The 115,343-nt window shown below is 70.0% G+C and carries 94 protein-coding genes, 2 tRNA genes, 4 pseudogenes and 1 riboswitch (1 of these 101 only partly in view); of the genes and pseudogenes, 55 read left to right on the top strand and 45 right to left on the bottom strand.

Features of this window, described 5'->3' with window-relative positions:
* Together GAS53_RS55985 and GAS53_RS58230 are read left to right on the top strand one after the other, a co-directional pair.
* Positions 1-276 (top strand): hypothetical protein (locus GAS53_RS55985; protein ID WP_225858688.1); only part of this gene is annotated, 276 nt, incomplete at its 5' end.
* Positions 273-374: a hypothetical protein gene (locus tag GAS53_RS58230; protein ID WP_404829169.1), complete on the top strand. Its 102-nt coding sequence runs from the start codon at positions 273-275 to the stop codon at positions 372-374. The genes GAS53_RS55985 and GAS53_RS58230, both read left to right, overlap by 4 nt.
* Before the next feature lie 142 nt (positions 375-516).
* On the opposite strand, the gene yjfF is transcribed toward GAS53_RS58230, so the two are convergent.
* From yjfF to GAS53_RS03245, 6 genes are all read right to left on the bottom strand, one after another.
* Positions 517-1,545 carry a galactofuranose ABC transporter, permease protein YjfF gene (gene yjfF, locus GAS53_RS03220; RefSeq protein ID WP_151475860.1) on the bottom strand — a complete coding sequence of 343 codons (1,029 nt, stop codon included), beginning with the start codon at positions 1,543-1,545 and terminating at the stop codon, positions 517-519.
* Positions 1,545-2,657: an ABC transporter permease gene (locus GAS53_RS03225; RefSeq protein WP_151475861.1), complete on the bottom strand. Its 1,113-nt coding sequence runs from the start codon at positions 2,655-2,657 to the stop codon at positions 1,545-1,547. Before GAS53_RS03225 ends, yjfF begins: the two co-directional genes overlap by 1 nt.
* Positions 2,654-4,192, bottom strand: coding sequence for a sugar ABC transporter ATP-binding protein (locus tag GAS53_RS03230; protein ID WP_151475862.1), 1,539 nt, complete (start codon positions 4,190-4,192; stop codon positions 2,654-2,656). Before GAS53_RS03230 ends, GAS53_RS03225 begins: the two co-directional genes overlap by 4 nt.
* A gap of 108 nt (positions 4,193-4,300) precedes the next feature.
* Positions 4,301-5,311, bottom strand: a complete 1,011-nt coding sequence (locus GAS53_RS03235) for an ABC transporter substrate-binding protein (RefSeq protein ID WP_151475863.1) — start codon at positions 5,309-5,311, stop codon at positions 4,301-4,303.
* Between the two features lie 158 nt (positions 5,312-5,469).
* Positions 5,470-6,516 carry a LacI family DNA-binding transcriptional regulator gene (locus tag GAS53_RS03240; RefSeq protein ID WP_151475864.1) on the bottom strand — a complete coding sequence of 349 codons (1,047 nt, stop codon included), beginning with the start codon at positions 6,514-6,516 and terminating at the stop codon, positions 5,470-5,472.
* Positions 6,517-7,204: 688 nt separating this feature from the next.
* A tRNA-Pro gene (locus GAS53_RS03245) sits at positions 7,205-7,278 on the bottom strand.
* Positions 7,279-7,348: 70 nt separating this feature from the next.
* Between GAS53_RS03245 and GAS53_RS03250 the strand changes: the two genes are divergently transcribed.
* Together GAS53_RS03250 and GAS53_RS03255 are read left to right on the top strand one after the other, a co-directional pair.
* A complete protein-coding gene (locus GAS53_RS03250; RefSeq protein ID WP_151475865.1) occupies positions 7,349-7,756 on the top strand; it encodes a nuclear transport factor 2 family protein in 408 nt (135 codons plus the stop codon).
* Between the two features lie 178 nt (positions 7,757-7,934).
* Positions 7,935-8,342 carry an excalibur calcium-binding domain-containing protein gene (locus GAS53_RS03255; protein WP_225858689.1) on the top strand — a complete coding sequence of 136 codons (408 nt, stop codon included), beginning with the start codon at positions 7,935-7,937 and terminating at the stop codon, positions 8,340-8,342.
* A gap of 25 nt (positions 8,343-8,367) precedes the next feature.
* On the opposite strand, the gene GAS53_RS03260 is transcribed toward GAS53_RS03255, so the two are convergent.
* From GAS53_RS03260 to GAS53_RS03280, 5 genes are all read right to left on the bottom strand, one after another.
* Positions 8,368-9,210: a MurR/RpiR family transcriptional regulator gene (locus tag GAS53_RS03260; RefSeq protein WP_151475866.1), complete on the bottom strand. Its 843-nt coding sequence runs from the start codon at positions 9,208-9,210 to the stop codon at positions 8,368-8,370.
* Between the two features lie 82 nt (positions 9,211-9,292).
* Entirely contained in the window at positions 9,293-10,219 is a 927-nt protein-coding gene (locus GAS53_RS03265; protein WP_151476019.1) for an ABC transporter substrate-binding protein, read from the bottom strand.
* A gap of 49 nt (positions 10,220-10,268) precedes the next feature.
* Positions 10,269-10,958 carry an ABC transporter permease gene (locus GAS53_RS03270; RefSeq protein ID WP_151475867.1) on the bottom strand — a complete coding sequence of 230 codons (690 nt, stop codon included), beginning with the start codon at positions 10,956-10,958 and terminating at the stop codon, positions 10,269-10,271.
* A complete protein-coding gene (locus tag GAS53_RS03275; protein ID WP_151475868.1) occupies positions 10,955-11,620 on the bottom strand; it encodes an ABC transporter permease in 666 nt (221 codons plus the stop codon). The genes GAS53_RS03270 and GAS53_RS03275 overlap by 4 nt, the downstream gene beginning before the upstream one ends.
* Complete coding sequence (locus GAS53_RS03280) at positions 11,617-12,798, bottom strand: ABC transporter ATP-binding protein (RefSeq protein WP_151475869.1); 1,182 nt, start codon at positions 12,796-12,798, stop codon at positions 11,617-11,619. The genes GAS53_RS03275 and GAS53_RS03280 overlap by 4 nt, the downstream gene beginning before the upstream one ends.
* A 119-nt stretch (positions 12,799-12,917) precedes the next feature.
* Between GAS53_RS03280 and GAS53_RS03285 the strand changes: the two genes are divergently transcribed.
* From GAS53_RS03285 to GAS53_RS03295, 3 genes are read left to right on the top strand one after another with little or no spacing between them, the layout of a single operon-like run.
* A complete protein-coding gene (locus tag GAS53_RS03285; RefSeq protein WP_151475870.1) occupies positions 12,918-13,928 on the top strand; it encodes an ornithine cyclodeaminase family protein in 1,011 nt (336 codons plus the stop codon).
* Positions 13,925-15,487 (top strand): HAL/PAL/TAL family ammonia-lyase, encoded by a 1,563-nt coding sequence (locus GAS53_RS03290; RefSeq protein ID WP_151475871.1) that lies wholly within the window; start codon positions 13,925-13,927, stop codon positions 15,485-15,487. The genes GAS53_RS03285 and GAS53_RS03290 overlap by 4 nt, the downstream gene beginning before the upstream one ends.
* Positions 15,484-16,389 carry an amidohydrolase family protein gene (locus GAS53_RS03295; RefSeq protein WP_151475872.1) on the top strand — a complete coding sequence of 302 codons (906 nt, stop codon included), beginning with the start codon at positions 15,484-15,486 and terminating at the stop codon, positions 16,387-16,389. Before GAS53_RS03290 ends, GAS53_RS03295 begins: the two co-directional genes overlap by 4 nt.
* A gap of 150 nt (positions 16,390-16,539) precedes the next feature.
* On the opposite strand, the gene GAS53_RS03300 is transcribed toward GAS53_RS03295, so the two are convergent.
* Together GAS53_RS03300 and GAS53_RS03305 are read right to left on the bottom strand one after the other, a co-directional pair.
* A complete protein-coding gene (locus GAS53_RS03300; RefSeq protein ID WP_151475873.1) occupies positions 16,540-17,454 on the bottom strand; it encodes a YceI family protein in 915 nt (304 codons plus the stop codon).
* 301 nt (positions 17,455-17,755) lie between these two features.
* Positions 17,756-18,790: a LacI family DNA-binding transcriptional regulator gene (locus GAS53_RS03305; protein ID WP_151475874.1), complete on the bottom strand. Its 1,035-nt coding sequence runs from the start codon at positions 18,788-18,790 to the stop codon at positions 17,756-17,758.
* 147 nt (positions 18,791-18,937) lie between these two features.
* Here GAS53_RS03305 and GAS53_RS03310 point away from each other — a divergent pair, with 147 nt between their 5' ends.
* From GAS53_RS03310 to GAS53_RS03340, 7 genes are all read left to right on the top strand, one after another.
* On the top strand, positions 18,938-20,164 hold the full coding sequence (locus GAS53_RS03310) for an amino acid ABC transporter substrate-binding protein (RefSeq protein ID WP_151475875.1): 1,227 nt from the start codon (positions 18,938-18,940) through the stop codon (positions 20,162-20,164).
* 7 nt (positions 20,165-20,171) lie between these two features.
* Positions 20,172-21,059 (top strand): branched-chain amino acid ABC transporter permease, encoded by an 888-nt coding sequence (locus GAS53_RS03315; protein WP_151475876.1) that lies wholly within the window; start codon positions 20,172-20,174, stop codon positions 21,057-21,059.
* 46 nt (positions 21,060-21,105) lie between these two features.
* The gene (locus tag GAS53_RS03320) at positions 21,106-22,143 is read left to right on the top strand and encodes a branched-chain amino acid ABC transporter permease (protein WP_151475877.1); all 1,038 of its coding nucleotides are present in this window, start codon (positions 21,106-21,108) and stop codon (positions 22,141-22,143) included.
* On the top strand, positions 22,140-22,919 hold the full coding sequence (locus GAS53_RS03325) for an ABC transporter ATP-binding protein (protein ID WP_151475878.1): 780 nt from the start codon (positions 22,140-22,142) through the stop codon (positions 22,917-22,919). Before GAS53_RS03320 ends, GAS53_RS03325 begins: the two co-directional genes overlap by 4 nt.
* Positions 22,909-23,676, top strand: a complete 768-nt coding sequence (locus GAS53_RS03330) for an ABC transporter ATP-binding protein (RefSeq protein WP_151475879.1) — start codon at positions 22,909-22,911, stop codon at positions 23,674-23,676. Before GAS53_RS03325 ends, GAS53_RS03330 begins: the two co-directional genes overlap by 11 nt.
* A 49-nt stretch (positions 23,677-23,725) precedes the next feature.
* On the top strand, positions 23,726-24,394 hold the full coding sequence (locus GAS53_RS03335) for a hypothetical protein (RefSeq protein WP_151475880.1): 669 nt from the start codon (positions 23,726-23,728) through the stop codon (positions 24,392-24,394).
* A gap of 331 nt (positions 24,395-24,725) precedes the next feature.
* Positions 24,726-26,828, top strand: a complete 2,103-nt coding sequence (locus tag GAS53_RS03340) for a PQQ-dependent sugar dehydrogenase (RefSeq protein ID WP_151475881.1) — start codon at positions 24,726-24,728, stop codon at positions 26,826-26,828.
* An 83-nt stretch (positions 26,829-26,911) separates the two neighbouring features.
* Here the strand turns inward: GAS53_RS03340 and GAS53_RS03345 are convergent, their stop codons facing one another.
* From GAS53_RS03345 to GAS53_RS03365, 5 genes are all read right to left on the bottom strand, one after another.
* Complete coding sequence (locus GAS53_RS03345; protein WP_151475882.1) at positions 26,912-28,384, bottom strand: glycoside hydrolase; 1,473 nt, start codon at positions 28,382-28,384, stop codon at positions 26,912-26,914.
* Between the two features lie 165 nt (positions 28,385-28,549).
* Positions 28,550-29,806 (bottom strand): glucarate dehydratase family protein, encoded by a 1,257-nt coding sequence (locus tag GAS53_RS03350; RefSeq protein WP_151475883.1) that lies wholly within the window; start codon positions 29,804-29,806, stop codon positions 28,550-28,552.
* 120 nt (positions 29,807-29,926) lie between these two features.
* Positions 29,927-31,000, bottom strand: coding sequence for a maleylacetate reductase (locus GAS53_RS03355; RefSeq protein ID WP_151475884.1), 1,074 nt, complete (start codon positions 30,998-31,000; stop codon positions 29,927-29,929).
* Complete coding sequence (locus tag GAS53_RS03360) at positions 30,997-31,872, bottom strand: intradiol ring-cleavage dioxygenase (protein ID WP_151475885.1); 876 nt, start codon at positions 31,870-31,872, stop codon at positions 30,997-30,999. Before GAS53_RS03360 ends, GAS53_RS03355 begins: the two co-directional genes overlap by 4 nt.
* Positions 31,873-32,071: 199 nt before the next feature.
* Positions 32,072-33,826 (bottom strand): FAD-dependent oxidoreductase, encoded by a 1,755-nt coding sequence (locus GAS53_RS03365; RefSeq protein ID WP_151475886.1) that lies wholly within the window; start codon positions 33,824-33,826, stop codon positions 32,072-32,074.
* 164 nt (positions 33,827-33,990) lie between these two features.
* On the opposite strand from GAS53_RS03365, the gene GAS53_RS55990 reads away from it, so the two are divergent.
* From GAS53_RS55990 to GAS53_RS03385, 4 genes are all read left to right on the top strand, one after another.
* Positions 33,991-35,970: a helix-turn-helix domain-containing protein gene (locus GAS53_RS55990; RefSeq protein ID WP_225858691.1), complete on the top strand. Its 1,980-nt coding sequence runs from the start codon at positions 33,991-33,993 to the stop codon at positions 35,968-35,970.
* Between the two features lie 43 nt (positions 35,971-36,013).
* Positions 36,014-36,247: a hypothetical protein gene (locus tag GAS53_RS03375; RefSeq protein ID WP_151475888.1), complete on the top strand. Its 234-nt coding sequence runs from the start codon at positions 36,014-36,016 to the stop codon at positions 36,245-36,247.
* 156 nt (positions 36,248-36,403) lie between these two features.
* A complete protein-coding gene (locus GAS53_RS03380) occupies positions 36,404-37,474 on the top strand; it encodes a LacI family DNA-binding transcriptional regulator (protein ID WP_151475889.1) in 1,071 nt (356 codons plus the stop codon).
* 141 nt (positions 37,475-37,615) lie between these two features.
* Positions 37,616-39,487, top strand: a complete 1,872-nt coding sequence (locus GAS53_RS03385; RefSeq protein ID WP_151475890.1) for a glycoside hydrolase family 127 protein — start codon at positions 37,616-37,618, stop codon at positions 39,485-39,487.
* 22 nt (positions 39,488-39,509) lie between these two features.
* Here GAS53_RS03385 and GAS53_RS03390 read toward each other — a convergent pair whose 3' ends face one another.
* The 6 genes from GAS53_RS03390 to GAS53_RS03415 are packed head-to-tail and all read right to left on the bottom strand — an operon-like array spanning position 39,510 to position 49,202.
* Positions 39,510-40,757: an alginate lyase family protein gene (locus tag GAS53_RS03390; protein ID WP_151475891.1), complete on the bottom strand. Its 1,248-nt coding sequence runs from the start codon at positions 40,755-40,757 to the stop codon at positions 39,510-39,512.
* Positions 40,758-40,786: 29 nt separating this feature from the next.
* Positions 40,787-44,107, bottom strand: coding sequence for an alginate lyase family protein (locus tag GAS53_RS03395; protein WP_151475892.1), 3,321 nt, complete (start codon positions 44,105-44,107; stop codon positions 40,787-40,789).
* Between the two features lie 14 nt (positions 44,108-44,121).
* Positions 44,122-45,915, bottom strand: coding sequence for an Ig domain-containing protein (locus GAS53_RS03400; protein ID WP_151475893.1), 1,794 nt, complete (start codon positions 45,913-45,915; stop codon positions 44,122-44,124).
* Between the two features lie 49 nt (positions 45,916-45,964).
* Positions 45,965-46,864, bottom strand: coding sequence for a carbohydrate ABC transporter permease (locus tag GAS53_RS03405; RefSeq protein ID WP_151475894.1), 900 nt, complete (start codon positions 46,862-46,864; stop codon positions 45,965-45,967).
* Positions 46,861-47,859, bottom strand: a complete 999-nt coding sequence (locus GAS53_RS03410; protein WP_151475895.1) for a carbohydrate ABC transporter permease — start codon at positions 47,857-47,859, stop codon at positions 46,861-46,863. The genes GAS53_RS03405 and GAS53_RS03410 overlap by 4 nt, the downstream gene beginning before the upstream one ends.
* A complete protein-coding gene (locus tag GAS53_RS03415; protein WP_151475896.1) occupies positions 47,856-49,202 on the bottom strand; it encodes an extracellular solute-binding protein in 1,347 nt (448 codons plus the stop codon). Before GAS53_RS03415 ends, GAS53_RS03410 begins: the two co-directional genes overlap by 4 nt.
* Positions 49,203-50,292: 1,090 nt before the next feature.
* Here GAS53_RS03415 and GAS53_RS03420 point away from each other — a divergent pair.
* From GAS53_RS03420 to GAS53_RS03445, 6 genes are all read left to right on the top strand, one after another.
* On the top strand, positions 50,293-51,306 hold the full coding sequence (locus GAS53_RS03420; RefSeq protein WP_192582927.1) for a hydroxyacid dehydrogenase: 1,014 nt from the start codon (positions 50,293-50,295) through the stop codon (positions 51,304-51,306).
* 116 nt (positions 51,307-51,422) lie between these two features.
* Positions 51,423-52,511, top strand: a complete 1,089-nt coding sequence (locus GAS53_RS03425; protein ID WP_151475897.1) for a LacI family DNA-binding transcriptional regulator — start codon at positions 51,423-51,425, stop codon at positions 52,509-52,511.
* A gap of 386 nt (positions 52,512-52,897) precedes the next feature.
* Complete coding sequence (locus GAS53_RS03430; protein ID WP_151475898.1) at positions 52,898-54,247, top strand: ABC transporter substrate-binding protein; 1,350 nt, start codon at positions 52,898-52,900, stop codon at positions 54,245-54,247.
* 10 nt (positions 54,248-54,257) lie between these two features.
* Entirely contained in the window at positions 54,258-55,142 is an 885-nt protein-coding gene (locus GAS53_RS03435) for a carbohydrate ABC transporter permease (protein WP_151475899.1), read from the top strand.
* The gene (locus GAS53_RS03440; RefSeq protein WP_151475900.1) at positions 55,142-56,068 is read left to right on the top strand and encodes a carbohydrate ABC transporter permease; all 927 of its coding nucleotides are present in this window, start codon (positions 55,142-55,144) and stop codon (positions 56,066-56,068) included. The genes GAS53_RS03435 and GAS53_RS03440 overlap by 1 nt, the downstream gene beginning before the upstream one ends.
* Before the next feature lie 209 nt (positions 56,069-56,277).
* Positions 56,278-57,336, top strand: a complete 1,059-nt coding sequence (locus tag GAS53_RS03445; protein ID WP_151475901.1) for a LacI family DNA-binding transcriptional regulator — start codon at positions 56,278-56,280, stop codon at positions 57,334-57,336.
* A gap of 137 nt (positions 57,337-57,473) precedes the next feature.
* Here the strand turns inward: GAS53_RS03445 and GAS53_RS03450 are convergent, their stop codons facing one another.
* The 5 genes from GAS53_RS03450 to GAS53_RS03470 form a co-directional block, all read right to left on the bottom strand.
* Complete coding sequence (locus GAS53_RS03450; RefSeq protein ID WP_151475902.1) at positions 57,474-59,084, bottom strand: glycoside hydrolase family 43 protein; 1,611 nt, start codon at positions 59,082-59,084, stop codon at positions 57,474-57,476.
* A gap of 60 nt (positions 59,085-59,144) precedes the next feature.
* The gene (locus tag GAS53_RS03455; RefSeq protein WP_151475903.1) at positions 59,145-60,020 is read right to left on the bottom strand and encodes a carbohydrate ABC transporter permease; all 876 of its coding nucleotides are present in this window, start codon (positions 60,018-60,020) and stop codon (positions 59,145-59,147) included.
* A 7-nt stretch (positions 60,021-60,027) separates the two neighbouring features.
* Positions 60,028-61,011, bottom strand: coding sequence for a carbohydrate ABC transporter permease (locus tag GAS53_RS03460; protein WP_151475904.1), 984 nt, complete (start codon positions 61,009-61,011; stop codon positions 60,028-60,030).
* A 4-nt stretch (positions 61,012-61,015) separates the two neighbouring features.
* Positions 61,016-62,293 carry an ABC transporter substrate-binding protein gene (locus GAS53_RS03465; protein ID WP_192582928.1) on the bottom strand — a complete coding sequence of 426 codons (1,278 nt, stop codon included), beginning with the start codon at positions 62,291-62,293 and terminating at the stop codon, positions 61,016-61,018.
* Positions 62,294-63,146: 853 nt separating this feature from the next.
* Positions 63,147-64,022: an aminoglycoside phosphotransferase family protein gene (locus GAS53_RS03470; RefSeq protein ID WP_151475906.1), complete on the bottom strand. Its 876-nt coding sequence runs from the start codon at positions 64,020-64,022 to the stop codon at positions 63,147-63,149.
* Positions 64,023-64,301: 279 nt separating this feature from the next.
* Between GAS53_RS03470 and GAS53_RS03475 the strand changes: the two are divergent.
* Positions 64,302-65,345, top strand: a pseudogene (locus tag GAS53_RS03475) (RNA polymerase sigma factor); the annotation flags it as partial.
* Between the two features lie 12 nt (positions 65,346-65,357).
* Here GAS53_RS03475 and GAS53_RS03480 read toward each other — a convergent pair.
* Positions 65,358-67,745, bottom strand: a complete 2,388-nt coding sequence (locus tag GAS53_RS03480) for a SpoIIE family protein phosphatase (RefSeq protein WP_151475908.1) — start codon at positions 67,743-67,745, stop codon at positions 65,358-65,360.
* A gap of 247 nt (positions 67,746-67,992) precedes the next feature.
* Between GAS53_RS03480 and GAS53_RS03485 the strand changes: the two genes are divergently transcribed.
* Positions 67,993-71,358 carry an AfsR/SARP family transcriptional regulator gene (locus GAS53_RS03485; RefSeq protein WP_151475909.1) on the top strand — a complete coding sequence of 1,122 codons (3,366 nt, stop codon included), beginning with the start codon at positions 67,993-67,995 and terminating at the stop codon, positions 71,356-71,358.
* Positions 71,359-71,492: 134 nt separating this feature from the next.
* Positions 71,493-72,392, top strand: a complete 900-nt coding sequence (locus GAS53_RS03490; RefSeq protein ID WP_225858692.1) for a DUF4394 domain-containing protein — start codon at positions 71,493-71,495, stop codon at positions 72,390-72,392.
* A gap of 83 nt (positions 72,393-72,475) precedes the next feature.
* Here GAS53_RS03490 and GAS53_RS03495 read toward each other — a convergent pair whose 3' ends face one another.
* Complete coding sequence (locus tag GAS53_RS03495; protein WP_151475910.1) at positions 72,476-73,804, bottom strand: C40 family peptidase; 1,329 nt, start codon at positions 73,802-73,804, stop codon at positions 72,476-72,478.
* 57 nt (positions 73,805-73,861) lie between these two features.
* Positions 73,862-74,034: riboswitch (cyclic di-AMP (ydaO/yuaA leader) on the bottom strand.
* Positions 74,035-74,138: 104 nt separating this feature from the next.
* Here GAS53_RS03495 and GAS53_RS03500 point away from each other — a divergent pair.
* The 4 genes from GAS53_RS03500 to GAS53_RS03515 all read left to right on the top strand — a co-directional run bounded on the left by GAS53_RS03500 (position 74,139) and on the right by GAS53_RS03515 (position 78,365).
* The gene (locus tag GAS53_RS03500; protein WP_151475911.1) at positions 74,139-74,558 is read left to right on the top strand and encodes a hypothetical protein; all 420 of its coding nucleotides are present in this window, start codon (positions 74,139-74,141) and stop codon (positions 74,556-74,558) included.
* Positions 74,559-74,568: 10 nt separating this feature from the next.
* On the top strand, positions 74,569-76,659 hold the full coding sequence (locus tag GAS53_RS03505; RefSeq protein ID WP_151475912.1) for a PEP/pyruvate-binding domain-containing protein: 2,091 nt from the start codon (positions 74,569-74,571) through the stop codon (positions 76,657-76,659).
* Positions 76,656-77,579, top strand: a complete 924-nt coding sequence (locus tag GAS53_RS03510; protein ID WP_151475913.1) for a hypothetical protein — start codon at positions 76,656-76,658, stop codon at positions 77,577-77,579. Before GAS53_RS03505 ends, GAS53_RS03510 begins: the two co-directional genes overlap by 4 nt.
* 90 nt (positions 77,580-77,669) lie before the next feature.
* A complete protein-coding gene (locus GAS53_RS03515) occupies positions 77,670-78,365 on the top strand; it encodes a protein-tyrosine phosphatase family protein (protein ID WP_151475914.1) in 696 nt (231 codons plus the stop codon).
* Here the strand turns inward: GAS53_RS03515 and GAS53_RS03520 are convergent.
* Complete coding sequence (locus GAS53_RS03520; RefSeq protein WP_225858694.1) at positions 78,349-80,220, bottom strand: ABC transporter ATP-binding protein; 1,872 nt, start codon at positions 80,218-80,220, stop codon at positions 78,349-78,351. The two genes, GAS53_RS03515 and GAS53_RS03520, sit on opposite strands and share 17 nt — an antisense overlap.
* A gap of 443 nt (positions 80,221-80,663) precedes the next feature.
* On the opposite strand from GAS53_RS03520, the gene GAS53_RS03525 reads away from it, so the two are divergent.
* The 3 genes and pseudogenes from GAS53_RS03525 to GAS53_RS55995 form a co-directional block, all read left to right on the top strand.
* The gene (locus tag GAS53_RS03525) at positions 80,664-81,365 is read left to right on the top strand and encodes a CPBP family intramembrane glutamic endopeptidase (RefSeq protein WP_151475915.1); all 702 of its coding nucleotides are present in this window, start codon (positions 80,664-80,666) and stop codon (positions 81,363-81,365) included.
* A gap of 377 nt (positions 81,366-81,742) precedes the next feature.
* A complete protein-coding gene (locus GAS53_RS03530; protein ID WP_404829170.1) occupies positions 81,743-82,681 on the top strand; it encodes a TauD/TfdA dioxygenase family protein in 939 nt (312 codons plus the stop codon).
* A 181-nt stretch (positions 82,682-82,862) separates the two neighbouring features.
* Positions 82,863-83,114: pseudogene (locus tag GAS53_RS55995) on the top strand (AfsR family transcriptional regulator); the annotation flags it as partial.
* Here GAS53_RS55995 and GAS53_RS03540 read toward each other — a convergent pair.
* A pseudogene (locus GAS53_RS03540) lies at positions 83,115-83,675 on the bottom strand (transposase); the annotation flags it as partial.
* A gap of 20 nt (positions 83,676-83,695) precedes the next feature.
* On the opposite strand from GAS53_RS03540, the gene GAS53_RS03545 reads away from it, so the two are divergent.
* Positions 83,696-83,893, top strand: a complete 198-nt coding sequence (locus GAS53_RS03545; RefSeq protein ID WP_404829171.1) for a hypothetical protein — start codon at positions 83,696-83,698, stop codon at positions 83,891-83,893.
* 34 nt (positions 83,894-83,927) lie between these two features.
* On the opposite strand, the gene GAS53_RS03550 is transcribed toward GAS53_RS03545, so the two are convergent.
* Positions 83,928-84,863: an amidohydrolase family protein gene (locus GAS53_RS03550; protein ID WP_151475917.1), complete on the bottom strand. Its 936-nt coding sequence runs from the start codon at positions 84,861-84,863 to the stop codon at positions 83,928-83,930.
* Positions 84,864-84,994: 131 nt separating this feature from the next.
* Here GAS53_RS03550 and GAS53_RS03555 point away from each other — a divergent pair, with 131 nt between their 5' ends.
* The 8 genes from GAS53_RS03555 to dmpG all read left to right on the top strand — a co-directional run bounded on the left by GAS53_RS03555 (position 84,995) and on the right by dmpG (position 93,763).
* Complete coding sequence (locus GAS53_RS03555) at positions 84,995-86,803, top strand: FAD-dependent monooxygenase (protein ID WP_151475918.1); 1,809 nt, start codon at positions 84,995-84,997, stop codon at positions 86,801-86,803.
* 116 nt (positions 86,804-86,919) lie between these two features.
* Positions 86,920-87,810: a VOC family protein gene (locus GAS53_RS03560; RefSeq protein WP_151475919.1), complete on the top strand. Its 891-nt coding sequence runs from the start codon at positions 86,920-86,922 to the stop codon at positions 87,808-87,810.
* A 101-nt stretch (positions 87,811-87,911) separates the two neighbouring features.
* Positions 87,912-88,784, top strand: coding sequence for an alpha/beta fold hydrolase (locus GAS53_RS03565; protein WP_151475920.1), 873 nt, complete (start codon positions 87,912-87,914; stop codon positions 88,782-88,784).
* Positions 88,785-89,077: 293 nt separating this feature from the next.
* Positions 89,078-89,830, top strand: a complete 753-nt coding sequence (locus GAS53_RS03570; protein ID WP_225858695.1) for an IclR family transcriptional regulator — start codon at positions 89,078-89,080, stop codon at positions 89,828-89,830.
* Positions 89,827-90,444 carry a TetR/AcrR family transcriptional regulator gene (locus GAS53_RS03575; RefSeq protein WP_151475922.1) on the top strand — a complete coding sequence of 206 codons (618 nt, stop codon included), beginning with the start codon at positions 89,827-89,829 and terminating at the stop codon, positions 90,442-90,444. Before GAS53_RS03570 ends, GAS53_RS03575 begins: the two co-directional genes overlap by 4 nt.
* A gap of 459 nt (positions 90,445-90,903) precedes the next feature.
* Positions 90,904-91,737, top strand: coding sequence for a 2-keto-4-pentenoate hydratase (locus GAS53_RS03580; protein WP_192582929.1), 834 nt, complete (start codon positions 90,904-90,906; stop codon positions 91,735-91,737).
* Positions 91,734-92,699 (top strand): acetaldehyde dehydrogenase (acetylating), encoded by a 966-nt coding sequence (locus tag GAS53_RS03585; protein WP_151475923.1) that lies wholly within the window; start codon positions 91,734-91,736, stop codon positions 92,697-92,699. The genes GAS53_RS03580 and GAS53_RS03585 overlap by 4 nt, the downstream gene beginning before the upstream one ends.
* On the top strand, positions 92,696-93,763 hold the full coding sequence (gene dmpG, locus GAS53_RS03590; RefSeq protein ID WP_151475924.1) for a 4-hydroxy-2-oxovalerate aldolase: 1,068 nt from the start codon (positions 92,696-92,698) through the stop codon (positions 93,761-93,763). The genes GAS53_RS03585 and dmpG overlap by 4 nt, the downstream gene beginning before the upstream one ends.
* 137 nt (positions 93,764-93,900) lie before the next feature.
* Here dmpG and GAS53_RS03595 read toward each other — a convergent pair.
* A pseudogene (locus tag GAS53_RS03595) lies at positions 93,901-94,323 on the bottom strand (alpha-amylase family glycosyl hydrolase); the annotation flags it as partial.
* A 5-nt stretch (positions 94,324-94,328) separates the two neighbouring features.
* Here GAS53_RS03595 and GAS53_RS03600 point away from each other — a divergent pair.
* Both GAS53_RS03600 and GAS53_RS03605 read left to right on the top strand, forming a co-directional pair.
* On the top strand, positions 94,329-94,628 hold the full coding sequence (locus GAS53_RS03600; protein ID WP_225858696.1) for a type 1 periplasmic-binding domain-containing protein: 300 nt from the start codon (positions 94,329-94,331) through the stop codon (positions 94,626-94,628).
* On the top strand, positions 94,564-94,998 hold the full coding sequence (locus GAS53_RS03605; protein ID WP_151475925.1) for a nuclear transport factor 2 family protein: 435 nt from the start codon (positions 94,564-94,566) through the stop codon (positions 94,996-94,998). The genes GAS53_RS03600 and GAS53_RS03605 overlap by 65 nt, the downstream gene beginning before the upstream one ends.
* A 57-nt stretch (positions 94,999-95,055) precedes the next feature.
* On the opposite strand, the gene GAS53_RS56000 is transcribed toward GAS53_RS03605, so the two are convergent.
* Complete coding sequence (locus tag GAS53_RS56000; protein WP_225858697.1) at positions 95,056-95,559, bottom strand: hypothetical protein; 504 nt, start codon at positions 95,557-95,559, stop codon at positions 95,056-95,058.
* A gap of 117 nt (positions 95,560-95,676) precedes the next feature.
* Positions 95,677-95,750 (bottom strand) — tRNA-Pro (locus tag GAS53_RS03615).
* Positions 95,751-95,851: 101 nt separating this feature from the next.
* Here GAS53_RS03615 and GAS53_RS03620 point away from each other — a divergent pair.
* Both GAS53_RS03620 and cobF read left to right on the top strand, forming a co-directional pair.
* Positions 95,852-96,364 (top strand): DUF309 domain-containing protein, encoded by a 513-nt coding sequence (locus GAS53_RS03620; RefSeq protein WP_151475926.1) that lies wholly within the window; start codon positions 95,852-95,854, stop codon positions 96,362-96,364.
* 91 nt (positions 96,365-96,455) lie between these two features.
* Positions 96,456-97,235 carry a precorrin-6A synthase (deacetylating) gene (gene cobF / locus GAS53_RS03625; RefSeq protein WP_151475927.1) on the top strand — a complete coding sequence of 260 codons (780 nt, stop codon included), beginning with the start codon at positions 96,456-96,458 and terminating at the stop codon, positions 97,233-97,235.
* Positions 97,236-97,473: 238 nt separating this feature from the next.
* On the opposite strand, the gene GAS53_RS03630 is transcribed toward cobF, so the two are convergent.
* Entirely contained in the window at positions 97,474-98,220 is a 747-nt protein-coding gene (locus GAS53_RS03630; RefSeq protein WP_151475928.1) for a cobalt-precorrin-6A reductase, read from the bottom strand.
* 144 nt (positions 98,221-98,364) lie between these two features.
* On the opposite strand from GAS53_RS03630, the gene GAS53_RS03635 reads away from it, so the two are divergent.
* Positions 98,365-99,177, top strand: coding sequence for an HAD-IIA family hydrolase (locus GAS53_RS03635; RefSeq protein ID WP_151475929.1), 813 nt, complete (start codon positions 98,365-98,367; stop codon positions 99,175-99,177).
* On the opposite strand, the gene GAS53_RS03640 is transcribed toward GAS53_RS03635, so the two are convergent.
* The gene (locus GAS53_RS03640; protein ID WP_151475930.1) at positions 99,152-100,987 is read right to left on the bottom strand and encodes a glycoside hydrolase family 15 protein; all 1,836 of its coding nucleotides are present in this window, start codon (positions 100,985-100,987) and stop codon (positions 99,152-99,154) included. The two genes, GAS53_RS03635 and GAS53_RS03640, sit on opposite strands and share 26 nt — an antisense overlap.
* A 177-nt stretch (positions 100,988-101,164) precedes the next feature.
* Positions 101,165-101,938, bottom strand: a complete 774-nt coding sequence (locus GAS53_RS03645) for a sulfite exporter TauE/SafE family protein (RefSeq protein WP_151475931.1) — start codon at positions 101,936-101,938, stop codon at positions 101,165-101,167.
* A gap of 152 nt (positions 101,939-102,090) precedes the next feature.
* On the opposite strand from GAS53_RS03645, the gene GAS53_RS03650 reads away from it, so the two are divergent.
* From GAS53_RS03650 to GAS53_RS03675, 6 genes are all read left to right on the top strand, one after another.
* Complete coding sequence (locus tag GAS53_RS03650) at positions 102,091-102,900, top strand: alpha/beta hydrolase (RefSeq protein WP_151475932.1); 810 nt, start codon at positions 102,091-102,093, stop codon at positions 102,898-102,900.
* Positions 102,901-102,998: 98 nt separating this feature from the next.
* Positions 102,999-103,259, top strand: a complete 261-nt coding sequence (locus tag GAS53_RS03655) for a WhiB family transcriptional regulator (RefSeq protein WP_151475933.1) — start codon at positions 102,999-103,001, stop codon at positions 103,257-103,259.
* Entirely contained in the window at positions 103,256-103,732 is a 477-nt protein-coding gene (locus GAS53_RS03660) for a Dps family protein (protein ID WP_151475934.1), read from the top strand. Before GAS53_RS03655 ends, GAS53_RS03660 begins: the two co-directional genes overlap by 4 nt.
* Positions 103,733-103,804: 72 nt before the next feature.
* A complete protein-coding gene (locus tag GAS53_RS03665) occupies positions 103,805-104,161 on the top strand; it encodes a DUF3140 domain-containing protein (protein WP_151475935.1) in 357 nt (118 codons plus the stop codon).
* Entirely contained in the window at positions 104,158-104,829 is a 672-nt protein-coding gene (locus GAS53_RS03670; protein WP_151475936.1) for an HhH-GDP family DNA glycosylase, read from the top strand. Before GAS53_RS03665 ends, GAS53_RS03670 begins: the two co-directional genes overlap by 4 nt.
* Before the next feature lie 46 nt (positions 104,830-104,875).
* Complete coding sequence (locus GAS53_RS03675; RefSeq protein WP_151475937.1) at positions 104,876-105,691, top strand: SAM-dependent methyltransferase; 816 nt, start codon at positions 104,876-104,878, stop codon at positions 105,689-105,691.
* A gap of 144 nt (positions 105,692-105,835) precedes the next feature.
* On the opposite strand, the gene GAS53_RS03680 is transcribed toward GAS53_RS03675, so the two are convergent.
* The 3 genes from GAS53_RS03680 to GAS53_RS03690 form a co-directional block, all read right to left on the bottom strand.
* Positions 105,836-106,357 carry a GNAT family N-acetyltransferase gene (locus GAS53_RS03680; RefSeq protein ID WP_151475938.1) on the bottom strand — a complete coding sequence of 174 codons (522 nt, stop codon included), beginning with the start codon at positions 106,355-106,357 and terminating at the stop codon, positions 105,836-105,838.
* A 155-nt stretch (positions 106,358-106,512) separates the two neighbouring features.
* Positions 106,513-106,725 (bottom strand): MbtH family protein, encoded by a 213-nt coding sequence (locus GAS53_RS03685; protein WP_151475939.1) that lies wholly within the window; start codon positions 106,723-106,725, stop codon positions 106,513-106,515.
* Positions 106,726-106,827: 102 nt separating this feature from the next.
* Positions 106,828-108,138, bottom strand: a complete 1,311-nt coding sequence (locus tag GAS53_RS03690) for a lysine N(6)-hydroxylase/L-ornithine N(5)-oxygenase family protein (protein WP_151475940.1) — start codon at positions 108,136-108,138, stop codon at positions 106,828-106,830.
* A gap of 218 nt (positions 108,139-108,356) precedes the next feature.
* Here GAS53_RS03690 and GAS53_RS03695 point away from each other — a divergent pair, with 218 nt between their 5' ends.
* Positions 108,357-109,472: an alpha/beta hydrolase-fold protein gene (locus GAS53_RS03695; RefSeq protein WP_151475941.1), complete on the top strand. Its 1,116-nt coding sequence runs from the start codon at positions 108,357-108,359 to the stop codon at positions 109,470-109,472.
* A gap of 232 nt (positions 109,473-109,704) precedes the next feature.
* Here GAS53_RS03695 and GAS53_RS03700 read toward each other — a convergent pair whose 3' ends face one another.
* A complete protein-coding gene (locus GAS53_RS03700) occupies positions 109,705-111,405 on the bottom strand; it encodes an ABC transporter ATP-binding protein (RefSeq protein WP_151475942.1) in 1,701 nt (566 codons plus the stop codon).
* Positions 111,392-115,343, bottom strand: the 3' end of a protein-coding gene (locus tag GAS53_RS03705; RefSeq protein WP_151475943.1) for a non-ribosomal peptide synthetase. It continues 7,139 nt past the right edge of the window; 3,952 of the gene's 11,091 nt are visible here — the last part of the coding sequence; its start codon lies beyond the right edge, outside the window — the gene reads right to left on this strand; its stop codon occupies positions 111,392-111,394. Before GAS53_RS03705 ends, GAS53_RS03700 begins: the two co-directional genes overlap by 14 nt.

A 115,343-nucleotide genomic window follows, 5' to 3' on the forward strand; every position in this document is an offset into this window, starting at 1 on the left:
ACGTCGATCAGCACGCCGTCCGGTGCCGCGGCGACGAAGTGGCGCTGCCCGAACTCCTACCAGTCGGCCTCGAAGGTCGCCTCGAACCCGAAGTGCCGGACCCGGGCCGTGGTCGCCGAGGTGCAACGGGAGCTCGGCGAGCGGGTCGCGGAGGCCGCCGAGCGGTACGGCGACCGTGGGAGCAACTGCGGGCCGGCTGCCGGGCCTTCCTGGCCGCCGGGTCCGACCCCGCGGTACGCCGGAATCCGCTGGCGCGCCTGCTGTCGGGCGGGATGAACGAGGCCGCACTGTGGCTGGCCCCGTCGGGGAACCGGCGGGCGCGGGCGCAGACGGAGCAGGCCCTGGACCGGTTGCTGAACGGGCTGCGGACGTGAGGGCCTGAGGACCTGTGGGTCGTCCCTGCCTCGACTCGCCGGCTCCACGCCACCGTTCGCACGCGCCGACGGCACGGAGCCACCCCCGAGGAGGTGGCTCCGTGCCGTGCCGTCGGCGGGCGGACCGTCGCGGTCCTCCCGCTCAGGTTTTCCGACGGGCCGTCATCGCCCGCTGGATCAGGATGAACGCACACAGCAGCACACCCGTCGCGATCTTCGTCCACCACGAGCTGAGCGTGCCCTCGAACTGGATGAGGCTCTTGATCAGGCCGAGGACGAGGACACCGAACAGGGTGCCGATCACATAGCCGGAGCCGCCCGTGAGGAGCGTGCCGCCGATGACGACCGCGGCGATCGCGTCGAGCTCCATGCCGGTGGCGTGCAGCGGGTCACCGGACTGGATGTACAGGGTGAACAGCAGTCCGGCGAGCGCCGAGCAGAAGCCGCTGATCGTGTAGACGGCGATCTTCGTGCCGCCCTGCGGAAGGCCCATCAGCATGGCCGACTGCTCGTTGCCGCCGACGGCGTACACCCGGCGTCCGAAGCGCGTGTAGTGCAGGACGTAGAACGCCACGGCGAGGACGACCAGCGCGACGATCGCGCCGATCGAGAGGAAACCCGCCCCCAGCGACACCTGCGCCCCGGCCATGCTGCTCACCGAGGAGTCGCCGATGGAGATCGACTCCTTGCTGATGACCAGGCACAGACCCCGGAAGAGGAAGAGGCCGGCCAGGGTCACGATGAAGGGCTGGATCTCGAAGTTGTGGATCACATAGCCCATCAGGAAGCCACCGAAGGCGCCCACGGCCAGCGCCATGGGGATGACGACCAGGATCGGCAGGCCCTGACGCTCCACCAGCCATGCCGTGAACATGGTCGTGAAGCCGATCACTGAGCCCACGGACAGGTCGATGCCGCCGGACAGGATGACGAAGGTGACCCCGACGGCGGCGACCAGCAGATAGCCGTTGTCGATGAACAGGTTCATGAAGACCTGCGCTTCGCCGAACCCGTAGTTCTGGTACCGGCTCAGGCCCACCACGTACATCGCGAGGAAGAGCCCGGCCGTCACAAGGACGGGCAGCCGCCGGTCGCCGAGCAGCTGCGCGGCCTTGGACGGCGTACGGCTCTCCGCGGCCGGGGGGCGCTTGGTGGTCGTGGTCGTGCTCATCACGACACCTCCATCTTGGGAGCGGGCTCGGTCGCCGCGGCGGGCTCCGCCTGGGCCGCAGCGGGCTGACCGGTGCCGCCCTTCGCGCCGGGCTTGGTGCCGAACCTGCCGCCGAAGACCTTGGCGCGGAACTTCGGGGACTGCATCAGACAGACGATGATGACGACGGCGGCCTTGAAGACCAGGTTGGTCTGGGTCGGCACGCCGATGGTGTAGATCGTGGTGGTCAGGGTCTGGATGACGAGAGCGCCGACGACCGTGCCGCCGATGGAGAACCGGCCGCCCAGCAGCGACGTACCGCCGATGACCACGGCGAGGATGGCGTCGAGCTCGATCCACAGACCGGCGTTGTTGCCGTCTGCGGCCGAGGTGTTGGAGCTGATCATGAGGCCCGCGATGCCGGCGCACAGCGCGCAGAACACGTACACCATGATCTTGATGCGCATGGACCTGATGCCGACCAGGCGGCTGGCCTCGGCGTTGCCGCCGACGGACTCGACGAGCAGGCCGAGGGCGGTGCGGCGGGTCAGCGCGACGGTGACGGCCACGACTGCGGCCACCACGAAGATGGAGAAGGGCAGCGTCAGCCAGTAGCCGCCGCCGATCAGCTTGTACGGCTCGCTGTTGACGGTGATGATCTGCCCGTCGGTGATCAGCTGGGCGACACCGCGTCCGGCGACCATGATGATCAGCGTGGCGATGATCGGCTGGATGCCCATCCTGGCGACCAGGAAGCCGTTCCAGAGGCCGCAGACGACCGCGGCCACCAGTCCGATACCCATGGCGAGGAACACCCCGGACAGGGCGCTCTGGTCGGCCTGGTCACTGATGTACGAACAGGTCAGGGCCCCGGTGATGGCGACCACGGCGCCGACCGACAGGTCGATGCCGCCGGTGGCGATGACGAGGGTCATGCCGACCGCGACCAGGATGAGGGGCGATCCGAACAGCACGATCGAGACGAGGCTGCCGTAGAGGTGGCCGTCCGTCATCTTGATCGAGAAGAAGTCGGGCGTGAAGGGGACGTTGACGAGCAGCAGGATGACCAGCACGGCGACCGGCCAGAACAGGTGATGGTGTGTCAGCGCTCGCCATCGGGGTGTGGTGGTCACTGGTGCTCTCCGCTCGCGATGGTCTCCAGGATCCGGGTGGGGGTGATCTCGGGCCCGTTGGCGAGCTGCGCCACCAGCTTGCGGTCGCGCAGCACTCCGATGGTGTGGCTCAGCCGGAGGACCTCCTCCAGCTCGGCCGCGATGTACAGCACGGCCATGCCGTCCTCGGAGAGCGAGACCACGAGCTTCTGGATCTCGGCCTTGGCTCCGATGTCGATGCCGCGCGTCGGCTCGTCCAGGATCAGCAGCTTCGGCTGGGTGATCAGCCAGCGGGCGAGCAGCACCTTCTGCTGGTTGCCGCCGCTGAGCTGGCCGACCCTCGCCTCCGGGTTGGCGGGCCGGATGTCCAGGGCCTTGATGTACTTGGCGACGAGTTCGTCGCGCTGGGCGACCGGGATGGGCCGGGTCCAGCCGCGCGAAGCCTGCAGGGCGAGGATGATGTTCTCCCGCACCGTCAGGTCCGGTACCAGGCCTTCGGTCTTGCGGTTCTCCGAGCAGAAGGCGACACCCTCGGAGATGGCGTCGTTCGGGGCGCTCATCGAGACCTGCTTGCCGCCGATGGTCACCGTGCCGCTGTCCGGCTGGTCGGCGCCGAAGAGCAGCCGGGCGAGTTCGGTGCGGCCCGAACCGAGCAGTCCGGCGAGTCCGATGACCTCGCCCTTCTTGATCTCCAGGTCGAACGGGGCGACGCCGCCGACCCTGCCGACGCCGTCCGCCTGGAGCAGCGACTCGCCGACGTCGGAGCGCAGCTGGTGATCGTGGAGCTCCTCCAACTGGTCCAGTGCCTTGCCGATCATGAGCTGGATCAGCCCGACCTGGTCGAGTTCGCTCACCATGTGCTCACCGACGAGGGTGCCGTTGCGCAGGACGGTCATCCGGTCGCAGATCTCGTAGATCTGGTCGAGGAAGTGCGACACGAACAGGATCGCGACGCCCTGGTCCTTCAACCGCCGCATCAGGGCGAAGAGTTCGAGGACCTCGTCGCGGTCGAGGCTGGAGGTCGGCTCGTCGAGGATGAGCACCTTGGTGCCCGCCCCCTGGCCGTCGGCGTCTCCGGTGCCCACCGACCGTACGATCGCGACCAGTTGCTGCACGGCCAGCGGGTACGAGGACAGGGGCGCGGTGACGTCGATGTCGAGGCCGAGCCGGTCGACCAGCTCGGCCGCCTCACGGCGCAGCCGCTTCCACTGGATGCGGCCGAAGCGGGTTGGTTCACGTCCGATGAAGATGTTCTCCGCCACCGACAGGTTGGGGCAGAGGTTCACCTCCTGGTAGACGGTGCTGATGCCGGCCTGCTGCGTCTGCGACGGGCTGTCGAACCGTACCGACGTACCGCTCAGGGTGATGGTGCCGCCGTCCAGGGAGTGGACCCCGGTCAGCACCTTGATGAGGGTGGACTTCCCGGCACCGTTCTCGCCGAGCAGGGCGTGGATCTCGCCGGGGAAGAGCCGGAAGTCGACACCCGACAGAGCCCGTACCCCCGGAAACTCTTTGACTATGCCCGTCATCTCCAGGACGGGCTGCGGCTCTGCCATGGCAGCGCTCCTCGTGAATTTCGTTCAGGCCCGCGGGGAGCCCCCTTGGCAGCCCTCTGGTCCGAGGGACTGGCCGGGCGGGGGCTCCCTGCCGGTGGGTGCGGTCGGTCAGTACTTGCGGGTGGGGAGCGCGTCCTTGGCCTGGGCCTGCATGAAGTCGCTCTCCTTGGTCTTGATCCAGCGCTCGACCGTCTCGCCGTCCTTGACCTTCTGCACGACCTCCATCAGCTGGGGGCCGAGCAGCGGGTTGCACTCGACGATGGCGTTGATCTTGCCCTCGGACATCGCGACGAAGCCGTCCTTCACGCCGTCGACCGTGACGATCAGGATGTCCTTGCCGGGCTTCTTGCCGGCCGCCTCGATGGCCTGGATGGCGCCGAGGCCCATGTCGTCGTTGTGTGCGTAGAGCACGTTGATGTCCGGGTTGGACTGCAGGAAGGCGGCCATGACCTGCTTGCCGCCGGCGCGGGTGAAGTCACCGGTCTGGCTGGCGACGATCTTCCAGTCGTCCTTGTGGTCCGCGTCCATGACCTCCTTGAAGCCCTTGGCACGCTCGATCGCGGGGGCCGCACCGGTGGTGCCCTCCAGCTGTGCGATCTTCACGGCACCCTTGTGGCCGGCCGTCTCGAGGACCTTCTCCAGGATCTTGGCCGCGCGCCTGCCCTCGTCCGTGAAGTCGGAGCCGACGAGCGTGACGTACAGGGATTCGTCGGAGGTCTCGACGGAGCGGTCGGTGAGGACGACGGGGATCTTCTTGGCCTTGGCCTCCTTGAGCACCGCGTCCCAGCCGGTGACGACCACCGGCGAGAAGGCTATGACGTCCACCTTCTGGGCGATGAAGTTGCGGATGGCCGAGATCTGGTTCTCCTGCTTCTGCTGCGCGTCGGAGAACTGGAGCTTGTAGCCCGCCTCCTTGGCCGACGCCTTCACCGAGTCGGTGTTGGCGCTGCGCCAGCCGCTCTCCGAGCCGACCTGGGAGAAGCCGAGGGTCAGCTTCTTACCGCCGCCGTCGCCGGCGGAGGAGCTCGAGGAACCCTCGTCCTCCTTGGCGCAGGCCGCCAGGCCGCCCGCTGCCGCCACGCCGACCGCCGCAGTGAGGAAGTTCCTTCTGTTGAGCATGTGTCTTCTCCTTTGAAGAGCCGGCCCGGGAAGGACCTGCTGGTACTCGCTTGCTACTTGCCGGGACAGGCTGCACCGCGTCCAGCCTGTCGATCATTGTTCGAAATATCGGTCACAATGATAGGATGAAAACAACCGTTGGTGCGTTGGGTGCCGCGTCAGGTGGGGGCTGCACCCTGGTCGGACGTGTACGGGAAAGTGCTGGCGCGGACGACCAGTTGGGGCTCGATGGCGATCCGGGGTGTCCCGGACGGATCCCGGCCCTCGATCAGATCCAGGAGCAGGGCGATGCTCCGTTTGCCCACCGCCGAGAAGTCCTGCCGGACGGTGGTGAGCGGCGGAGCGAAGAACTCCGACTCCGGGATGTCGTCGAAGCCGACTACGGCCACATCCTGGGGAGTTCGCACACCCGCCTCACGCAGAGCCCGCAACACCCCCAGTGCCATCTGGTCGTTGGCGACGAAGACCGCGGTCAGCCCCCGGCCCACCCAGCCGGCCAGTTCCTGGCCCGCCCGGTAGCCCGACAGTGGACTCCAATCCCCGCGCAGCGTCAACGGCGGTTCGACACCCGCCGCTTCGAGCGTGGCCCGCCAGCCGGCGGCCCGGTCGGCGGCCTCCTGCCAGTCCTCGGGTCCGGCGAGGTGCCAGACCCTGCGGTGGCCGACGGCCAGCAGATGACCGGTGGCCAGGCATGCTCCCAGGTGCTGGTCCACGTTGACACTGGGGATTCCCAGTCCGGGCCCGCTGCCCACGGTCACCACCGGGAACGGGTGGCGGAGTTCGGTGAGGGCCTCGACCGCCGACCGCTGCGGGGCGATGGCGACCACTCCCTCCACCCCACCCTCGCTGAGGTGGTCCAGCGCCTCGGACAGCTTGTCGACGGTCAGTTTGCGCAGACTGACCGTGGAGACGAGGTAGCCCTCGGCGCGTGCTGCCTCCTCGAGCGCGAACAACGTACTGGCCGGACCGTAGAGGGTGGTGTCGGAGGCGACCACACCCAGGGTCCGGGTGCGTCGGGTGGCCAGGGCTCGTGCGGAGGAGTTGCGGCGGTAGCCCATTTCCTCGATCGCGTGCAGCACCTTGGCCCGTGTCTCGTCCCGCACATTGGGGTGATCCCCCAGCACACGGGAAACGGTCTGGTGGGACACGCCCGCCAGTCGCGCGACATCGGCCATGGTGGGCGGCCGAAGCTGCGATTGTGCCATGGCCGCACCTCCTTGGCGGTCGTATACCGGAAGATCTGTGTGACATGCGTGGACGTCTCCGTGCGGCGGGGTCCAGCCCTCCGCGACGGCAACCGGACCGCCGAGCAGCCGGGTAACTCTCCGGGCACCTCACCCCCTCCGGACCGGCCGGGGAACCGGCCCGTACGGCTTGCCCAGAGCTTTGCGGCACCTGCCACGGAGGCGAGCTGAGGCGCTGCGAACGCCATGGTCGTGCCCCCCTGGAAGTCGGCTCGTGATTGCGGACGTCATTGTGAGCGCTAACAATTCATGCCGGTCAAGAGGTCCCGCAACAGGAAGACGTCACGTTTGAGTAACGCGCCGGAAGCATGCGAAGCCGAGGTGAGGGGCCCGTGACACGGGTCCCGGAAAAGGTATTGACGCGGTTGAGGTGCGGCCCTATTTTCAGGACCGAAACTTCGAACCACGCACGAAATATCGGACGTTGCTGATGATGATGGGTTCCCACGGTCCATGAGCAGGGGCTTGCGCGGCAGACCAACACGCGGTGCACGGCGGAGCGTTGACGTACCTCGCGACCACCGACGCGGCGTTCGGCACGCACTGTACGCCCCGCCGGGCAGCCGGCCGCACCTGGCAGGCCTTCACCTGGTCTCGGGACGCGAAAAGGGCCCCCACAGGCTCTCACCTGCGAAGACCCTTCACACTGTCGGGACGACAGGATTTGAACCTGCGACCCCTTGACCCCCAGTCAAGTGCGCTACCAAGCTGCGCCACGTCCCGATGCGTCCCGCCGCGGAGTTCCGCGGGAACACGCAGGTAAACCCTACCGTACGTCGACGAGAGGACGCCCATGCCGCTCGGCCCGGAGGACCGTACGGCCATCGCCGAACTGCTCTCGATGCACGGCCATCTCTTCGACGCCGGGGAACTGGACCGGCTGGACGAGTTGTTCACGGCCGATGTCGTCTATGACATCAGCGACCTCGGACAGGAGCCGCTGGTCGGAATCGCCGCCATCCGGGACGCCTCGCTCGCGCTGGGCCCGGCCAATCCGGTCGGCCATCACATCACGAACATCGTCCTCACCGAGCTGGACGAGGGACGGGTACGCGCCCTGTCCAAGGGGATCGGCATCAACGTGGACGGCACGAGCGGCAGCGTGACGTACGAGGACACGGTCGTGCCCGGCGACGGGGGCTGGCGCATCAGCCGCCGCAGGGTGCTCGCACGAAGGGTGCCGTTGGGCGGCAAGTACTGATCCGCGGGGTGACCGACCTGCGCCGGGAAGGGCTCGCCACCATCAGCCACAGCCACCTCTCCACATTTCCATCACAATTCGGCCACCAGTTGTCCATGTGGTAGGTCGAGCCCCGTCCGCCCCCTTACGGTCGTGCTTCTCGCACAGCCTTGGGGGGATTCGTGTCAGAGCATCCGAAGTGGGCGCGCAAGCGCTACGTACTGCCGGCGATCGGTCTGGCCTCTTCATCGGTATCGGTGCCGGTGCCGGCGGAGGAGACGATGCCGAGCCCGCGGCCGCCAAGCCGAGGCCGACCGTCACCGTCACCGCCACGGCGACCGCGACCGAGACCGCTGAGCCGGAACCCGAGCCCGCCACCACCGTCACGGCGACGACGACCGTGAAGGCAACGGTCACCGCGCAGCCGGCCGCGGGCGGCGGGTCCGACGACGACAGCGGTTCCGATGGGGGTGGAGGTGGCGGGGACGTGTACTACGCCAACTGCAGCGAGGCGCGTGCGGCGGGCGCCGCCCCTGTGCACAGCGGCGAGCCCGGCTACGCCTCTCATCTGGACCGGGACGGAGACGGCGTCGGCTGCGACAGCTGAGCCGTTCAGGGCCGTTCAGGGCCGTTCAGTCGACGAACAGGCCGCGTGCCGCCGCCCGCGCGTCGAACTCCTCCAGGCGGGCCTGGGCGTCGGGCAGGCCGTCGCACATCGCCTCCAGGAGGACCTGTCCGAGGAGCATGGGGGCGCTCACCGTGTCGAAGACCAGTCCGGTGCCCACGGCGGCCGGGAGGAGCAGGTCGCTGTGGGCGGCCACCGGGGCGAACGTGCCGTCGGCGATCGTCACCACGGTCAGCCCCGTGCCGCGGGCGTGGTCGAGCGCGGCGAGGAGTTCGACCGGGTGGCGTGGCAGCGCGAAGCACAGGAGCGCGCTCGCGCCCGCGCGGCGGGCCGCGTCGATGCGGTCGGCGAGCAGCGAGCCTCCCTCGTCGAGCAGGCGCACGTCCGGGTGCACCTTCGCGGCGAAGTAGGCGAAGCCGCCTGCCTGGGCGGCGGAGGCGCGCAGCCCGAGCACCGGCAGCGGCCGGGAGGCGGCGAGCAGCCGGCCCGCGCGTTCCACGGGCCCGGGGTCGGCGAGCAGCGCCGCCAGGTGAAGAAGGTTGTCGATCTCGGCCCGTACCGCCTGCTGGTACTGGTTGGCCGGCAGCTCGGCCACGGCCGGGCCGGCGGGTGCGACATCGCGCAGATGTCTGCGCAGCGCCGGGTATCCGTCGAAGCCGAGGGCGACCGCGAAACGGGTCACGGAGGGCTGGCTCACTCCGGCCAGGTGGGCCAGCTCCACGCTCGACAGAAAGGGTGCGGCCGCCGTCTGCCGGACCAGACAGTGGGCGATACGGCGCTGCGTGGGCGTCAGCCGGCGGCCCTCGAACAGCTTGTGCAGCCGCGCGGAGGCACCGGTCCCGTCGGGCATGGCAACGCCGACGCCGGCTCTGTCCGTATCACTCGCCATCACTCACCATGATCCCCAGTCGCTTCGACGGCGGCCGTCCCGGTCAGCTCGCGAGACCGGACTGCTTCAGCCACTCCTCGGCGACGGCCGAGGCGTCCTCCTTGTCGTTGACGAGCTTCTTCATCATCTCGAGCAGGTCCTCGGTGGTGAGCTTGGCCGAGATGGCGTTGAGCGCCGCCCTGGCCTCGGCGTTGACCGCGGACTTGTAGACGAGAGGCGTGACGTTCTGCGAGGAGAAGAGGTTCTTCGGGTCCTCCAGGACCACCAGCTTGTCCTCGATGATGGCCGGGTCGGTGGTGTAGAGGTTGGCGGCCTGGACCGTGCCCTCCTTCAGCAGCTTCAGGAGGGTGCTCTGGGCGCCCGCGTCGAGCGGCTGGAACTTCCCGAACTCGACACCGTAGATCTTCTTCAGGCCGACCATGCCCTGGGTGCGGGTCTTGAACTCCGAGCCGGCGCCGATCGCCATATCACCGGCCACGGGCTTGAGGTCGGCGAGCGTCTTGAGGTTGTACTTGGCGGCGACCTCGGAGGTGACCGTGACCGAGTCCTTGTCCTCGGCCGCGGAGGAGTCGAGTATCTCCACCGACTTCGGGAGCTTCGCCTTCAGCTCGGCGTTGATGTCCTCCGTGCTGGTGGCGGTGCTCTTCTCGTCGACCGCCACCGACAGCAGGGCGCCGTTGTACTCCGGGAAGACGCTGATGCCGCCCTTGACCACCTGGTCGTAGTAGACCTCGCGGGCTCCGATGTCGAACTTGCGGGTCACCTTCAGGCCCTTGTCCTCCAGGGCCTGTGCGTAGATCTCGGCGAGCAGCTGGTTCTCGGGGAAGTTCGCCGAGCCGACGACGATGGACTTGCCTCCTCCGCTGTCGCCGCTGCTGCCCGTCAGCGGATTGTCGTCGCTGTCGCTGTCGCCGCCGCAGGCGGTCAGCGCGAGTGCGGCGATCAGGCCGAAGGCGGTACCGCGGATCATGCCTTTCATGGGTGTTTCCTTTCTCGGGAGCGTTCAGGAGCTCCGGAACTCATGACCTGGTCGCCGAAGGCTGCAGCCCCGGCGAGACGATGACGCGCCGCAGCGCGGTGAAGACGGCCTGGACGACGAGCGCCAGCACGACGACGACGGCCGAACCGCCGATGACCAGTTCGTAATTGTTGCGGGCGAGTCCGTCGACGATGAAGCGCCCCAGACCGCCGAGACCGGGATACGCGGCGACGGTCGCGGTGGCCACGACCTGGATCGCGGCGACCCGCAGCCCGAGCAGGATCAGCGGCAGCGCCATCGGCACCTCGACCTTCAGCAGGACCTCCCAGCCGGTCATGCCCATCCCGCGCGCGGCGTCCCTGGTGTCGGGATCCACGCCGCGTACTCCCTCGAAGGTGTTGATGAGGATCGGCGGGACCGCCAGCGCGACCAGGGCGACCAGTACGGGCGTGGTGCTGAGCCCGGCGAGCGTGACGACGAGGACGACCAGGCCGAAGGTGGGGATCGCCCGGGCGAGGTTCGCCACGCTGGCGACCGCGAACGCGCCGCGGCCGGTGTGTCCGACCAGCAGCCCGAACGAGAGCCCGATCAGGGTGGCGAACAGCAGCGACAGGCCGCTGTAGGTCAGGTGTTCCAGGAGCCGGTGCGGAATGCCGTCATCCCCGCGCCACTGCTGGGACGACGTCAGCCAGTCGCCCACCAGCTCGATCTGGTTCAGGAGATCGTTCACGCCGTCGCCCCTTTACCGCGTGCCCAGGGTGTGAGCAGCCGCTGGGCCAGCACGAGCAGTGCGTCGGTGACGAGGGCGAGCAGCATGATCAGTACGGTCGCGGTGATGATCGGGGTCGGGAAGTCGAGCTGGAGGCCACGGGTGATGTAGTAGCCGAGGCCGCCCTGTCCGATCAGCTGTCCCACCGCGACGAGGCTGATGGAGGAGACCGCGGCGACCCGTACGCCGGCGACGACGACCGGTACGGCGATGGGCAGTTCGACCTGGACGACGCGGCGCACCGTGCTGAATCCCATCGCGGTGGCCGCCTGCCGTACCGGTTCCGGGACCGAGGCCAGACCGTCCACCACGTTGGGGATGAGGACCGACAGCGTGTAGAGCGTCAGCGGGATCATCACCGTGCGCTCGGTCAGCCCCGTGTAGCGGACGAAGATCATGAACAGGGCCAGCGAGGGGATCGAGTACAGGACGTTGGCCGCGGTCAGGGTCGGCGGGTAGATCCATCGCCAGCGGTGGCAGAGCATGCCCAGGGGCACGGAGATGATCAGTCCGAACAGCACGGGCAGGAGCCCCAGCCGCAGATGGATACCGGTGTAGTCGGCCAGCTCGCCGACATGGTCGCCGATCCACTCCCACCGTATGAGCGGTTCCCCGTCTCTCATCGCTCACCACCGCCCGCGTCGCTCTTGGCTACCCGCACCTCGGCCTCGTCGCTGACCGCCGTGTCACTGACGGCCGCGTCACCGACCGCCGCGTCCTCGGCCATCGCGGCGGACAGTTCGTACGCGTCCGCGACCCCGACGACCGCGCCCTCCGCGTCCACGCCCACCGCGAGCCGGGACGGCGAGAGGAGCGCCGCGTCGAGTGCGGCCCTGGCCGAGTCGCCGACCAGGCTGAACGTATGGCCGAGCGGGGCCAGGTTCGCGTCCGCGAGCGTGCCGCCGTCCGGCAGTTCGGCGACGGCGGCCCAGCCGAGCGGCCGCCGGCCGTCGTCGACGACGAGCACCCAGGGCTCGTCCAGTGCCCGGGCCCGCGCCACGGGAGAGTCCGCCGGCAGCACCGTGCCCTCGCGCAGCGGCAGCTCGGCCGCCTTGACGAAGGACAGCCGGCGAATGCCACGGTCATGGCCGACGAAATCGGCCACGAAGTCGTCGGCGGGATGCGCGAGCAGCCGCTCCGGGGTGTCGAACTGGGCGAGCTTGCCACCGGTGCGGAACACCGCGATGTTGTCGCCGAGTTTGATCGCCTCGTCGATGTCGTGGGTGACGAACACGATCGTCTTGTGGAGCTCCTTCTGCAGCCGGATGAACTCCGCCTGCAGTTCCCCGCGGACGATGGGGTCGACCGCGCTGAACGGCTCGTCCATCAGCAGCACCGGCGGGTCGGCGCCCAGTGCCCTGGCCACCCCGACGCGCTGCTGCTGTCCCCCGGAGAGCTGGTACGGGTAGCGCTTGGCCATGTCGCCCGGCAGCCCCACCAGTTCGAGCAGCTCCGCCGCCCGCGCCCGCGCCTTCTTCTTGCCCCAGCCGAGCAGCAGTGGCACGGTCGCTATGTTGTCCAGGACCGTCCGGTGCGGGAAAAGCCCGGCGTGCTGGATCACATAGCCGATGCCCCGGCGCAGCTCCGGGGCGGCGATCTCCCGGATGTCCTGGCCGCGCAGACTCACCGTGCCGGCCGTCGGCTCCACCATGCGGTTGACCATGCGCAGGGTCGTGGTCTTGCCGCAGCCGGAGGGGCCGACCAGGACCGTGATGCCGCCCTCGGCCAGCTCCAGGGACAGTTCGTCCACGGCTGTCGTGCCGTTGGGATAGTTTTTGCTCACCGCGTCGAATCTGATCAAGGCTGCCCCTTACCCGACTGCATATGGTCATGCAGAGTTGTGCGTGGCTGAATTACAGTCAATCCCCTTTTGTAAACGGGGCGTTACGTTCGTCCGAAGTGAGTGAAAGGACGCCGGGAATGAGCACGTTGGAACCGGTTTGGTTCACCTTTCTCAACGGCTCGGACATCGAACAGCTCGACCTGGACGACACCGAGGTGCTGACCGCGGTCGAGCAGGGACTGCGCGCCCAGGGCCGCGGAGAGACGGTCATCGAACCACGAGTCCACCTCATGCCCGATCCCGCGTTCAACGGTCACTTCAATGTCCTCCGTGGTTACGTCGCGCCGCTCGGCCTGGCCGGAGTCAAGATCGTGGGCGACTACGTCGGAAACTACAAGTCCGGACTGCCCTCCGAGATGGCGCTGCTCAACCTCTTCGATCCGCGTACGGGCATGCCGGTGGCCGTGGTCGACGCCACCGCCATCACCGAGATGCGCACCGGCGCGCTCACCGCGCTCGGGGCACGGCACCTGGCCCGCCCCGACGCCAAGGTGCTCGGTCACATAGGGGCCCGCGCCACGTCGTACTGGAACGTCCGCCTGCTCGACCGGATCTTCGACCTCGACGAGATTCGCGTCCACTCGCGCCGCCCGGAGAGCCGCGAGGCCTTCGCGGAGCGGCTGGAGCGCGACCTCGGCAAGCCCGTGATCGTGACCGAGGACTGGAAGACCTGCGTCGAGGGCGCGGACATCGTCGTGGAGGCGTCCCGGCTGGAGCGGCCTGAGCCCCTGCTGAAGACCGAGTGGATCGCGCCGGGCGCCCTTGTCGTACCGTACGGAACGATGAGCGCGGTCGAACTCACCCTCACCGACATCATGGACAAGATCGTCGTCGATGACTGGGGCCAGTGCCGGTCCGGGCCGTTCGGTGCCCTGCGCGCGCACGTCGAGTCGGGCAGGCTCAGCGAGGCGACCCTGCACGGTGAACTGTGCGAGATCGTCGTCGGCGACAAGCCCGGCCGTGAACGCCCGGACGAGACGACCCTGTTCTGGCACCGCGGACTCTCCCTCTCCGACATCGCCCTCGGCGCGGCCATGCTCAAGAAGGCCGAAGAGCGCGGCCTCGGGCAGAAGCTGCGGTTCTCATGACCGGCACGCTCCCCGCTCCCCCACCCTCTGCAACCGGCACGGTGGTTGTCGATGGGCGCACCCTGTCCTTCGACGACGTCGTCGCCGTCGCCCGGCACGGCGCCCAGGTCGTCCTGGCGGACGAGGTGCTCCCCCGGCTGGTGCGCGATCGCGCGGTCGTCGACGACGTGGTCGACCGCGGGGTGCCGACGTACGGCCTGACGACGGGGCTCGGCAGCCGGTCGTCGTACGCGCTGCCGCGTGCCGAACTCGGGGAGTTCAGCGTGCGTACGGTGCGGGGCCGGGCCAACGCGGTCGGCGATCCACTGCCGACCTCCGTGGTGCGCGCCGCGCTGCTCGCCCGGGTCAACGGCATCGCGGGCGGCGGGAGCGGAGTGCGGCCGGAGATCCCGCGGCTGCTCGTCGGCATGCTCAACTCGCGGGTGCATCCGGTGATCCCGGAGGTGGGGTCGATCGGGGCCTCCGACCTGTGCCAGATGGCCCATGCCGGTCTGGTGGTCATCGGCGAGGGCAGCGCCGAATTCTCCGGTGAGGTCCTCGACGGTGCGGAGGCGCTGCGGCGGGCCGGGCTGACCCCCGCCGAGCTGGGCCCGAAGGACGGGCATGTGCTTTGCAGCGCAAGCCCGTTGGCGGCCGGCCAGGGCGCCCTCGCCCTCCATGAGGCGGCCGCCGTCCGCACGCTGGCCCAGGCGGTCACGGCGCTCACGTTCGAGGGCTTCCGGGCGAACACCAGCCCGCTCGACGCCCGCGTGCTGGGTCTGCGCCCGGCACCCGGGCAGTCCCGGGCGGCGGGCGAACTGCTCGCGCTCCTGGCCGGCGGTGACCTCACGGCCCCCGGACACGCGCGGCGAGTCCAGGACCCCCTGAGCCTGCGCTGTGCGGCCCAGGTGCACGGCGCGCTGCACGCCGCTCTGGACTTCGCCGGCGCCGCGCTGGAACCCGAGCTCAACGGCTGCGGCGACAACCCGGTGGTGCTGGCCGACACCGGCGAGATCCTCTCGTCCGGCAACTTCCACACCCCGGCCCTGGCCCTCGCCTTCGACACCCTCGCGCTGGCCCTGACACAGACGGCGGCGGTCTCCGCCGAGCGCATGCGGCGGCTGCTCGACCCGGCCGTCAGCGGACTGCCCGCGAACCTCTCGCCGTACGGTCCGGAGCGGTCGGGCTTCGCCCCGCTGGCCAAGACGGCGCAGGCGCTCGTCGCCGAGATCCGCGCCCTGTCCGCGCCGGTGTGCACCGACCCGCGACACGGCGCGGACGCCGTCGAGGACGACTCGACCAACGCGGCGCTCGGGGCACGACGGCTGTCGACGATGCTGGTCCGGCTGCGGCAACTGTTCGCCGTGGAGGCCGTGGCCGCCGCGCAGGCGGTGGACCTGGCCGCACCGTCCGTCCTGGGGCGGGGTCCCGGGCTCCTGCACCGCGCGATCCGCGAGCTCGTCCCGGCCCTGGACGACGACCGGCCCTGCGGAGTGGACGTGGACCGGGTGAGCCTCGACGTCCTGGGGTCCGACGAGGTACGAAGCGCACTGTGCGCCATAACAGAGGGAGCTTCGTGACCAACGTCGACGTACACCAGCATCTGTGGAGCCGCTCGTTCGTGGCGGCCCTGCGGGCGCGCGACGAACCGCCGTACCTGGACGGATGGACGCTGCACACCGCCGGTGAGCCACCGTACGAGGTCCCGCCCGCCGAACACGACGTCGCCGGGCGTGCCGAACTGGCCGCCACCGACGGCCTCGGCCGGGCGCTCGTCTCGCTGTCCTCCCCGCTCGGCGTGGAGTGGCTGCCGTCCACCGAGGCGCGGCCGCTGCTCGACGCCTACCACGAGGACTCGGCCGGACTGCCCGAGCCGTTCGGAGCGTGGGCCGCCGCCTGCGTCCGGGACATCGACGCCGACGCGACGGGCAGGGACCTCGACCGGGGGTTCGCCGGTCTGCAGCTCCCGGCGAACGCCCTGGCCGACGCCGACGGTTACGCGCGGTGCGCCCCGCTGCTGGACCTCCTCGAAGCACGTGACCTCCCGCTGTTCGTCCACCCGGGGCCGGCGGCCTGCGCGTCCCCGGGCCCCGGCTGGTGGCCCGCGATGGTGCCGTACGTGCAGCAGATGCACTCCGCCTGGTTCGCCTTCCGGGCGTTCGGCCGGGCCCGCCATCCGCGGCTGCGGGTGTGCTTCGCGCTGCTGGCCGGGCTCGCCCCGCTGCACGGGGAACGCCTCGCCGCCCGTGCCGGGGACGAGGCCCGGAGAGGGGTCGATCCTGACGTGTTCGTCGAGACGTCCTCGTACGGTCCGCGCGCCGTCGACGCGGTCGTCCGCGTCCTCGGCACCGACGTCGTCGTCCAGGGCTCGGACCGGCCCTACGCCGAGCCGCCGCAACAGCCCGGCTTCGGCCTGGGCGGAGCCGCCGCGTACGCCTTCCGCATCGCCAATCCCCAGCGCCTGCTCACCGGAAAGGACTGACCGCACCCGGCTCGAGGCCGCTCGCCCGGGCCCAACGGGCCACCCAAGACCGGCCAACCAGGTACCCGGCCCCCTCACCGAACTCGGCGTGTCCGACCGTCCGTTCCTGCCCGAGGAATGTGCGGACCGGGCCCGCCGCGCGGCGGTCCGCTACTTCGGCGGGGTGGGTGTGTCGTGCGTGCGGTACATCGCCTGGACGTCCAGCTCCAGTTGGACGGTCGGGCCGACCACCGCGATGCCGCGCGCCAGCATCGACCGCCAGTTGAGCGTGTAGTCCTCGCGGTGCAACTCGGCCTTTGCCAGGGCCGCGCAGCGGAGTTCCTGGCCGTAGCCGCCGTTCACCGTGCCGAGGTACGTCGTGTCCAGGGCGACCGTACGGCTGACGCCGTGCATCGTGAGCGTGCCCTGCAGCGTCCACTTGGAGCCGCCGCGGTAGGCGAAGCGCGTGCTCGTGAAGTCGATGTGCGGGTAGCGCTCGACGTCCAGGAAGTCGCCGGAGCGCAGGTGGTTGTCGCGCGTCGTGTTGCCGGTGGTGATGCTCGACGCGTCGATGCGTACGGACACATGGGATTCCGCTATGTCCTGGGCGACCCGGATGCCGCCCTCGAAGCGTTCGAAGCGGCCGTGGACGTTGGCCATGCCGACGTGCTTGGCGATGAAGCGGATCGCGGTGTGGGGCGGGTCGAAGAGCCAGGTGCCGGGCGGCGGGAGTTCGAGCAGGCGGGCCGGTTCCAGCTGGATGCGCTGAGGGGGGAGGGTCGTGCCGGCGAGGACGTCGATGGTCTCGCGGGCCGGGGAGAGGCCCTCGGCCATGATCATCATGCTGTAGCCGCCCGGCGGCAGCGCGGCCATGAAGAAGCCGTACGGGTCGGTGGTGCCGCGGGCCGCGACACGGTGGGAGTCCAGCGCGGTCACCGTGACGTCGGCGCCGCCCATGGGCTGGCCCATGGGGTCCACGACCTCGCAGCCGAGCGCGCCCGCGCCGGGCGGCAGCGGGAGCGTGAGGCCCGCCGCGGCGGCGGAGGCGCCCCTGGAACGCCGACGCCGGAGCAGTCCGAGGGCCATGATGTTCACCTGTCTTCTCTGTTCGAATGCTGTCCACGGCTCGACGCCCTCGCACGCCGCCTCCTGGGAACCGGTCGGCGACCGCCCGGCTGTGGGCGCCGTCCCCGGAAGCTCCGCGGGCCGCGGGCACGGGGCACGTGAGCCGGGACGTGAGCCATTCATGATCTTGGTCCAGCCCGCGACGGCGTGGGTGTCTCATTACGAGACAGTGCCCCGGCTTACGGGTCAGTGCCCCGACGCGTACGACGGCGCAGGTGGGCGGCCCGCGGCGGCTGCCCGAGGAGCGGCGCTGCCCTCGGTCTCACTGCGACGGCGCCGGGCCGGTGGAGTCGCGTACCACCAACGCATGGCCCGTGGACTTCCGACGGGGCCGGGCCGCAGGCGGCCTGAGGGCCATGGAGAGGGCCTGGCGGCCCATCTCGGCGAGGGGCAGCCGCACGGTGGTGAGGCCGGGGGCGAGGTCCGCCGCGAAGGACACGTCGTCGAAGCCGGCGACCGACATCCGGTGCGGGACCGGTACGCGGTGGGCGCGGAGCGCGGAGAGGACACCGATGGCCATGGCGTCGTTGAGGGCGACGATCGCGGTGGTGTCCGGGTGGTCGCGCAGAATCCGCTCGGCGGCGACGCGGCCGCCGTCGCGGGTGAACTCGGCCTGCGCGACGGGAAGTTCGGGCGAGGACAGCCCGGCCCGCTCCAGCGCGGCGACCACCCCCGCGAGCCGGTCGGCGACGGTGGACAGGAGCAGGTCCCCGGCCGCCACCGCGATCCGGCGGTGTCCGAGGGACAGCAGATGACCGGTGATGGTCTCGGCGCCCCCCTTGTTGTCGGGGCGCACCGCGTCGGCGTTGAGGAAGTGCCGGCCGATCACGGCGAGCCGGCCGCCGGTGTCCTGGAAGACGGACAGTTCGGCCTTGGCCTCGGCCTCCATACGGGGGTCGACGTATCCGGAGCCCGCGATGATGATGACGCCCACGCGCTGGGCGACCAGATGCCGGACCTGGCGCAGCTCGTTCCGCGGATTCCGGCCGGAGTGGCAGATCTGGACGATCAGGTTGCGTTCCCCCGCGACCTGGACGACCCCGCCCGCGATCTCCGAGAAGTAGGGGTCGTCGATCTGATGGACGATCAGCCCCACCGTCGACGCCGTGCCGCCCGCCAGGGTGCGCGCATGCGGATTGGCGACATAGCCGAGCTCCCGCGAGATGCGGCGGACCCGCTCGGCCACCTCCTCGCGCACCCCGTCCCGTCCGGCGAGCGCCCGGGAGGCGGTGGTCAGTGATACGCCCGCGCGCTCGGCCACATCGGCGAGCCGTAATCGTGAGCGGGGCCTCGGCATATCCGTCACCGCCTCTGAACGGGGCTTTCCGAACTGGTACTTGCACGACGGTTGTCCAGCTCCTGTGACGCGGATTACATGGTACGCAAGCGCTCGCGAAAGCGCTTTCGAACGGCGGAGAGTGCCTGCGGACAGGGGAGTCCAGCGATGAGCACAACAAAGCGCCTGTCATGGAGAGTTGCCGCCCTCGCGTCCGCCACGGCACTCGCGGCCAGCGGCTGCGGCTCGGGGGGCGGTTCGGAGGACTCGCCCGACGATCCCATCACCATCGGTGTCTCGCTCCCGCTCACCGGGGACTTCTCGGAGCCCGGCAAGGGCGTGGAGCGCGGCTACAAGGCCTGGGCGAAGATCGTCAACGACAAGGGCGGACTGCTCGGCCGCAAGGTCGAGTTGAAGATCCTCGACGACCAGTCGAATGCCGACCGGGTGGTCTCCGACTACGAGCAGCTGATCGGCAGGGACCAGGTCGACCTGGTCTTCGGCCCGTTCTCCACCCGGCTCGTGGTGCCCTCGGCCCGGGTGGCGGAGGAGTACGGCCTGCTCTTCGTCGAGCCCGCGGGCGCGGCGCCGGAAGTCTTCACCCAGGGGTTCAAGAACCTCTTCTACGCGGCACCGGCCGTCGCCAACGACCACTACAACCATCTCGCCGACCACATCCTGGCCCTGCCCGAGGCCGAGCGGCCCAAGACCGTGGCGTACGCGGCGATGGACGACCCGTTCGCCCAGGGAACGGCGTACGGGCTCAAGGACAAGCTGGAGAAGGGCGGTATCAAGACCGTCGTCGACGAGGTCTACCCGCCCAACACCACCGACTTCGGCTCCATCGCCGCGAAGATCGCCTCCTCCAAGGCCGACATGGTGGTGGGCGGCTCGCAGTACCAGGACGGCGTGAACCTGATCGTCGCCCTGCAACAGCTGAACTACCAGCCGAAGATGGCGGCCTTCTCCACCGCTCCCACGGAACCGGAGTTCGCCAAGGCCATCGGCAACAAGACCGAGGGCATCCTCGCGCCCACCGGATACACGCAGCAGGCGGACTATCCGAGCAACAAGGAGTTCGTCGAGAAGTACACCGAGCAGTTCGGCAAGGCCCCGGAGGAGGACGAGGCCAACGCGTACACGACGGGACAGGTCGTCGCCGCGGCCGTCGAGGCCGCCGAGTGCGCCTCCCAGGACGAGGAGTGCCAGAGCAAGCTCATCGACTGGCTGCGCGAGAACGAGGTGGAGACCGTGGTCGGCCCTCTGAAGTGGGACGACAAGGGCCGCCCGCAGAGCGCGCACATGATCCAGCAGTGGGTCGACGGCGAGATCCAGATCGTGCTGCCCGAGGAACAGAAGGAAGCCGATCTGGTCCACCCGAAGCCGAAGTGGTGATGCCTGAGTGCCCTCCGCGAGTCTCGTCTTCCAGAGCATCGTCCTCGGTGTGCTGCTGGGAGGGCTCTACGCCCTCCTGGCGGCGGGCCTGACGCTCTACTTCGGCGTCATGCGCGTCGTGATGATCGCCCACTCCGCCTTTCTGATCCTCGCCGCCTACCTCGCCTGGTACGCCCACCGGGAAACCGGCATCGACCCGCTTCTCACCCTCCTCGTCACCGTGCCGCTGTTCTTCGCCGCGGGCGTGGCCATGCAGCGGCTGCTCCTCACCCGGCTGCGCCCGGCGACGCTGACCATGATGTCGGTGCTGCTGACCTTCTCCATCGCCCTCGTCATCGAAGGGCTCCTCGGGTACGCGTTCTCCGGCACCCAGCGCCGTATCCGGCTCGGCTACAGCTCCGCGAGCCTGGAGTTCTTCGGGGCCCGGATCGCGGTGGTCAAGCTCATCGCGTTCGGCATGGCCGCGGCCGCCCTGCTCGGGCTGTATCTGCTGATGAAGCACAGCAGGTTCGGCCAGGCGCTGCGTGCCACGATCCAGCACCGGGAGGCCGCCGCACTGCTCGGCATCGACACCGACCGGATCGCCGGGTACGGCTTCGGACTCGGCCTCGCCACGGCGGCGGTCGGCGGTACGGCACTCGCGCTCGACACCACCATCTACCCGTCGCTGCACTGGCACTGGATCGGCCCGTTGATGGCGATCATCGTCGTCGGCGGCCTCGGCAGCGTGCCGGGCGCGGCGATCGCCGCCATGGCCCTCGGCATGACACAGAGCCTGCTCCAGCTGGAACTCAGCACGACCTGGGCGCAGACGGTCTTCTACGTCGCGCTCTTCGCCACCTTGGCCGTCCGGCCGCAGGGATTCTTCGGGGGTCGGCTTGCCCAGAGATTCTGAACGCAGAAGCCGAAGCCCGTGGCGCCTGGCCCTTCAGCTCGGAGCCATGGCGGCCGTGGTCGCCGTCGCGCTGTCCTTCCCGTCCATGGCCCCGAGCCCGTACGAGCTGACCGTGGGCATCGCCATCGTCAACTACGCCGTGCTCTCCACCTCCTGGAACTTCGTTGGCGGCTTCACCGGCTACATCTCCCTCGGCCACGGCGCCTTCGCCGGACTCGGCGCCTACACGACAGCCCTCCTGGTCACCAAGGCCGACCTGCCATCCTTCGCCGCGCTCTTCGTCTCCGCGGCCCTGGTGGCCGTGCTCGCCGTCCCCGTCGGCTACGCCGCCCTACGCGTGCGCGGCGCGTCCTTCGTCATCGTCTCGATCGCCCTGGTGCTGATCATGCTGCTGGTCTTCCAGAGCTGGTCCTCGTTCACCGGCGGCTCCCGAGGCCTGGTGGTGCCGAGACCGTTCCCCGGCATGCTGCGCTCCGAGCACCACGAGGTGTTCTACTTCCTGTTCCTGGCGCTGCTCGCGGTGGCGCTGCTGACCTGGTGGATCATCGACCGGTCCCGGTTCGGCATGGGGCTGAAGGCGATCCGCGAGGACGAGGACAAGGCCCAGTCCCTCGGCACCCCCACCTACACGTACAAACTCGTCGTCTTCGTGGTCTCCGCGACCTTCACCGCGCTGGCCGGCGGGCTCTACGGACTGTGGTTCGGCGACCTCGACCCCGTCTTCCAGTTCTCGATCCTGAGCGGTGCCTACATGGTGCTGATGGCGCTCCTCGGCGGCGTGCGCCATCTGTACGGGCCGCTGCTCGGGGCCGTGATCGTCGGGTACGGGCTCGAGTACTCCAAGCTCGAGTACGGGGACACCCCGCTGCACCTGGTCTTCGCGGGGCTGCTGCTCGGCGTCGTCGTGATGTTCATGCCGGACGGCGTCATCCCGGCCGCCACCGGCCTGATCGCCCGCGTGTTCAAGACCGGCGAGACCTCCATCCGCGAGGTCACCGCCGCCGAACTGCGCGAGGAACGCGGGCAGGGCGGGGCGGAGCCCGCACCGGGATCACCGGGACAGAAGCGGGAGGTGAAGCAATGAGCGCGAAGGAGAACGAGCAGGGGCAGGGGCAGGAGGAGGGGAAGGAGCACGGTCTGGCGACCGTCGGGCTCACCAAGGCCTTCGGCGGAGTCACCGCCCTGGACGACGCCACGGTGTCCTTCCGGCACGGCAGGGTCAACGCCCTGATCGGACCGAACGGTTCCGGCAAGACCACCTTCTTCAACTGCGTCACCGGCATGATCCGGCCCGACGCGGGCCGTACGACGTACCGCGGCCGGGACATCACGGCCAAGCCGCCGCACCGGATCGCCCGGGCCGGCATCGGGCGCTCCTTCCAACTCTGCCGTGTCTTCCCCCGGATGACGGTGCTGGACAACCTGCTCGTCGCCGTACGCCCGCCGAATCTGCTGGCCCAACTCGCGGGTGCCCGCAAGCGGGAGGAGACGGAGCGGGCCCGGTACTGGCTTACCCGTATGGGCATCGAGCACCTGGAGCGGGCGGAGGCGCGGAACCTGTCCTGGGGGCAGCAGAAGCTGCTGGAACTCGCGGGCGTCCTGATGAGCGAGCCCGAGCTGATCCTCCTCGACGAGCCGGCGGGCGGGGTCAACCCCGCGCTGATCGACCGGATCTGCGACCTGGTGCGCGAACTCAACGCCGAGGGGCGGACGTTCCTGATCGTCGAGCACAACATGGACCTGGTCATGTCGCTCAGCGACCACATCGTGGTCTTCGACCGCGGCCGGCCCATCGCGGAAGGCCCGCCCTCGGTCATCCAGTCCGACGAACGAGTCCTGGGGGCCTACCTTGGCGTCTGACTCCCCTTCCGGCTTCCTGCTGGAACTCGACGACATCCAGGCCGGGTACGGCCGGGCGGCCCTCGTGCTGCGCGGGCTGACCGTTCAGGTGCCGGCCGGCTCGATCGTCTGCCTCGTCGGTCCCAACGGGGCGGGCAAGTCGACGGTCCTGAAGGTCGCCAGCGGGCTGCTGGCCCCGCGTTCGGGACGGGTCCTGGTCGACGGCAAGGACGTCACCGGCCGCGGCCCGCAGCGGATGCTGGCCGCCGGAGTCGCCCATGTCCTCCAAGGACACAGCGTCTTCCGGGAGATGACGGTCGCCGAGAACGTGCTGCTCGGCGGCTACACGATCAAGGACAAGGCGGCCGTCGCCGAGCGTGCCGACTTCGTACGCGACCTCTTCCCGCTCGTCGCCGAACGCTGGACGAGTCTGGCCGGGCTGCTCTCCGGCGGACAGCAGAAGCAGGTGGAGTTCGCCCGCTCGCTGATGGTCCGGCCCCGGGTGGTGCTGCTCGACGAGCCGTCCATGGGGCTCGACCCGAAGACGACGGGCGTCGTCTTCGAACAGATCGTGCGGATGCGGGAGGCGGGCACGGCCGTCCTGCTGGTCGAGCAGAACGCCAGGCGTGCCCTGGAGACCGCGGACATCGGCTGCGTACTCGATCTCGGACGGGTCCATGTCTCGGGTCCGGCACGTGAGTTGCTGGCCGATCCGCAACTGGGCGAGCTCTACCTCGGCGGCAGGCCGGCGCAGCCACCGGCCGCGCCCAAACGGTGACCATCAAAAGCAGCTGTGGCGTGACACGCCTCGCAAAGGAGCGAGCGACATGGTCAAGCGCAGACGGTACGCGGGGGCGGCGCTCGCCGTCCTCCTGACAGCCCTCACGACTCTGGCGGCGGCCCCGGCCGGGGCGACTCCGGCGGCGGCCCCGGCCGGGGCACGCGGCGACGGTCGGCCGCCGCCCGCCGTGCATCCCGGACTCAAGCGACACCTCGCCGCCCACTACGACTTCGAGCACCCCGTCCCCGGCAACCCGGCACGGGAGCGCGACCGGGGCTTCTCCGGCACCGACATCGACCTCGTCAACGGCGGCGCGCGGATGCGTACGGCGGACGGGGCGCACCGGGGCAGCCGGGCCTCCCTCCAGGTCAAGCAGGTCGGCCAGGAGACGGCGGGCAACGACGACTGGAAGGCGGGCGTGTACTCCGCCTCCGGTGTGCCGACGCTGAACGCCTTCAACGCGGTCCGGCGCCCCTGGGGCCTCTCGGGCCCAGGGGCACACCGCACCTCTGCCACCGACCCACGAAGCATCAAGGTCGACAGCTACTTCCCGCTAAACACCCGGGAGACCAACCGTTCCTGGGCAGTGGACGGGAGTGAGCCCGCACACCGGCACGCCCCGAACGGTCTTGGGCGCACTGGTCGTCCGCTTTCGCAACCGAGCGGCGACACGGATCCTGTCCGTGGTCCGGCCCCGGGAGGGCGGAGTCCCTGACGACCTGGCCAAGTGGGTGCGGCCAGAGGCGACGGGGAGGCCCTGAACCATCTCTCTGGTGGAGCAGGGGCCCCGCACGCTGGCACCGCACCCGGCGTCCCAAATCGCATCGCCCACGTTACCCCGACCCCTGCAACACACCGCAAGCTGGGAAGTCGACCATCACACGATCGAGCTAAACCACCCCAACACGCGTTATACGGCGAGCAGTTGCGAACCTCTGCAACTGCCGCATGGACAGCCTGATGTTCCTCGACCGGGCGGTGGACCCCGCGCTCGTACGGGCGCAGTACCAACTGGTCAAGAACAGAGCAACAGAGGAGTGACAGCCATGACCGGATCCCCCGGCGGTAGACCCCGCCCCTTCCTGCTGACCCCGCTACTCGTCCTCGCCCTACTGCTGTCCGTCCTCGTCGCCTTACCCGCCGCCACCGCCCACGCCGCCGAACCCGTCACCGACCCGATCCCGGAACGGCCGGCCGCCTCCGACATCGGGCTGACCGTCGAGGAGTACGCCCAGTTCCCCAAGACCGAGCCGCCGCCCGGGCCGGTCACCGATCCACGGCTGATGCGGCACGCCCGCATCAACCACCTGAGCGAACTGCCCGACCGCTCGGGCCGGATGGCCGTCCCGGACCTCAACGGCAAGCTCTATCTCGTCGAGGACGGCACCCCGCGCGTCTATCTCGACATCGCCGGCACCTTCGCCCCCGCGTTCTTCGCCAGCCAGGGCCTCGGCCAGGGCTTCGGGTTCGTCACCTTCGACCCCGGGTTCAAGCGGAACGGCCGCTTCTACACCGTCCACACCGAGCTGGCCTCGGCCACCACCGCCGTACCCGACATGCGGCAGGCGGCCACTACGGCGTACCACGGCGTCGTCACCGAGTGGACGGCCGACGACCCCTCCGCCGACACCTTCCGGGGCACCCGCCGGGAGATCCTCCGCATCGGCTTCGCGGGCCGGGTCCACGGCATCCAGCAGATCGACTTCAACCCCACCGCCCGGCCCCACGACAAGGACTACGGGCTGCTCTACCTCGCCGTCGGCGACGGCGGCCAGGGCGCCAGGAACACCGAGCCGCAGAGCCTTGCCCTGCCGCACGGCAAGATCCTGCGCATCGACCCGCGGGGCCGTGACAGCGCCAACGGCAAGTACGGCATCCCGCCCGGCAACCCCTTCACCGGCACCCCCGGCGCGCTCGGCGAGATCTACGCGTACGGCATGCGGGACCCGCACCGCTTCAGCTGGGACCCCGGTGGCCGCCACGCCATGTATCTCGGCCATATAGGTGAGCACGCCATAGAGGCCGTCTACGAGGTGAGGGCCGGCGACAATCTCGGCTGGAGCGAACGCGAAGGCGCCTTCGTTTTCGACAAGACGGCCACCGACCCCTGCGCCAAGATCCTGCCGCTGCCCGCGGACGACGAGCAGTACGGATACACGTACCCCGTCGCCGCCTACGACCACGACCCGCCCGCCGACTGGAACTGCACCTCCGACGTCGGCCGGGCCATCGTCGGCGGCTTCGTCCACCGTGGCCGCGACCTGCCCGAGCTGCGCGGCAAGTACATCTTCGGCGACCTCGTCGACGGCCGGCTCCTCTTCGCCGACGCCAAGGACATGCGGCGGGGCGACAAGGAACTGGCCAAGCTGTACGAACTCATGCTGTACGACGCGAGCGGCGCCCGAGTGACCATGCAGGACCTGGCCGGGGACAGCCGAGTCGACCTCCGCTTCGGGCGGGACGCCGACGGGGGGCTCTATCTGCTCTCCAAGGCCAACGGCAAGATCTGGAAGGTCACCGGGACCCGGCAGTTCGCCTCCTGCGACACCGGCGGAGTCAAGGTCACCGACGTCATGGCCGGACGGAACTGGTCCCCGGTCACCCCGTCCAAGTGGCGGTTCCCGGGCCGTGAGGCGATCCTCGCCGAGGCCGGAGTCGCCCGTCCCGGTCCCAGGCGACCCTTCGAGTACGCCGTGCTCACCGCGGGACCCGCGGCCTTCGGCCCCGTACGGATCGACGCGGAGGTCCGTATCGACACCCCCGTGGAGATCACCAACCGGGACGTGATCATCGTCTTCGGGTACCAGTCCGACACGAAGTTCTATTACGCGCACCTGTCGACGGACAACACCATCTATCCGCACAACGGGATCTTCGTCGTGAACGACGCCGACCGGCTGCGGATCGAGGACCAGTGGAACGGCACCACGGGCGCTCCGCCGGCCATCACCGACACCGCCTGGCATCAGGTGCGGGTGGTGCACTGCCCCGGAACCGGTGAGATCGCGGTCTATGTCGACGGCTCGAAACGGCCCCTGATGACCGCCGTCGACACCACGCTCTCCTCCGGCCGGGTCGGCTTCGGCTCGTTCGACAACACCGGTCGGCTGCGCGGCCTGAAGGTCACGGGGACGCCGGTGGCCGGATGACGCAGTCGCGGCCGGACCCGCAAATGGGTCCGGCCGCGGCGACGTCCCGGTCGTAACTGGGGTTGTACGCGGTCGTGCGGCGGTCAGACGGTCACGCCGTCGATCTCGAAGGTCTGCACCGACGCGGCGCCGAAGGGCACACTCAGGCTCTTGCCGTTCAGCCGGATGTCCGTGCGCGCGGTGTAGAGGTCGCCGCCGCCGGAGGTCGCGGTGCTCCAGCGCCGTACGAGCCCGCCCGTGCCCCCGGTGACCTGGCCGAAGCGGGACAGGTCGAAGGTGAGCGTCTGGGCGGCACCGGAGTTGACGGCCACGATGACCAGGCGCCGCTGCGCGGCGTCATGAGCCGCGACCGCGTAGCCGACGCCGGTGTCGAGGATGGTCATCCCGGGACGGATGTGACGGCTGAACTGGGCCATCACGTAGTACTTGGTCTGCACGGTGGTCGGCTGCAGGCTGCTCGCGTCGTACGCGATCATCGCCCAGCCGGTGGACGGGTCCATCACCTGCCAGTAGACCCAGGCGGTCGGGTGCAGCCAGCGGAAGTCCAGGCACAGGTTGCTCGCCATGGTGAGGCCGGTGGCGTCCTTGTCGCCGGTCTCCGAGTTCCAGAGCTTCTTGCCCGCTGTCGTCACGACGTCCGTGTAGAGGAGGTCGCGGCGGCCGCCGGAGCCCTGGTAGCCGTGCACGTTGAACTGGCTGACCAGCGCCTTCGTCGACGCCCCGAAGGAGTTCCAGGTCGTGCGGGCCAGGTCGTAGCTCGTCTCGTCGGACGCGGAGATCCTGATGCCGGACAGACCGCGCTTGTCGAGTTCGCTGCGCATGTACGGGAGTACGGCCGCCTGGACGGAGGCGTCCATGTGGCAGCCCTCCTGCGTGCCGGTGGCCGTCCACCAGCTGGATGAGGGCTCGTTGAAGGGGTCGACGGTCGCGAAGTTCACGCCCCAGTTGTTCTTCGCGCGCAGGGCGACGGCGGCCAGGTGGGAGGCGTGCTGGCGGTAGTTCCAGGACTGGAGGTTGTTGCCGCCGCCGGACGCGCCCGACGGGTTGTGGTTGAGGCACATCCACCACATGGGCGAGTTGGCGAACAGCTCGGTGACAGCGCCTCGTTGGGTCGCCTTGCCCAGGGCGGCGCGCTGGTTCGCGTCGGCCGTCCAGTCCCAGGCCGAGGACGCGGGGTCCTCGTTGTTCCAGTCCTGCCAGAAGCCCTCGATCTGCTTGAAGGCCGGGATGTTGGGCGAGGCGACCATGCTCTGGCCCTCCACGCTGTTCCAGCTGCACGCGCCCAGGTTGTAGCGGGCGATGTTCATGCCCAGGCCCGGCAGCGTCCTGCCGCCGTACGCGACGTTCTTGGTGGTGAAGAAGATGTCGGCGAAGTCGTCACGCGCGCCGAACACGTTGGCCCACCACGCGAGCGAGGTGCCCCATCCCTCCCAACGCCCGTAGCTGGTACCGGGGTTGACCGCGACGGTCGCGTCGGCGCGAGCCGTGCCCGTCGCCAACGCGCTGCCCAGCAGCGTGCCGCCCGCCGCCGCCAGCAGCGATCTGCGCTTGATCATGGAGGTCTCCTGTCGCGCTCATGCCACAACCTGATTGAAGAATGAGGCGGGTGCAAACGGTTGTCGAGACGCATGACAGCGCTTTCTGTTTCGATAGTTTTGCGGACGCCCGTGCCACATGGCTTCACGGGCGCCCCTGCCGCCACAACGTTGCGGCCTTCCGTGTCACCACCGAGGGAGCTTGCCCTCGTACTCCGGGTGGACGCGCCGCATGTAACCGGTGTCGTCGCGGGCCTTCATGCCCGAGTCGAGGTAGAGCCGGTGGAGCCGCTCCAGGGCGTCGTGGTCGAGCTCGACACCGAGACCGGGTCCCGTGGGGACCCTGACCGCGCCGTCGCGCAGTTCGAGGGCGCCGGGTACGACCACGTCGTCCGCGGAGTTCCACGGGTAGTGGGTGTCGCAGGAGGTGTCGAGGTTCGGGATCGCGGCGGCCACGTGGGTCATGGCGGCGAGGCTGATACCGAGGTGGGAGTTGGAGTGCATGGACAGGCCGATTCCGAACGCCTCGCAGACGGCGGCGAGTTCACGGGTGCGGCGCAGTCCGCCCCAGTAGTGGTGGTCGGTGAGGAGGACCTGGATCGCGTTCTGCTCGACGGCCGGCCGCAGGTGCTCCCAGGCGATCACGCACATGTTGGTGGCCAGCGGCATGGGTGAGGTCTTCGCGACCTCGGCCATACCGGCGATGGTGGGGGTGGGATCCTCCAGGTACTCCAGTACGCCGTCCAGTTCGCGTGCCACGTACCGCGAAGTCTTCACCGTCCAGGCCGTGTTGGGATCGAGACGCAGGGGCCGGCCGGGAAAGGCCTCGGCCAGTGCCCTCATCGCGGCGATCTCCTCGTCGGGCGGGAACACCCCGCCCTTGAGCTTGAACGAGCGGAAGCCGTACCGCTGTTGCATCAGCCGGGCCTGCTCGACGATGCCCGCCGGGTCGAGGGCCTCGCCCCAGTCGTCGCCGACGGCCGGGTTGCCGTCGAGCGCCGGGTGTCCGGCCCACTTGTAGAAGAGGTACGCGGCGAAGGGCACCCGGTCGCGGACCGTGCCGCCCAGCAGGTCGCTGACGGAGCGCCCGAGGAGCTTGCCCTGCGCGTCGAGGCAGGCGACCTCCACGGCGGAGGTGGTCCAGCCCCGCTCGTGGGAGCTGGGCACGGTGGGCTGCAGGGCGGCGTCGATCGCGGCGGAGACGGCCGTGGTGTCGAAGACGTCCATGCCGACGACCGTCTGCGCGGCGGCCCGCAGGCGTTCGACGCGTACGTCGCCGCCGGTCGACTCACCGAGTCCCACCGTGCCGTCCGCCAGGACGAGTTGCAGGATCACGCGCAGGGCGAGGTGCTCGTGCACCCCGCTGGAGTTGAGGAGTGGCGGGTCGCGGAACGCGATCGGCGTGACGATCAGTTCACGGATCCGGCTGTCGGTCGCGGTCATGAGCGGACTGCCTCCAGGCCGTGGTCGATGGGTTCACCGGCCGGGCGATGGCGGTGACCCGAACACGCTAAGCGCTCCGCCGGAGGCACGGTGCCCCGCGCCCCTTACGGGGCGCTGCGGCTACTCCGGGAAACCGACATGAGGGACTTCCCCCGCGTACGCCGCCCTCAGTACGGCCAGCGCGCCCTCCGCCGTGACCTCGCGCGGGTTGGCGTACGACTGCCCTGCGGTCTGCTCGGCCGCAACCTTCAAGTCGGCCTCGGCCAGGCCGAGTTGGGCAAGTGAGCGGGGTGCGCCGAGGTGTCCGGCCAGGGTCCACAGGGCGTGCGGGGCGTTGTCGGTTTCGAGGGCGCGGCCGAGCGCCGCGATCGCCTCGGGAACGGCGGGCGCGTTGTACGCGAGGGCGTACGGGAGGACCACCGTGTGCGTCTCCGCGTGCGGCAGGCCGAAGGTGCCACCGAGCACGTGGCAGAGCTTGTGGTGCAGGCCCATGGTGGTCGCGCCCAGGCAGGAGCCGCAGAGCCAGGCTCCGTAGAGGGCACGGCCGCGCGCCTCCAGGGCTTCCGGTTCGGCGGCGACCTCCGGGAGTGCCGAGGTCATCGCGCGTACGCCCTCCTCGGCCATCAGCGCGACGAGGGGTGAGGTGTCGGGGGCGTACAGCGCCTCGACGGCGTGCGCGACGGCGTTGATGCCGCTGGTGACGGAGAGGGGTACGGGCATGGAGAGGGTGAGCTCGGGGTCGTACACCACACTGCGCGGGAGAACCGACGGGTCGCGGCCGGTGCGCTTCGCGCCGTGTTCGGTGAGGCCCCACACGGGGGTCATCTCGGAGCCGGAGTACGTGGAGGGCACGGCGATCAGCGGCAGGCCGGTGCGCAGGGCGATCGCCTTGCCGAGGCCGATCGCCGAACCGCCGCCGACCGAGACACAGCCGTCGGCGTCGGCGGCGCGCGCCACTGCGACGGCCCGGTCGGCGACCTCGACCGGGACGTGCATCCGGGCCTCGGCGTGCAGTCCGGCGCTCAACGGGCCGAGCGAGTCCGCGACCGCCCGCGCGGTGTCCGCGCCGCGAGCGCCGGACACCACCAACACCCGCCGCAGGCCGAGCCGTCGGACCTCATCCGCCGTGGCGGTCACGGAGGCGCCGGGCCGGAAGACGACCCGCATGGGCTGGGCTTCGTACGAGAAGTTCATGCGGCGGGCCCCGGGGTGAGTACGAGGTCGAAGCGGGCGTGCCGGAAGGGGTTCGGGATGCCGAACTCCCGTGCCAGGGAGGGGTCGTCGGTCTCGGTGAAGTCCTGGACCAGGCTGCTTTTCACCGCGAAGACCGCGTCCGAGTCGAGGTAGTCGCTGCCCGCCACGAAGATGTGTGTGGTGACGGGGGTGTGGCCCTCGGCGGTGGCGATGAAGTGGATGTGCGCGGGGCGGTAGGGGTGCCGGCCGGTGGCGCGGAGCAGATCGCCGACCGGGCCGTCGGTCGGGATGGGATACGGGCTCGGTACGCAGGTGCGGAACCAGAAGCGGCCTGCCGCGTCCGTCGTGAAGAGGCCGCGGCCGTTGCCCGGCGGCTGGACGTCCGGTCGTTGCACGTCATAGAAGCCGTCCGCGTCGGCCTGCCACACGTCGAGGATCGCGCCGGGCAGCGGTGTGCCGTCCTGGGAGAGCACCCGGCCGCTGACCACGCACGGTTCGCCGGTGCCCACCAGGTCGATGTCCGCGCCGAGTTCACGAACCGGGGATTCGGTCATGTGGAAGGGGCCGAGGACGGTCGACTCGGTGGCGCCCGGGCCGCGGCGCGCGTTCAGGCTCTCGACCAGCATGGACACCCCGAGCACGTCCGAGAGCAGGATGAACTCCTGACGGGTGTCGGTGCACTTCTGCCCCGTCGCCGTCAGGAACCCGATCGCCCGCTCCCACTCCTCCTGCGTGAGCTCCGTCTCGCGCGCGAAGTCGTGAAGGTGCCGGATCAGCGCACTCAGCAGCTCACGCAGCCGCGGCTCGGTACTCGCACCAAGACTGCCGACGGCCTCCTCGGTGACGGTGGTTTCACTGGCATCGATGATCATGACGACTCCTGATCCACTGTGTTCCCGCTGTCCGCTGTTTCCCGCTTCCCACGATCTTCATCCCTGCCAAGCACGGGGCGGCCCCGCAGGGGGGCGCCCCGTAAGGGGCGCGGGGAACTGCGCGACCAGCCCCCACGCACCCGCAGAAAAGCCCCAACCCGCAGAACCTCATGCCCCACCAGCGGAGCTACCGGCGGAGCTACCGTCCGAGGATCCGCCGCAGCGCGTCGCTCAGCAACCGCTCGGCCTGATCGGCATCCGCGGCAGCCGCCCCGTACCGGAAGGCGACATACCCGTCGGGCCGTACGAGCAGGACACCCGAGTCGGATATCCCGCTGAGCCGAGCCCAGTCACCGTACGGGTCCTCGTACTGCCGACCGGGGCCGACGACAGCGGTGGCGATGTCCGGGCCGACGGCCTCCGCGGCCCGCAGCCAGCAGTCGCCGCCGATGCCGGTGAACAGCGTGAAGCGGCCCTGACCTGCGGCGTCGAGGGTGGACAGGGTGCGGGTCCCGGCCGTGATCCAGGCGTGCGGCAGCTTGGCGCCGGGCCGGGAGGAGGGCTGGTGGTACAGCTCGGGGTCCCGTTCGAAGCCGGGGTCGGGCGTGCCGTCGGGCACGATCGCGTCCGACGAGTAGCGCTGATTGAGATCGACGCCGTGCGCGTTGAACTCGTACACCTTGAAGGCGATCGCCTCGCGGAGCCGGGCACGCTGCTTCTCGGCGGCCTCGGTCGCGTCCTTGCGGGCGGCGATGTTGGCCCACAGCTGCTCGGGGCTCTGCGGCGAGAGGCCGTCCAGCGCCTCGAAGATGGGCGCGGTCTCGCCGATGGACTTGTTGGCGCGGGTGACGATCTGCTTGCCGATCGGGGCCCGCTCCTCCGTGTACGTGTCGAGCAGCTTCGGCGAGGCCGTGCCGTCGAGGACGAGCTTGAGCTTCCAGGCCAGGTTGTACGAGTCCTGGATGGAGGTGTTGGAGCCGAGACCGTTGGACGGCGGGTGGCGGTGCGTGGCGTCGCCCGCGCAGAACACGCGGCCGTTGGAGTACCTCTCCGCGTACATCTCGTTGACCGTCCACGCCGACGACGACTTGATCGTCACCGGGATCTCGTCGTCGCCGACGAGCCTGCGGACGATCGACTCCGCGTACTCGGTGGTGAGGTCCGGGGCGCCCGCGGTCACGTCGTAGCCCCAGACGATCATCCACTCGTTCCAGGGGCGGACATTGCGCACCAGGCCCGCGCCGATGCCGCCGACCGTGGCACCGGGGGCGAGCACCCAGTACAGCGTCGACGGACGGTACGCCGTGTACTTGGTCAGGTCCGCGTCGAAGACGATGTTGATGCTGCCGGCCACGCCCATCTGGCCGCCCATCGGCAGGCCCGCGTCCTCGGCGACCTTGGAGCGGCCGCCGTCGGCGCCGATCAGGTACTTGGCGCGAATGGTGTACTCGTCGCCGCGCAGCCGGTCCTCGACGGTGACGGTGACTCCGTCGGCGTCCTGGACGAAGGACTTGTAGACGGTGCTGAAGCGGACGTGGGTGCCGCGGGCGAGGGCGGCGTCGACGAGGACCGGCTCCATGAGGTGCTGCGGCATGTCGCACATGCGGGTGGGGCTGGCGAGTTCATGCGCGGCCTGCACGAGGGGGTCGTTGCCCCAGGAGCGGACGCGGCCCAGCTCCTCGCCGGCCAGGCTGGTGCAGAAGGTGGTGTTGCCCATCAGGTGCTGGGGCGTGGCCTGCGCGATGACGTCCCGCTCGACGCCGAGGTCGCGCAGGACCTCCATCGTGCGCTGGTTGGTGATGTGGGCGCGGGGCGTGTCTGCGAGGCTCGCGTAGCGGGTGACGACCATGTTCGGCACGCCGTACGTGCTCAGGGCCAGGGCGGCCGAGGCGCCCGCGGGGCCGCTGCCCACGATCAGTACGTCGGTCTCGACTACGGGCTCGACGGTGTGCACGGGAACGCTCCAGTGGATGAGAACGGCACCAACCATTCATGATCATGGGGCGGTGGGCGGGGGCGTGGGTGTCTCATTACGAGACAGCGCTGGGGAAAGGTGGAACATAGTGAACGCAGCCCCTCGTTAACTCTTCAACAACGCCCGATACGGTGAGAAGCGTCGTGACCACCACCGAAGAATCCCCCGCCCGCCCCGCTCTCGCCTCTCTGCGCCAGGCGCGCGAGCGGTTCCTTACGGGGCGCCCGCTGCCCGACGGCGTACCGGACGAGGTCGTCGCCGCGTGGCGGCGTGCCCGCTTCTTCGGCGTACCGCACGACCTCAAAGAACCCGCCGAACCCGTACCTCCGGTGGAGTCGGCCCTGCTCACCGCGGCGCGGCCCGTGCTGGAGAGGCTCGCCCCCGCCCTCCCCTCCGGTCAGTCCTCGCTCGTCCTCACCGACGAACGGCTGCGCGTGCTGTGGTCGGCCGGAAGCACGCCCGGCGACGAGAAGTGCCGTGACCTCTCCGAGCAGGAGGTCGGGCACAACAGCGCGGCCCTCGCCCTGCGCACGCGACGCCGCGCGGAGGTGCACGGCCCCGAGCACTTCCTCGACCTGTGGCAGGACGTGTCCGCCGTCAGCGTGCCGGTGCTGGCCCCGGAGAACGGCCAGGTCCTGGGCACGGTGACCGTCGCGTCCGGCCTGTGCACCGGGTGCACACCCCATCCCGGTGCCGCCCTCGCCGAGGCCACGGCGACGGCCGTCGAGGCGGAGCTGCTGACGCGGTCGCGCACGGCGGAACGGGCGCTGCTCGACGCCTACCAGCGGGCGGCCGCCCGGCCGGGAGCCGCAGTCGTGGCGCTCGACCTCGACGGGAGGAATCGGCTGCTGAGCGGGGCGGCGGCGGGGATGCTGTCGCCGGGGGCGGTGGAGGCGCTGGAGCGGACCGCTGCCGTGAGCGACTCGGACCGGGATCGGGACCGGACCGGTCAAGACCAGGTCCAAGACCAGGTCCAAGATCAGGTCCAGGACCTGGCAGGCTCGGCCGGGGACCTGATGACCTCGGCTCGAGATCTGACGGGCTCGGGCAGCGATCTGACTCGCTCGCGCTCGGGGCGAGAAAGGGCCCGCTCGGGGCGGGAAGAGACGCGCTCGGGGCGGGAGGCCCCGGCCGCGGAGACATACGGATCGGGATCGGCTCGGAACGGGACCGGTGCGGCCGCGTACGATCTCGAACTCCCCGACGGCGCAGGCACGGCCCGCGTCACGCCCGTACGCCATCAGGGCGCGGTCATCGGTGTGGTCGCCGTGGTCGAGCCGCCCGTCGGCGGGGCGGCACGGCCGCAGGTGGAGCAGCCACGTGTCGCGCTCGCCGGGCGTTCCGTGCCGTGGCGTCACGCGACGACCCTGGCGACGGAGCTGGCGCGCTCCCGGGAACCCCTGCTGCTGACCGGCGAACGGGGTACCGGAAAGACCGCCCTGGCACGGGAGTTGATGTCCGCGCGCGGGGAGCCGGATCCGCTCGTCGTGGACGCGGCGGAGGGGCCGGTCGGCGAACTCGGCCGCTGGGCCAGGGAGTTGGCGGCAGAGGATCGGGTCCTCCTGCTGCGCCATGCCGAACGCCTCGCCCAGCCCGACGTCGCCGGCCTCAACTCCTTGCTCGACGAGCACCCGGACGCGCCCCTGCTGGTCACGTACACACCCGGCACTCCCCCTGGCCCCTGCCTTCAGCGTCTGCTCGACACGCTGGCCGCCCGCTCCGTGACTCTCCCGGCATTGCGCGAACGCCCGGACGACATCAGGAAGTTGCTTCCGGAGCTGGCACCGAAACCCGCGCCCGGACGGCCTCCGCTCACCTGGACGCTGGACGCACTGCGCGCCCTGGAGCGCCATCCGTGGCCGGGAAACGTCACCGAACTCGCCCATCTCGTACGGGCGTTGGCCGAGCAGCGGCGGGCGGCGGGGCCGGTGCGGCGGGCCGAGCTGCCGGACGCGGTCCGGGAGGGACCCGCGGCGCGGCAGCTGAGCCCGATGGAGCACGCCGAGCGCACCGCCATCCTGGAGGCGCTGCGCCGGCACGGCGGCAACAAGGCCCGCGCGGCGGCGGCGCTGGGGATCGCCCGAGCGACGCTGTACCGAAAGCTTCGGGGCTACCGGACCTGAGGGCCGGGATCCTTCTGTCCAGGGCCAGGGTCCGTGTGTCGCCTTGTCCAGGGCCACGGTCCTTGTGCCGCCGCCGACCGAAGAAGGACCGGCCGGGCATACGCGGCTCAAGACCGAGAACGTCCAGACCGTCGACGGCCCCCTGGTCCTGATGACCGATCTCCAGCCCGTCGCAGAAGAGCTGGAGCCGCCCCAGTGGCGCAACAACCGGTTGCTAACGCGCTGCCGGATGCCAAGCGCCACGAGCTTCCAGGCACATCCCTCGATACGCGAGTGAAAGTTTCGAATTCCCGACCTCTCCCCGTCTGACCCTTCCCCTGCTAGCCTCCGGCTCGGGAACCGGTTGCCAGAAGCGTTGCCGCACTTCCCAGGGGTGGGGGCGCCCCCGGACGACGGACCGAGTCGTTTCCGGGGCGAAGAAGAAGGGCGAGCCATGACAAGGAAGACCATCAGTGACGTCGGGGGCCGACGCACCATCCGGGACGTGGCGGCACGAGCCGGGGTGTCGGCCTCGACGGTGTCGCGCGTCCTGGCCGGCGACTACCCGGTGAGCACATCGACCCGCACACGGGTGATGCGGGCGGTCCGCGAGCTGGACTACGTGGCCGACGCCCGCGCCAAGGCGATCGCCGGCGTCGGCACGCCGACCCTCGCGTTCGTCCTGGACGACATCACGGGCCCGTCGTTCGCGCACATGGCTCACGGAGTCGAACGTGAGGCGACCCGCCTCGGCCATCTCTGCCTCGTCTGCAGCACGGAGGGCAACTCCGAGAAGCAGCTGGAATTCATCGAGATGATGCGCGCCCAGCGCGCCGCCGCGGTGATCCTGGTCGGCGGCACCGCGGACACCGCCGAGTACCGCGAGCGCATGGCGAGTATCGCCGACTCCTTGGCGTCGGCCGGTTCCCGGCTCGTCCTCTGCGGCCGCCCGCCCCTGGACCCGGGCGCACCCGTGACGGTCATCGAATACGACAACGAGAGCGGGGCGTACGCGCTCTGCGCCCACATCCTGGCCCAGGGCCACCGACGCGTCCTCTTCCTGGGCGGCAAGCCGTCCAACACCACGGCCCAGGGCCGCGAACAGGGTTACCTGGCCGCCCATCGGGCCCGCGGACTCGACCCGGACCCGGCGCTGCGCCTGTCCGGCGACTTCACCCGCGACTCGGGCCACCGCCTGATGCGTCAAGCCCTGACTCTGGGCCTGGAGTTCACGGCGGTGATGGCCTCCACCGACATGGTCGCCTCCGGCGCGCTCACCGCCCTGCACGAGGCAGGCCTGAACGTCCCCTCCGACGTCTCCCTCGCCGGCTACGACGACATCCCCTTCGCCCGGGACCTCCACCCCCCGCTCACGACGGTCCACGTCCCCTACGAGGAGCTGGGCCGCCTCGCCGTCCGCACGGCTCTGACCCGGGCCCCCGACGCCCCGGACGAACACCTCCTCCTCGGCACCCACGTGGTGGTACGAGACTCGGTGGCACCTCCGAAAGGCACATGCAAGTGAGCGACCCCAGCCCCGTAAGGGGCGCGGGGAACTGCGCGACCAGCCCCCACCCACCCGCACCCGCCCAACAACCGGGGCCCCGTACCCGCCCAACCGCCAGAGGCACCCCGCACCCAACCAAGAACCGAAAGGTCGACGCACATGAGTTCCGGTCCGGTCCGTCTCACCGACGGTTCCCACACCACGCTGCGCCCCGCGAGGCACGCGTGGATCACGGCCGGCTTCTGGGCGGCACGACGACGTACGAACGCCGAAGTAAGCATCCCGCAGGGCCCGTTGAAGCTGGAGGAGGCCGGGAACCTCGCCAATCTGCGGGCCGCGGCCGACGGCAAGGGCGGCTTCACCGGGGACTTCCAGTTCCAGGACTCGGATGTGCACAAGTGGCTGGAGGCCGCGTCCTGGCAACTGGCCGACGAGCCCGATGACTCCGAACTGGCCTCCCGCATCGACGAGTTGACGTCCCTCCTGGCGGCCGCGCAGGAGGCGGACGGCTACCTCCAGACCTTCTACCAGGTGGCGCACCCGGAACTGCGGTGGCGGGAGCTGGGCTGGGGCCATGAGCTGTACTGCGCGGGCCATCTGATCCAGGCGGCGGTGGCCCACCACCGGGCCACCGGCCGACGCCAACTCCTCGATGTCGCCGAGCGGTTCGCGGACCACATCGACGCGACCTTCGGCCCCGGCAAGCCGGTGGACGGCGTGTGCGGGCATCCCGAGATCGAGACGGCCCTCGTCGAGCTGTACCGGGAGACCGGCGAGCGCCGTTGGCTGGAGCTGGCCGCGTACTTCGTCGACCGGCGCGGCCACGGTGTGCTGAGTGCGGGTGTCGACCGCGGCCACGACCGCGATCCGGGCGCGGCGTACTGGCAGGACCACGCTCCGGTGCGCGAAGCCGGAACGGTCGTGGGGCATGCCGTCCGTCAGCTGTATCTCCTCGCCGGCGCCACCGACCTGGCGGCGGAGACCGGCGACCCGAAGCTGCGGGCCGCGATGGAGCGCCTCTGGGACGCGATGGTGGCGACGAAGACCTACCTGACCGGCGGGGTCGGCTCGCGCCACGAGGGCGAGGCCTTCGGTGACCCGTACGAGCTGCCGCCGGACCGCGCCTACGCCGAGACCTGTGCGGCGATCGCCTCGGTCCAGTGGTCGTGGCGGATGGCGCTGCTCACCGGCGAGGCGAAGTACTCGGACCTCGTGGAGCGGACGCTGTTCAACGGCTTCCTGTCCGGTGTCGGACTCGACGGCGACAGCTGGCTGTACGTCAATCCGCTCCAGGTCCGCGAGGAGTACGACGACCGCGGCGGCGACCAGATGGCCCGCCGCACGCCGTGGTTCCGCTGCGCCTGCTGCCCGCCCAACGTGATGCGGCTGCTCGCCTCGCTCCCCCACTATGTGGCGAGCGGCGACGACTCGGGGCTCCAACTGCACCAGTTCGCAACGGGGTTGTACCGCGCGGGCGGCGGCGCGGTCCGCGTCGAGACGGCCTATCCGTACGACGGCCGGATCACCGTCACCGTTGAGGAGGCGCCCGCCGACAAGCCGTGGTGCCTCGCGCTGCGGATTCCGGGCTGGGCGGCGGCGTACGCCCTCGACGACACGCCGGAACAGCCGCGCCCCGGCGACGGCTGGCTCCGCCTGTCCCGGCGCTGGAGCGCGGGTGACGCCGTCGTCCTCGACCTGTCGCTCGAGCCCCGGATCACCCGCCCCGATCCCCGGGTGGACGCGGTGCGCGGCTGCGCGGCGATCGAGTACGGCCCGCTGGTGTACTGCCTGGAGGAGCCGGATCGCCCCGAACTGCCGGGCCGCTTCGACGACTTGGTCCTGGACGTCGCCGATCCGTCACTCACGGCCGAATGGCGTCCCGGGCTGCTCGGCGGTACGGCCGTGGTGACCGCGCGCGGCCGTCACCGCCCCGACGGTTCGCCGGTGACGCTGACGGCCGTGCCGTACCACCTGTGGGCGAACCGGGCGGACGGTGCGATGCGGGTGTGGATTCCGGTGTACCAGCCGTGATCGGTTCGGCCGGCGGGGCCGCCTACTTGGCGTACATCAGCGTCCCGAAGCCGAGCTGGTCGAAGCCTCCGCTGTTGGGTCCGTAGTCACCGCCTCCGCCCTCGGGCCGCACGCTCTCGGCCATGGCGGTGATGTACGGGACGGACAGCCCGCGCCTGCGGGCGTAGTGGTAGTGCAGGATGTCCCACACCGGCCTGACCTGCCCTCGGCCCGACGAGGAGATCACGGTGTGCGACTGCTGGGCGCAGTTCTGGCCCGTGCCCCAGGTGTACGTGGTGAAGGGGACGCTCTCTCCGAGGTTGTACTTGGCGACGTACTGGGCGGCCTTCATGAACCGGTTGTTGCCGTAGCCGTACAGGTCGTCGCCCTGGGACCAGGCCATCTCGCAGAAGGCGCCCATCTGGCCCATGCCCATCATGGTGTGGCCCTGGTCGCGGCCGCTCTCCTGCCACTGGGCGAGGCCCTGCGAGTCGTACACGAACGGGACGGCGTGGGTGATGGAGCCGTTGCCCGCGCCGTTCTTGAAGTAGTTCACGGCCTGGTCGTACTTGGCGCCGTCGTCGCACAGGATCCCGATCGCGAGGATCGAGTTCATGTTGCAGAGGTCCCAGTTCGCCCAGTAGTTGGTGATGCAGGCGTCGTTGTGCCCGGTGAGGAACTGGTTGTTGAGCGGGTAGAAGACGTTGAGCATCATCCGCTTGAACCGCTCGAGGTCGAACCCGCTGTAGCCGCGCATGAGTTCGGCGGCGTTCGCGAACTGGTAGCCGTAGATCCCGGCGGCCAGGAAGCGGTCGGCGTTTCCGGTGACCGTGGTGAGGGTGGACGACCAGGCGTTGAGGATGTCGCGTGCCTTGTCTCCGTGGGCCGTGGTCCCCGCGATCTTCCAGCGCAGGGCGTTCTGGTAGGCGGCGTGGATGTCGTTGTAGAGGATGCCGTAGTTCTCGCCGGTGCCGCCGCGGATGATCGTGGCCTGTGGGCGCGGCGTCCAGGTGCTGGCGGAGTGGGAGTTGGCGGTCAGGCGGTTCCAGCCGGACAGCCACGGATCGTCGCCCGCGGCGACCCGTACCTTGGCGCGGTTGAGTTCGCCGTAGGCGTGCAGCATGCCCGGGTGGGTGAAGGTGGCCGGGGCCGCCTCGGCCGGGGCTCCCGTGAGGAACCCGGCCGAGGCGCCGACGGCGAGGGCGGCGGTGAGACCGCCGGCGGTCTTCAGCAGACCGCGGCGGCTCATTTCTGGTTGCTGGAGGTGCTGGTGGGGGGAAGTGCGGCTCATGTTGGTGCATCTCCAATCCCGTGGGGGATCTACATGGGGGTGATGCTCACCTCGCTGAATCGCGCGGTGCTGCGGACCAGGGGGCTGCGGGAGCAGACCACCAGGCCCACGTAGTAGGGGGCGTCGCCGAAGCCGGGGATCTCTCCCGTGGCCAGTGGTGTCCAGGTGACGCCGTCATCGGTGGAAACAGCTGCGGTGAAGGCGGTCCCAGCGCGCTTCAGCCGCAGCAGACAGGGGGCGGTGACCGTGCCGTTGCCCGTGAACACCGACCGTCCGGCCACGGTCGTACGGAGCATCAGCTGGGCGGCGGTCCCGCCCGTGACGATCGCTCCGGCCGCCTGGTCGAACGGTGACAGCGACTTGGCCATCAGCAGCCCGACCCGGTCGCCGCTCGCGCCTTCGCGCGAGACGAGCCGGGCGGTGATCTCACAGTCGCCGGTGACGGGCCGTCGTACGAACTGCCCTGTCATTCCCTGGTTGTTGACGGTCAGATCGGTCCCGGCACCGCGCACGACGAAGGTGCCGTCCTCGTGTGCGGTGCTGCCGGGGGTGCGGACGGCCACCACACCGAAGGTCCCGTAGGCGCGGTCGTCGAGGATTACGTCGCCGAGATCGCCGTACGACCAGGGCGCGGGCGGAGGCGTACCGACCGTGAGCGTGAGCGTGCCGCTCGCGGTACCGGCCGCGTTGCCCGCGGTGGTGGTGACCGTGAACTCGCCGGTCCTGGTGGGGGTTCCGGAGATGATCCCGGTGCGCTTGTCCACGCGCAGGCCGTCGGGCAGGCCGTCCGCGGTGAACCACACCGGCTCGTGCGTGGCCCGCAGCAGATGACGGAAGGCGACCCCCTTGTTCGCGAACTCGGTGGTCATGGAGGTCAGTTCGGGCACCGAGGGTGTCGGCATGACCGCGTCGGCGGGTTCCGAGAGCGGACCGCGCCCGCCGGCGTTCGACTTCGTGACGACGTAGTGGTAGGTCGTGCCGGGCGCGCCGGTGGCGTCCGCGTACCGGATGCGGGTGCCGAAGCCGACGGGGCCGACTCCTGTCGCGATCGTCACGTACGGTCCGTCGGCGTGGGTCGCCCGCAGCACCTTGTACCGGGCCGAGAGGTCCGGGTCGGTCCAGGACAGCTCGACGGCGTCGGCACCGGCGGCCGCCCGCAGACCGGCGGCGGTGCGCGCGGGGCGGGGCATGCTCCAGACCTCACCGGTCGAAGAGGTCACGCTGACGTTGTCGAAGGCTCCGGTGCCCGTCTCGGCGTACTCCTCGTCGACGCCCAGGCAGGAGGTGAGAGCGAGCCCCGCGTACGCCGTCCGCCCCAACTCGACGTCCGTGGAGCCGACTTCGGTCCACCGGATGCCGTCAGGGGAGATGGATCCGGTGCAGCGGCGGCCCTTCCTGGTGACGCGCACCCAGTACGGCATACGCAGCCGGTAGCCGTCCCCCGCGCCCTCGACGTACGGGGCTTCCAGCGGTGTCGCCGATTCCGGCAGCGTGCCGAGGCTGGAGATCGGGAACGACGCGGCGGTGGTGATGGCCTGCTGCTGCGTCGGCGGCACGGGTGTACTGCCGGTGGCGGAGATGTCCGCCCCGGCCGACGCACGTACGGTCCACACGCCGCTCCAGGTGTGCAGCGGCAGCCCCTGGATCAGCATCGAGGCGTGCGGGGCGTCCGCGTCGAGGGAGCCGCGGAGGGTGACGCCGATCTTGGAGTACTGCGAGCTGAGCGGCCATACGATGCGTGCGACGATCGTGCCGTCGCCCTGCAGCGGCAGATGCGCCAGCCGGTAGGTGTCCGCGGTGCCGCTCGCCTCCAGCACGAAGCGTTCGCCGTCGAAGGCGGCGGCGCCCGGCCGGCGTACATCGCCCACGTCCCGTGTCGACCAGGGCTCCGGGAGTCCTGCGGTCACCGCCACCCACCCCGAATTGCCGCTTTCCTCCTGTGAGTTGGCGGCGGTGACCGTGTAGTAGTACGTGCGGCCCGCGCGCACGTCTCGATCCGTGTGGGTCGCGGTGTCGATCCCGGACGCGATCCGCTCGTACGGCCCCTCCGGCCGGGTGGCGCGCCGGACGGTGTATCCGGTCGCCCACGCGGACGGCAGCCAGGACACGCTGACGCTGTTGTCGTCACCGGCGGCGGTCAGCCCGGTGGGGGCGGTGGGCGCCTTGGGCGAGGCCTTCGCGCCGGCGTAGGTGAGGGTCCCCCAGCTCGGCAGGTCGTCGTTGCTGCCCTCCACCACGCGGGTCCCGCCGGTGCCGCGGAAGAGGACGTCTCTCGTGTACGGGGCGTCGAGGCCGCGTACGCCCGCGTAGTGCGCGTACGCCATCTCGTAGATCGGCGGGAGGTTGCCGCGGACCTTCTCGGAGACGGTCGTCTTGATGTACTTGCCGGTGCGGTCGAGGTCGGGGGTGAAGGGGACGTCGCCGCCGCGGTTGTAGCGGGCGGCGTACTCGACGTTCGCGAGCAACCGGTTGCCGTCGAAGCCGTACAGATCGACGCCCTGGTTCCAGGCCACCTGGGCGGCGTCGGCGTGCAGGCCGACGGCGAGCTGCTCGTGGCCCTGGTCACGGCCGCTCTCCTGGCCCTGGCCCGCATCGGTGACGATGCGGTTCCGCACACTGCCGTTGCCCGCGCCGGCCGCGGCGAACCGCAGGGCGTCCTCGAAGAGCGTGGGTTCCTCGCAGAACACGCCGATGGCGAGGATCGTTTGAAGGGCCGTCAGATCCCAGTTCCCGTTGGCGTACAGCATGTAGCCGGAGACGGCCGGATACCAGACGCGCAGGAAGGAGTCCTCGCAGCGGGCGATGTCGGCCTTGTCCCAGCCGTCATAGCCGGTGTGCCGCAGCAGCTCGGCGGCGTTGACGAACTTGAAGCCCTGGAGCCCGGCGCCCAGTGGACCGTCCGCGCCGGTGACGCCGGTGAGGGAGGCCGACCAGGCGTTCAGGATGTCGCGGGCCTTGTCGGCGTGGGCGCGCTCGCCCGTCACGCACCACATCAGCGCGTTCTGGTAGGCGGCGGCCGAGTCGGCGACCGCCTGGTTCATGAAGTTGGTGGGGCCGCGGCCCCAGGTGGTGATCTGTCCGGTGTTCTGGATCGCGTACGTGGCCTTGGACCGCGCGTGGGCGGCGAGCGCCAGGTAGCCGTCGTGGACCGGGGACTCCTTCGCGGCGACCGCGGCCTTCATCCGGTCCAGGTCCTCGCGGGAGTGGAGGAGTCCGGGGTGTCTGAAGGTGAAGGCCGCTTCGGTGGACTGGGCCCACGCGGGCGCGGCGAAGGCGGACAGCAGTCCGCCTCCGGCCGCGGCCGTGAGCCCCGCCGCGCCGAGGAACGACCGTCGGCTGAGGGGAAGCACGAGCTGACTCCTTGTTACGCGCTCTGCACGGTGAGCTTGAGGGACTTGGTGGCCGTACCGGCGGTGTTCGTGGCCGAGACGGTGATCGTGTAGGTGTCGGGAACCTGCGGGGTTCCGGAGATCAGACCCGTCTTCTTGTCGACCTCGAGGCCCTTCGGCAGTCCCTCGGCGTCGAACGACGTCGGCAGTCCGGTCGCGGTGATCAGGTGGTTGAAGACCTGGCGCTTGGTGGCCGTGGCCTCACCGGCACTGGTGACCTCGGGGGCGGCGGTCGAGGCGGCGGTCGCGGCGTCCAGGAAGCGGAGGTTCTGCACGTGCTCGTTGACGAACATCGGCACCTGGTCCTGGGTCAGGTACCAGCGCGGCTTCTCCTTCATGTTGTCGGCGATGACCAGGCCGTTGATCGCCATGTTCTGGAAGGTGAGGTTCTTGACGGGGCGGTCCGCGTCGTAGCCGACCACGACCGCCATGTCGGCGTGCTTGCCGTTGTACGTCAGGTTGCGCACGTACACGTCCTCGATGCCCCGGCCGGGCGAGGCGTTGTACCGGTTCTTCATGACCCGCATGTTGATCAGCTGACCCCAGGTGAAGTCCTCCACCCGGACGTCCTGGATGCGGACGTTGCGCATGAGGTTGCTGTCGCCCGGGTTCAGGGCGAAGCAGCCCTGGTAGAGGACCTGCGGCTCGCGGTGCTGGAGGACGTCGATGTTGCTGAAGACGATGTTCTCGATGACCTCGGGCTTCTCCGGGTTGCCGTGAGTGCCCATGTTCACCGGGTGCGCGACGTCGGCCCAGAGGGTGGAATTGCGGACGGTGACGTTGCGGCAGTCGCCGTAGTAGTCCCAGCGGTGGGCGTAGATGGCGATGCAGTCGTCGCTGTTGCGCATGAAGACGCCCTCGATCAGCACGTCCTCGCTGCTGAACACGTCGATGCCGTCGCCCCACTGGCCGAAGCTGTAGGAGTGCAGGTTGCGGACGGTGACCTGCTTCGACTGCCCGATGGTGCAGGAGTAGCCGGTCTTGGGGTTGAGGGCGAGGATGCCGTCGATCTCGATGTTCTTGGAGAACGCCACCAGGGTGGCGGCGTCCGAGTCCCAGATGATGCCCCGGCCGAGCAGCCGGGCGTTCTCCACCTTGTTGAACTCCACCCGGGCCTTCAGCACCGCGCCGCCGGCCAGGTACACCGTCTTCCCGCTGGGCACCATCACCACGTTGTTCGGCACGGTGTGGATGCCCGGGCCGAAGTAGATGACGTCGGGGTCGTCCTCCTCGGGCCGCTGCGCCTCGATCGGGTTGGCGTGCAACTGCAGGTTGTCGTAGATGTCGTACGTGTCGCCGCTGCCGATCTCGATGGAGAGGTTGCGCGGCTCGGTGAGACTGAAGGTGATGGTGTCGCCGCTCGCCTCGTGCGCGATGTCGTACGACAGCGGGCGGATCCGCGCGGAGCCGATGGCGCCCTTGGACGAGGTGACCTGGACCTCGACGGTGCCGCTGAAGTCCAGGTTGGCGACCGAGGAGCTGCGGACGATGCCGGCGCCGGTCTTCTCGTTGATGGTCTTCGTCCGGGCGCGCAGGACGGGGACCGTCTGCCATTCGCCCCCGGGCTTGCGGGCCTTGACGGAGAAGCTGGCGTTGAGCGGTACGCCCGTCGGAACGGGGTACACCACCAGGCGATCGGCGGCCTCCGGTCTGTCCTCCGCTCTCGCGGTGCCGGCGGCCGCGCCGATCAGGGAGTACGCGGCGGCGGTGGCACCCGCGGCCTGGATGAGGGTGCGCCGGGACAGTCCGGTGCTCTGGGCGTCGTTCATGGAGAAGTCCCTTACGGAAAAGGAGGGTTGAAAGGGGGAATCGAGCGCGTTACTTGAGCCCGGTGGTGGACATCCCGGCGACGAAACCGCGCTGGGCGACGAGGAAGATCAGCAGGATGGGGACGACGTACATCACGGAGCCCGCGGCCAGGAGGTTGTTGACGGGCAGTCCGCCGTCCGTCACATAGGAGGTCATGATGGCGACGGAGAGCGTGGTCTTGTCGCTGGACAGGAGCAGCATCGGGGCGATGAAGTCGCCCCAGGTCCAGGTGAAGGCGATCACGAAGCTCGCGGAGAGGACCGGCCAGGACTGCGGCAGGAAGATCCGCCAGAAGATTCCGGCGTAGCCGACGCCGTCGACGATCGCGGCCTCCTCCAGCTCCTTCGGCATCCCGGCGAAGAACTGCCGGAAGAGGAACACCAGATACGGGGCGGCCGACAGCCCCCACAGCACCCATGGCCAGTACGTGTCGACCATGCCGACCTTCGCGAAGATCAGGTAGGTCGGGAAGAGCGTGATCATCTGCGGCAGCATCATCGAGCCGAGCAGCACACCGAAGAGGATCTTCTTGCCGGGGGCGGTGAGGCGGGCGAAACCGAAGCCGACCCAGGCGGAACTCAGGGTGACCAGGGTGGCGTAGATCAGGGAGATGATCAGGGAGTTGCGGGAGTACCCGAGGAAGTCGATGGCGGTGAAGGCATCGGCGAAGTTGTGCCACTGGACCGTCTCGGGCAGCCAGTGCACCGGGGAGGCCGCCAGTTCGGGCGTGGTCTTCAGACCGGTGATGACGAGCCAGCCGAAGGGACCGAGCATCAGGCCGGTGATCACGACGAGCACCGTGTAGAGGACGAGGCGGGACTTGCGCACCCGCACCCGGCCCCCGGCATCGGAGGTCTTGACGTCCTTGGAGGTCCGGGGGGCCTTGGGGGTCACGGTGGTGGCGGTCACTTCTTCGCCTCCGGGTCGACGTTGTAGAACACCACACCGGACGTGAACCTGAAGATCAGGCCGGTCGCGATGAGGATCAGGACGAAGAGCACCCACAGGAGCGCGGAGGCGTAGCCGTAGCGGCCGAGCGCGAAGTACTGCGCGAACACATGCATCATGTACATGTAGTTGGACTGCGGGATCGAAGTGACTCCCGCCGGGGTGGAGTTGGCGGCGAGCAGCATCGGCATGATGGTCTGCACCGAGGCGATCATCCCGGTCACGGCCTGGAAGAGCAGGACCGGCGAGAGCAGCGGCACGGTGATGCTGCGGAAGGTGCGCCAGGCGCTCGCCCCGTCGATCCGGGCCGCCTCGTGGAGTTCGCGGGGTACGTCCTGGAGCCCGGCCAGCGAGATGATCATGATGTTTCCGGCCGCCCACAGCACCGTCATCAGGATCACGTAGCGGGCGTACGGGTCGTCGAGCCAGGCGATGGCGTCGATGCCGAAGATGTTGAGGACGCCGTTGGTGGCGCCGGAGTCCCGGTTGAAGAGCTGCTTGAAGATGAGACCCGCGCCTACCGGCGGCACCACGGCCGGCAGGTAGAGCAGGGTACGCCACAGGCCGCGCGCCTTGAGCGGCCGGTTGACCAGGACCGCGAGCCCCATTCCCGCGATGATCGACAGCGGTACCGAGGTGATGGCGAACAGACCGGCACGCCCCAGGGCGTCCCAGGTCACCGAGTCGGAGAGCAGCTCCTGGTAGTTACCGAGTCCGACGTAGCGCCAGTTGGGGGAGATGCCGTCGAACGTGGTGAAGCTCAGCCACAGCGCGTACGCCATGGGGCCGACGGTCAGGAGCAGGAATCCGATGATCCAGGGCGAGGTGAACATGTAGAACGCACGATGCCGCCGGGTAGTCATGGAGCTCCGGGGCGGGCCCGCGGAGCTCGCGGCGTCGGGGCGCGCGGCCGGGCGGGGCTTCTCCGCGACCGAGGGGACCTGGTCGACTGTCATCCCACTTGCTCCTTACCGCGCTTCATCTGCTCGTTGATGGACGAGTTGAGGCGTCCCGCGAGGGTGTCGACGGAGATCTGGCCGTTCATCGCGGCTGGAAGGATCTGGTTGATGAGGGCGTCGACGGCCTCGGTCTTGACGTAGGGAGTGAAGGGCGTCACCGAGAAGTGCTCCAGCTCGGCCTCCTGCACCTTGAAGACCCGCTTTTGGTAGTCCTCCTTCTGCGGCATCAGCGGTCGCAGCGACTTGAGCGTCGGTATCCCCCAGCCGCCCTCCGCGCGCGCCTTGGCCGGCCCTTCGCCGAAGAACCATTCGAAGACTCGCCAGGCGGCGTCCTTGTTCTGCGCTTTCTTGGGCATCCACATGCCGGTGCCGGCCTGGCAGGAGCTGAGCCGCCGGCCGCCCTCGAAGACGGGAGCGGGGGCGAGGCGAGACACCTTCGCCACCTTCGGGTCTTCGTTGATCATGCCGCCGAGCCAGTAGCCGCTGCCGGACATGGCCATGCGGTTCGCGACGTAGGTGGGACCGTCCCAGGTGTCGGGGTTGGGCTGGATGAGGCTCGGCCCGACCTTGGTCTTGGCGTAGTCCACGTACCAGGTCAGGGCCTTGCGGGCCTCGGGGGTGGTGAAGTCGACCCGGGTGAAGTCCCCGGAGAAGAGGCTGCCTCCGGCGGCGGCGGTCAGGTTCGTCAGAAGGACGGTGAGGTTCACGCCGTTGTAGCTGCCGCCGTACACAGTGGTCTGGCCGTTCTTGCGCTGGACCAGGCGCTTGGCGTTCTCCAGCCACTCCTCGTACGTGATCGGCTCGGTCTCGGAGGGGTAGTCGACGCCCGCCTTGTCGAAGAGCGCGGTGTTGTACCAGAACATCGCGTCCTGGGAGAAGTCCTTCGCCATGCCGTAGCGGGGGCCCTTGCCCTGGGTCGTGCCGTCGAACCGCCACACGTCGTTGGCCGGGTCCAGGTCGTCGGTCTTGAGGATGGTCGACTTGGCGAAGTACGGGTCCAGGTCCTCGGCCACGCCCCGGGCGGCGAAGTACGGAGCGTCCAGGGCGCCCAGGCCACGGACCAGGTCCGGCGGCTTTCCGTTGGTGAGCATCGCGATCAGCCGGGTGATGTCGTCCTGCACCACGGTGATGCTGATGCCGAGTTCCTTCTGGGCCTGCTGGATCAGCTCCGGGGAGATGTCGTCGAGTTTGACCATCATCGTGATGCTCTCGCCGCCGCCGGGCGCAGCTCCCGCGGTCGACAGGGCGCAGCCGCTGAGGGCCGCCGTGCCGGCCACGCCTCCCGCCGACAGCGCGAGAAACCGGCGACGGCTCAACGAAGCCCCGGCATGTGAGCGCATGAAGCGCCACCTCCTGCTTGAAGTCGTGCGAGTAACCGGCGACAAGGAGCGGGAGTTCGGCAACCGGTTGTCATGCAAGTGGGGCAGAGCTTGTCTCTGTCCGGAAACTGCGTCAAGAGTGTTGACGAACTTTCGAAAAGACCGGGTAACTTCGCCGTCATGAATCACCAGGCCGGACGGTCAGTCCGGAGCCCTCGGCGGACGACCAGGAGCAGCTCCCTTCGCCCCCTTCATCTGCCAACATCGTTCACATCGAGCCGAGTTGGCGAGAGAGGCAGGCGTTTCCCGGACCACTGTGCCGACGATCGTCAGCGAGCTGTCGGCGCGCGGTCCGGCAGTCCAGGCCGACGAGGGAACCGGGCGAGGATCTGGACGGGCAGGCCGGAAACCGGTTGTCGATCAAGGTTTGGGCGGTCCACCGCGACAGCGGGGTGGGCGGGGCGTCCTTCGCCGGCCGCCGCGCTCGGCCACCCCTCCCCCTGGTCCCATACGCGTGCCCCATGCGCGCGCCTCGTGCGACGATCCGCGCGACGCGGGCAGTGGTGCGGGAGAGCCGAACAGGCCTGCACCTCTTCGGCTCCTTCTTCGAGAGGGCCAACGACTCGGCCGGCAGCGTAGGAACCGGTGGAAATCGGTGGCGGACGCGGCAGCGTGCGCACGGACACGACCGATCCACCGGGCTCGGCTGCCTGACTGCGACCCGGACGTACCGGGTCGCGCCCCTGACATCCCCCGCCATCCGTCCATGGTCGTAACTCGGGACTGCCAGCGCCCTCCGGCGTACGTCCGGCCTGCGCCCTGGCGTGCGCCCGACGTGCGTCCGTGCACGAATCGCTCTGGAACGCCAGGTAACCGGTTACTATCCAGAGCAAGGTAGTGTCACAGCCCGCAGCAACCGGCCGACTGCCCTTTGCTGCGACGAAACCACCGAGCTTGCCGCTACACCCCGCCACGACGTCGGCGTATGCGCTCAGCGCGTCGAGAGATGCCGCACTCAGCGATCACCATCATGCGCATTGACCCGCTCTTCGAGCCAGATTTACGGTAGAAGACGGTTTCTGAAAACGTTTCCCAGTGCCTGAGGAGAGTCATGACCAGCCCCCAGCTGCCGAGGGCCGTGTTCGCCATGGATCCGGTGCACCTCCCCCTGCTCTTTCCTCCGCCGCTCATGACACGGCTCCAGCAGGTCGCCGAGATCGACACCACGCTCGTCGTGCAGGACTTCACCGAACCCGGCGCCGCCGCGGCGTTGGCCCGGGCCGAGGTGCTCATCACCGGCTGGGGCTGCCCGCACCTCGATGCGAACGTCCTCACCGCGGCACCACGGCTGCGCGCTGTCCTGCACGCCGCGGGCTCGGTCCGCTCGCTGGTCGGCGAGGCACTGTGGGCAGGCGGACTCACCGTCTCCAGCGCGGTGACCGGCAACGCGCTGCCGGTCGCGGAGTACACGCTCGCCATGATCCTCCTCGCCGGGAAGGACGCCTTCGCGCACCGCGAGCACTTCCGGGACACCCATGCCTACCCGTCCACCGCCGACACCGCGGGCACGGGCAATCTCGGCCGCCGCGTGGGGGTCATCGGCGCCTCACGCGTAGGCCGCCGGCTGATGGAACTGCTGCGGCCCTTCGACCTCACCGTCGCGTTGTACGACCCTTACGTGGACCCCGGCGAAGCCGCTTCACTGGGCGCCGAACTGCTGTCGCTGGAGGACCTGCTCAGCAGCAGCGACATCGTCAGCCTGCACGCCCCCGACATCCCCGAGACCCACCGCATGCTCGACCGCGACAAGCTCGCCCTCATCAAGGACGGCGGAGTACTGATCAACACCTCCCGCGGAGCCCTGGTCGACCCCGTCGCGCTCTCCGACGAGCTGATCCGCGGCCGGCTGAGCGCGGTACTGGACGTCACCGAACCCGAACCGCTGCCCGCCGGATCCCCGCTGTACACGCTCCCCAACGTCTTCCTCACCCCGCACATCGCCGGCTCGCTCGGCAACGAGCTGGAACGCCTCGGCCGCATCGTCGTCGATGAGCTGGAACGCCTGGCCGCGGGCCTGCCACCGGCCCACGAGGTGCACCATGCGGACTTGGCCCGTGTCGCCTGATCCCGGCCCCGAGCGCCCGCGGCCACCTCGGAGAAACAATGGGATACGGTTCCTGCCCCGGCTCGGGGCAGGGACGCAGCTCCACCGGGGGGTCGCGACGTGAAGGAGCCACTACGGTGAGTCAGCGCAAGGCATCGGGGGACTCCGGCCGGGCCACCATCCGGGACGTGGCGGAGCGGGCGGGCGTCTCGGTCGCCAGCGTGTCGCGCGTCCTGTCCGGCAACTATCCGGTGTCGGAGACACTGCGCCGCCGGGTGATGAAGGTGGTGCGGGACCTCGACTACGTGACCAACGCCCACGCCCGGTCGCTCGCCGGCGGGGGTACGCCGACGGTGGCCATCCTCCTCAACAACATCACCGGTGCCGCCTTCGCGCACGTGGCCAAGGGAGTCGAGAGCGCCGCCTCGATGCGCGGCTGGCTCTCGCTGGTCGGCACCACGGGGGACGACCCGGAGCGGGAGCTCGCGCTGGTCAACCTCATGCGCCAGCAGGGCGTCGCCGCGGTGGTCCTGCTCGGCGGTGCGTACGACTACGACGAGTACCAACTGAGGATGGCCCGGTTCGCCCGCTCCCTGGACGCGGCGGGCTCGCACCTCGTCCTGGTGGGCAGGCCTCCGCTGGAGGGCAACGTACCGGCCACGACGGTCGACTACGACAACGAGGGCGGCGCCTACGCCATGGCCAGCCATCTGCTGTCCGCCGGTCACCGCCGCGTCCTGGTGCTGCCCGGTCATGCCGAACTCACCACGGCCCAGGGCCGGTTGAGTGCGGCCCGGCGGGCCTTCGAGGCGTACGGCCTGCCCTTCGACCCGGGCCTGGTACTGCACGGCCCCTATGACTACGAGCACGGGTACGACGCGGTCGAGGAGTCCCTGCGCCGCGGGCTGGACTTCACGGCGGTGCTCGCGGGCACCGACGTGGTCGCGGCCGGCGCCATGCAGGCCCTGCTCGCGGCCGGGCTCAAGGTGCCCGAGGACGTCTCGATCGTCGGCTACGACGACATCCCGCTGGCCTCGCAGCTCACACCTCAGCTGACGACCGTGCACGTCCCCTACGAGGAGATGGGCCGCGCCGCACTGCGCGCGGTGGCCGACCGGCGCGAGGGCAACACCGGCCGCCGCAGGACCGGCGACGGCGAGCACCTCGTACTGGGCACCCATGTCGTCGTACGGCAGTCCGTCCAACCGCCCGGCCGGCGCTCATGATGTGCGGCTGGTGCGCGGCCTGGGAAGCGTCGTTACGTAACCGGTTTCCGAACCGATCCGAAATCTGCCGTGAACGTACGCGACGCTCGCGAGAACCTGTGCGAGCAGCGTAAATACCGTTCTGACCTGCGCAGATTCCCTCGCGCCCGACAGCGCTCCGAGGTGTCCCGAGCTAACCTCACGGACAACTCGACGCAATAATTTCCGCTCGGCCTCTTGATACGGGCCACCAGTCGGCCTACTGTCCCCGGCAACCGGTTTCTACAGCTTCTGCTTGGCCATCCCCCGCAACCGCGAGTCGACGATCTTCGGCCGCCGTTCCTGGCCATCACCGAGCCGCCGCCCCCCGATCCGAGAACGTCCACACCCCGAAGGATCACGGTCAGATGAATTCCACCAGCCCCCGCAGCAGAAGAGTCGCCCGCACCGCCATAGCGGGTCTCGCGCTGACAGGTCTGCTCTCCGCTTGCGGCGGATCCGGCTCCGGAGACTCCGACTCCGACAAGCCCAAGTCCTCCGGTCCGGTCACCCTCGACTTCTGGGGCTGGGCCAACGGCCAGGAGGCCGTCGTCAAGGCGTTCAACGCCAGCCACAAGGACGTCCAGCTCAAGTACAGCAAGGTCACCGACCAGCTGACCATGCAGAAGCAGCTGACCAATGCCGTCAAGGCGGGCAACGCGCCCTGCCTGCTGCAGAACACCGGCGAGTACGTCACCAGCTGGGTCTCGCAGGGCGCACTCGCCGACATCACCAAGTACGTCGAGTCCAGCAAGGACAAGTTCAACCCCGGTTCGTGGGCCGTCGGCCAGGTCCAGGGCAAGGTCTACGGCGTCCCCACCAGCTCGGCGCCCGCCTTCACCATCTACCGCACCGACGTCTTCAAGAAGTACGACCTGGAGCCGCCCACGACCTGGGACGAGTTCATCGCGGCCGGCAAGGAACTGAAGAAGCACGACATCAAGATCACCAACTACGCCGGTGAGGACCCGAGCACCCTGGAGGTGCTCGCCATGCAGGCCGGGGCGCACTGGTACAGCATCGACGGCAACTCCTGGAAGGTGAACTTCCAGGACGAGGGCACCCTGAAGGCGGCCGAGGTGATCCAGGAGATCATCGACAACGACCTGAACTCCAAGCTCTCCTTCGCCGACTACGCGGCCGTGCAGCGCAACTACGACAACGCCGGCACCGTGACCCGGCAGATCTCCACCTGGCAGATGTCGGGCATGGTGCAGAACTTCACCAAGTCCTTCGGCGACTGGGCGCTGGCCCCCTGGCCGACCTTCAAGGGCGAGGCGGCCAAGACACCGGCCGGCACCAACCAGAGCGGCAACCTGACGCTGGTGACCGAGCAGTGCAAGGACAAGGAGCAGGCCGCTGAAGCGGCGCTGTGGATGTCCACCGACCCCGGTGCGGTCAAGACCATGGCGAGCCCGGAGACCGGCAGCGGTGTGATGCCGGCGGTGGCCGACACCAGCGCGTACGTCTCCGAGGCGATCCCCGAGAAGCTGCTCGGCAAGAACTACGAGCCGGCCCAGAAGGTCGTCACGGACAGCATGAGCACCGTCACCGACGACTGGACCTTCGGCCCGAACTGGACCGCGATGTTCACGGAGATGCAGGACGAGTGGGCCTCGGTCGTCAGCAAGAAGCAGAAGGTCACCGACCTGCTCGCGCACATGCAGGAGTGGACGGTCAACGACCTGAAGCAGCGCGGCATCAGCGTCAAGGGCTGAGGCAGACTCGATGATTCGCTCCCAGCGCTGGAAGGGTGCCGCGTTCACGGTGCCCTTCCAGCTCGGCTTCCTCTTTCTCTACCTGCTTCCGATCGGCTATGCGGTCCACCAGTCGCTGTTCCTGGAGAAGCAGTCCGGGCTGGGGCTCGGCGGCGCGACCACGGAGTTCGTCGGGCTGGAGAACTACCAGCAGGGCCTGACCGACTCGGCGTTCATGACCTCCATCCTCAGGGTGGTGCTGTTCGCCTGCGTCCAGATCCCGTTCATGCTGGTCATCAGCCTGGTGCTGGCGCTCTTCCTGGACGCGGTCACCTCGCGGGTGGCCGGCCGGTTCCGGGTTGTGCTGCTGGTTCCGTACATGATCCCCGGCGTGGTCGCGGCCATCGTGTGGATCAACCTGTACAGCCCCGCGGTGGGCCCCCTGACACCGATCGGCGAGCTGTTCGGGTTCGACTGGAACTTCTTCGCCCCCTCGATGGTGTGGCCGTCCATCGGCAATCTGCTGACCTGGCACGGTGTCGGCTACAACATGGTGATCATCTACTCGGCGCTCCAGGGCGTGCCCCGCGAGCTGTTCGAGGCCGCGCGGCTGGACGGCGCCTCGGAGCTGCGGATCGCACGGAGCATCAAGATCCCGTTCGTGCGCGGCGCGCTCGTCCTGACCGCTCTGCTGTCGATCATCCAGATGCTGCAGATCTTCAACGAGCCCGCGCTGTTCCGGAACGTGACCCCGGAAACGGTCAGCGACAGCTTCGCCCCGATCATGATCATCTACAACCAGGCGTTCAACGCCGGCAACTACAACTACGCCGCGGCCCTGTCGGTGCTGCTCGCCCTGTTCCTCGGCTTCGCGTCCTTCCTCTTCTACCGGCTGACCTCGAGGGAGGCGGACTGATGGCACTGACGGAAAACCGCACGGAGACGGGCACCGATCTGCCCCGTGGGCGCACCGTGCGGCGGCTCACCCGCCCGGACCCGGCCGCGCGCTCCCGGGGCGGCCAGCGCTTCCTCCTCGTCGGTCTGGCGCTGGCCAGCGCCTACAGCCTGTTCCCGGTGTACTGGCTGATCATCGCCGCGACCAAGGACCGCGTGGGGCTGTACCAGAGCAACGGGCTGTGGTTCTCCGACATGCACCTCTGGGAGAACCTGCAGCAGGTGTTCACGTACAACGACGGCATCTTCCTGCGCTGGACCGCCAACTCGTTCCTGTACGCGGGGGTCGGCTCCCTCGGCGGCACGCTCATCGCCCTCGCCACCGGCTACGGCCTGGCCCGATTCGACTTTCCGGGCCGGGGTGCCGTGTTCGCGTGCGTCGTGGGCGCGTTCCTGATCCCGATCGCCCTGCTGACCCTGCCGCTGTACCTGCTGTTCTCGAAAATCGGGATGGTCGACACCCCGTGGGCCATGCTCATCCCGTGTCTGATCAACCCGTTCAGCGTGTACCTGGCCAAGGTCTACACCGAGGCCACGATCCCCTTCGAGCTCCTGGAGGCGGCCCGCATCGACGGCGCCGGCGAGCTGCGGATCTTCTTCAGCATCGTGCTGCGGATGATGACGACGGGCGGCGCCACGGTGTTCCTGCTCGCCTTCGTCAACACCTGGAACGCGTTCTTCCTCCCGCTGACCGTGCTGCGCGGCGAGGAGAACTGGACCCTCAACCTGGGCCTGTACAACTGGTCCGGCAAGCGGCTGGAGTCGGGCGTCGACCTGACCAGCCTCGTGCTGACCGGAGCGCTGCTGTCCATCGTGCCGATGGCGATCATGATGGTCGCGATGCGTCGCTACTGGCGGTCGGGCGTCACCATGGGAGCGCTCAAGTGACCGCGGCGCGCGGCCCCGTCATCCTCGACATCGACCTGGACCCTCGCTGGTCCGGGTCGGCGTGGGGTACTGCGTAGCGACCGAGTGCCTCCGGCCGGATCGTGCAGTGCGGGCCGGTGGGGGCTGGTCGCGCAGTTCCCCGCGCTCCTGAAGGGGCGCCGACTTCACTGGAGTCCGGCTCACTTGCCCGACTGAGAGGTGGCGCCGGGATGGTGCGGGGCGGAAGCACGACGACCGGGCCGACGCTGGCGGCCGTGGCCCGTGAGGCCGGGGTATCCGTGCCGACCGTGTCCAAGGTGGTCAACGGTCGGCAGGACGTGGCCGCGGAGACGCGCCGCCGGGTCACCGCGGCACTGGACCGGCTCGGTTATGTGCGCAGACACCGGGTCGACGACACGATGGCGTCGCCCAGGCTGCTCGACCTCGTCGTGTACTCGCTGCGGAGTTCCTGGTCGGGCGCGATCCTGCACGGCGTGGAGGAGGCGGCGCACGACGCGGGCCTGGAGGTGGTGGTCTCGGCGGGCCTGACCCGGACCCGGGACGGACGCCCGGAACACGGCTGGCTGGACAAACTCACCGCCCGCGGCTCCTCCGGAGTGCTCTTCAACCTGGCCGAGCTGACCCCGTCCCAGTACGCCTGGCTCGACCAGCACCGCATTCCGTTCGCGATGATCGACCCGGCCGTCGAGCCGGCACCGGGAGTGGTGTCGGTGGGCGCGGCGAACTGGCACGGCGGCGTCACCGCCACCGAACACCTGCTCTCCCTCGGACATGAGCGCATCGCTGTCATCGGCGGCTACCAGAGCAAGCTCTGCAGCACCGCCCGCGTCGCCGGCTACCGCTCCGCGCTCACGGCGGCGGGCGTGCGCCACCGCCCGGAGTATCTCCGCTGCGGCAACTTCGACGAGGCCGTCGCCCACCGCCGGATGATCGAGCTCCTCGACCTGCCCGAACCGCCGACCGCCGTCTTCGTCTGCTCCGACCAGATGGCTCTCGGCGTTTACCAGGCCCTGGCCCTGCGCGGCCTGCGGGTGCCGGACGACATCAGCGTGGTCGGTTTCGACGACCTCCCCGAGGCGCGCTGGGCCACCCCTGCCCTGACGACCGTGCGCCAGCCTCTCTCGGAGATGGCGGGCACGGCGGTGCGCCTCCTGGTACGGCTGATGGCGGGCGAGCAGCCGGACAGCACCCGCACGGAACTCTCGACGCGTCTGGTGCGCCGTGCGAGTACAGCGCCACCGCACACGGCGTCCGAATCGCGCCGCTGATCGTCGGGATGCGGCGGTCCCGGCGAACGCGGAACGCGACGCGGCGGTCAGCGACGTACCGCCGCTGACCGCCTCTGACCGCCTCTGACCGCCGAGGAGTTCGCGCTTCTCGCCGAGCACCGCCGGCGGAAGAACTTCTACTCCTGACCGCCGGCCCCGCTGTCCAGGGATCGCATCTCGAACCAGTCGAAGTCCGCCGAGGCCCGGGTCCCGCCCAGGTCCTGGACGCACACCCCGACGAACGCGCCGGTGAACCGCAGCCGGCTCCCGTAGTCGTCGGAGAGCTTGCTCGCGTCCAGGGGCGGACCCACCGGCCGCCAGTCGGTCCCGTCCGGCGACGCGGAGAAGCGAAGTTCCGCACCGTCGAAGCGGGCCCGGAGGTGCACCAACGGCCAGTGGTCCGTGGAGAGTTCGCTGTCCGGGAGTTCTCCGTACGCGCCGTCGTCGGTGAGGACCACGCCCAGGACGCGACCCTTGCCCTCGACATGGGTGAGGCGCAGGTAGTAGTGCGTCGAGGTGTCGTACCAGCAGATGAGGCCCGCGAGTTGACTGAAGTGGGACGGGCGGAAGTCGACGACCGTCGTCACCTCGCACCGCACCGAGGTGAGCCGCCGTGCGACCAGGCTCTGGTCGAACCGTGAGTGCGGGCTCTGCCGGCCACGCAGCCGCAGATGTCCGGGACGCTCATCGAGGCTCAGCCAGTCGGCGGTCGCGGGCGCGCGGAGCGTACTCCAATTCCCGTCCAGCGAGGACGAGTTGAAGTCGTCGCGAGTGACGGGCGCGGCGGCAGGTCCCGGCTCCACCCCCGTGGGTGCCGGGACCTCCAGGCTCGGCCGTCGCCCGCCGTCGGCCAGCCGCAGCCAGCCGTCGTCCGTCCAGGCCACGCGTTGCAGGCAGGTCTCCCGGCCGAGGATGCAGCGCGGCCCGTCGGGCGTCTGTACGGGTCTTGAGGCCAGGTGGGCGAGGTACCACTCCCCCTCCGGCGTCTCGACCAGCTCACCGTGGCCCGCCTTCTGCAAGGGCCAGTCGGGGGCGTCGCGGGTCGTCAACAGCGAGCCGTCCGGGTCGAGTTCGTACGGTCCGGTCAGCTCGCGCGAGCGGGCCATCAGAATGCCGTGGTTCCAGCCGGTGCCGCCCTCGGCGAGCATCAGGTAGTACCAGCCGTTCCGCCGGTAGACGTTGGGCCCCTCGATCAGTTCCTCGTTCGTGAGGATCGTGCGCGGCTGCCCGATCAGCGCCCGCTTGGCGGCGTCGTACTCCTGGAGCAGGATCCCGGCGAAGGAGGGATGCTCGGCGCGCGGATCCCACTGGATGTTGAGCAGCCAGCTGCGGCCGTCCTCGTCGTGGAAGAACGACGGGTCGAAGCCCGAGGAGTTCAGGAACACCGGCTCCGACCACGGGCCGTCGATCGACGGGGCCGTGATCAGGTAGTTGTCGAGGTCCTTGTACGGGTGCCCGATGGTCCGCATGATGCTGTAGACCAGCCAGAACTGCCCTGCGTGGTACGAGAGCGAGGGCGCCCACACGCCCGCCGAGTCGACGACTCCGCGCAGGTCGAGCAGGTCGGGGCGGTCCAGGATGTGACCGGCCGGCTCCCAGTGGGCGAGATCGGTCGAGCGGTGCACGGGCACGCCCGGGAACCATTCGAAGGTGGAGGTGGCGAGGAAGTACTCCGCGCCGACGCGCACGATGCTCGGGTCCGGGTGGAATCCGGGCAGCACGGGGTTACGGATCTGGCCCGCGGTCATGCAGGTCCTTTCACACAGGGTCGGTGGGGCCGTGAGGCAGCCCTTGACGGTCGTGGTGGGTCAGCCCTTGACGGCGCCCTGCATCACCCCGGCGACGATCTGCCGGGACAGCAGGAGGAAGACGACGAGCAGCGGCAGTACGCCGATGGCGGCGCCGGAGAGGATGAGCGTGTAGTCCAGCGCGTAGCCGCTGGCCAGCGAGGACAGCGCGGTCTGCACGGTCGGCGTCACGGACGGGTCGAGGACGATCAGCGGCCACATGAAGTCGTTCCAGCTGGCCATGAAGGTGAACATGGCCAGCACGGCAGCCTGCGGACGGATCGCGGGCAGCGCCACGTGCCAGAAGATGCCGAGCGTGGAGCAGCCGTCGACGCGTGCGGCCTCGACGAGTTCGTACGGCACGGACTCGTCGCAGGCCTGTCGCATCCAGAAGACGGCAAAGGCGTTGACGAGCGCCGGGACGATGACGGCCTGGAGCGTGGCGATCCAGCCCAGGTCCCCCATCAGCATGTACAGGGGGATCATGCCGAGCTGCGTCGGGAGCATGGCGGTGATCACGACCGCCACGAACAGCGCATTGCGGCCGCGGAACGGCAGCTTGGCGAAGGCGAACCCGGCGAGTGAGGCGAGCAGGACGCAGCACACCGTGATCGTCGTCGAGATGATCATCGAGTTGCGCAGCGCCAGCCAGAAGTCGACGGTGTCGTAGACGCGCTGGATGTTGTGGAACAGGTTGCCGCCCGGCGTGAGGCTGAGCAGCGAGTCGCCGATCGCCGAGTTGTCGCGGGTGGGCAGGATGAAGGAGTAGTAGAGGGGGAAGAGCGACGCGGCCAGAGCGCCGACCAGCGCGGCGTAGACGAGGTAACCGGGCCGTCGGCCCGTCTGGTCGGCTGCGTTCTTGCGGGACCGGGGCGCGGTGCGCAGGGCCAGGGTCATGACGGCATCAGTCCTTCGATGCGATGCGCCGCGACAGCGCGTAGTTGATGCCCGAGACGATGGCGATGAGCAGGAACATCACCCAGGCGAGCGTGGCGGCGTAGCCCGCGTTGAACTCGCGGAAGCCCTTCTCGTAGAGGTACATCATCAGCGTCTGGAACTGCCGGTCGCTGCCGCCCGTGCCCTCCGTGCCCTGGACGTCGAAGAGCTGGGGTTCGGCGAAGGTCTGCATGCCGATGATGGTCGACATGACGACACTGAAGATGATCGTGGGCCGGATCGAGGGCACGGTGATCGACCAGAAGATGCGTCGCCTGGAGGCTCCGTCGATCATCGCGGCCTCGTGCAGTTCGCGCGGGACGCCCTGCATCGCGGCGAGGAAGATCAGCCCGAAGTAGCCCGCCCAGCGCCAGATGATGATCGTCGAGACGGCGATGATGGCGGACCAGCGGTTCGCCTGCCAGTTGATCCGGTCGATGCCGACCAGACCCAGCACGTCGTTGAAGATGCCGGTCTGGAAGCCGAAGAGCTGGGCGAACACGAGACTGACGGCGACCACCGACACAATGTGCGGCAGGACGATGCCGGCCCGCCAGAACGCGCTGCCGCTGAGCTTCCGGTTGAGCAGGGCGGCCAGCCAGAGCGCCACCAGCAGTTCGCCGCCGACGCCCAGCACCAGCAGGAGCCCGGTGTTGAGCAGGGCGTTCCAGAAGTACTCGTCGGCGAAGAGGTCCTGGTAGTTGCCCAGGCCGGTCCAGCCCTGGTCGCCCTCGATGATCGCCCAGTCGTGGAACGACATCCAGCCGGTGTAGAGCAGCGGCCAGAGCGCAAAGACACCGAAGATCACGAAGAACGGCAGGATGAACAGGTACGGGGTGTAGCGCAGGTCGAAGCGGGTGAGGCGGGAGCGCCAGGCCCGGCGGCGGTGGTGCCGCCCCGGGTCGGGGGCCATGGGGGCCTCCGTCCCGGGGCGGGTCTCGGTGACCGTCATCGGGTCATTCCCCCGCGACCTTCTTGGCGTCGTCGATCGCCTGGTCCCAGGCTGCCTCGGGCTTCTGCTTGCCCTGTTCGACGCGGAGCAGCGCGTTCATGAAGGAGGATGCGACGTCGCTGTCCTTGGTGCCGCGGTAGATGGGCTCCATCGAGTCGACGGCCTCGGCGAAGATCTTGCCGGTGGGGGCGTCGGAGAAGTACGGGTCCTTCTTCGCCTGCACCTCGGGGTCGTTGTAGACCGCGGGGTGGCTGGAGAGGTAGCCCTTCGAGAGGAACAGCTTCTTCTGCACCTCGGACGAGGTCAGCCAGCGGGCCAGCTCCACGGCTTCCTTGGGGTGCTTGCTCTGCTTGGGCACCAGGAGGTAGGAGCCGCCCCAGTTGCCGCCCTGCGGGGCCGCGGCCACGGACCACTTGCCGGAGTTCTCCGGTCCGGAGGCCTCCTTGGTGCGGTCGAGCTTCCAGGCCGGGCAGACAGCGGTTGCTGCCTTGCCGTTCTTCAGGGCGTTCGCCATTTCCGGGGAGAAGGGCGGGTATCCGCCGCTGACTTTCTCCACCGACATGTTCGCGGCAGTCAGGAAGTTCTGCTCGAGCGTGGTGTTCTTGTCCGCAATGAAGGAATCGTCGGACTCGGCGAAGAAGGTCTCCTTGTGCTGGTTGCCCATACCGACCCAGACGTCACCGGTATTGGCCGTGAAGGAGGCGTCCTTCACCTTGGCCCGGAACTTCTCGCCGGTCTCGGTGAACTTGTCCCAGGTGGGCCAGAGTTGACTGACCTGCTCGGGGTCGGTGGGCAGGCCGGCCTCCTTGAAGAGGTCGGTGCGGTAGCAGATGCCGAGGCCGCCGAGGTCGGTGCGCATGCCCATGACGTACTTGCCGTTGTCGACCGTGCCGTAGTCGTACGCCCACTTCACCCACGGGTCGTCGGTGTTGTTGACGCCGTGGTCGGCGAGGTTGAGGAAGCGCTGGTTGCTGGGCTTGAACTTGCCGATGATGTCGTCGCCGAGGCCCACCACGTCGGAGGCGCCGCGGTTCGCCGCGAGCTGGGTGACGAGCTTCTTCGGCAGGTCCTCGATGAGGACTTCCTTGATCTTGACGCCCGGGTGGCTCTTCTCGTACTCCTTGTAGAGGTCCCGGTAGCCGTAGTCGACGTGGGTCGTCACGGTCAGAGTGACGGTGCCGTCGGCGCTGTCCGAGGAACCCCCGCCGCAGGCCGACGCCGTGAGGGCGATGACCGCGGCGCCCGCCGCCACCCGAATCCCTTGGCTGGCGTGGTATTTCATGCCCTCACCCCTCTGTATTCGCATCCGGCGCATCGGCTTGCGTGTTCGGTATTTCGATAATTTTCGACGCGGAGAAACCAGGAGAATCCCTGTCCCTTCACGCCTTGTTGAGGCGCGCTTAATGTAGGAACCGGTTGCTACGGGGTCAATGTTTCCGTCGCGTGAGCATCGCTATTCGAAACTTTCGATAGGGCTTGGGCGGCGGTGGGACGGGCGGCTGGTGGGTGGCGGCGCCTGTGAGCGGCGTATTCGGGGAGTTCACAGGTGCGCCAACCGGCCGCGCGACGAAGGGAGTTCGCCCGCCGAACCGACATACGAGCGCCGACCGCCTCGGCCGACCGCTTCCATCGACCCGCCGTCGGTCCTGCGGCCGTCATCGCCGGCCGCGGAGTCACGTCTCGCCGTGGCCCCGCTCTGGGCGACGGCAGCGCGTCCGCCGATCGTCGTCGCCCTCGTCCTCGTCGTCGTTCGGCACAGCGTGTTCGTCGCGCGCGGCCGGCCAGAGGAACCGAAGCCTGCCGCCACGGCCGGCGGCCTTCGGCGGTGGCGCGGGGCGCGGGGCGCATCGCAGCGTGGCAGCGCATCGCAGCGTTGGCGGCCGTCTTCGGCGACTGCCGCCGGCACGCCGCAGCCTTGGTCCCACGCGGAGGGTCGGCCGCTACAACGAACCCTGCTGGGCCGCCGCCGTGCTTCAGCGGCGGGCTCATGGTCACGCTCCCGGTCGCCGCCACGGGAGCCATGCGCCGCCGCCCCGCCCGCGGCTGGGTACGCACGCGAGAACCGCCTGGAGGGCAGCCGAGACGGGCCACCTGGCACCGGGGGCTCGGGGCGGTGCCCGACGGGATCAGTCGGGTTACCGGCCACCCGCCCAGCGGCCCAGCACCGCCGTGGCGATGGCCCGCTGGGGCGGGTCCAGCACGGTCCTGCCGTCCTCGATGTCCCACAGGGTGTTCTGCAGGATGCGGCCCAGCGTCCAGCCCGCCGCTCGCCGCCGGTCCAGCGCGAGGGCCTCGGTGAGCACGTCGAAGCGGCGGAGAACCGTACGGGTCACATCGCCGGTCGCCGTCACCGCGTCCCAGCGGCTGTCCAGCGCGGGCCACAGGTCGAAACCCGGGTCACCGGCCAGGGGCTCCGGATCGATGGCGAGCCACGGTTCCCGCTGTCCGGCGAGGACGTTGTCGTAGTGCAGGTCCCAGTGCAGCAGTCGGTCGCCGGCCTCTCCGACGAGTTCGGCCACGGCGGACGCGCAGGTGTGCAGCAGACGCCGCTCGGCGGGATCGCGGAGTGCGGGCAGCGCGTGCGGCACCTGGTCGAGCATCGCGGCGGCGATGTCCGCCAGCCGCCGTATGCCGTCCGGCGCGCGCACCGCGACCAGGCGTGCCAGAAGGTCGGCGAGGATCCGCAGGGCGGTGTCGTCATCGGCCACCGTCGACAGCGGCCGGGCCGCGTCCAGCCGTTCCAGCAGCATGGTGCCGGTGTCCGGGTCGTGGTCGAGCAGCCGCACCACGCCGTCGCCGTTCCACACCCGCAGCCCCGGCGCGGCGCCCGCGTTGTCCTCGCTGAGCTGCTGGAACTTCAGCACCGCCGGGGTACCGTCCGCGCGGGTCACCGGCAGGACGAACGAGGCCATACCATGGGCCGCCGGGCCGTCCGGCCTCAGCGCCCAGCGGTCCAGGAAGTCCCCGGCGCCGAACTCGTCGGGGACGTCCCCGGAAAACGACGTACTCATGTCGGCGTCAAAGTATGCCGCCACCCTGCCCCAGCAGGCCATTGACCATGGGTTCAGAATCCACCGACCGAATCAACCGCGCAGAGCACGTGATTCATGTCACGCAAATTTTGCGGCAATACAGGGCGCCCGGCCGGGGCAGCGGCGGGTGTACCGTAATGGGGCGAGCCTGATGACGATTCCCACGCCCATCAAACATCACCGTGGATGACGAGAATTCAGGATTCCTGAAGACCAAAGGTCTTGCTCGGCATTGGTCGAGTTTGCACCAGAACTGAGGCACGGGAAGAGATGTTGACCGCAATGGAGACGGACACGCAGGAACAGGGGCAAGGGCAGGAGGCTCTTCTGCTGTCTCCGGACTACGACGCCGACGCCCCCGAACCGCAGCTCGCCTCCGACGGCGCCTCGATCGATCCGGTACGGGACTACCTGAAGATGATCGGCCGCGTCCGCCTCCTCAGCGCCGCGCAGGAGGTCGACCTCGCCAAGAGGATCGAGGCCGGCCTGTTCGCCGAGCAGAAGCTCGAGGAAGGGCCTGATCTGGACCCGACGTTCCGGCGCGAGCTGGAAATCCTCGCCGAGGACGGCCACCGGGCGAAATCCCACCTCACCGAGGCGAACCTCCGTCTGGTCGTCTCCATCGCCAAGCGTTATACGAGGCGGGGCCTCACTTTTCTGGACCTGATCCAGGAGGGCAACACGGGTCTGATTCGGGCCGTCGAGAAGTTCGACTACGTCAAGGGTTTCAAGTTCTCGACCTACGCCACCTGGTGGATCCGGCAGGCGCTGACCCGGGCCCTGGCCGACCAGAGCCGCACCATCCGCATTCCGGTCCACGCGGTGGAGATCATCAACAGAGTGGCCAGACTCCGCCGGGAAATGCTCCAGGAACTGGGCGTCGAGCCCACGCTCGAGCAGGTGGCGGAAAGGATGGAGCTGCCCGTCGCCAAGATCGTCGAACTCGACGCGTACACCAAGGATCCCGTCTCGCTGCACATGCCGTTGGGCGAAGACGGCGGCAGCGAACTCGGTGACGTGATCGAGGACAGCGAGAGCGTCTCCCCCTTCGACGCGGTCACGTTCCTCCTCCTCAAGGACACCATCCAGGGCATCCTCGCCCATATGACCCCGCGCGAGGCAGGCATCATCACCCTGCGGTATGGGCTCCTGGACGGCCAGGCGAAGACCCTGGAGGAGATCGGCCAGGTCTACGGAGTCACCCGCGAGCGCATCCGCCAGATCGAGTCCAAGACGATGTCGAAGCTGCGCCACCCCTCCCGCTCACAGGCACTGCGCGACTACGTGGGCCTCCTGGACTGAGCCTGCGCCGGTTCACTGCAGCGGCAGTGCCTGCTCGGCCCAGATGGTCTTTCCGGTGCCGCTCGGGCGGGTGCCCCACCGGTCGGTGAGCTGGGCGACGAGCAGCAGGCCGCGGCCGCCCTCGTCGAAGGTGCGGGCCCGGCGCAGATGGGGCGAGGTACTGCTGGCGTCGGAGACCTCGCAGATGAGGGCGCGGTCCCGGATGAGTCTGAGCTGGATCGGGGAGCCGCCGTAGCGGATGGCGTTGGTGACCAGTTCGCTCACGACGAGTTCGGTCACGAAGGCCGCCTCGTCCAGTCCCCAGCGGGTCAGCTGCTCGGTGGCGTACTGGCGGGCCGTGGCGACCACCGCCGGATCGGCGGCCAGGTCCCAGACGGCCACCTGCTCGGCGTCCAGGGCGCGGGTACGGGCCAGCAGCAGCGCCACGTCGTCGGCCGGGCGCTCCGGAAGCAGGGCCTTGAGGACGTTGTCGCAGGCGTCCTCGAGGTTCCCGGCCGGGGCCGCCAGGGCGGTGCAGAGCGCGGCGGTGCCCGCGTCCACGTCGAGCTCGCGGGCCTCGACCAGACCGTCCGTGTAGAGGGTGAGGACGGCCCCTTCGGGCACTTCCAGCTCGGCGGCCTCGAACGGGAGCCCGCCGACACCGAGCATCGGTCCCGCGGACACCTCGACGACCTGCACGGTTCCGTCCGGGAGCAGCACCACGGGCGGCGGGTGCCCGGCGGAGGCGACGGTGCAGCGGCGGGAGACCGGGTCGTACACCGCGTACAGGCAGGTGGCGCCGATCTCCCCGATCATCGCGCTCTCGTCGGCCGCCAGGTGTCCGACCAGGTCGTCCAGGTGTGTGAGCAGCTCGTCAGGTGGCAGGTCGACGTCGGCCAGGGCCCATACCGCCGTACGGAGCCGGCCCATGGTGACCGAGGCGTGGATACCGTGCCCGACGACGTCCCCCACGACGAGCGCCACCCTGGTTCCGGACAGCGGGATCACGTCGAACCAGTCGCCGCCCACGCCCGCCTGCGACAGCGCCGGAAGGTAGCGGGAGGCGAACTCGACCGCCGCCTGCCCCGCCATCGCCTGGGGCAGCAGGCTGCGCTGCAGAGCGAGCGCGGTCGTACGCTCCCGGGTGTAGCGGCGGGCGTTGTCCACGCAGACGGCCGCGCGACTGGTCAGCTCCTGCGCCAGCGACACGTCGTCGCTGTCGAAGGGGTCGGGGCTCTCGGGGGTGAGCAGCCGTATGAAGACCGCCACACCCAGCGTCGTACCGCGTGCCACCAGCGGTACGGCCATCAGGGAGAACTCGCCGCCGTTCGCCGCGCGCATCCTCGCGGACCGGGCGCTGTGGCCCGCGAGCCACGCGTCGACGTCCTTGTCGCCGGTCCTGGTGAGTACCGCCCCGCCGGTGGCCAGCGCGCGGGCCGGCGGGGAGAAGGCCGGATAGACGTCCGCCGCGCCCAGGTCGATCGCGGCCTCCGGCACCCCGGCGTTGCGCGAGTGGTGCGCGACGCGGCGCAGCTCCACGTCGTCGCCCAGCGGGCCGACGGCGGGTTCCTCGCCCTGGAGTACGGAATCCAGCAGATCGACGCTGACGAAGTCGGCCAGCCTGGGGATCACCAGCTCGGCCAGCTCACGGGCGGTGTGGATCACGTCGAGCTTGGTACCGATGCGGGTGGCGGCCTCGTTCAGGATGGCGAGCCGCTGCCGCGCCCAGTGCTGCTCGCTGCTGTCGAACGCGGCGAGCGCGGTGCCCAGCAGTTCCCCCGAGGGGTCCCTGATCGGCCACATCTCGGTGTTCCAGGCGTGCATCCGCAGGCCGGAGGGTGCGCGGGTCCAGCTCTCGTAGCGGACCGGCCGACCGGTCTCGACGACCTTGCGCAGATGGCGCAGGAAGCCGCGGCTGTGCTCCGCGTTCTCCACCGTGTCCGGGAAGTGGCGGTCGAGGAACTCCGCCTCCTGCACGCCCATGATCTGGCACGCCGTGTCGTTCATCCGCAGATACCGCTGCTCGGTGTCGAAGATCGACATCGACATCGACGCCTGGCGGAATGCCAGCTCCGCCAGATCGCGGCGGCGCTCGTCCGGTGCCGCGGTGATCACATACCCCTGCGGCTCCCCCTTGTCGCCCCGCAGGGGGCACGCGCGCAGGGCCAGCTCCGCCCGCCGCCCGTCCTGGCGCCGCACGGGGACCACCGCGCTGCCGCCCTTCCGAAGCGTCCGCCAGGCCGTGCCGGGCTCCCCGTCCACCAGCTCCGACACCGGTCGTCCGCTGACCTCCCCCGCGGTGTATCCCGTCAGCAGGCGTGCCCCTTCACTCCAGCCCGTGATGATGCCGCGCCCGTCGACCACCGCCATGGCGTCACCGGCCGTGGCCGCCCGCCCTCCGTCGCGCGGCAATGTCACCATGTGTACAAGAATGGTCCCATTCGGCATTCGCATCAAGCGAAGTGCGCGGTCCCGTCAGGGCACTGAGCCCCGTGGCGGGACCTTCATGAAGCCGTCGCCGGCGTCTGCCTGCACGAAGTCGTCTCCGGCCCTCGGTCACGGAGGCGATTGCGCGGCACTGGGCCGGAATGTGTCTTCCAGATATGCCGATGAAGGGGATAAAGAAAGAGAATGGTGAGGGAGTTGTGAAACGGCGGGCGGGGAGCGCATGCGCATTCAGGTACTCGGGCCGGTCTGCGCCTGGCGGGACGGCACCCGCCTCGACCTCGGTTCGCCCCGGCGCCGCGCGGTTCTCGCCCTGCTCGCCGTGTCCCGGGGGCAGCAACTGCCGTTCTTCGGGATCGCGGACGCGTTGTGGGGCGAGCATCCTCCGGCGACCGCGTCGAACGTCGTCCAGACCCACATCAAGCATCTGCGCCGCCTGTTGGAGCCGGACCGGCCGCCGCGCGCTCCCAGTGCGGTGCTGCCCCGGCTCGGCGACGGCTACGCGCTGCGTGTGCCGTCCGACGCCATCGATCTACTGCGCTTCCGGGACCTAGTCGCCGCGGCGGAGACCGTACGACGGGGCGGGCGGGATGCACGGGACGGGCGGGGCGGTCGGGGTGACGGCCAGGAGCGAGCCGCGGCGTTGCTGACCGACGCGCTCGGGCTGTGGCAGCAACCGCCCCTCGCGGACCTGCCGTTCCTCGCTGCCCACCCGGTGGTCGTCGCGCTGGCCGAGGAACGTCGTGGCGTCATCGCCCAGTACGGCGACGCCATGATCGCCGCCGGAAGAAGCGCCGACGCACTCCCTGTCCTGGAGGAGACCGCGGCCGCACAGCCACTGGACGAGGACGCTCAGGCCCGGCTCGTCAGAGCGTACGAGGCCGTCGGGCGACGCGACCAGGCGGTCGCCGTCTACCGGCGAAGCCACCGCCGACTGGCCGACGAACTCGGCGTCGAACCCGGCCCGGCGCTGTCCGAGGCCTACGCGGCGGTGCTGCGCCGCCGCACCGGGTCTTCCGGTCTCGGCCACGGGGATGTCCCTGTCCGCGGTCCCGGTCACGGACGTGCCGACGGACACGGCCACGGTTCCGGCCACGAGCATGTCCACGGCCACGGTCACGGCCACGGTTCCAGCGACGGGGATGTCCACGCTGAGGACGTTGTCACTGGGCCGGTCCCGGCGGGCGTCGCGGGCACGCTGTCCGCACAGTTATCCGCGGGGCTGCCCCCGCACTTGGTCACGCCGCGTCCTCCGCGTCCTCCGCGATTACCCGCCCAACTACCCGCGGACGTCCCCGACTTCTCCGGCCGCGCCCCCGAACTCTCGGCTCTCGACCGGCTGCTGAGCGCGGCGGCCGACAGCCCGACGGCGGCGGCCGTCTCCGTGGTCTCCGGCACGGCCGGGGTGGGGAAGACCGCGCTGGCGGTCCACTGGGCGCACCGGGCGCGACACCGGTTCCCCGACGGTCAGCTCTACGTCAACCTGCGTGGCTACGATCCCGACCACCCGATGCCTCCCGGTGACGCCCTCACGCGGTTCCTCACCGTTCTGGGGGTTCCCGGTGATGCGATCCCGCTCGACATCGACGACCGCGCGAGCCGGTACCGGACCGAGTTGGCCGACCGGCGGATGCTGGTGGTCCTGGACAACGCCCTGTCCGAGGAACAGGTCCGTCCGCTGCTTCCCGGCTCGCCCTCCTGCGCAGTCGTGGTCACCAGCCGGGACAGCCTGGCCGGCCTGGTGGCCCTGCACGGCGCCCGCCGTATCGATCTGGGCCCGCTCCCGCCGCCCGACGCGGTCGCGCTGCTACGGACGCTCATCGGCGCGCGCGTCAACACCGAACCCGGGCCGACCGCCGCCCTGGCCGAACAATGTGTACGTCTCCCGCTGGCGCTCCGAGTCGCGGCCGAACTGGCCGTCGCCCGCCCGTCGTTGCTACTCGCGGACCTGGTGACGGAGCTGTCCGACCAGCAGCGGCGCCTTGACCTCCTGGACGCGGGCGGCGACCGACGCGCGGCGGTGGAGGCGGTGTTCTCCTGGTCGTACGAGCGCCTGCCCGCCCCCGTAGCCCGCACCTTCCGACTGCTGAGCCTGCACCCGGGGCCAGAGGCCGACACCCACGCCGTCGCCGCCCTACTGGGCGAAGCACGGGACGAACTCCCGCCCAGTGTGCCGGAGGAGGGGCCGGGCCAGGGTCAAGGGCCGGACGAGGTACGGGGTGACGCGCCGGGCGAGGTGCCCGGCGGGATGCCGGGGCACGTTCCGGGCGACGGGCGGGCAGCCGCCAGCAGGCCCGCCCAGGCTGCCAGAACTCTCGCGCTGCTGGCCCGTGCCCACCTCGTACAGCCCGCCCGGCCGGGTCGGTTCAGCATGCACGACCTGCTGCATGCCTATGCGTACCGCCTCGCCCGTACGCATGACGACGAGGCTGCGCAGCAGGCCGCGCTGGCCCGTCTCTTCGACCACTACCTGAGCACAGCCGCGGCCGCCATGGACGCCCTGTACCCCGCCGAGCGGCACCACAGACCCGTCGTCGCGCCACCCGCGCAAGGCTCGCTCATCGTCGACGACCCGGCTGCGGCGCGGGTCTGGCTGGACGCCGAGCGTTCCAACCTGGCCGCCGTCTGTGCGGTCGCCGCCGACCGCGGCAGCCCCGGGCATGCCGTCCGCCTGGCCGCCCTCCTCTTCCGCCATCTCGACGCCGGTCACCACACCGAGGCACTGGAGATCCACGGCCACGCCCTGCGTGCCGCCGAGACGATCGGTGACCTGAGCGGACAGGCGCACGCGCTGACCAACCTCGGGGTCGTGCACTGGCGGCTCGCCGACGCTGGAACGGCCGCGGACCACCTCGTCCGGGCCCTGGAACTGCACCGGCGTACAGAGGACCGAGCGGGGCAGGCCAGAACGCTGTCCAACCTCGGCAATGTCCACTGGCGGCTGGACCGCCTTCACGACGCCGCACGGGACCATCGACTGGCGCTCACCCTCTACCGGGAGACCGGCGACCAGGTGGGCCAGGCCCGTACCCTCACCAACCTCGGCAATGTCTGCCTGCGGCTGGGCCAGTACGAGCAGGCTGCCAGTCATCAGCGCCAGGCCCTCGCCCTGCACGACCTCACCGGTGACCGGATCGGCCGCGCCCGTACCCTCTCCCACCTCGGCAACGCCCTCCTGCGCCTGGACCAGTACGAGCCCGCGGCCGAGCGGCAGCAACAGGCCCTCGCCCTCTTCCGGCAGCTCGGGCACCAGGGCGGCGAGGCGTACGCGCTGTCCGCCCTCGGCGACATCCGGCTGCGGCAAGGCGTCTTCGAGGACGCGGCTGCATGTCAGCGGCGCGCCCTCGAACTGTTCCGTGCGAATGGGGAGGGCTTCGGCGAGGCGTCGGCGCTCAACGGCCTCGCCGAGGCGCTCCACGGCAGCGGACTCCACGACGCGGCGCTCGACCACCACTCCTCCGCCGCCACGGTCGCGGCGGTCACCGGTGAACACGACCAACTGGCCCGCGCACGCGCGGGTATCGAGCGCACCCGCCGGGCCCTGAAGAGCTGGGCGGGAGCCGCCGCGTCGAGCACACCGAGGCCCTGATCCCGGAGAGCGTTCGGCCGTTCAACCACCGTCCAGTGGATGTCCAGTCCCGCCCCATAGCTTGCGGTCGTCGGCAGATGGCCCGGCCAGCGGACCATGCCGCACTGCCTCTGCCACACCACACGCTCACGTTCATGTTCACGCGCACGCTGACCGAGAGGGAAGAAGCGATGAAAACAGGGCTCAGGAAGAAACTGGCCGCGTCGGCCGCGGCCACGTCCGCCCTGGCGGCGCTCGTCGTGGCCACCCCGAGCGCCGGCCACGCGGCGGCGACGCCCAGCCTGCCGGCGTTCGGCATCACGGACGACGGCACGCGGATGGCCGCGTTCAGCACCGACGACCCCGGCACGCTCAACTGGTTCAGACGCATCAACGGGCTCGTCGGCGACACCGCCGCCATCGGGATCGACTTCCGCGTCCAGAACGGACTGATGTACCTGGTCGGCAACAAGGGCGGCATCTACACGGTCAAGACCCCGCCCGCGGTCCCGGACCCGCAGGTGACCAAGGTCTCGCAGCTCAGTGTTCCGCTGCAGGGCACGAACTTCGGTGTCGACTTCAACCCCGCGGCCGACCGGTTGCGCATCATCAGCGACACCGGTCAGAACCTGGCGCACAACCTCGCCAACGGAAGCACCGCCACGAACACCCCGCTGACCACGGACGGGGCGTCGGCCCACGGCGTCACCGCCGCCGCCTACACCAACAACGACCTGATCTCGGACACCGCGACGACGCTGTTCGACCTCAACACGACCACGGACCAGGTCGTCATCCAGTCACCGCCCGCCATGGGCCTGCTGGTCGGGACCGGCTCACTCGGCCAGAACGCCGGTGCCAACGCCGGCTTCGACATCTTCAGCGACGTGAGCGCCGGCAAGACCATCGCGAACACGGCCTTCGCCACCTTCTTCGCGGGCACCGACACGTCGCCGAGCTTCTACACCGTCGACGTCCTCACCGGAGCCACGTCCTTCGTGGATCAGTTCCCCGCGAACATCACCGACATCGCCGTCGCGCTCGACTCGAACTGACCGGGGCTCCCGAAGACCGCCGAAAGCTCGGAGGCCGTGTCGGCACGTGCCGACACGGCCTCCGAGCGCACGGACCCGCCGAGTCAGGCGGGCCGTACCGCGCCGTGGATCGCCGCCTCTCCCGCCCAGTAGATCGACTCCTCGCGTATGGAGGCTCCCGGGCTCGGTGCGTGGATCATCGTGCTGTTGCCGATGTAGAGGCCGACGTGGCCGACAGTGCCGTGGAAGAAGATCAGATCACCGAGCCGGAGGTCGGCGAGTGTGACGGCAGTGCCAGCGGTTACCTGATCAAGCACATTGCGCGGGAGCGCGACCCCGGCGGCCTTCCAGGCAGACTGGATGAGGCTGGAGCAGTCGTACGAGTCCGGTCCGGTCGCACCCCAGACGCACGGCTTGCCGATCTGTCCCCGGGCGAAGTCGATGGCCTTCGCGGCCTTCCCTCCGTACCCCGGGTCCGGCACGCCATCGGCGCGTATGGGCATGCCCGTGTCGATGGACAGGGCCGTGTCGATGGACAGGACCGTGCCGGCGGTCAGGGCCGTGTCGAGACCGGCCGGCTGGGGCTGGAGCTGAGGTTCCGGTTGCGGTTGCCACCACTGCTCCCAGGCCGGGGGGTACTCCTGTTCCACAGAGGTACGCCAGGTGCTCTCCACTCGCGGAGGCTCGATCGCAGCTACCGGCGTGCTCCGCAGTGCGGCGTGCCCGGACAGCAGCTCACGGGCGCTGGCGAGCTTCCGCTGGATCCGCTCCTTGGAGGTCCTCAGCGACTGCTGCGGCTCGGCGACGGGCGCGGGCAGGGCCTTGGCGATCTCCTGCCGTGGCTCGGGCACGGCGGGCAGCGCGGCGAAGGGCCCGGCAGTCAGCTCCGCCACCGGCCCAGCGGTCAGTTCCGCCACGGGTCCCGCAACCGCCCTGGTGGCAGGCCCGGCGGTCAGTTCCAGGACGGGTTTGCCGGCCGACTCCCGGTCACGGCCGGTCGGTCGATCCCCCGGACGGCCCGCCGGGCTCTTGGGCCGGGCCTCGGCCGGGCGGCGGTCCGGCATCCTGTCGGGCGGCAGCACCGCCGGGACGATCGGGCCCAGTTGCGTGCGCCCCACGTCGAACCACTGCTTGGCGACGTCACCAAGGGTGGTACCAGTGCGCTCCGGGGCAGCATCGGTGCGCTCCGGGGCCGGGCGCCCGCGCCCGCTGTCGCGCTCCGGCTTGACGCGGTTGCGCGGGCCGGTGGTCGTCGCACGGGTCGCGTTGTAGTTCCCGGTGGCGCTCTCAGCCTGGTCGTAGAGGCTGCTGATCCGCTGCTGGACCTCTTCGCGGCTCGGTGCGTCGCCTCCCGGGGCAGGCGTGCCGCCGCCGGCCGCGGAGAACAGGTCCACGGAGGTGGAGGCCGCCGTCGCGAGGGCAGGCCGGGTCATACCCGGGAGGCTGGTGCCTCCGGGGCGCTGGGTTCGTTCCGGCGCGATGGGAGTCGCACTCCTTCCGTGCTCCGCCTACCGAGTCAGCTGTCGGGTTCGGGCCGACGGTTCCGGAAGGTGCCCCCTACGGCCCTTGCCCTGCTGGGCGGTTGGGCCGATTCACCCCGAGGTCGGTTCGCTCCCCGGCTCCGGCTGCCGCATGGGCGCGCCGGATTCGGCGGAGGCTGCGCGACCCGGCGAGGTTCACCGGAGGGAGTCGTGCGGCCTGTCGCCAACTTAGCCAACTTGTGCGCCTCGTGTGAAGATTGAACAACGAAGTGTCCGATATACGACTGTGACCTTCGCCGTATTCGCCGGAGACAACGCCGGACGACGACATGGTCATCCGCGCCGTTCCCGAGGGTGCCCCGACGCCCTCGACCTGTTCATGGAGACCGGCTGCCGGGTCGGGCAGGCGATCGCCGGTCTCGTGTCCGTCCTCGATCCGGTCGTCGTCACGCCGACCAGGTGGCCGACCCGATCGGCGCCGCCCACCTGGCCCGCCGCCGCTGGACACACCGACTGCCACCGACGCGAGACCAGCGCGGAGCGTCGCGGCCGGTACGACGCGGCCGAACGCCGTACGCCGTACGCCGTGGCCGTGGCCGTGGCCGTGGCCGTCAGGAGCATCCGCCGCATTCCCCAATGCCGCATCAGTTCTCGCGGCGGCCGTACTGCCGGGCACAGAGTTGATCACTGGGACGTACCTGCGTGAGGAGCCGGCCATGGGCATCGACGCCGCACGGCTCGCGTGTGTGCGGCTGGACAGCGAAGCGGCTCTCGATCCGTCGCTGACGGGCTCGAAGGCGGCGAACCTGGCGCGGGCGGCCGTGGCCGGCCTTCCGGTACTGCCCGGCTTCGTGATCGTGCCGGCGCAGCTCGCCGGCGGTGCCGCGCCGAGCGGTGAGAAGGCCTTGCACCGGGCCTGGCGCGAGCTGACCCGTGAGGACAGGCGGGCGCTGGTCGTACGGTCCTCGTCGGCGCACGAGGACACCGTGGAGTCCTCCATGGCGGGCCGTTTCGAGTCGGTCCTGGACGTGCGGGGCTGGGCGGACTTCACCACCGCGGTGCACAGTGTCCTGGACTCGGCCGGGCGGGCCGGGGTACCGACCTGCGGACAGGTGCCGCGGCACGGCATGGCGGTGCTGGTGCAGCCGATGCTCCGCGCCGTGGCGGGCGGAGTGATGTTCGGCGCGGATCCCGTCGCGGGCCGCACCGACCGCATCCTGATCAGCGCCGTGCGAGGCGGTCCGGACCAGCTGGTCAACGGCTCCAGCCTGGGGGTGCGCTATCAACTGACGCGGTACGCGCGGGTCGTCGGCACGGAACCGGACGAGCCCTGGTGCCGGCGGCTGATAGGCAGGCGGCGGTTGACACAGCTGGTCCGGCTGGCCCGCAGGACCGAGGAGGTCTTCGGCGGACCGCAGGACCTGGAGTTCGGGTTCGACGCGGAGGGCAGGCTGTGGCTCTTCCAGGCCCGCCCCATCACGGCCATGGCGGTGCGGGCGGCGCCCGGCGCGCGGCTGCTCGGCCCGGGGCCGGTGGCGGAGACCTTCCCCGGCGTACTGCAGCCGCTGGAGGAGGACCTGTGGGTGCTGCCGATGTCGCACGGGTTGACGCTGGCCCTGGACATCGCGGGCACCGCGCCCCGGCGCAAACTGCGCGGCCTGCCCGTGGTCACCACGGTCAACGGTCGTGCCGCGGCCGACCTGCGGCTGCTGGGTGCGGTGCCCTCCGCCCATCCCGTACTGGACTTCATCAACCCCGCTCCCGGCGCCCGGCGCGCCTCGGCGGCCTGGCGGGTGGGTCGGCTGCGTACCGCGCTGCCGCTGCTGGCCATGGATCTGATGGCCGACGTCGACCGGGAACTCGGCGAACTCCCGGCACCGTCCGAGCTGCTCGCCGGGCAGATGCAGTCGGCCCTGGCCTGGGGGCGGGCCGTACTGTCGTCGCTGCACGCGCAGGAGTCGCTGGCCGGAGCACTGCTCGGGCAGGGCAGCGGCGCCACCGCCGTCGGTGAGGCGCTGGCCCTGCTCGCCGAGGGGCGCCTGCGCGGGCAGACCGACGCGGAACTCCTGGCGCGGCATCCGGTACTGCTGATACTGCTGCCGCCGTCCCTCACCCACCGCGCGCATCTGCCGCAGCAGACGGGCTGGACCGCGGTGCCCCGCGGCATCGCGATGCTGCCGGTGCGCGAGGGGCTGCGACTGCGGATCCGCTGGGTCCAGGAGATGCAGGCGAGCATGGTCCGTGAACTCGCCACCCGGCTGGAGGCCGCGGGGCTGGAGCCCGACGGACAGGCGCTGCCCCGCCTGTGCACACTGCGCTGGCACGAGCTGACCGCCGCGCTCGCCGGTGCGGGTCAGCCTGCCGACCTCGCCCGGCGCTCTCTGCGCCCGGACAGCCCCGAGCTGCCGGCCGTCTTCCGGCTCGCCGCGGACGGCAGCCCGGTCGCCGCACACCTCGGCCGCGCCGGCCCCGGGGCGGGACAGGGCGCGGGCGGCGGTTTCGGCACCGGTACCGCCTGGAACGGCCACGGCGAGCGGCCCGAGCACGCGGTCCTCGTGGTGCGGGCCCTGGATCCGGCGCTCGCCCCCGTACTGCCGGGCCTCGCCGGCCTGGTCTCCGAGACCGGCAGTGCCCTGTCCCACCTGGCGGTCCTCGCCCGTGAGTACCGGGTGCCGACCGCGGTCGGCGTACCCGACGCCGTCGAGCGGTTCCCGCCGGGCACCGAGCTGAGCGTGGACGGCGGCAGCGGCACGGTGGAGCCGTCGGCCACGGCCGTGGGAGAAGCCGGGGAGGCGCTCACGCCATGAAGTACGTCAGCTACGTCATCGGCGGTCTCGCCGCCACGGCCGCTGCCGTCTACCTGTTCGTCTACCTCTACCGCTGGGAGTGGCAGCGCGCTCTGATCTGCGGGGTGCTCCTCCTGGTCGTGGAGGTCTTTCTCGTGGGCGCGGTGGTGCTCGCCCGCCTGAGCCGTCTGCAGCAGCAGATGACCGCCTCGGACGCCCGCGTCGAACAGGTACGCAGACACCTGGAGCAGCGGCACGAGAACGTCCCTCAGCGGTTCCGCTGGCTGGACGCGGAGGACATCGACGGCACGCACCGCACGTACGTCTTCGTGCCCGTCCTCATGGCGGCGGGCGCTGTCCTGTCCGTCGCGGCCCTGGTCATCCAGAAGATCGCCTCCACCACCGGCCGGGCGAGCGCGGAGCGACATCTGGCCGGACGCCTGTTCCACCTGGCCGCGCCGCCGGGCGGCATCCGTGGTCCGGGCCCGGACGGTACGGTCGCCGCGCTGGAGGACTATCCGGCGGTGCCGCCCGCCCGACCGGGCCGCGCGATGGCCAAATGGGTCGGCACGGCGGCCGGGGCGGCGGTGCTGGTCCTCCTCGTGGCCTTCCTGGCGGAGACCGCGCAGACCCGCCGCGAGCAGGCACCCGACTCCGCGGCCACCACCGTGGTCTTCCGCGTAGACGTCCGGTGGAACCAGAACGCCGCGGTGCGCGGCGTGGCGGCCCGCGAGCTGTGGGAGAGCTGCCGCCGCTCCACCAGGGGTCTGAGCGAGCACGCTCCACTGAGCTCCCTGGGCGAAGGCGTCTATGCCGGTGTGATCCGCCCCGCACTGCGCGAACACGACCTGCTACGGCTGCGCGGCTGCCTCGGCGACACGGGCGCCAACCGGGCCCTGGCGGACATCCTGGGCGAGGGCCAGGCGCCGCCCATCCGCTGATCACCGCCCGCCCCGATGATCTGTGCCCTCGCTCACATCGCCCGATAACAGACGTAATGTCGGGTTAGCGTGGATTGATCCTGTGAGGTGATGTCTGTGACGGCTGTGCCGTCGAAGTTCTCTGCTTCGTTTCTCCCGCTTCCCCCGTTCGTCCGTAAGACGCTGAAGGTGGCCGGCCTCTGCCTGCTCGGCTACGTCGCGCTGTGGCTGGCCGCCACCCTGGGCATGCTCGGCGTCCACGTATGGGCGGGCAAGGAGGCTCCGACCGGCACCCGGGTCGCCGGGATCAACCACTTCGAGCCGGTCGACGGCCACCTCTGGCGCGGCTCCGCGCCGCGCGAGGCCGGCTACCGGGCGCTCGCGGACCGCGGTGTACGTACCGTCGTGGACCTGCGCGCCGAAGACCTCTCGGCGAGGGCACTCGCCGAGCCGGCCCGCGCCGGTCTCGCCTCGGTCCGCATCCCGATCAGGGATGGGCAGACCCCCACGCCCGCCCAGGTCGACACGTTCCTCAAGACGATGAAGACCTCCGACGGGCCGGTGTTCGTGCACTGCGGCGCCGGAGTGGGCCGCACCGGCTCGATGGCCTCCGCCTACCTGGTCCGCACCGGTCAGGCCAGCTCCCAGCAGGCGGCCCTGAGGACCCTCGCGGTGGGTCCGCCCTCCATCGAGCAGGTCTATTACGTCCTGTCCTCGGACCGGCACCACTCCCAGCAGCCGCCTGCCGTCGTCGAGGGAGTCAGCCGCTTCCTCGATGCGCCCCGCCGCATCAAGGCCTCGCTGTAGCGCTCCTGTCGTCCACGGAGCTCCCGTCCACGGAGTTCCCGTTGACCGAGCCGTCCTCAACCGAGCTGTCGTCGAGGAAGCCGCCCGACTGGTGCTGCCACAGCTTCGCGTAGGCGCCGTCCGACGCGAGCAGTTCCTGGTGCGTGCCCTGCTCGACGATCCGTCCGCGGTCGAGGACGACGAGCTGGTCCATGGTGGCGACCGTGCTCAGTCGGTGCGCCACCACGAGCGCCGTGCGCCCCTCCATGAGCCGCCACAGCGCCTCCTGGACGAGGATCTCGCTCTCGGAGTCCAGCGCGCTGGTCGCCTCGTCGAGCAGCAGGATCGGCGCGTCGCGCAGGATCGCCCTGGCGAGGGCGACCCGCTGGCGCTGTCCGCCGGACAGCTTCACACCGCGCTCGCCCACCATGGTGTCGAAGCCGTCCGGCAGCGCGTCGGCGAACTCCGTGACGTGCGCCGCCTCGGCCGCGCGGTGGATCTCCGCGTCGGTGGCGTCCGGCCGGGCGAAGGCGATGTTGTCCCGCAGCGTCCGGTGGAACATCGCCGGGTCCTGCGGCACGTAGGCGATCAGGCTGCGCAGGTCGGCCTGGCGCAGCCTGGTGATGTCCTGTCCCCCGATGAGGATCCGGCCGGCGTCGATGTCCGTCATCCGCAGCAGCAGCCGGCTGAGCGTGGTCTTGCCGCCGCCGGACCTGCCGACGAGACCGATCTTCGTTCCGCTGGGCACAGCCAGGTCGAGGCCCTCGAAGAGTGGCTCCGCGCCCGCGTGGGCGAAGGTCACGTCCTCGAAGCGGACGTCGGCGGCCCCGGGCAGCAGCGGCTCCGGTGAGGCCGGGTCGAGCACGGTCGGCGGCGTCAGCAGCAGTTCGGTGAACTGCGCGGCCTCCGTCATCGAGCTCTCCAGTCGGCGGTAGATCTGGTTGAACTCGAACATGATCCGCGTCGCGTTGGTGTAGTACGTGAAGGCGACCACGACCGCCTCCACGCCGAGACTGCCCCCGCCGAGCGCGACCGCGAGCAGCAGGCCCAGCGCGTTGGTCAGTACGGACATCGGCGCGACCAGCGTATCGATGCGCAGGTTGCCGTAGTCCCACGACCTCAGCGTGAGCCGCCGCGACTCCGCGACGCGGGACCGGTGCTCCGCGGCCTCGCGTTCCTCGGCGGCGAACGCCCGGACCGTGTCCATGTTCATCAGGCTGTCGGCGACATGGCCCGACACCCGGGCGATCGCCTCCTCGCGCTGATCGACGAGCGCCTGGCGGCGGCGGATGAGGGGAACCACGCACAGCGCCGTCACCGCGATCATCGCCAGGAGCCCGACCACGAGCAGCGGCTCGTAACGCCACAGCACCACCGACCCGAACACCAGCGGCACGAAGCTGCCCACGACCTGGAACGTCATCGTGTCGACGAACTCCTCGAAGCGGGACGCGAAGCTCAGGACCCGCTTGGTCAGGGCCCCGGCGAAGTTGTCGTGGAAGAACGCGGCGTCCTTGGCGAACAGCTCGTCCATGCCGATCACGTACAGATGCTCGATGCTGCGGGCGGCAAGGCGGTTCAGACAGTGCAGGCCGATGCGCCACAGCGCCTCCGCGAGCAGCAGGATGCCGGCGAAGCCGAGGACGTAGGGCAGCGTCGAGCCGATGGCGATACCGGCGTCGTCGGCGATGCGGCCGACGAGCTTCGCGACGACCAACGGCGCGATGTAGTTGATGCCGATGTTGCCCAGCGCCGGCAGCAGCATCGCGGGCACCGCCAGCCGCCGCAGCCGGGCCAACTCCCGTGTGTAGTAACGAAGTGCGAGGAGCACCGAGCCCCTGCCCGGCGAAACCTCGCGCGATTCAGGCAATCCCATCCCAACCCTGTGTTGTTGTCGTAAGGCAGCCCGCCGCGTGCTTCTCCGGGGAGATGCCGTTGTCCTGGTGGCCGTGCGGGAACTTCGATTCGAGTGAGTGCCCTCGCTCGCGTCGTCCTCCGACAGGCGAGGCACAAGGACGGAGCCCCGCGGCTCGCGCCGACACCGACGTGCGAGTCGCGCGTACGGACAGGGCAGAAAGGGAAGTGTCCCGCGACGGCACCCGAGGAGTCCAAGCGTTTTCCGGGCCGACGGCCCGTCAAGTCGTCGTGATTGATGCCGAGTTCACGCAGTCCGGATGATGATCGGCGCGGGTCGGCTCGCGCGGCCGGTCGCAGAGACGGGCTGCGTTCTCCGCCGTCGAACACGGATCAGGACAGACACAGATCAGGACAGACGCAGATCAGGACACTGGAGCCTCGGCAGGGGATCCTGGAGTCAGGATGCGAATCGTCTGTGTCGTTGTGGTCCTGACCGTCGCGAACCTGCTCAACAACTGGCTCGTGCGGGGCCCCTACGCGTATGTGGTCACCTGTGTGACCGCGACGGCCGTACTGCTGCTGATCGCCCGCTGGGACGGTCTCACTCCGGCCGATCTCGGGCTCGGCGCGGCGGGTGTGCGGCGGGGGCTGCGGTGGGCGCCTGTGCTGGCCGGTGCCGTACTCGTCGTGTTCCTGCTCGTCCTGGCCGTGCCGGCCGGCCGGGAGGCGTTCCGGGACGCCAGGGCCATGGACCTGTCCACGGCGCAGTTGCTGTGGCGGGTGCTGGTGCGGGTGCCGTTGGGGACCGTGCTGCTGGAGGAGACCGCCTTCCGCGGTGTGCTGTGGGCCATGATCCGGCGCCGGCACGGAACAGCGTGGGCCACCGCGGTGTCGTCGCTGCTCTTCGGTCTCTGGCATCTGCTGCCGTCGCGCGGCCTGGGCCGCTCGAACACCGCCGTCGCAACGGCGTTCGGCAGCGGCTCGGCGGACGTGGCGCCGACCGTCGCGGTGGCCGTCGTGGCCATGGTCGCCGCCGGGGCGGTCCTGTGCGAGCTGCGGCGCCGCTCGGACAGTCTGCTGGCACCCGCGGCGCTGCACTGGTCGATCAACGGCTTCGGCTACGCGCTGGCCTGGGCGACATCCCGGTGGTGGCCGCCCGCCTGAATCTCGGGCCGCTCGGCACACGCCGCGCGTCGGAGGCCCCGTTGACCGTACCCGGCGGGAATCACATAATCGTCAGCATGATCGGCTACTGGTTCGACACGACGGGGCCGCTGCGCGTCCCGGATCGGACCGGATGCGAGCGCTCAGGCCGTTAGCCGGGCCACCGCCGAACCCGCGTGCTCGCCGAGCGCCGCAGCCCGGGCCGTGCCGGTCTTCATTCCTTCCTGAGTCTCGCTGACTTCCTGAGTCTCGCTGATCCCCGGTACACGTCCGCACCGCATCACGGACTCCTCCGATCGCGGCAGGCGAGGGCACGCGTCCTGAGCCGACCCACTGTCGTCTGCCACCGCAGGACCGCGTACGAGGAGATGGATTCCATGACTGTCATGAACGCCGGGCCGCAGCCCGCACTGCGCGAGGCCCGCGTACCGCCGGGCGGGATGTACGAGGGCGCGCGGGTCCTGCGCCGGCTGCCCGAGGGGTGGGAGGAGCGCCCGTACGAGCATTTCGAGCTCGTGCCGCAGGGGCGCACGATCGGGGCCGAAATCCGGGGCCTCAGTCTCGCGCGGCCGTTGGGGGACGCGCTGCGCGCGGAGGTGAACCGCGCGCTGCTGGAGTGGAAGGTGCTCTTCTTCCGAGGTCAGCGGCTGACCTCCGCGCAGCAGCGTGACTTCGCCCGGCAGTGGGGAGAGTTGGAGACCAACCCGCTGCTCGCCCAGGGTTCCAGCGAGGAGGTCGTCCGCTTCGACAAGAGCGACGGCGCCACGCCGACCTTCGAGAACGTCTGGCACGCCGATGTGACCTTCCGCGAGCGGCCGGCGCTCGGCGCCGTGCTCCAGCTGCACGAGGTTCCGCCGCTCGGCGGGGACACCATGTGGGCGGACATGGCCGCCGCCTACGACAATCTGCCGCGGGAAGTGAAGGACCGCGTCGACCGGGCCACCGCCGTGCACGACTTCATCCCCGGCTTCGCCCGCTTCTACCCGCCCGAGCGGCTCGTACCGCTGCAATCCGCCTTTCCGCCCGTGGAGCATCCGGTGGTGCGCATCCACCCGGAGACGGGGCGGCGGCTGCTCTTCGTCAACACCTCGTTCACCACCCGCATCACCGGCATGGAGCGCGAGGAGAGCGACCGGCTGCTGCGCTACCTCACGCAGCAGGCCCATGTGCCGGAGTATCAGGTGCGGTTCCGGTGGCAGCCGGGCGATGTCGCGTTCTGGGACAACCGCGCCACCCAGCACTACGCGGTGAACGACTACGCGCCGCACCGCCGGGTGGCGGAGCGGGTCGCCATCGCGGGCGACCGACCGTACTGACGGGGCAACGGCATCGACGGGGCCTCGGCATGCGCTCCGTGCCGCACGGCCCAGGCCCTCCGCGAGCGGTTGACCGAGGTCGTGGCCGCCTCTCCCGTCGCGGAGGCCGTCGTCCCGGTCTGCAAACTGGTCAACGGCTGGGACTAGGGCCTGTCTGACAATTCCCGTCTGCCGCGCGGCCGTGCTTCTGCTGCACGCCAACACCGTCGTCTCCGCCGAGTACCTGCAACGGGCCATCTGGGGAGACGAACAGCCCGTCACAGCCCGGGCCGCGCTCCAGACCTGCGTCCTGCAGCTGCGGCTGCGGCTGCGGCTGCGGCAGCTCCTCACCCGGCACGGGGTGATCGAGACCCCCGTCGAGGCGGTGCCCCGGGGCTACCCGATCACCGCCGGACCGCGGGCCCTGGACCTGATCGCATTCCGCGACCGGGTGGATCTTCCAGGTCTTCATACGGGCGAAGGTGTGCTCGACTCGGGCACGAACCTGCTTGTGGGAGCGGTTGTGTTCCTCCTTCCAGGACGGGAGCTCTTCACCCTTGCGCCGACGGTGTGGAATGACCAGACCGGTGCCCTGATAGCCGCCGTCGGCAATCGGCATCGTGTTGCCGACGGCGGCTTTGGCACCGGACTCCTCCCACCCTCGGGAATCGTGCCGGTTGCCGGGCAGCGGCCGGCCAACCACGACGACGCGGCGGGTATCGGCGTCGATGACCACCTGAGGGGCAGTGGAGTACCGATAGTTCTTCGACTGCTCGGCAACTGTGTGGTCGCGGGTGGGCACCAGGGTGCCATCCACGATGAGCACGGTGTCCTTACGGAACCGCTTCCGCGGCTGGAGCGCGAGCATCGGCCCGAGGCGGTCAATGATCCGGTCCGCGGACGACTTGGAGATCCCGAACAACAGGGCAAGCTGCCGCATCGTCAAGTTCGTGCGCCAGTACGCCGTGACCAGCAAGATGCGGTCCTCAAGCGACAGGCCCCACGGGCGACCGCGGTGCCGGCGGCTCCCCCGCGATGCACATCGCTCTGATCAACGGCTCCCCGGCCGTCCTCGCCGTGGTCAACAACCGGGTCGTGGGCACCGTGGCGTTCGAAGTCAGCGACGGCAAGGTCGCGTCCCTGCGCGGCATCGCCGCCGCGGACCGGCTCGCGCGCCTCAACGAGGCCTGGCGGCAGCACGAACCCGACGCGCCGGTCATCAACGCATGGTGACGAGAGCCACCGGAATCCAGTGACCTGATCCTCCTCAGCCCTGGACGGTGGCAGGGCTCTGCATCCGGGCGAAGGCGCGGGGGAAGAGTTCGGCGCCGTGGCGTCCCAGTCCGTCGCGCTGGGCCGGTGAGAGGAGAGGGCTGGTGCGCAGCAGGCGGACATTGTGCTGCAGCACGTCCTCGCCGGCGCAGGGTGCGCCGAAGTCGGACCCGTAGAGGACGTGGTCGGGAGAGGTCACGGCCAGCAGTGCAGACAGGCTCGGCAGGGAACCGGACATGGCGGTGTCGTACCAGAACCGGGAGGCGGCCTGTTCGATCTGCGCGGCGGTGACCTGCTGGGTGTTGCCCACCCAGTCCTCGCCGGCGAGCATGCACACCCGCCCGGACAGGGCCGGGAAGCACCCTCCGGCGTGGGGGAGCACGACATGCACGTCCGGCGCGGCCTCAAGGGTGCGGTGCCACAGCATGTCGACCACAACCCGCGCGGTGTCGAAGCCGACCTCGAACAAGGGGGTGGGCAGGTCCAGGACCGGCCGGCTGAAGGGGGAGGGGTGGACGAGCACGGTCGCGCGCTGCCGGCTGAGCTCGGCCCAGACGGGGGCGAAGCGCGGATCGCCTAGGTAGCGTCCGTCGACGACGCCCAGCGTGGCGAATCCGTCGACGTTCAACTCGCGCTTGGCGTACGCGATCTCTTCCAGGGCGGCGTTCACGTCGGTGAGCGGGAGTGTGGCGAGCAGCCCGAAGCGGCCGGGGTGCTCGGCCACCACGGAGGCGGCGAACTCGTTCGACGCCCGAGCGCCCGCGGGATCACTGATCGAGAGGTTGGACAGCAGCTGCATCGTGACGCCGGTGCGGTCCATGTGCTCCAGTCGCGGAGCCGCCTCCCAGGAGGGGACCTCGAAATGGGTGTGCACGTCGAGCCACCCCGCGTTACCTGCCACGTCGTCGCCTCCCGGCTGCTCGATGACCATGTCAGGACGGTAGTAGCGGCGGACCGTGTCACCCCTTGCTGTTCCGGCCGCCGGAACGCCGCCCGTGTGCCCGCGCTCCGCGCGGTGTGATGCACATCAGCGGTGGGCTCACACCAAAGGAGTGACACGACATGGCGAGCGCAAAGAAGCGGACAGCCGACGACAAGGTTCCCGTGCTGATCGTTGGCGCGGGACCGGCCGGACTCACCCATGCCCTGGCCCTCGCACGCTACGGCGTACGCAGCGCCGTGCTCTGCCGGTACCCCGGTCAGGCGCACAACCCGAGGGCGCACATCACGAACCAGCGGACTCTGGAGATTTTCAGCGACCTGGGCGTGTACGAGGCCGTCGAGGCCGTCGGGTACCGGCTCGAGGACATGCAGTACAACCCGTTCATCCTGTCACTGGCCGGTCCTGAGGTCGCGCGGACGACAGCGTGGGGCGCCGGTCCGCAGGACTTCGCCCGGTACCGCGCCGCGAGCCCCCACATCCCACTGAACGTCGCGCAGCACAAACTCGAGCCGGTGCTCGCCTCCGCTGCCCTGGCGACCGGCCTGGTCGATCTTCGCTACTCCACCGAGTTCATCGAGCTCGAACAGGACGACCACGAGGTGCGCGCTCACGTGGTCGACCGCAACACCGGCCTGGCGTCGGTCATCACCGCGCAGTATCTGATCGGTGCCGACGGCGGTCGCAGTCAGGTGCTCGACCAGGCCGGGTTGTCGATCCGCGGTCCGGTGGGCATGGGGCGTGTCGTGTTCGCCTGGGTCGAGGTCGATCTGACGAAGTACGTCGGGCACCGGCCGGGCGCCATCTACTGGTCGGTCGAAAACTTCAACTACGGCACCTGGATCATGGTCGAGCCGTGGACCCAGTGGGTCATCGGAGTCCACGTCGACGAGGACTACGTGTTCGACCCCCAGGACACGGATGAGCTGGTGGCTCAAGTACGCCACAGCATCGGCGACCCCTTCATCGACGTGAAGGTGAAGCACGTCTCGCCCTGGACCATGAACAACGCCGCCGCGGACGTCTACTCCTCCGGCCGTGTCCTGTGCATGGGCGACGCCGTCCACCGGCACCCGCCGACCAACGGCCTGGGCAGCAACACCTCGGTAGCCGACGGCTACAACCTGGCGTGGAAGCTCAAGCTCGTCGTGGACGGCGTTGCCGGCCCCGGGCTCCTGGACTCCTATACCGCCGAACGCGCACCGGTCGGCCGACAGATCGTCGACCGCGCCTGGAAGTCGGCCACCGAGATCTTCACACTGGGCGAAGCGATCGGCATCAGGCCCGAGATGCCCGACGAGGACAAGTGGCGCATCGTGCGCAGCCTGGACGAGGACACCGAGGACGGCGCCGACCGGCGGCGGGCCGTCCGTTCCTTCCTGGACAAGCTGCCCTACCACTTCAACGCTCACGGGGTCGAGCTGGGCTACCGCTACAGCAGCCCGGCCGTCGTCCCCGACGACGGTGACCTGCCCGACCGCCGAACCACGGACGACCTGACCTACGTGCCGTCGACATCACCCGGTGAGCACATGCCCCATGTCTGGCTGGAACGCAACCGTCAGCGGATCTCCTCCCAGCAGCTGGTGGGGCAGGGCCGCTTCGTGCTGGTCACCGGCCGCGGCGGTGCGTCGTGGGCCGACGCCGCCGAACGTGCGCGGGAGGCGTTCGGTCTCCCGATCGACGTCTGCGAGATCGGGACGGCGCACGGGTACCGGGACCCGTCGGGCGACTGGGAGCGGCTGCGTCAGATCGACGACGACGGCTGTCTCCTCGTCCGCCCCGACGGTCACATCGCCTGGCGCTCGCGGACCGCTGCCGACACCCATCGGCTGATCGAGGTGCTGGGCCGTGTGCTCGACCGGCCGATCCCGAACGACCGGTCCGTCGGGGAAGCACTGCCCGAGCTGGCCCACGCCTCGAGTTCCTGACCGTACGGCGAAGTACACGCCTGCGCCGTCGCAGCTCCGGCGACCGCCGGGACTGTCCCTCTGCCCGGCCCTGACGACGTCAGCGTCAGGACTCCTCTCCAAGAATTGGACTCAACATGAGCACCGTCAAAGCACTCGGCTACCTCGCGGTCCGCGGCCCACTGGCCGAGTGGGCCACGTTCGGCCCCGAGGTTCTCGGCGCCCAGGTGGCCCCCTCGCCCGAGGGCGAGGTACGGCTGCGCACCGACGAGAAGGTTCACCGGATCATCATCGAGGACGGCCCCGCGGCGGGTCCCTCCTCACTCGTGGCCCTCGGTCTCGAGATCGTCAGCGACGAGGCTCTCACCGGTCTCGTCGCCACCCTGACCGACAACGGCATCGAGGCCACCGAGGACCCCGGGCTGGCCGCCCGCCGCGGTGTCGACCGTGTCGTGCGCTTCGCCGACAGCGACGGCAACGGAATCGAGGCCTACGTCGGCCTCCCCGACGCCGATTCCCCGTTCGTCTCGCCGACCGGTACGACTTTCGTCGCCGGGCCGCTGGGTGTCGGTCACGTCTTCCTCTTCCCTCGCGGCACCGCGTCGGCGGCGGCCGAGTTCTACGAGAAGGTCCTGGGGTTCCTGCTCACGGACACCATCTCGTTGGCTTCGCTCGGCGTCCCCGAGGAGGACGCGGTGTTCCTGCACTGCAATCCGCGCCATCACACCGTCGCCGTGGGCACCATCCCGGGGCCGCCGCCCGGTCTGGGGCATCTGATGCTCGAGGTGGCCGACGTCTCGCAGGTCGGCAAGGCGATGGACCGCGTGAGGGCGAAAGACGAACACGTGAACATCACGCTGGGCGAGCACTCCAACGACCTGATGCTGTCCTTTTACGTGGCCACCCCTTCGGGCTTCGACATCGAGTACGGCTGCAACGGTGTGCTCATCGACGACGCCACCTGGAAGCCCGGTCACCACGAGCTGCTGAGCAACTGGGGTCACCACTTCCAAGGCGCCCAGGCCTGATCCGAGGCCGGCGGTGCGGCCACACCGCCGGTCGTCCCCCAAGCGCCGGCGCCTACCGCCGGACCTCCCTCATACCAACGACGACAGGAAGCGCTGAAACGATGACCAACACCGTCCTGACCGAGACCGCGACCAGCCGGTTCGTGCAGACCAAGAAGTGGCGCCTGCATCTCAACGAGGCGGGTGAGGGCCACCCGCTGGTCCTGCTGCACGGAGGAGGCCCCGGGGCCAGCGGCTGGAGCAACTACTCCCGGAACTTCGCCTTCTTCGCCGAGCGGTACCGGGTCCTCGCCGTCGACATGCCCGGATGGGGAAAGAGCGACACCGCGGTGCCGGGCGACCGTGACCACACCGAGGCGCTCGGGCTGCTGCTGGACGAGCTGGAGATTGACCAGGCCGCCCTGGTCGGCAACTCGCTCGGCGGGCAGACCGCGATCCGGTACGCCGCGCGCAACAGCGACAGGGTGTCGCACCTGATCCCGATGGGTGCTCCGGCGCCCGGGGTGAACGTGTTGAGCCCCGCCTCCCACCAGACCGAGGGCATCCGGGCACTCGTCCATGCCTACCAGGACCCGACCCCGGCCAGCTTTCAGGCACTCGTCGCCGCGCTGACCTCTGATCCCGAGCTGGCCGCTGACGAGGACCTGGCCCGGCAGCGTTCCGAAGCGGCGTTGTCCCGCCCCGACCACGTCGCCAATTTCCTGTCCGCCGCACCGACAGGTGAGGTGAACGGTCCTCCGGGCGCCTACCCCGCGGTGGTGCCCGCGCTGGCGACGCTCACCGTACCCACGCTGGTGGTACACGGCCGCGACGACAAAGCGGTGCACTTCGAGAACGCGCTGCGCCTGCTGGCGATGATCCCGGACTCCCGGCTGTACCTGTTCAACCGATGTGGCCACTGGACTCAGATGGAATACGCCGAGGAGTTCAACCGGGTGGTGCACGAGTTCATCTCCGCGACCGGGCAGCACTGAACTCGCTCTGCGTGGCGGCCCGGCCGGGCTCACCACAGCCCTGGCTTTCGCCGAGCCGGGGATCGCGAGCCGGGTCGCCACTCGCAGACCACCACTGAATCCGCTGCTGGGGCATCAGACCCGGCTATACCCGGCATTGACGCCCATCAGACCCTGTGCGAGATTGGAGCAATCACTCTATTGGAGTGATCACTCTAGTGGCCTGTCATCGTCGACAGAGCTTGTTTCGGAGGCGGCGGATGATCGAACAACGGCGGTCAGCGGCGGAACCACCGCAGGCAATCCCCACATCCGTGCTCTGGAAAGCTTTCGACGTGCTGGACGCCTTCAGTCGGCAGCACCGCGTTCTGACCCTGAGTGAGCTGGCCCGGACGTCGGGGCTGCCGAAGTCCACCGTCCACCGTGTGCTGGCCATGCTTCGGGAGCTCGGGGCTGTCGAGCAGGTCGACGGTGGCTTCCGTATGGGTCTGCGGATGCTGACGATGGCCGCGTCCAGCCCTGAGGCGGGGCTGCGCGAGGTCGCCGTCCCCCACTTGCTGGAGCTGCACCGCACGGTAGGGCACACGGTTCATCTGTGTGCTCTACGTGGTGAGGATGTCGTTTACCTCGAGAAGCTGCACGAGAGCGATGCCCAGGTGATCCCTACCGCCGTCGGGATGCGACTGCCCGCACACTGCACGGGAGTCGGGAAGGCGCTGCTCGCCCACCAGGCCGCGGATGCCGACGCTACGGCGCCTACCCGGTCGCTGCGCAGACTCACCCCGCGGTCGATCACGGAACCGCGTAATCTCGCCCTCGAGCTCGCCCAGGTGCGCCAGCGCGGCATGGCCGTCGACCGGGATGAGGCGGTGCCCGGTCTCTCGTGCGTTGCCCGGCCGGTGCTCATCGGGGGCCGCGCAGTCGCCGCGGTGTCCATAGGGTTCCCGAGCAGCGCGGGGCGGGGCGAGGCGTGGTTGGGCCGGCTCGGGCGCACCGTCGGTTCCCTGAGTGCGGCGCTCAGGGAACGTCCGGACCTCATGGAGTACCTGTTCCGGAGCCAGGCGTGAACGGGCCCGCGCAGACATCACAGGCTGCGGTGGCCCGCGCCCGGTACGACAGCCGCGAAGCACTGCTCGACGCCGCGGAACGGCTGATGGGCGCACAGGGGTACCACGCGGCGTCGGTCTCGTCGCTGTGCAAGGAGTCCGGATGTCCCAACGGCTCGCTCTACCACCACTTCGGCAGCAAGGCGGGGTTGCTCAAGTCCGCGCTGCAGCGCGGACTAGGCCGTATTGACGACGCGCTTCAGGTCGCTTCGCGGGACGAGGGGGCGGGGGCCGCGCGGCTCGACCGGTTCATCGACGTCCTGCTGGATACCGTGGACCAGCACGCGAACTTCCAACGGCTTCTGGTTTTCGTCCTGCTGGAGCAGATCCACGATCCTGAGGTGCAGGACGTCGTCGACCCGTTTCGCAGCCGGATACTCGAGCAGGTGACCGAGGTCTGCGCGGATGCCCTGGACGAGAGCAGCCCGGTGGTGGAGCACACTGAGGCCCGCGACATGGCCCTGGCTCTGACCGGTCTCACGATCGGTCTGTTCACCCTGGGTGTGCCTGAGGTCCGACGCCTAACCCATGCGTACGTCCGGCGGACTCTGGTCCGTCATCCGGGGGCTCTTTAGGGGGCATTGCAAACCCCAGCTCGCTGTCGACTCGCCTGACATCGGCACGCTGCTGGGCGACAACGCCAGCCCGACTGCCGACGGGCGGTTCCTGGCCTCATCGCCGGCCGCAGCGGTCAGACGCCGCCGTGGAGGCCGCCTCCTGCTCCTCGTGGGCAGGCCCGACGACCGGATCCTGTCCGGCACCGAGCACAGCCGTGCCGGGCCTTGCCCACGCGGTGCAGGTCAGCGGCAGACCACATCCAGGCCCTCCCGCTCCGAAAGTCCGTCAGCCGATATACACCCCTGGCCGGGCCGGAAGCATTCGAGAATCAGCGTGGCCTGGTCCGGCAGGCTGCCACCGGCTTGTTCCGTTTCACGGAACAAAGATCTTCCATCGACCGTGCGGTGTCTATATCTGAAGGCATCACCAGGGGGCGCCGAGAGCCCTCGTCACCACTCCTCTTCCGGAGGTACCCCGTGCCGACCGTCACTGACCGCGTCCCACCGGACGCCGTCCCACCGGCCGTGGTCAAGGCCGCCGATACGCTGGCGGAGGCCACCCGCACCGGGGCCGCCTGCCCGCCGGTGCGCACGCTCTTCGACGAGGGTGACATCGAGACCGCCTACGTCGTACAGCGGCTGAACCTCCAACGCGGCCAGGCCGCCGGCCAACGGATCATCGGCCGCAAGATCGGCCTGACCTCTCCGGCCGTACAGCACCAACTCGGCGTGGACCAACCGGACTTCGGCGCGCTGTTCGCGGACATGGCCGTGCCCGAGGGCGGCGAAGTACCCGCCGGGCGGCTGCTCCAGCCCAGAGTGGAGGCCGAGGTCGCGCTGGTACTCGGCCACGACCTGCCGCACCGTCAGTGCACTGTCGTCGACGTGCTGCGCGCCACCGACTTCGCACTTCCCGCCCTGGAGATCGTCGACAGCCGGGTGAAGGACTGGGACATCTCCATCGTCGACACCGTCGCCGACAACGCCTCATCGGGCCTCTTCGTCCTGGGCGGCTCCCCCGCGCCGCTCACCGGGCTCAATCTCCGCTCGGTGCGGATGACCATGACCCGAGGTGGCGAGGTGGTCTCCGAGGGGACCGGCGCCGACTGCCTCGGCAGCCCCCTCAACGCGGCCGCCTGGCTGGCCTCGGCCCTCGCCAGGATGGGAGACCCGCTGCGGGCCGGCGACGTCGTGCTGACCGGGGCCCTGGGGCCGATGGCCCCCGCTGCTCCGGGTGATGTGTTCGAAGCCCGTATCTCGAACCTGGGCACTGTGCGGGTCGGGTTCGCGGCAGAAGGAGAGAACCAGTGAACAGCGCGACGAACGCCCGGACCAAGGTGGCGATCATCGGGTCGGGCAACATCGGCACGGACTTGATGATCAAGGTGCTGCGGCTGTCCGGCAGCCTGGAGCCGGCCGTGATGGCGGGGATCGACCCGGACTCGGACGGCCTGGCCCGGGCTCGCCGCCTGAAGGTGGCCACCACACACGAGGGTGTGGACGGACTGGTGAAGATGGACGAGTTCGCCGACGTGGAGATCGTCTTCGACGCCACCTCGGCCGGTGCCCACAGGCGCCACGACGAGGTGCTGCGCTCCCTCGGCCGCACCCTCATCGACCTCACTCCCGCGGCCCTCGGCCCGTACGTGGTGCCATCGGTCAACGGCGACGCCAACATCGACTCGCCCAACGTCAACATGGTCACCTGTGGCGGCCAGGCCACCATCCCGGTGGTTGCCGCGGTCAACGCTGCCACCCCCGTCCACTACGGGGAGATCGTCGCCTCCATCGCCTCCCGCTCCGCCGGCCCCGGCACCCGGGCGAACATCGACGAGTTCACCGAGACCACCTCCTCCGCCATCGAGCAGGTCGGCGGCGCGCGGCGGGGCAAAGCGATCATCATCCTCAACCCGGCCGAGCCCCCGCTGATCATGCGCGACACCGTGCACTGCCTGGTCTCCGACTGCGACCGTGAGGCGGTCGCGGCCTCCGTCGAAGAGATGGTGGGCCGCGTCCAGGCGTATGTGCCCGGTTACCGCCTCAAACAGAAGGTGCAGTTCGACCGCGTGAGGGCCGGCGACCCGCTGTGCGGGCTGCTGCCGGCTGATGCCGTCGGCACCGACGCGCTGAAGGTCTCGGTCTTCCTCGAGGTCGAGGGTGCCGCCCACTACCTGCCCGCCTACGCCGGAAATCTCGACATCATGACCTCGGCCGCGCTGCGCACCGCCGAGCGCATGGCCGCGCACCGCTCCAGTGAGAGGGCCGCACGATGACCACCACCCAGGCCAAGGGGCCCTCAGCCGCGCCGACCTCCGAGCCCGTCGCCGTGTACGTCCAGGACGTGACCCTGCGGGACGGCATGCACGCCGTCCGGCACCGTTACACCGTCGAGCAGGCCCGGGCCATCGCCGCCGCACTGGATGCCGCCCACGTCGGCGCCATCGAGATCGCCCACGGTGACGGCCTGTCCGGCTCCAGCATCAACTACGGTGTCGGCGCCCACACCGACTGGGAGTGGATCGAAGCCGTCGTGGACGTCACCCACAACGCGGTTCCCACCACCCTGCTGCTGCCCGGCATCGGCACCCTGCAGGACCTCAAGCAGGCCCACGCACTCGGCATCCGCTCGGTGCGCATCGCCACCCACTGCACCGAGGCCGACATCGCCGCCCAGCACATCGCGGCCGCCCGCGAGCTGGGCATGGACGTCGCCGGATTCCTGATGATGTCGCACATGGCCGAGCCGGCCGAACTCGCGCGTCAGGCCAAGTTGATGGAGTCCTACGGTGCCACGTGCGTCTATGTCACCGACTCCGGTGGCCGGCTGACCATGGACGGGGTGCGGGACCGCTTCCGCGCCTACCGCTCGGTGCTGGACCCGGCCACCGAGCTGGGCATCCACGCCCACCACAACCTGGCCCTGGGTGTGGCCAACAGCGTGGTCGCCGTGGGGGCCGGCGCTATCCGGGTCGACGCCTCCCTGGCCGGGCAGGGCGCGGGGGCCGGCAACTGCCCGCTGGAGGCGTTCATCGCGGTGGCGGATCTGATGGGCTGGAAGCACGGCTGCGACCTGTTTCCGCTGATGGACGCCGCGGATGATCTGGTCCGTCCGTTGCAGGACCGGGAGGTCCGGGTGGACCGCGAGACCCTCAGCCTGGGCTACGCCGGGGTGTACTCCAGCTTCTTGCGCCACGCCGAGGCCGCTGCCGCCAACTACGGCCTGGACACGCGCACCATCCTCGTCGAAGTCGGCCGACGGGGCATGGTCGGCGGCCAGGAGGACATGATCACCGACATCGCGCTGGACCTGGTTGCCCGCGCGGAGAGCGCGGCCTGATCCTCCGGCGCGGGCACCTTGACGGAACCGACAGGCGGGGAATCAGACGGTCCTACGTTGTTGATGGGTCGATCGAGGCCAGTCGTAAGGTCTTGGAGATCCAGAGACGCCGGTTGTGGCTTCGCCGACTCGGGCCGCAGATCGGGCAGTTCGGGGTCCTTGACGAGTCCGTGCGCGACGTCGATACGGAAGCCGTCGACGCCCCGGTCGAACCAGAACCGCAGAATCGACTCGAACTCAGCGTGCACGTCGGGGTGTTGCCAGTTGAGATCGGGCTGTTCGGGGGCGTACAGGTGGAGATACCACTCGCCGTCGGGCAGGCGGGTCCATGCGGGGCCGCCGAAACAGGAGACCCAGTCGTTGGGCGGCTCGGCGCCGTCAGGGCCGCGGCCGGGACGGAAGACGTACCGCTGGCGTTCCGGGCTTCCGGGGCCGGCGGACAGTGCCGCCTGGAACCAGGCGTACTGGTCGGAGGTGTGGTTCGGGACGATGTCCGGGATGACGCGGATCCCGTACTCGTGGGCTTCCTCGATGAACTGCTCCGCGTCGGCGATGGTGCCACGTGGTGCCCGACCTGGCCAAGCGCGCCACGTTCTTCGAGCGGCTCCCCGCCCGGCGCAACGCGGACGCGCTGCTGGTCTCCTGCTTCGACCTCGACAAGGAAGAGACCGCCAGGCTGGACGACCTCGGCATGCCGGTCATCTACATCAGCCAGCACGTCGAGGGCCGCCCCAGCGTCTACGTCGACGACGTCGCCGCCGCCTGCAAAGCCACCCGACACCTGATTTACCTCAGATGTCATGAATGCAGCCGCAGATACGTACGCCGTAGCCAACCTGGTCGCCAGGTACGCGGAGCTGGTTGACACCGGTGACTTCGCCGGCGTCGGCGCGTTGTTCGCCGACGCCGTGTTCATCGGAAGCGGTGCGCCGGCCGAGGGCCGTGAGGGTGTCGAGCAGATGCTCCGCAACACCGTGATCCGCTACGAGGACGGCACGCCTCGCACCCACCACGCCACGACGAACATTGCCGTCGAGGTCGACGAGGAGGCAGGCACTGCCACTGCGCGTTCATACGTCACCATCTTCCAGGCCCTGCCCGAATTGCCGTTGCAGCCCATCGCCGCAGGTCGCTACAGGGACTGTTTCGCGCGTCGCGAGGGGCAGTGGCGGTTCGTGGAACGTCGAGTTCGAATCCACCTGGTGGGCGACGTGAGCCGCCATTTGCGTGCGTAGCCTCCGACCCCCACCAGTCGGTCGACGTGCTGGCCAAGCAGCTTTGCGAGTGGCCAACTATCGCTGCGAGTCACACAGATCCGGGGTGGCTGATTTGATTGATTCGAACTGATGCGCGAATATCGAATCATGACTGTAAGACCGGTGGCGGGCGTGCACGCGGGGGGCGGTGCCGGCGAGTCGGTGGCATCCTCGCCGCTCGGTGTTTTGCTGCCGGGCGGGCGAGTCCGCCCGGGCACGGCGGTCAGCGCTGGTGGGGACATGCCGCTGCTGCTGGCGCTCGCGGCGGAAGCGTCCAGTGAGGCCGTCGGCTGGGCGGCGGTGGGCCTGCCTCAGATGGGGGCGCTGGCGGCCGGGGCGGCGGGGCTGGATCTGGCGAACGGGATGCGGATCGATGACCTCCCCCAGGTAACGGCCCAACTGCGCGGCCGCCAGCAGATAGTTGTACCGGGTGGTCTCCGGATAGTTCCCCGACCGCAGCGAACGGTCCCAGTCCCGCAGAAACCCCGACCAGGTCCTCGACAGCCCCGCAGTGATCTTGTCCATGTCCAGCAGCGGCATCCTCGCAAACCTCCGAGTAAAGGTGCCGATGAGCGGCATGCTCAACCTCGAAGATCGGAAACGACCCACACGAAAAGGGCCCCCACAGGCTCTCGCCTGCGAAGACCCTTCACACCGTCGGGACGACAGGATTTGAACCTGCGACCCCTTGACCCCCAGTCAAGTGCGCTACCAAGCTGCGCCACGTCCCGATGCGCTCCGTCGCGGTGAACCGCGTGATCGCGCGAACAGAACTTTACCCCACGTCCGGGGGCTGCTTCGAAGCGGGCGTGGGGGGAGGGACAATCGGGGTATGAGCAGCACTTCTGGCGGCAGGCGGGACCGGGACACCGAGGGGCGGGCGCGTAACGCGCGGCCCCGGGACGGGCTCGGGCGGCCCCTGCCGTACGGGGCCGACGGGGTGGAGCGGCAGCCCGAAGGGCTAGTACGTACGCCCGAGGAGACGGTCGTCGAGGCGCAGGCGCTGCTGGCGGCGGGGAAACCGTTCCACGCGCACGAGGTCTTCGAGGACGCCTGGAAGTCGGGTCCCGCCGAGGAGCGGGCACTGTGGCGCGGGCTGGCGCAGCTCGCGGTGGGGCTCACGCATGCGGCTCGGGGGAACCTGACGGGCGGGGCGCGGTTGCTGCGGCGGGGGGCCGGCGCGATCGAGGAGTGGAGCGCGGTCTCCGGGCGGGCCCGGCCGTACGGGCTTGAGCTGGGCGAACTGGCGGCGTGGGCACGGGAGTTGGCGGGGGTCGTGGAGCGGGACGGGGCGGCCGTGGACGCGGAGGTGTGGGCGCCGCGGTTGCGTGGGGGCACGCCCTAGCGGCTCGGCCGGCACGGCGGCAGGACCTGGCGCACGGCCGCTCACCCGGTGCGGTGGTCGCGCTGTCAGTGGGGTGCGGCAGACTCGGGGTGTGCGAAAGATTCATGTCATCGGCATCGGGGCGGGCGATCCCGACCAACTGACCCTGCAGGCGGTCAAGGCGCTGAGGAGCACGGACGTGTTCTTCATCCTGGACAAGGGCGAGGTGAAGTCGGATCTCGTCCAGCTGCGCCGCGACATTCTCGACGCGCACCTGCCGGACGGGAAGGACGCGAAGTACCGGCTGGTGGAGGCGCGCGACCCGGAGCGGGACCGGGCGGCCGGGGGCGCGGGCTACTCCCCCGCGGTCGGGGACTGGCGCAGCGCCCGCGCCAACATCTACGAGCGGCTGATCGCCGAGGAGCTGGGCGAGGACGAGAGCGGGGCGTTCCTCGTGTGGGGCGACCCCTCGTTGTACGACAGCACGCTGGGGATCCTGGAGGAGATCCTCGACCGGGGCGCGGTGTCCTTCGAGTACGACGTCGTGCCGGGTATCAGCAGTGTCTCGGCCCTGGTCGCCCGCCATCGCACCGGGCTGAACCGCGTGGCCCGTCCCGTCCAGATCACCACCGGCCGCCGTCTCGCCGAGGGCTTCCCCGACGGCGTGGACGACGTGGTCGTCATGCTCGACGCCCACCAGACGTTCCAGCGGTACGCCGACCAGGACATCGACATCTACTGGGGCGCCTACATAGGCACCCCCGACGAGATCCTGGCCTCCGGTCCGCTGGCGGAGACAGCACCCCGCATCGCCGAACTCCGCGAGGCGGCCCGCGACCGCAAGGGTTGGATCATGGACACATACCTGCTGCGCCGGCACCCGCGGGACTAGGGCCTGTCCGGCGGATCAAGTCGGAGGAAAGTCACGGCGCCTGATAAGCACCGGTGAGCGGGGTCTGGTGCGTGCAGCTGCAAGGCGGAGGAGGGCGTCGACGCGATGGGGGTCCCCCCGCTCGAGCGAAGTCGAGAGTGGGGGAGTCGGCAACCGACGACAACGCCGCAGATGTGCGTGCCAGACCCCGCGTCTCCGGCATGATCCGCCGGACAGGCCCTAGGGCGTGTTGAGGGGCTCAGGCCGTCTCGAAACCCAGCCGGGCCAGCACTGACGGCACGTCCGGTGCGGCTCGTATCCCCTCGGGCAGCGGTGGACGGCGTACGACCACGACCGGCAGCCCGAGTTCGCGGGCGGCTGTCAGCTTGGCTGCGGTGGCCGAGCCGCCGCTGTCCTTGGTGACCACGACGTCGATGCGGTGCTCGCGCAGGAGAGTCGTCTCGTCCTCGACCGTGAACGGGCCTCGCGCCAGCAGGACTTCCGTATGGCGCGGCATCGGCGGCTCGGGGGGTTCCACCGAGCGTACGAGGTAGTGCAGTTCGGGCCCTCGGGTGAAGGCCGCGAGGCCCAGGCGGCCCGTGGTGAGGAAGACGCGGTGGCCCAGGGGCGGGAGGAGGGCGGCGGCTTCGGCGAGCGACGCCGCCGAGTGCCAGCGGTCGCCGGGACCCGGCTCCCAGCCGGGGCGGCGCAGCACGACGGCCGGGACGCCCGTGGCCGCCGCTGCCCGCGCGGCGTTCGCCGTGATGCCGGCCGCGAAGGGGTGCGTGGCGTCGACCACGGCGTCCACGCGTTGGGAGCGCAGCCACTCCGCGAGGCCCTCCGCTCCGCCGAAACCCCCGACGCGTACGTCCCCTTCGAGAGCCCCCGGCCGGGACACGCGGCCCGCGAGCGACGTGGTCACCCGCATGCCGGGGCGCGCCGCGAGCGACGCGGCCAGTTCACGCGCCTCGGTGGTGCCGCCGAGGACCAGGACATGCGGGGACATGACATCGAGCGTACGGGGCGGGGAGGACGGGGTGGGTAGGACCCGGGGGCGGGCAGGACGGGGAGGACGACGCGGTGCCAGGGCCGGCACGGAGCACGGCGCGGTGCGGGTCGCGGCGTGTCTCCGGATCGGTATCGTCCTGGCATGGAGTCGGTACGTGCGGTCCTGATCGACATCGACGGTGTGCTCACGGTCTCGTGGAAGCCGCTGCCCGGCGCGGTCGAGGCGCTGCGGCGGATCCGTGAGTCCGGCCTCGCCGTCGTCCTGCTGACCAACACGACCTCCCGTACGCGCGCGTCGATCGCCGAGACCCTGGCCGCCGCGGACTTCCCCGTGGACGCGGAGGACATCCTCACCGCGCCCGCCGTCACCGCCGCGTACCTCGCCGACCGCTGTCCCGGTGCCCGGTGCTCGCTGCTGAACAGCGGGGACATCCAAGAGGACCTCGCCGGCGTCACGCTCCTGGACGAGGCGGACACCGGCACCGTCCCGGACGTCGTCGTCGTGGGCGGTGCGGGACCCGAGTTCGACTACACCGCGCTCAACCGGGCCTTCGGTCACCTCCAGCGAGGTGCCCGGCTGGTCGCCATGCACCGCAACCTGTACTGGCGCACCGATGAGGGACTGCAGCTAGACACGGGCGCCTTCCTGCTCGGCCTTGAGCAGGCCGCCCACACCGAGGCCGAGATCACCGGCAAACCGTCGCCCGCGTTCTTCGAGGCGGCGCTGGCCCGCCTCGGTGCGGATCCCGGCCACGCGCTCATGATCGGCGACGACATCGAGTCGGACGTGCTCGCGGCGCAGCGCACCGGAATCACCGGCGTCCTGGTCAAGACCGGCAAGTACCTGCCCGAGACACACCGCGAGGCGAGCGGGAAGCCCGACCACGTGCTGGACTCCTTCGCCGGCCTCCCGGACCTGCTGGACGAGATCAGCCCAGGGCGCGGTCGAGGTTGAACGCCGCGCTGATCAGCGCGAGATGGGTGAAGGCCTGCGGGAAGTTGCCCTGTTGTTCGCCGGTGTGGCTGATCTCCTCGGCGTACAAGCCCAGATGGTTGGCGTAGGTGAGCATCTTCTCGAAGGCCAGCCGGGCCTCGTCGAGCCGCCCGGCCCGGGTCAGCGCCTCGACGTACCAGAAGGAGCAGATCGAGAACGTGCCCTCCTCACCCCGCAGACCGTCGGGGCTCGCGTTCGGGTCGTAGCGGTAGACCAGCGAGTCGGACACCAGGTCCTCGGTGAGCGCGTCGAGCGTGGAGAGCCACTTCGGGTCGGTGGGCGAGATGAACTTGGTCAGGGGCATCATGAGCACCGCGGCGTCGAGGACGTCGCCGTCCTCGTGCTGGACGAACGCCTGCCGCGTGGGTGACCAGCAGCGTTTCATGATCCGCCGGTAGATCGTGTCGCGGACGCCACGCCAGTGCACGATGTCCGCGGGCAGGCCCCGGCGGGTGGCGAGCCTGATGGCCCGCTCGATCGCCACCCAGCACATGAGCCTGGAGTAGAGGAAGTTCTTACGGCCGCCGCGGGTCTCCCAGACGCCCTCGTCGGGCTGGTCCCAGTGCTCGCAGACCCAGTCGACGAGCGCGCAGATGTCGTCCCACTGGTCGCTGGAGATCGGCTGGGCCCACTTGTCGTAGAGGTAGACCGAGTCGATGAGGGCTCCGTAGATATCGAGCTGGAGCTGGTCGGCGGCCGCGTTGCCGATCCGGACGGGGGCCGAGCCCTGGTGGCCCTCCAGGTGGGGAAGTTCCCGCTCGGGCAGGTCGGTGCGCCCGTCGATGCCGTACATGATCTGCACCGGGCCCGTGGGGTGGCCGTCGCCCGGGCTGATGTACTTGGCCGCGAAGGCCATGAAGGACTCGGCCTCGCTGGTGAAGCCCAGCCTCAGCAGCGCGTACACGCAGAATGCGGCGTCGCGCACCCACACGTACCGGTAGTCCCAGTTGCGCTCGCCGCCGAGCTGTTCGGGCAGGCTGGTCGTCGCCGCGGCCACGATGGCGCCGGTCGGCGCGTAGGTGAGCAGTTTGAGAGTCAGTGCGGAGCGGTGCACCATCTCCCGCCACCGGCCGCGGTACTGGGAGGCGGTCAGCCAGTGCCGCCAGAACGCCACCGTGGCGTTGAACGACTCCTCCGCCTCGGCGCGCGGGCAACAGCGGGGCGAGATGTCGCCGTTGACCTGGTCGAGGGCGAAGACCGCCGACTCGCCCTCCTGGAGTTTGAAGGACACACTCGCGTCGAGTCCGTCGCACTCGAGCGGCTCCGTGGCGGTCAGCGCGAGCGACATGTTCGCGGACTCGAAGACCACCATGTCGTCGTGGAGCCGGGCCGTGTGCGGCTGGGATCCGTAGTCGAACCGGGGGGCCACGCGCGCCTGGAAGGGGATCGAGCCGCGCACGCACACCACGCGCCGGATCAGCCGGTGCCGGTCCACCTCGGTCGCGTCGCCGTCCACCGGCATGAAGTCCTGGACCTCACCCACCCCGTCCTCGGTGAAGAAGCGGGTGACCAGGACGTTGGTGTCGGGGAAGTAGAACTGCTTGGTGTGCGCCGGCACGGCGGCCGCCAGCTCGAACGATCCGCCCCGGTCCACGTCAAGGATCGAGGCGAAGACGCTGGGGGCGTCGAAGGACGGACAGCAGTACCAGTCGATCGTGCCATTGGTGCCCACCAGGGCCACGCTGCGCAGATCGCCGATCAGGCCGTGCTCGCAGATCGGCAGATAGCGGGCGGATCCCGACGGATCCTGGTGAGCGGACGCCTCGGACATGGCCGCAGCCTCCCTGCCCCGGGAACGCGCTTTTGACGTCTCCCAGCGTAGGCGCTCCGCTGGGTCTGCGGTTGGGTCTTCGGTTGGGTCTGCGGTTCGTTTGGCCGCGGGCCGGTGGGGGCTGGTCGCGCAGTTCCCCGCGCCCCTACGGGCGCGGTCTTACGGGACGCGATGAAATCAGCGCAGCAGCAGCTGTGCGCCGCCCAGTACCGTTGCCCCGATCACCAACTGCTCGAACAGTCGTTGATTGATCCGGTTCACGGCCCACTTCCCGATGAACGCCCCTGGCACGACGAACGCGGCGAGGGCCGCGTCCAGCAGCAGGGAGTGGCCGTCGATCAGGCCGAGGCCCACGCTGAAGGGGACCTTGGAGACGTTGACGATCAGGAAGAAGAAGGCCGAGGTCCCCAGGAAGCCGAGCTTGCGGAAGCCCGCGGAGAGGAGATACATCGACATCACCGGGCCGCCAGCGTTGGCGACCATCGTGGTGAAGCCGCCCAGCACACCGTACGAACGGGCCTTGAACCGGCCGGTCCGCGTGTCCACCGAGTCGGGCTCCTCCTCCGCCTCGGCCTTCCGGCGGCGCCACACCGTGACCCCGGCCATCAGCAGCAGAATCGCGCCGATCGACGTCCGTACGATCTCGTCGTCGGCCCACATCAGGAACACCGTCCCGACGACCACTCCCCCGGCGACGGCCGGGAACAGCTTCCAGAGCGTGGGCCAGTGCGCGTGCCGCCGGTAGGTGAGCACGGCGAGCACGTCCCCGACGATGAGGACGGGCAGCAGGACTCCCGTGGACGCCCGGGCGGGCAGGACCGCCGCGAAGATCGCGAGGCTGACCGTGTTGGCGCCGCTCACGGCGGTCTTCGAGAAGCCGACGAGCATGGCCGCGGCGGCGAGTGCGGCGAACTCCCAGTGGGATATGTGCCAGAGCGTCATCGTGTTCATGCGGAGACCGATGCTATGCCCACCTAACCGATCGCGTCAGGACCGTCTCGCCTGGTGACCTCAGCCGGCACGGCTGCGTCTGTGCTGTGGACCGCTCCCGCAGTCCCTGGAAAGATCCCCCTCGAACCTTCGCCGACGCCGATGGAGGAGCCATGGCCGACTCCCGCGAGCACACCCTCACGGGCACCCGGGGCAGCATCACCGCACGCGAGTGGCCACGGGAGCGGCCGCGGTACGTGGCACTGCTGGTGCACGGCTACGGGGAGCACATCGGCCGGTACGAGTACGTGGCGGACGTACTGAACAGGCATGGCGCGGCCGTGTTCGGCCCCGACCACATGGGGCACGGGAAGTCGGCGGGCGAGCGCGTGCTGATCGAGGACTTCGAGGACGTGGTGACCGACGTCCACGCGGTGGAACGGCTGGCCAGGGCCGCCCACCCCGGTGTGCCGGTGGTGCTGATCGGCCACTCCATGGGCGGTCTCGTCGCGGCGCGATACGCGCAGCGGTACGGCGACGGCCTGGCCGCGCTCGTGCTGTCCGGGCCGGTGATCGGCAGCTGGGACCTGCTGCACCAGTTGCTCGCGCTCGATCCGCTGCCCGACGTCCCCATCGACCCGACCACGCTGTCGCGCGACCCGTCCGTCGGCGAGGCGTACGCGGCGGATCCGCTGGTCTGGCACGGGCCGTTCAAGCGCCCCACGCTGGAGGCCTTCGTACACACTCTGGAGACCATCTCCAAGAGCGGTGACGTGGGCGGGCTCCCGCTGCTGTGGGTGCACGGGGACGACGACCGGATCGTGCCGCTGCCCGCCAGCCGCGCGGGCGTCGAGGAGTTGCGCGGCATCGACTGGACCGAGCGCCTCTACGCGGGCGCACAGCACGAGGTGTTCAACGAGACGAACAGGGACGCCGTCCTCGCGGACGTGACGGCCTTCGTGGACCGGGTACTCGCGGCCTGAAAAAGGGAACGCCACGCTCGAGGTCAGCAAGCGGATCGGGTGCCCACGGCCTGAATTGCAGGTGTTTTCGCTGATCCCTCCTGGGCACTCGGGCCCGCATGGAGTGGTTGCGGAGAGCAGCCTGCGCGGATGAGGACCCGGAACTGTTCTTTCCCGTGGGCACGACCGGCCCGGCACGGCACGAGATCGCCGCCGCCAAGCGGATCTGTGCCCGCTGCCCGGTGTCCGGCCAGTGCCTGGCGTGGGCGCTCGCCACCGGACAGACCTCGGGCGTGTGGGGCGGTACGGGCGAGGAAGAGCGTGCCGTGCTGCTCCGCATCGTCCGCCGACACCCAGCATCGAGGAGGAGCGCGTCATGACCGTGCACAGCACCCTGCCCGACTCCGCGCGTCAGGTGGTCGGGGACGCCCTGCAGGGCACTCTGGTGGACCTGCTCGGACTCTCGCTCATCGGCAAGCAGGCCCACTGGAACATCGTGGGCCCGCGGTTCCGCTCGATCCATCTGCAGCTCGACGAGGTCGTCGCCACGGCCCGTTCGTACGCCGACACCGTGGCCGAACGCGCGGCGGCGCTCGGTGTGCCGCCCGACGGCCGGCCGGAGACCGTCGCGACGACGACCGCCCCGCAGGGCCCGAAGGAGGGCTGGGTCCAGGACACCGAGGTGGTCGGCGTGCTCGTCGACGCCCTGGAGACGACCATCGGGCAGCTGCGGGAGCGGATCAAGGCGACCCAGGAAGCCGATCTCGTCACCCAGGATCTGCTCATCGGCCTGACGGCGGAGCTGGAGAAGCACCGCTGGATGTTCCAGGCCGAGGACTGGCCGCGCCCCTGACGTCAGCGGGCGGACGCATGACGTCAGCGAGGCGTACGCACGACAGAGGCGCACGAACGAAAGGGGTACGTCATGACCGACGCCCTCGAACTCGACGCGCTGTGGGACGAGTTCCACCGCGTCGTCAACATGACCTCGCAGGAGCTGGCCGCCTGGCTGCGGGTGAGCGAAGCGGCCGAGGAATCGGAACCGCTGCCGGAGCACGCGGGTTCGCCCACCGGCCAGCATGTGCTGGCCATCCTCCAGAAGCGCCGCACCGACCTCACCGAGGACGACCTCGACGTGATGTACAAGGTCGTGGACACCGTCACGGCCGAGACGGACCCGGAGCGCGCACCCAAGCCCGAGTCCGAACCCGGGGCCGAGGAGACCCAGCGCCGTCATCGGCTGATGTCGCTGGGCCACGATCCACTCAAGCCGCCGTCATGACCGGCCGCCAGGAGCGGGTCATCGAGACGCTGGTCACCGAGCACGGCCGTACGTTCGCCGAGGAGGCGGGCATCCGGCTGCGGAACACACCTCAACCGCTGTACCGCACCCTCGTCATGGCCTGCCTCCTCAGCGCGCGGATCCGCGGTTCCGTCGCCGTCGCGACCACCCGCGCCCTGTACGAGGCCGGGATGCGCGATCCACGCCGGATGGCCGACGCGACCTGGCAGGAGCGGGTCGACGCGCTGGGCCGGGGCGGCTACCGACGATACGACGAACGGACGTCGACCCAACTCGGGGACGGCGCCGAGCTGTTGCTGGACCGCTGGGGCGGCGATCTGCGGCGGATGCGGGACGCGGCGGACGGCGACCTGGACGAACTCCGGGGCCTGCTGCGGGAGATACCGGGTCTCGGCCCGGCGGGCGCGGACATCTTCCTGCGCGAGGCGCAGCGGGTCTGGCCCGAGGCCGCGCCGTACCTCGACGCGAAGGCCCTGCAGGGCGCGGGCCGGCTCGGGCTGCCGGAGGAGCCGGACCGGCTGGTGAAACTCGCCGGGAACACCGAACCGGCCGTGCTGGCCGCCGCGTTGGTGCGTGCGGCACTCGACAAGAACATCGTCAAGGAGTGTCTGCGTCAGGCCGAGGAAAAGGATTCGAAGGTTCGGTAGGCGGTGCCACACTGCTCGCACACACTGACGAGCAGAGGAGTGCCGAATGACGGGAACCGAGCCTTCCGCGCACCGGATCGACACCAGCAGGCCGCATCCCGCACGGGTGTACGACTGGCTTCTGGGCGGCAAGGACAACTACCCCGTCGACGAGGAACTGGGCCGTCGAATGCTGGCGTTGGAGCCGCACGCCAGGCACTCGGCGCTCAACAACCGCTGGTTCATGCACCGCGCCACGCGCTGGCTGACCCACGAGGCCGGCATCCGTCAGTTCCTCGACATCGGCGCGGGCATCCCGACGGAGCCCAACCTCCACCAGATCGCGCAGACCGCGGCGCCCGACGCGCGGATCGTGTACGTCGACAACGACCCCATCGTGCTGGCCCATGCCGCAGCGCTGCTGCACGGCACTCCCGAGGGCGTCACGGAGTACGTCCAGGCGGATGTGCGCGAGACACGCAAGATCCTGGACCAGGCCGGGGCCATCCTCGACTTCGACCGGCCCATCGCGCTGTCCCTGGTCGCGCTGCTGCACTTCATCGCCGACGAGGACGGGGCGTACGACCTGGTGGGCAGTCTGGTCGAGGCGTTACCGGCCGGCAGTTTCCTCGCACTGTCGATGATCACCGCGGACTACGATCCGCAGAACATGGAGCGGGCCGTGCAGTCGTACGCGGCGAAGGGCGTCACGCTCGTGGCCCGCTCGCACGCCGAAGTGACCCGTTTCTTCACGGGACTTGAGGTGGTCGAGCCCGGGATCGTCCCGCTGCCGGAATGGCATCCGGAACTCGCGGAGGGCGAACGGCTCGAGGGCGACGCGCCGGTGCCGCTGTACGCGGGCGTGGGGTTCAAGACCTCCTGAGGGCTTCGGGCTTCAGGACCGCCCCAGGAATTCACGACCTCCAGGGCACGGCGGTCCAAGACCGCCTCTCGGGCGGAGTCCCGGGACCACCGCGTCGCGTCGGGGACGCGGCCGGGAAACCGGCGCGCAGACGCAAGCCGACGGTCACAGGATCCTTGCGAGGATCCGCGCGTTGCGCCGGGGGTCCAGGGACTCCGCCCAGGACGGAGGCGCCAGTCGCGCGGTGGTGGGCGCGAACCCGTACCGGAGGAACAGGCCGCCACCGCCGGTCGTCGCCGTGAACAGGGCACCGAGCGACAGGGCGCGCGCCCTGGCCAGCGCAGCGCGCATGAGCCCGGCACCCACGCCGCTGCCCTGCCGGTGCCCGGCCACGCAGAAGTTGTACAGAACGCCTGCGGCTGCGCAGCCCGCCCCCGGGCCTGACGAGTGCACGCGCAGGCCCACGCAGCCCTCGAGGGTGCCGTCGAGGGCCTCCGTCACGAGGAAGTCGGCCGCGTGGGTGGCGTAGAGCGAGACGGGCCGCTCCCGGAGCGCCCCCGAGCGCACGAAGGGCCGGGACAGATCGAGGAGTGCGGCAGCGTCCTGCCGGCCGGCGGTACGCACCGCGGACGTCGGCGCGAGAAGCGCAGGCGGGGGTGGGGCAGGGCGCGGCGCGGCCGTGATCAAGGCTTTCCTTCCTCGGGCCCACGGTCGGCGAACACTCGGCGCCGTGTCACCCCAACGAAACAAACGAGATAAGGCTAGCCTTACCTAACTCGCAAGTCCAGCTGCCCCTTCGAGCCTTCGAGCCTTCGAGCCGCGTCAGCTGCTGGACCGCGCGATCAGACGTCCACGGACGCCGCGAGGGACCGGGGGCGCAGATCGGTCCAGCCGGCCTCGATGAAGTCCAGGCACGCCTCTCGGGTGTTCTCGTCGAAGACGATCGTCCACCCTCCGGGGACCTCGGCGAAGGACGGCCAGAGCGAGTGCTGGCCCTTGTCGTTCACCAGGACCAGGAAACGGCCTTCGGCGTCGTCAAAAGGGTTGGTGCTCATGTTCGTTCAGTGTCTCCTCGAACCCGACGGGCCGGTGACGGCCGCGTCGGGAATGTGGGTCAGGTCGCAGCAGCGCGCCTGGGGGCGTCAGTTGTCGCGGTGTCAGCTCGAGTACGCGTAGGACTCGCGGTTCCGCAGTCGGCCCGCCACCGCGTTGACGATCTCGCCGGCGCGGATCGCCGTGTTGGACAGCAGCGTCGAGGTGAGCCCGTGGGTGTGCTCGGTCGCACCCTGGACGTAGACGCCGCAGCGCATCGCCTCGGACGTCGCGATCTCGTAGTTGCGGTCGATCCGCACCTTGCCGCTCGGCAGCAGGTCGCAGTACTCGCCGGTGGCTCCGAGCAGGGTGAGCGGGTCTCCGGGCCGGTAGCCGGTCGCATAGACGATCACGTCGGTGTCCAGCACCGTGGTCTTCCCGGTGGGCAGGAACTCCACCGTGGCACGAATGCCGCTCTCGTCCTTGGCGACTTCGACGAGCCGGGAGGCGTTGAGGATGCGCAAACGTTCGCGGCCCTGCACCTTCTCCTGGTAGTGCCGCCGGTACAGCTCGTCGATGACCTCCAGGTCCACCACGGAGTAGTTGGTGGAGGCGTGGTAGGCGTCCAGCCTCTCCTTGACCCCGTCCGGCGCCTCGAAGTAGTGGTCGACCGCCACCGGGTCGAAGATGCGGTTGGCGAAGGAGCTGTCGTCCGCGGGCGTGTACCCGTACTTGGCGAAGACGGCGCACACCTCGGCGTCGGGGAACGTGCTGTGCAGATGGTCCGTCACCTCGGCGGCGCTCTGCCCCGCTCCGACGATCACGACCCGGCGCGGCTCATTGAGTCCGGGCAGCTTGTCCAGCAACTCCTCGCTGTGCCAGATCCGTTCGTCGGTCACCACCCCTGCCGGAAGCACCGGCTCCAGACCGGCGGCGATGACCAGGTTCCGGGCACGGCGCGTGGTCAGCTCATCCGTTCCGTCGCCCTGCCGGACGACGACGTCGAGGAACTCCACGACCCCCTCCACCACCACCGGGGTGACCGCGACGACCTCCGAGCCGTACTCCACCTCGTCGGTGAAGGCGGCCGCCGCCCACTCGAGGTAGTCGTGGAACTCCAGGCGCGAGGGGAACATCGACTTGTGGTTGATGAAGTCGGGCATCCGGCCCTTGTCGTGCAGGTAGCTGAGGAAGCCGTATTCGCTCACCGGGTTCCGCATGGTGACCAGGTCCTTGAGGAAGGACACCTGCATGGTCGTGCCTTCCAGCAGCATCCCCCGGTGCCAGCCGAAGGCCGGCTGCTTCTCGAGGAACACGGCGTCGATCGGGTCACCGGTCCGCGCGCGGTGCTCGCGCAGGGCGATCGCGAGGGCGAGGTTGGACGGTCCGAAACCGATGCCGACGAGATCGTGGACGCGGAGCTCGGCAGACGACATGAAGGGCCCTTTCAGGAGCTGGATCAGGGATGGAAGGGAATCCCAAAATTAGGTTAGGCTCGCCTAATTAAGACGAGCCTAACCTTTCCCCATTCCTCTCACAAGGAGACGTTCATGCGGGACGTGATGTTCGGTGACCAGACGTGCCAACGCCGCACGCTCCAGGGGCTGGTGGACACCACCGGCGGCCACCTCGGCGGCTACCTCACGAGCCGGTCATGACCGATCCCGTCTCCGGCCTCGCGGCCGACATGGAGAACGCCTTCGCCGCGTTCGGACTGCCCGGCAAACCCGGCACCGACGAGTTCTGGGCGGCGGCGGGGAGCCCCGCGTCGGTACCCGCCGACGACGGCGGTTGGGTGACGTTGTTCCTGTGGCGCGGGTCTCCGGCGAGCATCGACTTCGAGAGCTGGTCGGAGCCGGTGCCCCTGCGCCGATGGGGCGACACGGACTGCTGGTACGCCGAGGTGCGCATGCCCGCGCGGCTGCGGGTGACGTATCAGTTCCTCGCGGGCGACGCGGCGTACGCCGATCCGTTCAACCCGGCCGGTGCGGGCGGTGACCGGTCCATCGCCGCGACCCCGGACGCTCCGGCCCAGCCGCACTGGCCCGCCGTCGGCGCTGACGGTGTCCTGCCCGTCCCCCGCACCCGGATCCGCTGGGCCAGTGAACGGCTGGGCGGGCGACGCACCGTACGGGTCCATCCGGCGGGCGGTGGCGGACCGGTGGTCCTGCTGCTCGACGGGGACGACTGGCTGTATCTGCACCCGGCCATGACCGCGTTCGACTCGGCCGTCGCCAGTGGCGAGATGCCCCCGGTCACCCTCGTCTTCCTTCCGGCCAAGGACAGGGCGGCCGAGTTCGGGTGCAGGCCCGAGCTGTGGGAGGCGGTCCGGGACGAACTGCTGCCGCTGGTGGCGGAGTCCGGTGTACCCGCCGACGTGGACCGGCTGGTGGTCGCCGGGCAGAGCCTCGGCGGGCTGAGCGCCGTGTACGCGGCGCTGGAGTTCCCGGAGTTGGTGTCGCGCGTCGCCTGCCAGTCGGGGTCGTTCTGGTGGACGCCCGATGCGATGGGTCTGGCCGACCCGTTGGGCGGGCCGGTCGGAGGCTCCGTCGCGGCGCGCCTGCGGGCCCGTAGGCCCGAACTGTCCGGGCTACGGGTCGCGTTCGACGTGGGGGAACATGAGATGCGGATGCTGCCCCACTGTGAGTCGGTGGAGGCCCTTTCCGAGGAGGCCGGTGCGACTGTGCGGGTTTCACGGTCGGCGGCCGACCACGACCGGGCCAGCTGGCGACATGCCCTGCTCAGGGATGTGGCCTGGGCCCTCGCGTGATCGCTCCGCGGGGAGCACGGTGATTGTCTGCGGGTCCGGTGGGGGCTGGTCGCGCAGTTCCCCGCGCCCCTAAAAGACTGCGCCGTTCCCCGCGCCCCCAAGAAGACGCGGCCGTCCCCTGCGCCCCCAAGAAGGCCGCGGGCATCCCCCGGCGGCCCCAAGAAGACCGCAGGCGTCCCCCGCGGCCCCAAGAAGGTCGCGGGCGTCCCCGGCGCCCGCTCGATGGGGCTCGTCAGCGCGCCACCGCCGAGCAGTACGCCTCGTCCTTGGCGAGGAGGTTGCGGTGGGTGTCCTCGGCTGTGATGGTGCCGTCGTCCAGTACGAGGACACGGTCGGCGGCGTCGAGGAGGGCCGGGCTGCTGGTGATCACGAGGGTGGTGCGGCCTCGGCGCAGCTTCGCGATGTTGCGCGCGATGAGCTGTTCGGTGACCGCGTCGACGGCTGTCGTCGGGTCGCGCAGGACGAGGACGTCGGTGTCGGCGGCCAAAGCGCGGGCCAGGGACAGTCGTTGGCGCTGTCCCCCGGAGAGGTTCGCGCCGCGGTCGCGGACGGCGTAGTCGAGTCCTTCGCGGTGGAGGGCGACGACGTCGGTCAGCATGGACGCCTCGACGGCCTCCGGGACCGTCCGGCTGGTGCCCGACGGGTCGATGTTCGTGCGGAGTGTGCCCGCGAAGATCTCCCCGTCGTACGGGTTCACCAGCAGGTGCTCGCGGATGGCCTCGATCGAGAGGTCCGCGAGATCCTGCCCGCTGACCCGCACGACTCCCTCGTACGCGTCGGGCGGCACGTTCACGGCGAGGATCGACGCGAGGTCGGCCGCCGCGCGCGGCTGGTAGGCGGCGATCGCCACGAACTCGCCGGCAGCCACCTGGAACTTCACCTTGCGCAGGGTCCCGTAGCGGACACCGTCGATCTCCAAGTCCCCGCCCGCGGCCGGGCGTTCCGGACCCGGGGTCGTCACCGGCGGCGCGCTCAGCACCAGCGCCATCCGCTCGGCCGACGCGCGCGCGATCATCACGTACTTCGGCATCTCCGAGAACAGCTTGAGCGGTTCCATGATGAACTGCGCGAGACCCACGGCCATGACGAGCTCCCCGATGGTGATCTGGCCGTCGAACGCCAGCCAGCCGGCCGTCAGGGTCACGGCGGCGGCGAGGACCGCGTTGAGGGCCAACGCCGTGCCCGCGTACACGCCGTTCACCCGGGCGACGGTGATCGCCTGGTGCTTCGCCTCCGTGCTGACCTTCCGGTAGGACCGGAACGCCGCGTGGTTGCCGCCGAAGCCGTGCAGCGGGCGCAGGCCGATGATGAGGTCGGCGACCTTCGCGCCCGCCCGCGCCACCCGGGCCTGCTGTTCCTGGGTACTGGAGCCGATCCGCTTGGACATCACGCTCAGGATCGACAGGATCGCGACGGTTCCGACGATCACCAGCAGGCCGAGCCGGATGTCGGCCAGGCCCAGCGCGACCGCCGCGATCACCACCGCGACCAGCGAACTGATCAGCAGCGGCACCACCTCGATGATGTCGGCGGTCTGGTCGGCGTCCTCGGTGGCGATGGTCAGCACCTCGCCGGACTTGAGGTCGACGTCCCTGGCCACCGGCTGGAGTCCGCAGCCCGCGACCTTCACCCGCCAGCGGTGCGCCTCGGTCGTGTTGGCCTTCTGCAGGATGCGCATCCCGAACCGCCACGACAGCGAAACGGTCGTGATGATCACGGCAAGCGCGGCGATCGACAGGCCGAGCGCGCCGAGGCTCCGGTCCCGCATCGTGTGTTCGACGATCAGGCCGAGCGCGATGGGGAAGGCCGTCTCCCCTGCCTGGTACAGGCCCATGAGGACGGTGCCCCAGACCATGGCGCCGACGTTGCGGCGCAGTGCGGTCCGGAGGATGTCGGACCCCGGGCGGGGCCGCTGCGTGTCAGGAGTTGTCATCGAGATGGTCATCGAGGTGGCGGGCTATCGCTTCCGGGGTTCGCAGGGTGAACAGATCGCGGATCGTGATCACAGGACCGTACTCCCGGCGGAGCAGCCCGATCAGCCGCACCGCCAGCATGGAGTGCCCTCCGAGGGACACGAAGTCGCTCACCGCGCTCACCTCGTCGTCGTCCAGGTCCAGTGCCTCGGCGAAGTACTCGCACACCACGGTCTCGGTCTCGGTCTCCGGGCCGCGCTCCCCCGCCGTGGTCAGCGCGCCGAGCGGCTTGGCCTCCGGCAACGCCTTCGTGTCAGCCTTCCCGTTCACCGTCAGCGGGATGCTGTCGACCTGGGCGTAGTGCGTCGGGCGCAGGAAGTCCGGCAGTCCGGCGCCCACTTCGGCGGCCACCGTCGCCAACTCCGCCCCGTCCAGGACCAGATAGGCGGCGAGCCGGTACGCCCCGTCGACCTGCGGGTCGGGCTGGGCGACCGCGGCGACGAACCGCACCGCCGGATGCGCCGCGAACACCGCCTCGACCTCGCCCAGTTCGACCCGGTGCCCCCGGATCTTGACCTGCTGGTCGGTGCGGCCCAGGTACATCAGGTTTCCGTCGGGCCGCCGCACCACCAGGTCCCCGGTGCGGTACATGCGCTCGCCGGGTTCGCCGAACGGGCAGGCGACGAAGCGGTGCGCGGTCTGGGCGGGCTGCCCGAGATAGCCGCGCGCGATGCCGATGCCCGACACGTACAGCTCACCGGGAACTCCGTCCGGCAGGGGCCGCAGCCATGGGTCGAGGACGTACACGTCGGTGTTGTCGATCGCCACGCCCACCACCGGGTCCTGGCACTCGAAGGTGCCGACGCCGAGGGTGTTGATGGTGTACTCGGTGGGTCCGTACAGGTTGTAGCCGACCGTCCCCTCGGTCTCGGCGAGCCGCTGCCACAGCGTCGGGGTGACGGCCTCGCCGCCAAGGAGCACCAGCGCCGGCCGCCGCTCCGGATTGTCCAACAGCCCCTCCGCGACCAGCTGTTGCGCGTAGGTCGGGGTTACGTTGATGACGTCGATCCCGTGCTCCAGGCAGTACTCGACCAACCGGGGCGCGTCACGGCGCAGTTCCTCGTCGCAGATGTGCACCTCGTGGCCGTCTGCGAGCCACAGCAGTTCCTCCCACGACATGTCGAACGCGAACGACACGGTGTGCGCGATCCGGAAGACCCGCTGGTCGTGCTCCGCCAACACCGGCTCGAAGATCCGGCGCTGATGGTTGATCAGCATGTTGGTGAGCCCGGCGTACTCGGTCACCACGCCCTTGGGCTTCCCGGTCGATCCGGAGGTGTAGATCGTGTACGCGGGATGCCGCAGCCGGTCCGGGGCGTCCGGCGCGAACGTCACGAACGGCTCGGCAGCGGGCAGGGGGCGGTCCAGCTCGATCAGGTGATTCAGGTCGATCAGGTCGCCGGTCAGCCGGGGCGAGACGGCGCTCACGGTGAGGATCGCGTCCGGGCGGGCGTCCGCGATGATCGCGGCGATCCGCTCGTCCGGGTGGTCCAGCTCCAGTGGCACGTACGCGGCGCCGACGCGCAGCACGGCGAACAGCGCCACGATCGAGTCGAGGGAGCGCGGAATCGCGAGACCCACGTTCGTCTCGGGGCCGATGCCTCGCTGGGCGAGCACACCCGCCACCGCGCGGCTGCGGTCCCGGAGTTGGGCGAAGGTCATCGTCGAGCCGTGGGCTACGAGCGCCACCCGCTCGGGGTCGCGGTCCGCCGCCCGGTCGAACCGGTCGACGACGGTGTCCGAGCCGACGTCCGTGCGTGCGGCGGGCTCGGGCTCCGGCGCCAGGCCCGGCAGTGCGCCGACCGGTCCGGCCGACCGGGCCAGGTCCTCGAGCACGCGCAGGTAGGCGTCGAGGAGACCGCGGGCGTTCTCGGTGTCCTCGTCGCGGTACTCCAGCTTGACCGTGAGCCGCTCGCCGGGCGTGACGACCCAGGTGAACGGGTAGTGGGTGGAGTCATCGGCCTTCACCGCGGTGATGCCGTGCCTGGCGTTCATCTCGGCGAACGCGTCCATGTCCAGGAAGTTCTGGAGCACGAACAGGTTGTCGAACAGGGCGTCGTGCCCACTGGCCCGCTGGATCTCGCCGAGCCCCAGGTGCTCGTGCTCCATCGCCTCGACCCTGGCCGTCTGTACGGCCGACAGGTACTCGCGGACCGTGTCGTCCGGCCGTGCCCGCGTCCACATGGGCACGGTGTTGAGCAGCACGCCGACGATGTCGGACAGCCCCTCGCCCTCCCGGCCGGAGACGGTCACGCCGAACACGGCGTCGCTGCGGCCCGTGTGGGCGCCGAGCAGGAGGCCGAACGCGCCGGTCAGCACCGAGTTCAGCGTGACGCCGTGCGTCCTGGCCGCTTCCCGCAGCAGTTCCGACTGTCCGGCGGACAGCGTGTGAACGAGCTGGCGCGGCAGGTCGTCCGTAAGGGACGGTGTCGGGCCGGCGAGCAGCGTCGGGCCGGGGAGACCGGCCAGGTGCTCCGCCCAGAAGCGTTCCGATACGGCGGCGTCCTTGGCGTCGAGCGCCCGGGCATAGTCCTCGAAGCTCGGCGTGGCCGGGGCCGGGGCGAGCGACTCGCCGGCGAGGACGGCCTGATAGGCGTCGAACAGGTCCCGCAGCACGATCTCGCGGGACCAGCCGTCCCACAGCAGCAGGTGGTAGCTCAGCAGCAGACCGTCGCGGTCGTCGGGCAGACGCACCACGGTCAACCGGATCAGCGGTGGCTCACCCGGGTCGAATCCCGTGTCGCGGTCCCGGGCGCGCAGGGCGTCGACCTCCGCCTCCGTCGCCAACTCGACCGCACGGACGGCGACTTGCCGCCCCGCGCTGAGGACCTGGACCGGGTTTCCGTCGTCGTCCGTGGTGAAGCCGGCGCCCACGACCGGGTGTCGCGCGATCACGTACGCCATCGCCTCGGCCAGCGCGTCGGTGTCCAGACGCCGGTCGAAGGTGAACCAGCTTTGCGCGACATAGTGTCCGGCCGAGCCCGCCATCTGGGCCTGGAAGAACAGGCCCCGCTGGAGCGGGGTGACCGGTGCGGTGCGCTCGGCCGTCGCGGAGGCGTCCGCGATGTGCTCCAGTGCACTCTGCCAGTGCTGGGTGATCTCGTCGGGGATGCCCTCGGCGAGGGTGAACTCCGCGTGCAGGCTTCCGGTGGCCTCGTCGATCCAGGCGTTGACCTCGACGGCGTACGGGCTGCCCTGATCGCCGCCGGTGATGTGCAGCGCCTGGGACTCGCTGCCCCGGCCGAGGTAGTTGAACAGCACCTGCGGGCGGGCGTTCAGCAGCGGGGCCGTCTGTGGGTTGAGGTACCTGAGCTGACCGTAGGCGACGTGCCCGGCTTCGTCCGGCTGGCGCTCGGCGACCTCGCGCGCCGCAGCGACGGGGTCGGTGTGCGGCGTGAGCCGCACGGGTGCGATGGAGGTGAACCAGCCCACCGTGCGGGTGTAGTCGTGGTGTTCGAGGACCGGGACCCGGCCGTGCCGCTCCAACTCGATGGCGAGATCGGTGGGCGACGGCTGGATGTGGGTCAGCGCGGTGCGCAGCGCGCCGCACAGCAACTCGGTGAGACCGACGCCGAGGGCGGCGGGCGCGGTACGGGTCACGCGGTCGCTCACCTCGGGGGCGAGCACGACCGTGGTCTCGCGCAGTTCCCCGGCCGAAGGCAGCCCCCCGGCCGAAGGCGGCCCCTCGACCGCGGGCAGTAGCGCAGACGCTTGGAGCGTTGTGATCCAGTGACCGAGGTCGTCGATCGCACGGGCCGACTGGAGCGTCAGTGCTTCGGCGTACTCGGCATAGGAGGTGGTCGGCGGCGCCAGGGTCGCCCCGCGCATGGCGGCGGCCAGGTCGTCCAGCAGGACCAGCCAGGACACCGAGTCGACGGCCAGGTGGTGCACGGTGACC

It is taken from the genome of Streptomyces albicerus, assembly GCF_008905045.1.
GTDB classification, from domain to species: Bacteria; Actinomycetota; Actinomycetes; order Streptomycetales; family Streptomycetaceae; genus Streptomyces; species Streptomyces albicerus.

Excerpts from the sequence above, each read along its gene's own strand:
- GAS53_RS03350 (WP_151475883.1), bottom strand. The coding sequence starts at position 29,806 with ATGACCGCGACCGACAGCCGGATCCGTGAACTGATCGTCACGCCGATC.
- GAS53_RS03555 (WP_151475918.1), top strand. The coding sequence starts at position 84,995 with ATGGCGAGCGCAAAGAAGCGGACAGCCGACGACAAGGTTCCCGTGCTG.
- GAS53_RS03440 (WP_151475900.1), top strand. The coding sequence starts at position 55,142 with ATGGCACTGACGGAAAACCGCACGGAGACGGGCACCGATCTGCCCCGT.
- dmpG (WP_151475924.1), top strand. The coding sequence starts at position 92,696 with ATGACCACCACCCAGGCCAAGGGGCCCTCAGCCGCGCCGACCTCCGAG.
- GAS53_RS03455 (WP_151475903.1), bottom strand. The coding sequence starts at position 60,020 with ATGACCCTGGCCCTGCGCACCGCGCCCCGGTCCCGCAAGAACGCAGCC.
- GAS53_RS58230 (WP_404829169.1), top strand. The coding sequence starts at position 273 with ATGAACGAGGCCGCACTGTGGCTGGCCCCGTCGGGGAACCGGCGGGCG.
- GAS53_RS03550 (WP_151475917.1), bottom strand. The coding sequence starts at position 84,863 with ATGGTCATCGAGCAGCCGGGAGGCGACGACGTGGCAGGTAACGCGGGG.
- GAS53_RS03410 (WP_151475895.1), bottom strand. The coding sequence starts at position 47,859 with ATGACAGTCGACCAGGTCCCCTCGGTCGCGGAGAAGCCCCGCCCGGCC.
- GAS53_RS03565 (WP_151475920.1), top strand. The coding sequence starts at position 87,912 with ATGACCAACACCGTCCTGACCGAGACCGCGACCAGCCGGTTCGTGCAG.
- GAS53_RS03545 (WP_404829171.1), top strand. The coding sequence starts at position 83,696 with ATGCACATCGCTCTGATCAACGGCTCCCCGGCCGTCCTCGCCGTGGTC.
- GAS53_RS03480 (WP_151475908.1), bottom strand. The coding sequence starts at position 67,745 with ATGGTGACATTGCCGCGCGACGGAGGGCGGGCGGCCACGGCCGGTGAC.
- GAS53_RS03635 (WP_151475929.1), top strand. The coding sequence starts at position 98,365 with ATGGAGTCGGTACGTGCGGTCCTGATCGACATCGACGGTGTGCTCACG.
- GAS53_RS03700 (WP_151475942.1), bottom strand. The coding sequence starts at position 111,405 with ATGACAACTCCTGACACGCAGCGGCCCCGCCCGGGGTCCGACATCCTC.
- GAS53_RS03670 (WP_151475936.1), top strand. The coding sequence starts at position 104,158 with ATGACCGGCCGCCAGGAGCGGGTCATCGAGACGCTGGTCACCGAGCAC.
- GAS53_RS03560 (WP_151475919.1), top strand. The coding sequence starts at position 86,920 with ATGAGCACCGTCAAAGCACTCGGCTACCTCGCGGTCCGCGGCCCACTG.
- GAS53_RS03655 (WP_151475933.1), top strand. The coding sequence starts at position 102,999 with ATGGAGTGGTTGCGGAGAGCAGCCTGCGCGGATGAGGACCCGGAACTG.
- GAS53_RS03695 (WP_151475941.1), top strand. The coding sequence starts at position 108,357 with ATGACCGATCCCGTCTCCGGCCTCGCGGCCGACATGGAGAACGCCTTC.
- GAS53_RS03450 (WP_151475902.1), bottom strand. The coding sequence starts at position 59,084 with ATGACCGCGGGCCAGATCCGTAACCCCGTGCTGCCCGGATTCCACCCG.
- GAS53_RS03250 (WP_151475865.1), top strand. The coding sequence starts at position 7,349 with ATGCCGCTCGGCCCGGAGGACCGTACGGCCATCGCCGAACTGCTCTCG.
- GAS53_RS03235 (WP_151475863.1), bottom strand. The coding sequence starts at position 5,311 with ATGCTCAACAGAAGGAACTTCCTCACTGCGGCGGTCGGCGTGGCGGCA.
- GAS53_RS03345 (WP_151475882.1), bottom strand. The coding sequence starts at position 28,384 with ATGATCAAGCGCAGATCGCTGCTGGCGGCGGCGGGCGGCACGCTGCTG.
- GAS53_RS03530 (WP_404829170.1), top strand. The coding sequence starts at position 81,743 with ATGACTGTCATGAACGCCGGGCCGCAGCCCGCACTGCGCGAGGCCCGC.
- GAS53_RS03300 (WP_151475873.1), bottom strand. The coding sequence starts at position 17,454 with ATGGCCCTCGGACTGCTCCGGCGTCGGCGTTCCAGGGGCGCCTCCGCC.
- GAS53_RS03260 (WP_151475866.1), bottom strand. The coding sequence starts at position 9,210 with ATGCCCGACGGGACCGGTGCCTCCGCGCGGCTGCACAAGCTGTTCGAG.
- GAS53_RS03400 (WP_151475893.1), bottom strand. The coding sequence starts at position 45,915 with ATGAACGACGCCCAGAGCACCGGACTGTCCCGGCGCACCCTCATCCAG.
- GAS53_RS03465 (WP_192582928.1), bottom strand. The coding sequence starts at position 62,293 with ATGAAATACCACGCCAGCCAAGGGATTCGGGTGGCGGCGGGCGCCGCG.
- GAS53_RS56000 (WP_225858697.1), bottom strand. The coding sequence starts at position 95,559 with ATGCCGCTGCTGGACATGGACAAGATCACTGCGGGGCTGTCGAGGACC.
- GAS53_RS03355 (WP_151475884.1), bottom strand. The coding sequence starts at position 31,000 with ATGAACTTCTCGTACGAAGCCCAGCCCATGCGGGTCGTCTTCCGGCCC.
- GAS53_RS03325 (WP_151475878.1), top strand. The coding sequence starts at position 22,140 with ATGAGCGCGAAGGAGAACGAGCAGGGGCAGGGGCAGGAGGAGGGGAAG.
- GAS53_RS03415 (WP_151475896.1), bottom strand. The coding sequence starts at position 49,202 with ATGCGCTCACATGCCGGGGCTTCGTTGAGCCGTCGCCGGTTTCTCGCG.
- GAS53_RS03290 (WP_151475871.1), top strand. The coding sequence starts at position 13,925 with ATGACCGGCACGCTCCCCGCTCCCCCACCCTCTGCAACCGGCACGGTG.
- GAS53_RS03520 (WP_225858694.1), bottom strand. The coding sequence starts at position 80,220 with ATGGGATTGCCTGAATCGCGCGAGGTTTCGCCGGGCAGGGGCTCGGTG.
- GAS53_RS03420 (WP_192582927.1), top strand. The coding sequence starts at position 50,293 with ATGACCAGCCCCCAGCTGCCGAGGGCCGTGTTCGCCATGGATCCGGTG.
- GAS53_RS03690 (WP_151475940.1), bottom strand. The coding sequence starts at position 108,138 with ATGTCGTCTGCCGAGCTCCGCGTCCACGATCTCGTCGGCATCGGTTTC.
- GAS53_RS03340 (WP_151475881.1), top strand. The coding sequence starts at position 24,726 with ATGACCGGATCCCCCGGCGGTAGACCCCGCCCCTTCCTGCTGACCCCG.
- GAS53_RS03495 (WP_151475910.1), bottom strand. The coding sequence starts at position 73,804 with ATGACCCGGCCTGCCCTCGCGACGGCGGCCTCCACCTCCGTGGACCTG.
- GAS53_RS03510 (WP_151475913.1), top strand. The coding sequence starts at position 76,656 with ATGAAGTACGTCAGCTACGTCATCGGCGGTCTCGCCGCCACGGCCGCT.
- GAS53_RS03285 (WP_151475870.1), top strand. The coding sequence starts at position 12,918 with ATGAGCACGTTGGAACCGGTTTGGTTCACCTTTCTCAACGGCTCGGAC.
- GAS53_RS03310 (WP_151475875.1), top strand. The coding sequence starts at position 18,938 with ATGAGCACAACAAAGCGCCTGTCATGGAGAGTTGCCGCCCTCGCGTCC.
- GAS53_RS03490 (WP_225858692.1), top strand. The coding sequence starts at position 71,493 with ATGTTCACGCGCACGCTGACCGAGAGGGAAGAAGCGATGAAAACAGGG.
- GAS53_RS03645 (WP_151475931.1), bottom strand. The coding sequence starts at position 101,938 with ATGAACACGATGACGCTCTGGCACATATCCCACTGGGAGTTCGCCGCA.
- GAS53_RS03685 (WP_151475939.1), bottom strand. The coding sequence starts at position 106,725 with ATGAGCACCAACCCTTTTGACGACGCCGAAGGCCGTTTCCTGGTCCTG.
- GAS53_RS03435 (WP_151475899.1), top strand. The coding sequence starts at position 54,258 with ATGATTCGCTCCCAGCGCTGGAAGGGTGCCGCGTTCACGGTGCCCTTC.
- GAS53_RS03630 (WP_151475928.1), bottom strand. The coding sequence starts at position 98,220 with ATGTCCCCGCATGTCCTGGTCCTCGGCGGCACCACCGAGGCGCGTGAA.
- GAS53_RS03385 (WP_151475890.1), top strand. The coding sequence starts at position 37,616 with ATGAGTTCCGGTCCGGTCCGTCTCACCGACGGTTCCCACACCACGCTG.
- GAS53_RS03430 (WP_151475898.1), top strand. The coding sequence starts at position 52,898 with ATGAATTCCACCAGCCCCCGCAGCAGAAGAGTCGCCCGCACCGCCATA.
- GAS53_RS03305 (WP_151475874.1), bottom strand. The coding sequence starts at position 18,790 with ATGCCGAGGCCCCGCTCACGATTACGGCTCGCCGATGTGGCCGAGCGC.
- GAS53_RS03240 (WP_151475864.1), bottom strand. The coding sequence starts at position 6,516 with ATGGCACAATCGCAGCTTCGGCCGCCCACCATGGCCGATGTCGCGCGA.
- GAS53_RS03525 (WP_151475915.1), top strand. The coding sequence starts at position 80,664 with ATGCGAATCGTCTGTGTCGTTGTGGTCCTGACCGTCGCGAACCTGCTC.
- GAS53_RS03275 (WP_151475868.1), bottom strand. The coding sequence starts at position 11,620 with ATGAGAGACGGGGAACCGCTCATACGGTGGGAGTGGATCGGCGACCAT.
- GAS53_RS03620 (WP_151475926.1), top strand. The coding sequence starts at position 95,852 with ATGAGCAGCACTTCTGGCGGCAGGCGGGACCGGGACACCGAGGGGCGG.
- GAS53_RS03320 (WP_151475877.1), top strand. The coding sequence starts at position 21,106 with ATGGCGGCCGTGGTCGCCGTCGCGCTGTCCTTCCCGTCCATGGCCCCG.
- GAS53_RS03460 (WP_151475904.1), bottom strand. The coding sequence starts at position 61,011 with ATGACGGTCACCGAGACCCGCCCCGGGACGGAGGCCCCCATGGCCCCC.
- GAS53_RS03505 (WP_151475912.1), top strand. The coding sequence starts at position 74,569 with ATGGGCATCGACGCCGCACGGCTCGCGTGTGTGCGGCTGGACAGCGAA.
- GAS53_RS03640 (WP_151475930.1), bottom strand. The coding sequence starts at position 100,987 with ATGTCCGAGGCGTCCGCTCACCAGGATCCGTCGGGATCCGCCCGCTAT.
- GAS53_RS03515 (WP_151475914.1), top strand. The coding sequence starts at position 77,670 with ATGTCTGTGACGGCTGTGCCGTCGAAGTTCTCTGCTTCGTTTCTCCCG.
- GAS53_RS03335 (WP_151475880.1), top strand. The coding sequence starts at position 23,726 with ATGGTCAAGCGCAGACGGTACGCGGGGGCGGCGCTCGCCGTCCTCCTG.
- GAS53_RS03605 (WP_151475925.1), top strand. The coding sequence starts at position 94,564 with ATGAATGCAGCCGCAGATACGTACGCCGTAGCCAACCTGGTCGCCAGG.
- GAS53_RS03660 (WP_151475934.1), top strand. The coding sequence starts at position 103,256 with ATGACCGTGCACAGCACCCTGCCCGACTCCGCGCGTCAGGTGGTCGGG.
- GAS53_RS03445 (WP_151475901.1), top strand. The coding sequence starts at position 56,278 with ATGGTGCGGGGCGGAAGCACGACGACCGGGCCGACGCTGGCGGCCGTG.
- GAS53_RS03665 (WP_151475935.1), top strand. The coding sequence starts at position 103,805 with ATGACCGACGCCCTCGAACTCGACGCGCTGTGGGACGAGTTCCACCGC.
- GAS53_RS03675 (WP_151475937.1), top strand. The coding sequence starts at position 104,876 with ATGACGGGAACCGAGCCTTCCGCGCACCGGATCGACACCAGCAGGCCG.
- GAS53_RS03380 (WP_151475889.1), top strand. The coding sequence starts at position 36,404 with ATGACAAGGAAGACCATCAGTGACGTCGGGGGCCGACGCACCATCCGG.
- GAS53_RS03360 (WP_151475885.1), bottom strand. The coding sequence starts at position 31,872 with ATGATCATCGATGCCAGTGAAACCACCGTCACCGAGGAGGCCGTCGGC.
- GAS53_RS03390 (WP_151475891.1), bottom strand. The coding sequence starts at position 40,757 with ATGAGCCGCACTTCCCCCCACCAGCACCTCCAGCAACCAGAAATGAGC.
- GAS53_RS03485 (WP_151475909.1), top strand. The coding sequence starts at position 67,993 with ATGCGCATTCAGGTACTCGGGCCGGTCTGCGCCTGGCGGGACGGCACC.
- yjfF (WP_151475860.1), bottom strand. The coding sequence starts at position 1,545 with ATGAGCACGACCACGACCACCAAGCGCCCCCCGGCCGCGGAGAGCCGT.
- GAS53_RS03230 (WP_151475862.1), bottom strand. The coding sequence starts at position 4,192 with ATGGCAGAGCCGCAGCCCGTCCTGGAGATGACGGGCATAGTCAAAGAG.
- GAS53_RS03265 (WP_151476019.1), bottom strand. The coding sequence starts at position 10,219 with ATGATCCGCGGTACCGCCTTCGGCCTGATCGCCGCACTCGCGCTGACC.
- GAS53_RS03650 (WP_151475932.1), top strand. The coding sequence starts at position 102,091 with ATGGCCGACTCCCGCGAGCACACCCTCACGGGCACCCGGGGCAGCATC.
- GAS53_RS03470 (WP_151475906.1), bottom strand. The coding sequence starts at position 64,022 with ATGAGTACGTCGTTTTCCGGGGACGTCCCCGACGAGTTCGGCGCCGGG.